The 105,331-nt window shown below is 70.1% G+C and carries 97 protein-coding genes and 6 pseudogenes; 43 read left to right on the top strand and 60 right to left on the bottom strand.

Annotation, left to right across the window (positions count from 1 at the left end):
• Nucleotides 1-103: 103 nt before the first annotated feature.
• Nucleotides 104-535, top strand: coding sequence for a hypothetical protein (locus DY245_RS33160; protein ID WP_128510860.1), 432 nt, complete (start codon nucleotides 104-106; stop codon nucleotides 533-535).
• A gap of 6 nt (nucleotides 536-541) precedes the next feature.
• Here DY245_RS33160 and DY245_RS33165 read toward each other — a convergent pair whose 3' ends face one another.
• The 20 genes and pseudogenes from DY245_RS33165 to DY245_RS47135 all read right to left on the bottom strand — a co-directional run bounded on the left by DY245_RS33165 (nucleotide 542) and on the right by DY245_RS47135 (nucleotide 26,201).
• Complete coding sequence (locus tag DY245_RS33165; protein WP_128510861.1) at nucleotides 542-2,752, bottom strand: ADP-ribosyltransferase family protein; 2,211 nt, start codon at nucleotides 2,750-2,752, stop codon at nucleotides 542-544.
• Between the two features lie 4 nt (nucleotides 2,753-2,756).
• A complete protein-coding gene (locus DY245_RS33170) occupies nucleotides 2,757-4,694 on the bottom strand; it encodes an ATP-binding protein (protein ID WP_128510862.1) in 1,938 nt (645 codons plus the stop codon).
• Nucleotides 4,691-5,422 (bottom strand): Pvc16 family protein, encoded by a 732-nt coding sequence (locus DY245_RS33175; RefSeq protein ID WP_128510863.1) that lies wholly within the window; start codon nucleotides 5,420-5,422, stop codon nucleotides 4,691-4,693. Before DY245_RS33175 ends, DY245_RS33170 begins: the two co-directional genes overlap by 4 nt.
• Nucleotides 5,419-9,018 (bottom strand): beta-propeller fold lactonase family protein, encoded by a 3,600-nt coding sequence (locus tag DY245_RS33180; RefSeq protein WP_128510864.1) that lies wholly within the window; start codon nucleotides 9,016-9,018, stop codon nucleotides 5,419-5,421. The genes DY245_RS33175 and DY245_RS33180 overlap by 4 nt, the downstream gene beginning before the upstream one ends.
• A 24-nt stretch (nucleotides 9,019-9,042) precedes the next feature.
• Entirely contained in the window at nucleotides 9,043-12,252 is a 3,210-nt protein-coding gene (locus tag DY245_RS33185) for a putative baseplate assembly protein (protein ID WP_128510865.1), read from the bottom strand.
• 2 nt (nucleotides 12,253-12,254) lie between these two features.
• Entirely contained in the window at nucleotides 12,255-12,785 is a 531-nt protein-coding gene (locus DY245_RS33190; protein ID WP_128510866.1) for a phage tail protein, read from the bottom strand.
• A 14-nt stretch (nucleotides 12,786-12,799) separates the two neighbouring features.
• Entirely contained in the window at nucleotides 12,800-14,878 is a 2,079-nt protein-coding gene (locus DY245_RS33195) for a baseplate J/gp47 family protein (protein WP_128510867.1), read from the bottom strand.
• 3 nt (nucleotides 14,879-14,881) lie between these two features.
• On the bottom strand, nucleotides 14,882-15,319 hold the full coding sequence (locus DY245_RS33200; RefSeq protein ID WP_244943425.1) for a GPW/gp25 family protein: 438 nt from the start codon (nucleotides 15,317-15,319) through the stop codon (nucleotides 14,882-14,884).
• 31 nt (nucleotides 15,320-15,350) lie between these two features.
• Nucleotides 15,351-17,117 carry a VgrG-related protein gene (locus tag DY245_RS33205; protein ID WP_181923986.1) on the bottom strand — a complete coding sequence of 589 codons (1,767 nt, stop codon included), beginning with the start codon at nucleotides 17,115-17,117 and terminating at the stop codon, nucleotides 15,351-15,353.
• Entirely contained in the window at nucleotides 17,114-17,836 is a 723-nt protein-coding gene (locus DY245_RS33210; RefSeq protein WP_128510870.1) for a CIS tube protein, read from the bottom strand. Before DY245_RS33210 ends, DY245_RS33205 begins: the two co-directional genes overlap by 4 nt.
• Before the next feature lie 31 nt (nucleotides 17,837-17,867).
• Complete coding sequence (locus DY245_RS33215) at nucleotides 17,868-18,299, bottom strand: phage tail protein (protein WP_128510871.1); 432 nt, start codon at nucleotides 18,297-18,299, stop codon at nucleotides 17,868-17,870.
• 99 nt (nucleotides 18,300-18,398) lie between these two features.
• The gene (locus DY245_RS33220; RefSeq protein ID WP_147318391.1) at nucleotides 18,399-19,004 is read right to left on the bottom strand and encodes a hypothetical protein; all 606 of its coding nucleotides are present in this window, start codon (nucleotides 19,002-19,004) and stop codon (nucleotides 18,399-18,401) included.
• Between the two features lie 1,130 nt (nucleotides 19,005-20,134).
• Nucleotides 20,135-20,302 (bottom strand): DUF6760 family protein, encoded by a 168-nt coding sequence (locus DY245_RS44895; RefSeq protein ID WP_181923987.1) that lies wholly within the window; start codon nucleotides 20,300-20,302, stop codon nucleotides 20,135-20,137.
• Nucleotides 20,299-20,736: pseudogene (locus tag DY245_RS33225) on the bottom strand (hypothetical protein); the annotation flags it as partial. The pseudogene DY245_RS33225 and the gene DY245_RS44895, both read right to left, overlap by 4 nt.
• 6 nt (nucleotides 20,737-20,742) lie before the next feature.
• The gene (locus DY245_RS33230; RefSeq protein ID WP_128510873.1) at nucleotides 20,743-22,290 is read right to left on the bottom strand and encodes an Ig-like domain-containing protein; all 1,548 of its coding nucleotides are present in this window, start codon (nucleotides 22,288-22,290) and stop codon (nucleotides 20,743-20,745) included.
• A 26-nt stretch (nucleotides 22,291-22,316) separates the two neighbouring features.
• On the bottom strand, nucleotides 22,317-23,723 hold the full coding sequence (locus tag DY245_RS33235; protein ID WP_128510874.1) for an NHL repeat-containing protein: 1,407 nt from the start codon (nucleotides 23,721-23,723) through the stop codon (nucleotides 22,317-22,319).
• Nucleotides 23,724-24,285: 562 nt separating this feature from the next.
• Entirely contained in the window at nucleotides 24,286-25,437 is a 1,152-nt protein-coding gene (locus tag DY245_RS33240; protein ID WP_244943426.1) for a DUF2306 domain-containing protein, read from the bottom strand.
• A gap of 15 nt (nucleotides 25,438-25,452) precedes the next feature.
• Nucleotides 25,453-25,590 carry a hypothetical protein gene (locus tag DY245_RS47125; RefSeq protein ID WP_244943427.1) on the bottom strand — a complete coding sequence of 46 codons (138 nt, stop codon included), beginning with the start codon at nucleotides 25,588-25,590 and terminating at the stop codon, nucleotides 25,453-25,455.
• A gap of 123 nt (nucleotides 25,591-25,713) precedes the next feature.
• A complete protein-coding gene (locus DY245_RS47130; RefSeq protein WP_244943428.1) occupies nucleotides 25,714-25,923 on the bottom strand; it encodes a hypothetical protein in 210 nt (69 codons plus the stop codon).
• Nucleotides 25,890-26,201, bottom strand: coding sequence for a PadR family transcriptional regulator (locus DY245_RS47135; RefSeq protein ID WP_244943429.1), 312 nt, complete (start codon nucleotides 26,199-26,201; stop codon nucleotides 25,890-25,892). Before DY245_RS47135 ends, DY245_RS47130 begins: the two co-directional genes overlap by 34 nt.
• Nucleotides 26,202-26,465: 264 nt before the next feature.
• Between DY245_RS47135 and DY245_RS33250 the strand changes: the two genes are divergently transcribed.
• Nucleotides 26,466-26,936, top strand: coding sequence for an Hsp20/alpha crystallin family protein (locus tag DY245_RS33250; protein ID WP_128510875.1), 471 nt, complete (start codon nucleotides 26,466-26,468; stop codon nucleotides 26,934-26,936).
• A 314-nt stretch (nucleotides 26,937-27,250) separates the two neighbouring features.
• Here the strand turns inward: DY245_RS33250 and DY245_RS33260 are convergent, their stop codons facing one another.
• Both DY245_RS33260 and DY245_RS33265 read right to left on the bottom strand, forming a co-directional pair.
• A complete protein-coding gene (locus DY245_RS33260; RefSeq protein WP_128510876.1) occupies nucleotides 27,251-27,868 on the bottom strand; it encodes a class I SAM-dependent methyltransferase in 618 nt (205 codons plus the stop codon).
• A 113-nt stretch (nucleotides 27,869-27,981) separates the two neighbouring features.
• Nucleotides 27,982-28,560 (bottom strand): TetR/AcrR family transcriptional regulator, encoded by a 579-nt coding sequence (locus DY245_RS33265; protein WP_181923988.1) that lies wholly within the window; start codon nucleotides 28,558-28,560, stop codon nucleotides 27,982-27,984.
• Between the two features lie 367 nt (nucleotides 28,561-28,927).
• Here DY245_RS33265 and DY245_RS33270 point away from each other — a divergent pair, with 367 nt between their 5' ends.
• The 6 genes from DY245_RS33270 (at nucleotide 28,928) to DY245_RS33295 (ending at nucleotide 36,275) form a co-directional block, all read left to right on the top strand.
• A complete protein-coding gene (locus DY245_RS33270) occupies nucleotides 28,928-29,557 on the top strand; it encodes a 2Fe-2S iron-sulfur cluster-binding protein (protein WP_244943430.1) in 630 nt (209 codons plus the stop codon).
• Nucleotides 29,554-30,546, top strand: coding sequence for an FAD binding domain-containing protein (locus DY245_RS33275; RefSeq protein WP_128510877.1), 993 nt, complete (start codon nucleotides 29,554-29,556; stop codon nucleotides 30,544-30,546). Before DY245_RS33270 ends, DY245_RS33275 begins: the two co-directional genes overlap by 4 nt.
• The gene (locus DY245_RS33280) at nucleotides 30,543-32,690 is read left to right on the top strand and encodes a xanthine dehydrogenase family protein molybdopterin-binding subunit (RefSeq protein ID WP_128510878.1); all 2,148 of its coding nucleotides are present in this window, start codon (nucleotides 30,543-30,545) and stop codon (nucleotides 32,688-32,690) included. Before DY245_RS33275 ends, DY245_RS33280 begins: the two co-directional genes overlap by 4 nt.
• Complete coding sequence (locus tag DY245_RS33285; protein ID WP_128510879.1) at nucleotides 32,683-33,843, top strand: XdhC family protein; 1,161 nt, start codon at nucleotides 32,683-32,685, stop codon at nucleotides 33,841-33,843. The genes DY245_RS33280 and DY245_RS33285 overlap by 8 nt, the downstream gene beginning before the upstream one ends.
• A 391-nt stretch (nucleotides 33,844-34,234) precedes the next feature.
• Nucleotides 34,235-34,438, top strand: a complete 204-nt coding sequence (locus DY245_RS33290) for a cold-shock protein (protein WP_046247661.1) — start codon at nucleotides 34,235-34,237, stop codon at nucleotides 34,436-34,438.
• Between the two features lie 295 nt (nucleotides 34,439-34,733).
• Nucleotides 34,734-36,275: a DEAD/DEAH box helicase gene (locus tag DY245_RS33295; protein WP_128510880.1), complete on the top strand. Its 1,542-nt coding sequence runs from the start codon at nucleotides 34,734-34,736 to the stop codon at nucleotides 36,273-36,275.
• A gap of 74 nt (nucleotides 36,276-36,349) precedes the next feature.
• On the opposite strand, the gene DY245_RS33300 is transcribed toward DY245_RS33295, so the two are convergent.
• Nucleotides 36,350-38,071 (bottom strand): CocE/NonD family hydrolase, encoded by a 1,722-nt coding sequence (locus tag DY245_RS33300; protein ID WP_128510881.1) that lies wholly within the window; start codon nucleotides 38,069-38,071, stop codon nucleotides 36,350-36,352.
• Between the two features lie 237 nt (nucleotides 38,072-38,308).
• On the opposite strand from DY245_RS33300, the gene DY245_RS33305 reads away from it, so the two are divergent.
• Nucleotides 38,309-38,668: a UBP-type zinc finger domain-containing protein gene (locus DY245_RS33305; RefSeq protein WP_128510882.1), complete on the top strand. Its 360-nt coding sequence runs from the start codon at nucleotides 38,309-38,311 to the stop codon at nucleotides 38,666-38,668.
• Between the two features lie 27 nt (nucleotides 38,669-38,695).
• Here the strand turns inward: DY245_RS33305 and DY245_RS33310 are convergent, their stop codons facing one another.
• Both DY245_RS33310 and DY245_RS33315 read right to left on the bottom strand, forming a co-directional pair.
• Nucleotides 38,696-39,640 (bottom strand): DUF5996 family protein, encoded by a 945-nt coding sequence (locus DY245_RS33310; protein WP_128510883.1) that lies wholly within the window; start codon nucleotides 39,638-39,640, stop codon nucleotides 38,696-38,698.
• Nucleotides 39,641-39,793: 153 nt separating this feature from the next.
• Complete coding sequence (locus DY245_RS33315; RefSeq protein WP_128510884.1) at nucleotides 39,794-41,362, bottom strand: monooxygenase; 1,569 nt, start codon at nucleotides 41,360-41,362, stop codon at nucleotides 39,794-39,796.
• Nucleotides 41,363-41,438: 76 nt separating this feature from the next.
• Here DY245_RS33315 and DY245_RS33320 point away from each other — a divergent pair, with 76 nt between their 5' ends.
• Nucleotides 41,439-42,104, top strand: coding sequence for a TetR/AcrR family transcriptional regulator (locus tag DY245_RS33320; protein WP_128510885.1), 666 nt, complete (start codon nucleotides 41,439-41,441; stop codon nucleotides 42,102-42,104).
• 455 nt (nucleotides 42,105-42,559) lie between these two features.
• Here DY245_RS33320 and DY245_RS33330 read toward each other — a convergent pair whose 3' ends face one another.
• Nucleotides 42,560-43,147 (bottom strand): carboxymuconolactone decarboxylase family protein, encoded by a 588-nt coding sequence (locus DY245_RS33330; protein ID WP_128510886.1) that lies wholly within the window; start codon nucleotides 43,145-43,147, stop codon nucleotides 42,560-42,562.
• 166 nt (nucleotides 43,148-43,313) lie between these two features.
• On the opposite strand from DY245_RS33330, the gene DY245_RS33335 reads away from it, so the two are divergent.
• The gene (locus DY245_RS33335; protein ID WP_128510887.1) at nucleotides 43,314-43,619 is read left to right on the top strand and encodes a winged helix-turn-helix transcriptional regulator; all 306 of its coding nucleotides are present in this window, start codon (nucleotides 43,314-43,316) and stop codon (nucleotides 43,617-43,619) included.
• A gap of 116 nt (nucleotides 43,620-43,735) precedes the next feature.
• On the opposite strand, the gene DY245_RS44900 is transcribed toward DY245_RS33335, so the two are convergent.
• Nucleotides 43,736-44,206: a luciferase domain-containing protein gene (locus DY245_RS44900; RefSeq protein WP_181923989.1), complete on the bottom strand. Its 471-nt coding sequence runs from the start codon at nucleotides 44,204-44,206 to the stop codon at nucleotides 43,736-43,738.
• A 93-nt stretch (nucleotides 44,207-44,299) separates the two neighbouring features.
• Between DY245_RS44900 and DY245_RS33345 the strand changes: the two genes are divergently transcribed.
• The 5 genes from DY245_RS33345 (at nucleotide 44,300) to DY245_RS33365 (ending at nucleotide 47,665) form a co-directional block, all read left to right on the top strand.
• Nucleotides 44,300-44,704, top strand: a complete 405-nt coding sequence (locus tag DY245_RS33345; RefSeq protein WP_425329472.1) for a hypothetical protein — start codon at nucleotides 44,300-44,302, stop codon at nucleotides 44,702-44,704.
• 197 nt (nucleotides 44,705-44,901) lie between these two features.
• The gene (locus tag DY245_RS33350) at nucleotides 44,902-45,228 is read left to right on the top strand and encodes a GYD domain-containing protein (RefSeq protein ID WP_128510889.1); all 327 of its coding nucleotides are present in this window, start codon (nucleotides 44,902-44,904) and stop codon (nucleotides 45,226-45,228) included.
• A gap of 189 nt (nucleotides 45,229-45,417) precedes the next feature.
• Nucleotides 45,418-46,167, top strand: coding sequence for an SDR family NAD(P)-dependent oxidoreductase (locus DY245_RS33355; RefSeq protein WP_128510890.1), 750 nt, complete (start codon nucleotides 45,418-45,420; stop codon nucleotides 46,165-46,167).
• Nucleotides 46,168-46,297: 130 nt separating this feature from the next.
• Entirely contained in the window at nucleotides 46,298-47,068 is a 771-nt protein-coding gene (locus DY245_RS33360) for a glycerophosphodiester phosphodiesterase family protein (protein WP_220377982.1), read from the top strand.
• A 36-nt stretch (nucleotides 47,069-47,104) separates the two neighbouring features.
• Entirely contained in the window at nucleotides 47,105-47,665 is a 561-nt protein-coding gene (locus tag DY245_RS33365) for a DUF4231 domain-containing protein (protein ID WP_128510892.1), read from the top strand.
• Nucleotides 47,666-47,747: 82 nt separating this feature from the next.
• On the opposite strand, the gene DY245_RS33370 is transcribed toward DY245_RS33365, so the two are convergent.
• Together DY245_RS33370 and DY245_RS33375 are read right to left on the bottom strand one after the other, a co-directional pair.
• On the bottom strand, nucleotides 47,748-48,377 hold the full coding sequence (locus DY245_RS33370; protein ID WP_128510893.1) for a TetR/AcrR family transcriptional regulator: 630 nt from the start codon (nucleotides 48,375-48,377) through the stop codon (nucleotides 47,748-47,750).
• Nucleotides 48,378-48,379: 2 nt separating this feature from the next.
• Complete coding sequence (locus DY245_RS33375; protein ID WP_128510894.1) at nucleotides 48,380-49,075, bottom strand: type 1 glutamine amidotransferase domain-containing protein; 696 nt, start codon at nucleotides 49,073-49,075, stop codon at nucleotides 48,380-48,382.
• A gap of 160 nt (nucleotides 49,076-49,235) precedes the next feature.
• Here DY245_RS33375 and DY245_RS33380 point away from each other — a divergent pair, with 160 nt between their 5' ends.
• Nucleotides 49,236-50,198, top strand: a complete 963-nt coding sequence (locus DY245_RS33380; RefSeq protein WP_128510895.1) for a LysR family transcriptional regulator — start codon at nucleotides 49,236-49,238, stop codon at nucleotides 50,196-50,198.
• Nucleotides 50,199-50,206: 8 nt separating this feature from the next.
• On the opposite strand, the pseudogene DY245_RS47145 reads toward DY245_RS33380, so the two are convergent.
• Nucleotides 50,207-50,359: pseudogene (locus DY245_RS47145) on the bottom strand (nuclear transport factor 2 family protein); the annotation flags it as partial.
• A gap of 115 nt (nucleotides 50,360-50,474) precedes the next feature.
• Here DY245_RS47145 and DY245_RS33390 point away from each other — a divergent pair.
• The 3 genes from DY245_RS33390 to DY245_RS47150 all read left to right on the top strand — a co-directional run bounded on the left by DY245_RS33390 (nucleotide 50,475) and on the right by DY245_RS47150 (nucleotide 52,184).
• On the top strand, nucleotides 50,475-51,044 hold the full coding sequence (locus DY245_RS33390) for a PadR family transcriptional regulator (RefSeq protein WP_128510896.1): 570 nt from the start codon (nucleotides 50,475-50,477) through the stop codon (nucleotides 51,042-51,044).
• A gap of 121 nt (nucleotides 51,045-51,165) precedes the next feature.
• Nucleotides 51,166-51,984 (top strand): SGNH/GDSL hydrolase family protein, encoded by an 819-nt coding sequence (locus DY245_RS33395; RefSeq protein WP_128510897.1) that lies wholly within the window; start codon nucleotides 51,166-51,168, stop codon nucleotides 51,982-51,984.
• Nucleotides 51,985-52,013: 29 nt separating this feature from the next.
• A complete protein-coding gene (locus DY245_RS47150; protein WP_342354240.1) occupies nucleotides 52,014-52,184 on the top strand; it encodes a WD40 repeat domain-containing protein in 171 nt (56 codons plus the stop codon).
• Nucleotides 52,185-52,206: 22 nt separating this feature from the next.
• Here DY245_RS47150 and DY245_RS33405 read toward each other — a convergent pair whose 3' ends face one another.
• Nucleotides 52,207-53,280 carry a 2-hydroxyacid dehydrogenase gene (locus tag DY245_RS33405; RefSeq protein ID WP_128510898.1) on the bottom strand — a complete coding sequence of 358 codons (1,074 nt, stop codon included), beginning with the start codon at nucleotides 53,278-53,280 and terminating at the stop codon, nucleotides 52,207-52,209.
• Nucleotides 53,277-54,446 (bottom strand): lactate 2-monooxygenase, encoded by a 1,170-nt coding sequence (locus tag DY245_RS33410; RefSeq protein ID WP_128510899.1) that lies wholly within the window; start codon nucleotides 54,444-54,446, stop codon nucleotides 53,277-53,279. The genes DY245_RS33405 and DY245_RS33410 overlap by 4 nt, the downstream gene beginning before the upstream one ends.
• Before the next feature lie 113 nt (nucleotides 54,447-54,559).
• On the opposite strand from DY245_RS33410, the gene DY245_RS33415 reads away from it, so the two are divergent.
• Nucleotides 54,560-55,789: a PucR family transcriptional regulator gene (locus DY245_RS33415; protein ID WP_128510900.1), complete on the top strand. Its 1,230-nt coding sequence runs from the start codon at nucleotides 54,560-54,562 to the stop codon at nucleotides 55,787-55,789.
• A gap of 201 nt (nucleotides 55,790-55,990) precedes the next feature.
• On the opposite strand, the gene DY245_RS33425 is transcribed toward DY245_RS33415, so the two are convergent.
• A complete protein-coding gene (locus DY245_RS33425) occupies nucleotides 55,991-56,878 on the bottom strand; it encodes a phenylalanine 4-monooxygenase (protein ID WP_128510901.1) in 888 nt (295 codons plus the stop codon).
• A 540-nt stretch (nucleotides 56,879-57,418) separates the two neighbouring features.
• On the opposite strand from DY245_RS33425, the gene DY245_RS33430 reads away from it, so the two are divergent.
• Both DY245_RS33430 and DY245_RS33435 read left to right on the top strand, forming a co-directional pair.
• Nucleotides 57,419-58,489, top strand: coding sequence for a sugar ABC transporter substrate-binding protein (locus tag DY245_RS33430; RefSeq protein WP_244943431.1), 1,071 nt, complete (start codon nucleotides 57,419-57,421; stop codon nucleotides 58,487-58,489).
• Between the two features lie 103 nt (nucleotides 58,490-58,592).
• Complete coding sequence (locus tag DY245_RS33435) at nucleotides 58,593-58,982, top strand: hypothetical protein (protein ID WP_181923990.1); 390 nt, start codon at nucleotides 58,593-58,595, stop codon at nucleotides 58,980-58,982.
• Nucleotides 58,983-58,997: 15 nt separating this feature from the next.
• On the opposite strand, the gene DY245_RS33440 is transcribed toward DY245_RS33435, so the two are convergent.
• From DY245_RS33440 to DY245_RS33450, 3 genes are all read right to left on the bottom strand, one after another.
• The gene (locus DY245_RS33440) at nucleotides 58,998-59,726 is read right to left on the bottom strand and encodes an HAD family hydrolase (protein WP_128510904.1); all 729 of its coding nucleotides are present in this window, start codon (nucleotides 59,724-59,726) and stop codon (nucleotides 58,998-59,000) included.
• Nucleotides 59,727-59,783: 57 nt separating this feature from the next.
• Nucleotides 59,784-60,260, bottom strand: coding sequence for an Lrp/AsnC family transcriptional regulator (locus DY245_RS33445; protein WP_128510905.1), 477 nt, complete (start codon nucleotides 60,258-60,260; stop codon nucleotides 59,784-59,786).
• 158 nt (nucleotides 60,261-60,418) lie between these two features.
• Complete coding sequence (locus DY245_RS33450; protein ID WP_128510906.1) at nucleotides 60,419-61,063, bottom strand: LysE family translocator; 645 nt, start codon at nucleotides 61,061-61,063, stop codon at nucleotides 60,419-60,421.
• A gap of 321 nt (nucleotides 61,064-61,384) precedes the next feature.
• Between DY245_RS33450 and DY245_RS33455 the strand changes: the two genes are divergently transcribed.
• Nucleotides 61,385-62,893 (top strand): FUSC family protein, encoded by a 1,509-nt coding sequence (locus DY245_RS33455; RefSeq protein WP_128510907.1) that lies wholly within the window; start codon nucleotides 61,385-61,387, stop codon nucleotides 62,891-62,893.
• 143 nt (nucleotides 62,894-63,036) lie between these two features.
• Entirely contained in the window at nucleotides 63,037-64,086 is a 1,050-nt protein-coding gene (locus tag DY245_RS33460; RefSeq protein WP_128510908.1) for a lactonase family protein, read from the top strand.
• A 17-nt stretch (nucleotides 64,087-64,103) separates the two neighbouring features.
• Here the strand turns inward: DY245_RS33460 and DY245_RS33465 are convergent, their stop codons facing one another.
• The 7 genes from DY245_RS33465 to DY245_RS33495 all read right to left on the bottom strand — a co-directional run bounded on the left by DY245_RS33465 (nucleotide 64,104) and on the right by DY245_RS33495 (nucleotide 71,265).
• Nucleotides 64,104-64,445, bottom strand: coding sequence for a nuclear transport factor 2 family protein (locus tag DY245_RS33465; RefSeq protein WP_128510909.1), 342 nt, complete (start codon nucleotides 64,443-64,445; stop codon nucleotides 64,104-64,106).
• 328 nt (nucleotides 64,446-64,773) lie between these two features.
• The gene (locus DY245_RS33470) at nucleotides 64,774-65,730 is read right to left on the bottom strand and encodes a sirohydrochlorin chelatase (RefSeq protein WP_425329473.1); all 957 of its coding nucleotides are present in this window, start codon (nucleotides 65,728-65,730) and stop codon (nucleotides 64,774-64,776) included.
• A 95-nt stretch (nucleotides 65,731-65,825) separates the two neighbouring features.
• On the bottom strand, nucleotides 65,826-66,884 hold the full coding sequence (locus DY245_RS33475) for an N-acetylglucosamine kinase (RefSeq protein WP_128510911.1): 1,059 nt from the start codon (nucleotides 66,882-66,884) through the stop codon (nucleotides 65,826-65,828).
• Nucleotides 66,877-67,983 carry an LURP-one-related family protein gene (locus DY245_RS33480; RefSeq protein ID WP_128510912.1) on the bottom strand — a complete coding sequence of 369 codons (1,107 nt, stop codon included), beginning with the start codon at nucleotides 67,981-67,983 and terminating at the stop codon, nucleotides 66,877-66,879. Before DY245_RS33480 ends, DY245_RS33475 begins: the two co-directional genes overlap by 8 nt.
• A 23-nt stretch (nucleotides 67,984-68,006) precedes the next feature.
• Nucleotides 68,007-68,684: a uracil-DNA glycosylase gene (locus tag DY245_RS33485; protein WP_128510913.1), complete on the bottom strand. Its 678-nt coding sequence runs from the start codon at nucleotides 68,682-68,684 to the stop codon at nucleotides 68,007-68,009.
• A gap of 247 nt (nucleotides 68,685-68,931) precedes the next feature.
• Nucleotides 68,932-70,017 carry a WD40/YVTN/BNR-like repeat-containing protein gene (locus tag DY245_RS33490; protein WP_128510914.1) on the bottom strand — a complete coding sequence of 362 codons (1,086 nt, stop codon included), beginning with the start codon at nucleotides 70,015-70,017 and terminating at the stop codon, nucleotides 68,932-68,934.
• A 144-nt stretch (nucleotides 70,018-70,161) separates the two neighbouring features.
• Nucleotides 70,162-71,265, bottom strand: a complete 1,104-nt coding sequence (locus tag DY245_RS33495) for an NADH:flavin oxidoreductase/NADH oxidase (protein WP_128510915.1) — start codon at nucleotides 71,263-71,265, stop codon at nucleotides 70,162-70,164.
• A gap of 163 nt (nucleotides 71,266-71,428) precedes the next feature.
• On the opposite strand from DY245_RS33495, the gene DY245_RS33500 reads away from it, so the two are divergent.
• Nucleotides 71,429-71,800, top strand: a complete 372-nt coding sequence (locus DY245_RS33500; RefSeq protein WP_128510916.1) for an ArsR/SmtB family transcription factor — start codon at nucleotides 71,429-71,431, stop codon at nucleotides 71,798-71,800.
• Between the two features lie 57 nt (nucleotides 71,801-71,857).
• Here the strand turns inward: DY245_RS33500 and DY245_RS47155 are convergent.
• Nucleotides 71,858-72,139, bottom strand: a pseudogene (locus DY245_RS47155) (NADP oxidoreductase); the annotation flags it as partial.
• 1 nt (nucleotide 72,140) lies between these two features.
• Nucleotides 72,141-73,246 (bottom strand): annotated as a pseudogene (locus DY245_RS33505) (FAD-dependent oxidoreductase); the annotation flags it as partial.
• Nucleotides 73,247-73,397: 151 nt separating this feature from the next.
• Between DY245_RS33505 and DY245_RS48520 the strand changes: the two are divergent.
• Nucleotides 73,398-74,417, top strand: coding sequence for a DUF6214 family protein (locus DY245_RS48520; RefSeq protein ID WP_128510917.1), 1,020 nt, complete (start codon nucleotides 73,398-73,400; stop codon nucleotides 74,415-74,417).
• A 10-nt stretch (nucleotides 74,418-74,427) separates the two neighbouring features.
• On the opposite strand, the gene DY245_RS33515 is transcribed toward DY245_RS48520, so the two are convergent.
• Entirely contained in the window at nucleotides 74,428-75,129 is a 702-nt protein-coding gene (locus DY245_RS33515; protein WP_128510918.1) for a DUF305 domain-containing protein, read from the bottom strand.
• 149 nt (nucleotides 75,130-75,278) lie between these two features.
• Between DY245_RS33515 and DY245_RS33520 the strand changes: the two genes are divergently transcribed.
• The gene (locus DY245_RS33520; protein ID WP_128510919.1) at nucleotides 75,279-76,763 is read left to right on the top strand and encodes an LVIVD repeat-containing protein; all 1,485 of its coding nucleotides are present in this window, start codon (nucleotides 75,279-75,281) and stop codon (nucleotides 76,761-76,763) included.
• On the opposite strand, the gene DY245_RS33525 is transcribed toward DY245_RS33520, so the two are convergent.
• The 3 genes and pseudogenes from DY245_RS33525 to DY245_RS33535 all read right to left on the bottom strand — a co-directional run bounded on the left by DY245_RS33525 (nucleotide 76,754) and on the right by DY245_RS33535 (nucleotide 79,732).
• Complete coding sequence (locus DY245_RS33525) at nucleotides 76,754-77,404, bottom strand: TetR/AcrR family transcriptional regulator (RefSeq protein WP_128510920.1); 651 nt, start codon at nucleotides 77,402-77,404, stop codon at nucleotides 76,754-76,756. The two genes, DY245_RS33520 and DY245_RS33525, sit on opposite strands and share 10 nt — an antisense overlap.
• 430 nt (nucleotides 77,405-77,834) lie before the next feature.
• Nucleotides 77,835-78,509, bottom strand: a pseudogene (locus DY245_RS33530) (response regulator); the annotation flags it as partial.
• A complete protein-coding gene (locus DY245_RS33535) occupies nucleotides 78,506-79,732 on the bottom strand; it encodes a sensor histidine kinase (RefSeq protein WP_128510921.1) in 1,227 nt (408 codons plus the stop codon). The pseudogene DY245_RS33530 and the gene DY245_RS33535, both read right to left, overlap by 4 nt.
• 268 nt (nucleotides 79,733-80,000) lie before the next feature.
• Between DY245_RS33535 and DY245_RS33540 the strand changes: the two genes are divergently transcribed.
• Both DY245_RS33540 and DY245_RS33545 read left to right on the top strand, forming a co-directional pair.
• A complete protein-coding gene (locus tag DY245_RS33540) occupies nucleotides 80,001-82,211 on the top strand; it encodes an MMPL family transporter (protein ID WP_128510922.1) in 2,211 nt (736 codons plus the stop codon).
• A gap of 482 nt (nucleotides 82,212-82,693) precedes the next feature.
• Nucleotides 82,694-84,268: an alpha/beta hydrolase gene (locus DY245_RS33545; protein ID WP_128510923.1), complete on the top strand. Its 1,575-nt coding sequence runs from the start codon at nucleotides 82,694-82,696 to the stop codon at nucleotides 84,266-84,268.
• Here DY245_RS33545 and DY245_RS44910 read toward each other — a convergent pair.
• Nucleotides 84,265-84,441 (bottom strand): hypothetical protein, encoded by a 177-nt coding sequence (locus tag DY245_RS44910; protein ID WP_181923991.1) that lies wholly within the window; start codon nucleotides 84,439-84,441, stop codon nucleotides 84,265-84,267. The genes DY245_RS33545 and DY245_RS44910 overlap by 4 nt on opposite strands.
• A 17-nt stretch (nucleotides 84,442-84,458) precedes the next feature.
• Nucleotides 84,459-85,088 carry a hypothetical protein gene (locus DY245_RS33550; RefSeq protein WP_128510924.1) on the bottom strand — a complete coding sequence of 210 codons (630 nt, stop codon included), beginning with the start codon at nucleotides 85,086-85,088 and terminating at the stop codon, nucleotides 84,459-84,461.
• A 68-nt stretch (nucleotides 85,089-85,156) separates the two neighbouring features.
• Here DY245_RS33550 and DY245_RS47160 point away from each other — a divergent pair, with 68 nt between their 5' ends.
• The 9 genes from DY245_RS47160 (at nucleotide 85,157) to DY245_RS33590 (ending at nucleotide 92,249) form a co-directional block, all read left to right on the top strand.
• A complete protein-coding gene (locus DY245_RS47160) occupies nucleotides 85,157-85,555 on the top strand; it encodes a tyrosine-type recombinase/integrase (protein ID WP_244943432.1) in 399 nt (132 codons plus the stop codon).
• Nucleotides 85,556-85,723: 168 nt separating this feature from the next.
• A complete protein-coding gene (locus DY245_RS33560) occupies nucleotides 85,724-86,725 on the top strand; it encodes a tyrosine-type recombinase/integrase (RefSeq protein WP_342354241.1) in 1,002 nt (333 codons plus the stop codon).
• Between the two features lie 16 nt (nucleotides 86,726-86,741).
• Nucleotides 86,742-87,095 carry a helix-turn-helix domain-containing protein gene (locus tag DY245_RS33565; protein ID WP_128510925.1) on the top strand — a complete coding sequence of 118 codons (354 nt, stop codon included), beginning with the start codon at nucleotides 86,742-86,744 and terminating at the stop codon, nucleotides 87,093-87,095.
• On the top strand, nucleotides 87,092-88,123 hold the full coding sequence (locus tag DY245_RS45480) for a hypothetical protein (protein ID WP_220377984.1): 1,032 nt from the start codon (nucleotides 87,092-87,094) through the stop codon (nucleotides 88,121-88,123). Before DY245_RS33565 ends, DY245_RS45480 begins: the two co-directional genes overlap by 4 nt.
• A gap of 273 nt (nucleotides 88,124-88,396) precedes the next feature.
• Nucleotides 88,397-89,473: a hypothetical protein gene (locus DY245_RS45485; protein WP_220377985.1), complete on the top strand. Its 1,077-nt coding sequence runs from the start codon at nucleotides 88,397-88,399 to the stop codon at nucleotides 89,471-89,473.
• A 201-nt stretch (nucleotides 89,474-89,674) separates the two neighbouring features.
• Nucleotides 89,675-90,112: a GNAT family N-acetyltransferase gene (locus tag DY245_RS33575; RefSeq protein WP_128510926.1), complete on the top strand. Its 438-nt coding sequence runs from the start codon at nucleotides 89,675-89,677 to the stop codon at nucleotides 90,110-90,112.
• 304 nt (nucleotides 90,113-90,416) lie between these two features.
• Nucleotides 90,417-91,064, top strand: a complete 648-nt coding sequence (locus DY245_RS33580; protein WP_128510927.1) for a class I SAM-dependent methyltransferase — start codon at nucleotides 90,417-90,419, stop codon at nucleotides 91,062-91,064.
• A 214-nt stretch (nucleotides 91,065-91,278) separates the two neighbouring features.
• A complete protein-coding gene (locus DY245_RS33585) occupies nucleotides 91,279-91,779 on the top strand; it encodes a hypothetical protein (RefSeq protein WP_244943433.1) in 501 nt (166 codons plus the stop codon).
• Nucleotides 91,776-92,249 carry a DUF6262 family protein gene (locus tag DY245_RS33590; protein WP_128510928.1) on the top strand — a complete coding sequence of 158 codons (474 nt, stop codon included), beginning with the start codon at nucleotides 91,776-91,778 and terminating at the stop codon, nucleotides 92,247-92,249. Before DY245_RS33585 ends, DY245_RS33590 begins: the two co-directional genes overlap by 4 nt.
• A gap of 137 nt (nucleotides 92,250-92,386) precedes the next feature.
• Here the strand turns inward: DY245_RS33590 and DY245_RS33595 are convergent, their stop codons facing one another.
• The 4 genes from DY245_RS33595 to DY245_RS48030 all read right to left on the bottom strand — a co-directional run bounded on the left by DY245_RS33595 (nucleotide 92,387) and on the right by DY245_RS48030 (nucleotide 95,648).
• Complete coding sequence (locus DY245_RS33595; RefSeq protein ID WP_181923992.1) at nucleotides 92,387-93,286, bottom strand: pentapeptide repeat-containing protein; 900 nt, start codon at nucleotides 93,284-93,286, stop codon at nucleotides 92,387-92,389.
• Between the two features lie 1,212 nt (nucleotides 93,287-94,498).
• Nucleotides 94,499-94,696: a hypothetical protein gene (locus DY245_RS33605; RefSeq protein WP_128510930.1), complete on the bottom strand. Its 198-nt coding sequence runs from the start codon at nucleotides 94,694-94,696 to the stop codon at nucleotides 94,499-94,501.
• Between the two features lie 163 nt (nucleotides 94,697-94,859).
• The gene (locus DY245_RS44915; protein WP_181923993.1) at nucleotides 94,860-95,027 is read right to left on the bottom strand and encodes a hypothetical protein; all 168 of its coding nucleotides are present in this window, start codon (nucleotides 95,025-95,027) and stop codon (nucleotides 94,860-94,862) included.
• A gap of 342 nt (nucleotides 95,028-95,369) precedes the next feature.
• Nucleotides 95,370-95,648, bottom strand: a complete 279-nt coding sequence (locus tag DY245_RS48030; protein WP_342354242.1) for a hypothetical protein — start codon at nucleotides 95,646-95,648, stop codon at nucleotides 95,370-95,372.
• 382 nt (nucleotides 95,649-96,030) lie between these two features.
• Between DY245_RS48030 and DY245_RS33615 the strand changes: the two genes are divergently transcribed.
• A complete protein-coding gene (locus tag DY245_RS33615) occupies nucleotides 96,031-96,864 on the top strand; it encodes an NAD(P)H-binding protein (protein WP_128510931.1) in 834 nt (277 codons plus the stop codon).
• Nucleotides 96,865-97,036: 172 nt separating this feature from the next.
• Here the strand turns inward: DY245_RS33615 and DY245_RS33620 are convergent, their stop codons facing one another.
• Both DY245_RS33620 and hemA read right to left on the bottom strand, forming a co-directional pair.
• Nucleotides 97,037-97,270 (bottom strand): hypothetical protein, encoded by a 234-nt coding sequence (locus DY245_RS33620; protein WP_128510932.1) that lies wholly within the window; start codon nucleotides 97,268-97,270, stop codon nucleotides 97,037-97,039.
• Between the two features lie 23 nt (nucleotides 97,271-97,293).
• Complete coding sequence (gene hemA / locus DY245_RS33625; protein ID WP_128510933.1) at nucleotides 97,294-98,583, bottom strand: 5-aminolevulinate synthase; 1,290 nt, start codon at nucleotides 98,581-98,583, stop codon at nucleotides 97,294-97,296.
• A gap of 232 nt (nucleotides 98,584-98,815) precedes the next feature.
• On the opposite strand from hemA, the gene DY245_RS33630 reads away from it, so the two are divergent.
• Nucleotides 98,816-100,402, top strand: a complete 1,587-nt coding sequence (locus DY245_RS33630) for a long-chain-fatty-acid--CoA ligase (protein WP_128510941.1) — start codon at nucleotides 98,816-98,818, stop codon at nucleotides 100,400-100,402.
• Between the two features lie 262 nt (nucleotides 100,403-100,664).
• On the opposite strand, the gene putP is transcribed toward DY245_RS33630, so the two are convergent.
• Nucleotides 100,665-102,167 carry a sodium/proline symporter PutP gene (gene putP / locus DY245_RS33635; RefSeq protein WP_244943434.1) on the bottom strand — a complete coding sequence of 501 codons (1,503 nt, stop codon included), beginning with the start codon at nucleotides 102,165-102,167 and terminating at the stop codon, nucleotides 100,665-100,667.
• Between the two features lie 474 nt (nucleotides 102,168-102,641).
• Here putP and DY245_RS33640 point away from each other — a divergent pair, with 474 nt between their 5' ends.
• Both DY245_RS33640 and DY245_RS33645 read left to right on the top strand, forming a co-directional pair.
• Nucleotides 102,642-103,064, top strand: coding sequence for an Asp23/Gls24 family envelope stress response protein (locus tag DY245_RS33640; RefSeq protein WP_128510935.1), 423 nt, complete (start codon nucleotides 102,642-102,644; stop codon nucleotides 103,062-103,064).
• Complete coding sequence (locus tag DY245_RS33645; RefSeq protein WP_425329474.1) at nucleotides 103,036-103,353, top strand: alcohol dehydrogenase catalytic domain-containing protein; 318 nt, start codon at nucleotides 103,036-103,038, stop codon at nucleotides 103,351-103,353. The genes DY245_RS33640 and DY245_RS33645 overlap by 29 nt, the downstream gene beginning before the upstream one ends.
• On the opposite strand, the gene DY245_RS33650 is transcribed toward DY245_RS33645, so the two are convergent.
• Together DY245_RS33650 and DY245_RS33655 are read right to left on the bottom strand one after the other, a co-directional pair.
• The gene (locus tag DY245_RS33650) at nucleotides 103,306-104,613 is read right to left on the bottom strand and encodes an NAD(P)/FAD-dependent oxidoreductase (protein WP_128510942.1); all 1,308 of its coding nucleotides are present in this window, start codon (nucleotides 104,611-104,613) and stop codon (nucleotides 103,306-103,308) included. The genes DY245_RS33645 and DY245_RS33650 overlap by 48 nt on opposite strands.
• Nucleotides 104,614-104,785: 172 nt before the next feature.
• Nucleotides 104,786-105,331 (bottom strand): annotated as a pseudogene (locus DY245_RS33655) (NrfD/PsrC family molybdoenzyme membrane anchor subunit); the annotation flags it as partial.

Here is a 105,331-nt window from a genome sequence, read left to right on the forward strand (position 1 = left end):
TGAGGTGCATTGCGACATCGGGGTTGCGCCGGTGCGTCCCGCCGAGTTCGTGCACTTCTCGATCGCACAGATCGCCGGACAGGGCGCGGGGTAGGGGAGGGCTGTGGCGTATCCGGTGGTCAGGGAGGGCGACAAGCTCGTCGTCCTCCCGCCTGAGGGAGCGAGCTGGCTCCCTCCCGCTCTGATCGTGCCGCTCAAGGGCACGGGGAGGTTCACCGCCTGCGGTCCGCACGTCTGTGTGCCGACCGATATCGAGGGGATGGCTCCGGTGACGGCCGACTATGTCCGGCCTCTGTTCCCCGTGAAGGGGACAGGAACCCTCACGTTCCATCTGATGCCGGCGCACAAGGCCGCCCACAGCAACACCAAAGGGGGCCTGCCCCTCGTGATCGATGACGGCAGGACGAAGCTGGCGTATACGTACACGGTCAGCGTCGCGGCCAGCAATGACAAGGGCTCTGACCCCACACCCCCGACGTCCGGGAACGCCGAGTTCTTGCGTCTCCCCATGCCCAGGCCGGTGAACGCGGGCTGAGTCCGCTCAGCCCGTCTCCGTGAGGAATACGTAGTCGTAGGTGTAGTCCTTGCCCTTGATCTGCTTGATCAGGCCCTTGAAACGGCCGGTCTCCGTGAACGTCGCACCCGGGAGGAGAAGGACCTCCTCTTCGTCCGGGTGCTTGGAGAACTCCGCGATGTCGCGGCCGCTGCGGCCCGTGAGGTTCACGTGGTAGAGCACCCTCCGCCCGCCGACCGGAGGGCGCTGGAGCGGCAGGAACTCCAGGGCCTGCTCGTCGTCGCGGCTGGTGCTGCCGAAGGGGGCGAAGGTGTGCCGTGCGCCCTGGTGGAAGGGTTCCCATGCGGCGCGGTAGACGGTCCCGGTGACAGGCGGCAGATGGGAGAGCGCCTCGGCGAGCATGTCGGCGTGCAGTTGGCCCTCTTCGCTCAGCCGTTCCGACAGTGCCTCCATACGGCTCTGGATGGCGTCCAGCAGCCGTTTGGTCTGCCGCTTGGACGCGACCCCGTCGAGGTCGCGCGCCGTATAGGCGTCGATGCGCCGCTTCAGCTCGGGGTCGCGCCAGGTGGCGAAGGGGATCTCGGCGACCTGGTCCTCCTTCAGCGGGCCGATCATCTCGCCCGCCAGGAGGCGCGTGCCGAGCGTGGGCAATGCACGCCAGGACAGCACGCGGTTGATGAGCTGGTGGCTGCCGCCGGTGTACTGCTCCAGGGCGAGCAGATACGGCTCGGTGAGCGCGGGGTGATGTCCCTGCCTGTCGAGCTTCCGGCGCCTCGCACGGGCGGCGCGCACCATCCGCTTGTCCACGGTGATCAGTCCGTCGTCCTCCGGGCCGGCCTTCGCCAGGTCCAAGTAAAGCTGCGCATGCGGAGGTTCGGGCAGCGCGGTGCCCGGAAGGGTCTCGCGGAGGAAGACATGAAAGGCGCGGTACATGCCCACCGCGTCCTGGGAGGAGGCGGGCAGATCCGCCAGGCCGGTGAGCCCCGCGGCCTTGGCGCCGCGCAGGATCTCGTAGAGCGAGTGGTCCCGCGTAGGCAGCATCCAGGCGACCACCGCGAGAAAGAACTGCCGCTCCACGAGCTGCCGGTCCTCGCCCGCGGGCGGACGGAGCCAGTGCATGGCGCTGACCATCCTGGTCGTGGTCCCGGAGATCCCCGCCACCAGGGGCACACCGTGCTTGTCGTGCTTGCGGTACCAGAGGGCGGAGGGATCCATCGCGTACATGGCCGCGCCGGGTGTCCATGGCAGCGGGAACTCGGCGCCCGGCAGCCGGTGGTCGAGCCGCGCCGCCCGCATGGCGTCCGGGGTGACCGTGAGGGAAGCGGGTTGCAGGCGTCCCTGCTCGTCGTGGTCGAGCCCGGAGACCGTGAGGGGTTTCAGATTCTCCTCCAGGTACGCCAACTCCTCCTCGCTGAACGGCATGCCGAGCCTGTCGTACTCGCGCAGCGTGGGCTTTCCCGGCCCCGTCTGCTGATCGGGGCGCTCGGTCCGGCCCCACTGACTGCGGCCCATGGAGACCGCCTTGCCGAGCCCGTGCCGGGCGGGCAGATTGCCCAGCGCGAAGACATCGTCGGCGAAGAGGTGGGCAGGGATGCCCGGCAGCGACTTGAGCCGTTTGCGGTCCTTGCTCAGCAGATACGCGCGATAGCCGCGCAGCGCAGGGGTGTCGAGTCCCAGCCGGTCGGCGAGGGCGGTGTCGCCGTCCAGGACGACGCGGTGCAGAAGGGTCTTGAACGACACCTCGCGCTCGTCGTCGGGCTTCTCGGCCTGCTGGCCGTACTTGTAGTACGCCGCGTTGTAGAACGCCGTCATGAGCTGGCGCACGGTGGCGCCCGAGCCGGGTGCGCAGGCGTCCCGCAGCCGGGCGCCCAGGTCGCCTCCGGTGCCGACCTGGCCGGCGCTGGACGGGTCGTCCTTGAAGAAGGCGCCGGCCGCGCGCTCCGGGGTGAATTCCTGGCCGAGCACCGAGGCGAGGCGCAGCACGGCGAGTTGGGCGACGCGCCGCACGGCGGGCGCACGCTCCAGCGCGACACCGAGCCGCTGCTCGTACTCCGTGGTGGCCGACTGCCAGCGCGGTGAGCGCCGCGCGCGCTCGTGAGCGTGGGGTACGCGGAGCGGAGCCGGCACCGGGGCGAGCGCGGGGCGGGGCGGGGCGACTGGCGCGGGGGCCGGGTCGGGGATGTGGCTCGGGCCGGCGACGGGCTCGGGCTCTGTCGTGTGTGCGCCGGTCGGGTTCATGGACTCACGCCTCCTGGAGGGACGGGAACCGGCTCTCGTCCAGATAGCGGCCGAGCTTGAGATATTCGTCGCGTACGGCAGCCAGCAGCTCGCCGGTGCCGACCGGGCGTCCGGACTCGGCGGCGCGATAGGCGGCGGTCAGCACACAGCAGCGAATGGCGCCCCCGGACAGGTCGAACTCCTCGGCCAGCAGGTCGAGGTCGAGCCCCGGGGCGCGCGGGACCTCGGTGCCCAGGCAGCGCTCCCACAGGACACGTCGTTCGGGCGCGTCGGGGGAGGCGAACGGTACGACGAGATCGAGGCGGCGCAGGAAGGCGGTGTCGATATTGGCGTGCATGTTGGTGGTGAGCAGCGCCAGCCCGTTGAAGGTCTCCAGGCGCTGCAACAGATAGGCGGTGGAGGTGTTGGCGTACCGGTCGTGCGCGTCCACCGTCTGCGCGCGTTTACCGAAGACCGCGTCCGCCTCGTCGAAGAGCAGCGCGGCGTCGGTGTGCTCGGCCTCGGTGAACAGCGCTTCGAGGTGCTTCTCCGTCTCGCCGATGTACTTGTCCACGACGGTCGACAAGTCGATGACATACAGATCCAGGCCCAGATCGCCCGCCACCACCTCGGCCGCGAGCGTCTTTCCTGTCCCGGAGGGCCCGCTGAACAGGGCGCTCACCCCGATCCCGCGCCCGCCCCCGGGCCGTAGCTTCCAGTCCAGCAGCACGCGTTCCCGGTGGCGGGCCCGACGGGCCAGGTCCTCCAGCAGCGCCCGGGGCTGCGCGGACAGCACCAGATCCGCCCAGCCGGCGACCGGGCGCACATGCCGCGACATCCGGCCGAGCGCGCCGTCACCGCGCCGGCTGCGGCAGGCGCTCCGGTCGAGCCGCGCCGGGACCGCGCTGCCGTCCGGGCGCAGCTCGACCGGCGCCGTTGCCCCCGGGCACGACCAGTCCGGGTCCCACGGCCGGGCGCCGGTCAGTGTCAGGGGGAGCGGGGGAGCATGCGGCGCCGTGAGCGGCACCAGCGACTGCCGTACGCCGTACGGACCCCCGTCGGCCAGCGCCTCCACGGGCCCGGCGACCAGCCCGACGCCGCGCAGCCGCGCCTCCAGCGCCGCGGCCCGCAGGAGGGTGTCGGGCGTGTGCGCGCCACCGGAGAGCCCGGACAGATCGAGCCGGATCACGGGGCCGCCTCCGGAGCGTGGATGCTCCGTACGGGCCGAGGCGCCGCGCAGGTACAGGGGCGGTCCGTCCCGCTTACCCAACGGGCCTCCGCAGTCGGTGAGTTGGGCGACACCGCGGAGCGCGCCGGGAAGGACTTCGGGCTCGTCGTGGCCGAGCAGATGAGCGGCCACCCGGTCCGGCACGCGCAGGGCCCTCGTCAAATACGGACGCGAGCCCTCCTCGCCCGGCTCGATCTCCAGCAGTCCGCCCGCGCGCAGCGCCCCGTCCGGATCCAGCGCGGCCCGCCCCCGTACGGAGTGCGGGGGCAGACCGCACAGCACGAAGGTCAGTCCGATGGTGGCGCGGCGGCGGGTGATGTCGTCGTTGAGGTAGCCGTAGCAGCGCTCGACCCGTGCGTCGAGGTCCGGCGCCAGCGCCACCAGCAGCAGATCCCGCTCCAGCTCCGACAGTCCGAAGCGGGCGGCGAGCCGGCGCAGCGGCACCGTGCGCCCGGCCTCCTCGGCCTCTTGCTCGGTGGCGTCCAGCGCCGCCGCGGTCAGTGCGTCGCCCTCGTCCGGCGGCAGCGGTGCGGAGGTGCCGCGCAGCATGTGCGGGGCGAGCTCGTCGGACAGATACAACCCCCGGAACGGGTCGTCGGGGGGCTGCGGATCGCACTCGGCCCGGGCGGTCACCGCCCGCTGGATGCGGGACTGGACCAGCGCGAGACGGGCGAGGAGCGGGCGGGCCTCCGTCTCGTCGCGTCCGTATGCCGCGGCCGGGGCGGTGGCCGTCATGTGCCCTCCTCCGTACCGGACCCGGTGGCGGGAGGCTGCGGCGTGGACGTGGGTGTGGACGTGGACGGCGGCTGGGGCTTCGGCTTCGGTTTCGGTTTCGGGGGCCACTTCTTCCAGTGCGGCGGGGGTGTGGGAAGGGGGAACTCGATGCGGCTGTCGGGGAGTTCGAGGTTCTTGGTCACCCAGTGGGTGTAGAACGCGGGCATGTGCGTGGGCAGCGGCAGGACGACCGTCACATTCAGCACCGGCTGGAGGAAGTGGCCGACCGCGCTCCACAGCTCGGCCAGCGCCCGTTCCCCGATCGGCGGGCGGCCCACTTCGAGGAGGGCGGAGAGCCGCATCGCCTCCAGCGACTCCGGCAGCTGGACCGCGAACTCGCGGTCCCGTGCCAGGTCGATCAGCAGATCGCCGAGCATCTGGTGGGACTGCCGCGGGTCCGAGGTCCAGGCCGTGACCAGATACGACAGCCGCGCATAGCGGGGCGGATCGTGGTGCGCGACCTTCCGCGGGTCGGGCTTGTCGTCGCTGTAGAGGTTGACCGTGCCCGTCTGGCGGCGGTCCAGGTCCTCGCGGATGTCGTGGAGGTAGATGCCGACGGTCTTGGTACCCGGCGTCTCCCCGGGACGTTTGCCTCCGGTCGGGGGCGTGAACTCGACCGTGAGCCCGGCGGGCCGGCCCAGGCCCTCCCGTACGCGGTCCTCCAGCGCTGCGTCGACGAGCTGGATCATTTCGCCTCCCGGGAAACCGCCCGAACCGCCTGCCGCACATCCATGCCCACGTCCGTCACGGCCCCCGGAACGTGCATCCCGGTGTCGACCGCGAGGAACTGCTCCCCGGCCGTGTCCGCCACATACAGGCGCCGCTTCGCGGGGTCCGGGTGTGCGGCGAGACCGGAGAGGGCCTGGCCCGCCTTGAGCGTGAAGCGGACGATGCCCGTCCCGGCGTCGATGACCTGCACCGTGTCGCCGCCCTCGGCGGTCGCGTAGACCTCCCGGCCATCGGGGGAGACCGCGAGCCGCGAGGGGGCCGCGAGGCCCGTCCAGGCGCGGGGGAGAAGCTCGGGCGGTCCCAGCCTGATCCCACTGACCCCGTCCTCCTGGGTGAGCAGCGCCTCGTCGGAGCCGGACGGGAAGTCCACCGACCCCGCGCCGGCGGCCACCCTTCCGCCGAGGGAGGGCCGAGCGGGGTCGGTGAGGTCCAGGACGTACACCCCTTCGCCCGCGGTGCTGAGAAAGCCGTGACCACCGAGCGGATGTACGCACAGCGAGTGCGGCCGGCCCGCGCCCGGCAGCGCGATCCCGGCGTCCGCACGGGCCACCACCGCCTCACCCGTGGGCCCCAACTCCAGTACATGGAGGGAGCCTTGGCCTTTCTCATACGTGGCGACATACAGATGCGCCGGATCGCCCGGCCCGGTGGCCAGGTCACACACCGCCGTGAGGCCGGTATCGAGGGTGCGCGCCAGCGTCGGTCGCTCGGCGGAGTCGGTCGCGAGGACCCATAGCGTGCCTCCGGCGCCGACCGCGTAGATCCGCTCTCCCTCCGGCGTCATGGTGAGGCCGGCCGCGGCGTCCCCGGAGAGGGGGACCGTCGCGCCCGCCATCTCCACGGGCGCGGAGGCGTCCGCCAGCGACATGACCTGGAGGCTGCCGGCGCCCTCCTCGGTGACCAGCGCATAGGCGTACGGCTCACTCGGGTGCTGCGCGACGGTCCGGGAGGCGGCGCGCTGCGCCGGGCGTGCGGGACCGGTCAGGACGGCCGAACGCCGCAGGATCGAGATGCTGTTGTCGCCGGGATGAGCGACATACGCCCGCAGCCCGTCCGGGGCACAGGCGACACCCGCCGAGGGGGCGGGGGCGGGCAGGGAGGCGGGGGTGAATGCGGAGGGGGAGAGGTAGTGGACCACGGGCCGGGCCGTGGCGCGGTCGGTGACGTACGCGTAGGCGCCGTCCGAGGTGCATGCCACCTCCTCGGGCTCGCAGCCCTCCGCCGGCGCGAGCGCGACGGTGGTGACCGAATCCCCGCGCACGGAGACGGTTTTGTCCCTGAAGTTGGTGATGTAGACGGGACCGTCGGGGCGGGCGGCGATCGCGCAGGGCTCCGCGTCGAGCAGGGGTGTGGGCCGGGCGTTCTCGGTGACCGTGAGGGGGTCCTCCGGGTCGAGCGTGAGGACGGTCAGGGCCCGTTGCCCGCCGTGCTCGGCCGCACTGACGACGTACAGCTCATCGCCACGGCAGACGATGCCTCGCGATCCCTTCAGCTCCGGGTTGTTGCCCCGCAGCGGAATCAGCGGGGTGTTCGACGACTGGGGCACCTGGATGCCGTGGACAAAGCCCTGCGTCTGATGACTCGCGTACAGGTACGTGCTGTCCTTGGAGAGTGTCAGCGAGGCCGAGGACTTGCCCTCGTTGAGCCGCGGGAAATTGAGCCAGCACTGGTGAGTGAAGGTCAGGCCGCCGTCCTCGGAATGGAGCTGGGTGACCCGGTTTGTGTCCTTGCATGCGGCGTAGAGGTAGTTCCCGTCGGAGGACAGCGCCAGCCCGTACGGGTTGACCAGCCCGCTCGGCTTGATGGATTCACGGGCTGCCCAGCCGTCTTCCGTCGACTCGAAGACCGCGATGGTGCCGTTGTCGTAGCTGGCGACATACAGAAATCTGCCTTGGGGGGACAGGGCGAGTTCGTGCGGGCCCGAGAGAATCCCCTCGGCGGCGGTGATGTTGCCGGTCCATTCCCACTCCGTGCTCCGCCGCTTCAGGACGGAGACATGCCCGTTGCCCGGCGGCCGGTAGTCCGCGACGTAGAGGGTGTCGCCGTCGACGCCGCCGATCTCCACGCCGACGGGCTCCGCGCACCGCACGACGTCCTCCGCGATGGTCGACATTCCCCCGTGGAGGTCCACCCGTGAGAGCGACTGTCCGCCGGAGTTGGCCGTGAGCGCGTATCTGCCGTCGGGGGTGACGGCGACCCCGCGCGGGGACGCGCCGCTCGGTAGCGCGGTGGCCGTGACGTCCACGTCCCCGCCCAAGGGCTGGCCCGCTTTCGGGGTGACTTTGAAGAGCTGGTCCGACTCCGGGCTGGTCGCACAGACAACGGTCTGTGTGTCGACGGGGCTGGTCGCGATGCCCCAAGGCTTCACCTTCTCCGCGTCCCCGGGGAGCGGGATGGGCTTCGGCTCGCCCGGGGAGTCGCCGGACAGGTCACTCACCATGATGCGGTGGGCCGCAGAGTCGGCGACAGCCGCCCAGTCGCCCTTCGGCGTCACGCAGACGGAACGGGGGCGGGAGGAAGCCCCGGTGCCGACCCGCTGCGCGACCGTGGGCCCCACCCGCACGGGGATCAGCCTGCCGGCCGCCTGATCGGTGACGTACGCGTGCGTGCCGTCGGCCCCGAACACGACCGAGGCGGGTACCGCGGCGCCCAGGGCGACATCCGTACGGGTGCCGCTCAGCACACCGCCGACGGTGCCCAGATGCACGGCGGTCAGCAGGCCCGTGGTCCGGCTGAGGACATAGAGCAGGGTGCCGTCCGGTGAGAAGGCCACCGTGTGCGGCTGTGGGGTGACCGGCAGTGTGGTGAAGGTGCCGGGGTGGCCGTCGGTGAGCGGTGCGACGGAGAGCGAGGCCGAGCCGCCGTTGGCGACGCAGATGCGGTCGCCCGCGCCGCTCACCGCCACGGCCAGCGGTTCGTGGCCCACCGCAGGGGTCGAGTGCAGGCCGCGGGCCAGGTCCACCACCGCCACGGTGCCCGGAGCGGCGGGGCTCGCACCCCGGCACGCCACATAGCCGTACGCTCCCGAAGAGGCGACGGCCAGCGCGCGGGCGGGGCCGGGCAGGTGCACGGTGGCCGGCGGGTCGTCGGTGCCGAGCTTGACGATCTTCAGCAGCTTCGCCGCCGCGTCGTCCTTGTCGTGCGCGACACAGAGCAACTCCGCTCCGGGGGCCGCCGCCAGCGCGAACGGCCCGGCGGCCACGTCGACGGGCACCGTGTCGTTCGTACCCGGAGTGTGGAGGTACACCTTGCTGTCGCCCCAGGCCGCGAGGCACACCTGGTCCCCGGCGAGCCCCGCGAGCACCGCGCACGGTGCGCCGGGCGCACTCTTCGGCGTGCCGGACCCCGTGCTCAGGTCGACCGCGGAGAACGAATTGTCCGTGTGGTTGGCGACATACGCCGTGGCTGCCGCCGAATCGGCCGCCACCGCACGCGGGTTCGCTCCTACGGGAGGTGTGGTGACCTCCCGCACCGTGCCGTCCGTATCGAGCACGGCGATCACCAGCTTGTCGGCCGCCCAGTCGACGGCGAGGATGCGCTGCACTGCCGGGCCCATGAGTGCCTTCCTTCCGGGACGGGGTCAGGGGGTTTCCGCGACGGTGACGCGGTGCTCCACGGAGTAGACGGTCTGGTCGTCGGCGAACGCGATGGTCTCGGCCCGCGTGCCGCCTCCGCCCGCGGTCGGTTCGAGCTGGAAGAGCGCCGCCGAGGCGACCCACGCGAGGCCCGGCACCTGCTCCAGCACGCGGTACGCCTCGCCCGCGTACACCGGCCGCCCCAGCGGCCAGCCAGTGCCGTCCGGGCCGCCGTCGACGGGGTTGAACCAGCGGTAGAGAGCCTTTTCCGCCGCGGCTGCCAGCTCCGAACGCTCCGTCGCCGTCTGGTAGTCGGCGGGGCGCACCTGGGCCTCGATACGGATGCCCACGTAGCGCGGTGTCTCCAGCCACACCGGAACCCCTGCGGGCTGCCGGGCCCGCAGCGCTCTGCGCAGGGTGTCGCAGGCATCCTGGGTGGGGGTGAGCATATGGAACGGGAACCAGCCGCGCTCGTCGGCGGTGACGGCCGGGATCACCCGCAGCCGGACACCCGCCTGGAAGGTACCGCCACTGGTGTCGGTGTAGCCGTCACTGCCGTTCGCCGATGTCTTGGTGATCCGCGCGGAGACGATGCCCGGCGGCACACCCGTGCACGCGGTACCCCGTTCCACGCCGTTGCCGCCGGCGCCGAGCGTGGTGCTGTACGGCTCCACGGAGATCTGCAGGTCCTTGCCCGGGACGGCGCCGTGCTGGTCCTTCCCCACCTTCGGTCCGAAGTGCACCTGGCCGGTCAGGGCGTTGATCACGACGTGCTGGGAGTTCACCGTGGAGTTGTGGAAGGAGTCCACCGCGGTCCAGTAGGTGTCCGTGCCCACCACGACCTCGGGCAGTTCCTGCTCCGGCGCGACGTAGACCTTGGGCTGCAACAGCTGGAAGACCTGGCCCGGCGTTTCGTCCGAGATGGCGGTCGCCGGCTCGTCGACCAGGGCGTACTGCAGCGCCTTCACCTCGCCCGTGGTGCCCGCATCGAAGTGGACCTCGTACGTGGTGGTCTCGTCCCCCGACGGGTCGTGGATCTGGAGCGCGAGCCACGACCCGCGCAGGGGCGGGAAGCTGCCGTGGCCGGCCACGGCCCTGTCGATCTCGGTCTCCGGCGGATCGTCCTCCGGACGCCAGCGGGGCGAGGCGCCCAGCCGCAGCGGAAAAGCCCCTCCCAGCACCTTCGTGTCGGCAGTCACGGACGTGTACGCCGCGGGTGCGTCCGGGTTCCACCACGGCATGCCCGTGCGCGGCAGGAAGACGGAGAGGGCCAGGCGGCGGCCGGGGACGTCGGTGTTCGGCTTGACCCACAGGGCGAGTTCCTTCGGTGCCACGCTCCCCGGGATGTGGACGAGACAGAGCACCAGCTTGCCGCCCGGGCGGAACGCGCCGCTCGCCGTGCCCTGCGCCTGGTAGTCGCCCGCTGTGAAGAGATCGGTGGCACCGGTCACCGTCGAATCCAGGTGCAGTGGCGCCACCCCGGCCCGCGCGGCGCCGGTGCGGGTGGCCTCGTCCTGGGTGGTGAAGACCATGCCGGCCGCGGTGATTTCGGTGTCCTGGAGAACCGACGAGGTGTCCGACTCCAGCGTGAACTCGACCATGGTGTCGGCCGGTTTGGCGAAGAGGAGGTTCCGTGCCGGATCGAGCGTGTTGTCGGTGACGGTGCGCACATGGTGGATGCGCGCCATCCCCGCCGAGGCGGCCAGCGCCAGCTCCTCGTAGTCGAGCGGGGTGACGGCCCGTTCGGGCACGGGTGAGCCGAGCGGCCGCCGCCGGGCGTACGCCTCCGATGTCTCCTCCTCGGTGCCTCCGGTGGCCGGCGCGGGGTTGGTCACGGCCGAGACGTACGGCAGCGGCGTACGCAGCGTGGTGACCGTGCGGGCCGGCACATTACCGCGCGTGCCGCCGCCGGTCAGATAGCGCGGAGCGCGTACGAGGGAGCCCTCGGGCAGTGCGGCACCGTGCCGGCGCAGGCCCCGTCCGGTGCGGGTGACCGGCGCGAACACGGCCTCTCCGGTGCGCGGATCGAGCGTGAAGTGCCGGTCGTCGGGGCCGGAGGCGGCCAGCGAGGGGACGTGCGACCACCGCCCCCGCGCCCCGTCCGCGCCGAGCGCCTCGACGGTGAGTGTGTCGGTGGCGTGCAGCAGGGGAGGGTGCGCGAAGCGGAAGCGTTCGCCGGCCTGGCCGGTCGCCCGGCCCAGCTCCTCGTCCTGGACGAGACACGCCTGCACGGCGGGCACCTTGACGGTGAGCACGGGTTGCAGGGCGAGGGAGGCCGGTTCATGCCGGAACACCGGCCCGACCTGAGGAATGCGCCTGACGAGCCCGACATCCCGTAACTGCCAGGGACGCGCGTCATGTTCGGATCCGGAAGGGTCGATCAGCAGCCGCGCGGGGGCGTGGGTGGCGGGGATGTCGAGCGTGATCCGTGTCGTCCCGTCCTCGCCGACCGTGTGTGCCACCAGCGTGCACGGGGCCCAGTGCGACCCCTGCCATGCCTCCCACACCTCCTTCTCCTCTGCCAGGCCCTTGCCGAAGCCGACCTCGAAGGTGACGCGGGTGTCGGGCACCGGCACCGACAGCACGGCCAGCGTGACGTCGGGGCCGGGCGACGTGGCGACGGAGGGCGGCCGCACCGGAGTGTCCGCGCTGAGCGGATAGTCCCCGAAGTAGGGGAGGTTGAGGTGGAAGGGCGGCCCCGCGAAGGGCAGCCCGCCCGGCTCGACCGCATCCCGTCCGGGAGCGCCGAACCGCGTCAGCGAGCCGTGCACCACACCGCCCTGCGCACCCTTCTCGGCGAACCGGCCCGCCGCGACCAGCACACAGGGGTTGACCAGCGCCTCGCACACCGTGCTGAAGACGACCGGTTCCTCCGCGCCCACCGGCCGCGTGGCCACCTCCACACCCGCCGGGACCGGGACCGGCTCCGGCGAGGGCGCCGCGAGCTGGAACAGCACCTCGGCGCGGGAGGCCGAGGCACGGTACGGGCGGACGCCGAGCATCCGCAGCAGCTCCAGCCGGTGCCGGTCCGGCGCCCGGTTCAACCGGTCGCGCAGCGCCTCCACCATGTCGGCGCAGGTCTCGATCAGCGCGTGCCCCGGATCGGTGCGGTCCCGGCCCGCCCACAGGGGCTGCGCCGCGCGGACCGAGGCCGCCGCGGCGCCCGTGATGTCCGCGCGGCTGCGGCCGTCGTACTCGGGCATCGGCAGTGTCATCGTCACGCGCCTCCGGTGACTTCGGTCTTGAACGGCAGATGCGCGGGACAGTGCGCTGCCACCAGCCGGAACAGCGGCAGCTCGAAGTCCTCGCGCCGGCCTTGCACTTGGAGGGTGACGGTGAGCATCCGGCCGGGCGGCGGCTTCTCGTTCCCCTCGTAGACCCCGCCCGGATCGGAGATGTGCAGCCGCTCCGGGGGCCAGCCGTAGATCTCCTCGGCCTCGCGCCGCAGCGCGTACGGCCGGCCGCGGTGCGCGGCGAGCCAGGGCGCGAGCGCGACGGCGGTACGCCGCTGCCGCTCGTCCCAGTCCGTTTCGACGCGCGCGCCCGTGATGCGGACGAGCCAGTCCAGGAAGGCCGGCGGGGCACGCCAGGGGTCGAGGACCTCCTCCAGCCGGTCGAGCAGACCGCCGACCGGGCCGATCGCCGCGCCGACCCCGTCGGCGAAGGCCCGGGTCACCTGGTCGTGCGCGTACACGGCGGGCAGCGGCACGGGTTCCACAGCCGGCGCGTCCTGGTGCTTCTTCGGCATGACGGTGCCGCCCCTCAGCTCTTCTCGACGGTGATGTCCACGTCCAGCAGGTGGACGAGCCCGCTGTCCGACACCTCGATCGCGGGGCGGGTGGCGCCCTCTTTGTCGGTCACCTGCGCGTCGCCGACGGCACGGATCTCCGGGACCTTCTCCAGCGCGGTGAACACATCCCCGGCGTGCACCCGCCGTCCCCAGGCCCAGCCCTGCCCGTCCGGCCCGCCCTGTGTGGGGTGGAAGTAGCCGAACAGGGCGCGTACGGCGGCGTCCTTGACCGCCTGGGCATTCCGCGCCCACGGGTGGACGGTGGCCTTCACCTTGAAGCCGGCGTAGTCCGGCGGACCGGCGTGCAGGCGCTCACCGAGCAGCCGGGCACCGGAGAGAACGGCCTTGGTCTCCTCCAGCGCCGCCCGCGGCACCGCCAACTCGTCCTCCGTCAGGGCACGAGAGGAGGCCGAGGGCAGGGGCGGCACGAGCAGCACCCGCAGCGCGGCCTCCTCCGAATGCCACACGGCGGGTTCGGCCCTGGGGCCCTTGAGGAAGTAGAAGACCTCGCCCACGGTCACCACGGCATCCGGCGAGCGCTGGCAGTCGGGCGACAGACCGGGGAAGGACTCCGCGATCAGCGAGCGCACGCCACGGCCCACGGAGGGGAAGAGCGTGCCCGGCGCATACTTGTAGCGCCGGTGGTAGAACGCCTCCCCCTTGAAGAGGAACACCTCGTACTCATCGTCCGCGTCAGGGACGGGCAGGGCCGCGACGGCGTTGAGATCCTGGGCGAACTCCTCGGGCAGGCCGAGGAATTGCGCCGAGATCAGCTTGCTCGCCGCGGCCCCCCATGCGCACCGCTCACCGACGAACCACAGCCGGTCGACGGCGTTCTTGAGGTGGAGGACGGCGTCGACCTTGGTCTTCGCGAACTCCGGAGGCTCGTCGCCCGAGACCGTCTGCTCGCTGCCGTCCAGCAGCAGCACCCGCTTGTACACCACACCGGTGTCGCCGGGGAAGTAGTGCACGGCCCACGGCTGTTGCTCCGGCCGTACGGGCACCGCGCACGTGGACAGCGGCACCGGGCGCGGGGGCGCCAGCAGCCCCGCCGGGACGGTGGTGTCGGCCGGGCGGACCGTGGCGCTGACCCGGCAGCGGGCGACCAGCGACGCATGCTCGGACAGCAGCCGCTCGTGGTCCTGCACCGTCACCGCGCGGCGCAGCGGCGCCAGGCCGAGCGCCGCCCGGTCCAGGGCCTCCCGCCAGGTCTCCGCGTCCTGACCGGCGGCCAGAATCCGGTCGGCCTTCGCCGACGGCACCCCGGCCGCTCCGTACAGGGGTGTGCCCGGGGGCAGTTCGCTGAGCGTGCCCCGGCAGGCGGTGTACTCGGCGGTGATCGTGGCGCCCTGCTGCGGAACCTCGCCGATCTGCCGGGACCTGCCCGCGAACGGCACCAGCGGCCCGAACACCACCTCGCCCGTCGCCTCGTCCCACCAGTAGCACTCCTCCCGGTCGCCCGCCTTCGCAAAGCTCCGTACGGGAGCCCACACCCGCCCCTCGACCGTGACCGAGGTGAGCGGCGAGGCCGGCGGCTCCGGCAGGGGGACGGGCGGCGACCACGGGCGGCGTGCGGGCCGGAAGCGCTGGGCGGGGACTTGGGCCGAGGTGCCCAGCACCTCGCGGACTTCCTCCGGTTGCTCCACGGCCTCCACCGTTGCCGAGCCGCCCCGCGGAACCTTGACCTCCGACACCGTACGCAGAACGACGGCCGGCTCACCCTCCGACCTCAGCTCGGTCCCCTCGGGAACCGTGGTCTCCTGCACACCGACGGTGTCGCTGAACCGCACCCGCACCCGGCACGGCGTCGCGGGCACCGGTGTGATGCCCATCAGCCGCAGCAGCCGGTCACGCTGCGCCGGCGTCATCCGCGCCACCCGGTACAGGAGCAGGTCCACGCGCTCGGCGCAGGCCTCGATCAGCGTCACGCCCGGGTCGGAGACATTGTGGTCGCTCCAGTCCGGCGCCCGGCCGGGCAGCGCGCGCTTCGCGGCGTCCACCAGCGGCTGGAAGCGGAGGTCGTCCAGATCGGGGAGGGGCAGCTCGGGCATCGTTCACTCCGGCAGCGTGTAGAAGGGAAAGACGAGATTGCGCGGCTCGTTGGTGGCGCGCAGCCGGTAGCGGATGTCGATGTAGAGCACGCCGTCCACCTCCGAATCGGTGCTGAACCGCAGCTCGTCCACCTCGATACGCGGCTCCCAGCGCTCCAGCGCCTGCCGCACCTCGGTGTCGGCACGGGCCACGGTGCCCGCGTTCAGCGGATCGAAGACCAGCCGGTGGATACCGCAGCCGAACTCGGGCCGCATCGGCCGCTCGCCCGGCGCGGTGCCGAGGATCAGGCGGACGGCCTGTTCCACCTCGTCCGTGCCGGACGCCAGCGCCACCCGGCCGGTGTGGGTGAGCGCGCCGGGGAAGCACCAGCCCGCGCCGATCACCCCGCTCGCGTCCAGGCCCGGTGTGAGGGCGCCGCCCGCCGTGTCTGTGCCGTTCACGTACTCACTCCCAACGAGCCACATCCGGAGGTCAGTTGATGTCCACCGGATTACCGGTGATCTTGGTCGTGGTGCCGCCGATGGTGAGCGTCCCCCCGCTGTCGAGCGTGATCGACTCGCCCCCGGCCCGGAGGGTGACCTTGCCCGCCGAGATGACGACCTCGCCGTCCGCGCCCGCGTCGATGGTGATCTTCCGCTCGGGCGCGTCGAGCGAGACCTTCAGCCCCTTGCCCGGCTCACCGGCCTCAAGGGTGATGGCCGTGTCCTTGCGGTCCAGATGCGCGCTCAGCTTGCCGTCGCCGGACGTGAGCCGGACGCCCTGCGGGCCCTTGGCCGCGCTCAGCAGCTCCAGCCGGTCGCCGGACCGCGAGCTGACCGAACACCGATTGGCGCGGCCCGTGTTGGCATCCACCAGCGGCAGACCGTGATCGGTGGGCGCGTCCTTGCCGTTGTAGAGCCCGCCCAGCACGTACGGCCGGTCCAGCCGTCCGTGCTCGAACCCGATCAGCACCTCGTCGCCCACCTCCGGGCTGACCACCCCGCCCCCGCCCGCGCCGCCCCACTGCACGGTGCGCACCCAGTCCGTCACATAGTCCTGGGAAAGCCACGGCAGCTGCAGACGTACGGCGCCCCGCTGGCCACGGCCCGGCTCCTTGGTATCCGTGACGATCCCGACCGCCACGCCCATCCCGCACAGCGGCGGCGGATGCGGTACGACCGGCGGCGGCAGCGCGCCCACCCGCACCTGCGTCAGATAGCCGTGCTCACCGTCGAAGGTGTGGCGGCAGGCGGTCGTCGTATAGCGCCCGGCGAACGGCTCACCCGTGCCGCTCACGGTGACCGGACACCCGGCCCGCAGCTGCGGGGTACCGGCGACCGTCGCCTCCAGCCCGGCGACGGCGGCGGCAGCATCCGCCGCCAGGGCGTTCGCCGCCGCCCCCACCTCCGGCGCCGTGGTGTACGGCCGCCCGGCGACCAGGAGTTCCCCACCCTTGCCGCCGAACGCCCGCCCCAGCTCACCGGGCGAGGCACCGATCCGCACCCGCACGCTGTCGGTCGCCGACGCCTTCGCCACGACCGGCGCCTTCGCCCCCTCGTCCCAGCCGCGCACCTCCACGGCGCCCACCTGGCCCACCGAACTGACGGAGGCCCGCAGCGACAGCAGATTCTCGCGGTACTGCAGCACGAACGGGCTGCGGTCCGCGCCCGTCGACGGCGCCGGCGCCTCCGAAGCGGGCCGCAGCCGCCGCATCGTCAGCTCCGAACCCTCCACCGCCAGATGCAGACCCCGCTGGTCGGCGAGGTGCGCCAGCAGCTCCCAGTCGGTCAGATTGGGCTGCGCCAGATGCGGCACCCGCGCGGTCTCGGCCTCGATGCGCCCGGTCCGCAGCCCGTGCCGCGCCGCCGCCTCGGCGGCGATCTCCGCGACCGTACGGTTCACATACGCTGCCACGCGCCGGCCCCGCATCAGCCGGTGCCCCCGGTCCGTCGCGCGGACCACCGTGAAGGACCCCGCCGCGTCCACCTCCGCCTCCAGCGCCGTGACCTCCCCGTCGAAGACCGTCGCCCGCGCCCTGCGCCGCTCCGCCGCCACCGCGACCGTCACCGCGCGGCCGACGGCGATACGGGCCGCGGACAGCAGCTGGTGGTCGGGGTCGCTGAAGCGCAGCTCCGCTGTGGACGGCAGATGCGTGGCCGACTCGACGACGGCGTTCACCAGCCGCTCGTGCCACGCCTGTTGCAGAGGCGTGCCGCCGAAGGAGACGACCGGCTCGGCGGCGTAGGCCCTGACCGTCATCGCGCACCCCCCGGGGCCTGCTCTTCGAGCGTCGGCAGGACCAGCACCGTCCCCGGCGGGACGCCCTGTGGGTCGTCGAGGTCGTTGGCGCGGGCGATGGCGCGCCATTGCGTCGGGTCCCCGTACGCCTTCCAGGCGAGACCCGGCAGCGTGTCACCCGCGACCAGGCGGTGCGTGCCGACCGGGCCGTCACCGCCCGAGCTGGGGTTCTGCCGTGCGGGCGAGCCACCCGCCTCCTCCAGCGTCACCGTGCACTCCGCGCGCAGCGGCGTACCGTCCGTGCCGAACCGGGTATAGGTGGCGTTGACCTGCGTCACCAGCGCCAGAAAGGCCGTGGTCTGCGCGCGCCCCCACTCCAGCCGCACCCATGGCGCCGAGGCCGGCTTGGCCGCCACGCTCTGCGAGGTGGGCACGCAGCAGCTCAGCAGCCGCTCGACCTGCTCCTGCACGCCGCCCTTGCTGCCCGGCGCGTCCAGGAACACATCGAGGGTCATGGTGCGGGGCTGCGCGGACACGAACTGGGCGCGGGCCGCCGAGCCGTTGGACGGGGCCCTGCCGCGCTTCCAGCTCGCGGCCTTGGTCACCGCGATCCGCTCGGGGTTGAAGTGCAGCTTGACGCGGGCGTGTTCGGGGCCCGGCGTGTTCCCGGTGCCGGCCGGCGGATCGTAGATCACCAGGACGGCTCGTACGGGAGCGCCTCCCAGGGGCAGGGTAGGCATGGGGTCCTTTCGGGGACGTGGGTGAGAGCGGTCAGAAGAGGACTTCCAGAAAGCCGTTGTGGGCGATCTCCAGGGTTTCGCGGGCTACCTGCGACTGCTCCGTATCGAAGGAGGGCCCGCTCCAGCGGACCGGCAGCACCCCGTCCAGCAGCCATCTGACCAGTGGCTTGCGGTCCGGTCCCAGCGCCACCAACTGGCCCGGCATCCGGACCGGTTCGTTCACCTGGAGCTGTAGCCAGGCCCACACCAGCGTGGTCTGCCGGGTCAGCGGCCGGCTCAGTACGACGTTGGAGTAACGCAGCCGCGTCGGCAGATGCCACACCCGCCCGTTCATCCCGCCCTCGACCCGCTCCTCCACGTCCATGGAGCACCCCAGCCCGTCGCACGAGCTGAACGCGCCCAGTGCATGGGGCCCGATGGAGAGCTGGAACATCGAGCTGACGGCGAACGGCTGGTCCGGCATGGCGGCGGCTCCGGTGTCGGGGGAGGGAGGTGTCGGGGAGGGGGCGACGGCGGAGGGAGATGACGCCGGAGGGGTGGCGGCGCAGCGCCCGCCGGGCGGTCACCGGGGGGCGCGGTCGCTCCCCGGGGCGGCCGGTGCCACCGGCCAGACCGGAATCTGTGCCCGCTCCAGCTCCGGAAGCACGGCCTCCGCGAGCACATCGGCGTGCCCCAGCGCGATGTCCCGTGCGAGGGCGGCGGTGTCGGGGCGAGGGGTTGGTCCATTGGGGGGCGGGGTGGTGATGGGGTGAGGGTTCGCTCGGGTGGGTGGCGGGGTCGGCGTGCGGCTGTCGGTGTGGGGGGACGGTGGCCGCCGGGCGGCCGGCATGGCGAGCGGCTCGGAAGATGGCACGGAGGGCGGCGAGGCGAACGGCACGGCTGATACGGGCAGTTGACGCATCGGTTCGCCGAGCCGCGCCTGCCCGGGGCGCGGGGCGGCGGTGTACGGGAGGGGCACGGCATCTGCCAGGGGAAGCGCGGCGTCGGTGGGGAGCGGGGGCGCACCGCTGGGTGCGGCGGTATCTGAGGCGAGAGGGGGGCCGTCGGGAGCGGGCGACTGGTGGATGTGGCCAGGAATCGTCGGCTCCTGGGGCGTCACCCCGAGAGCGGGGCCGTCCTGAGCGTCGTACTCCGGAGAGGGCCGGTCTGTGCCAGCCACGGAAGGCATCCAGGCCTTCTCGTACCGAGTGGCCGCCCCTTCGAGTTGCTCCGCGGGCCGTCCGGAGACGGAAGAAACCTCCGGCCTGTACGGGGCGTCGTGGTGCGCGGGCATCGGGATGATGGGGGGAGCGGGGGCCTTGCGCGGCCCGGGGGCTGCGCGCGGGTAAGGGGTGGTGCGGTGCACGGGCGTCGGGTCGGCGGCGGCGTATGGAGGCGGACCGGGTGATGCTCCCCCGAACGGGGCGGCCGTGGGGGCCCAGGACCGGTCAACCGGTGGGGGAGGGGGCGCTGCTGGAGGCACCGCGGGGGCCACGGCTGGAGGCACCACGCGAGGCGCCACCGGCGTCGGCGACACGGGCGGCCCGGATGCTGCTTCCCCGTACAGCGGGTTGCCGCGGTCCGCGGGCAACGGTCGGGGAGGGCGGGGAGCCGTCCCGGTGGACAGGGGCCGCGATTCCCCTGGCGACTCCCGTCCGTACGCGCCCTCTCCGGATGCGCCCTCTCTGTATGCCACCTCTCCGTACGCGCCCATCCCGTGCACGCCCTCAACAGGCCGTGGCGTTTTCGGAGGCAGAGACCCCCCAACGCCCGGCGCCCGGGCCCCCGTTCGGCGAACTCCGAGGCGTACGCCACCACTACCACTGGGGCTACTACCGGGGCCCACCGAACGGAGCGCCCGCAGGGTGCCTCGTACCGTCCTCAGAAGAGAGCCACGCGTGGTGGACGCGGCCTCCCCGCCAGGGCGCGCCGTGCCGGGGCGGTCGTCCGGCTCCTCGGACGCCGGTCTGTACGGGGGGCGCGGCAGGGCAGCGCCCCCCGTGGCACCGCTTTCGGCGCCGAAGCCGGCACCGCGCGGCATCCCCAGCACCGCGCCGCGCCCACCCAGAGGCACCCCGCGCGGCAGCAGTCGCCCCGCCGCGGACACGGCGGGCGCCGGACGCCAGGCGGCGAGCTCGTGCCGGAAACCCGGGAGCCGGCTGCCCGGAACCCAGGGCAGCCTCATCAGCGCTGCAACAGGAGGTCGGTGGACGGACACGGGCCCGCCGCCCGTCGCGGGCGGCGCACTCCGTGCCGTACTCCGCGTCGCACTCTGTGTCGCACTCCGTGTCGCGCGGTGGCGCCGGGGCAGACGCAGTCTCACGGTATCCCTCCCTTCTCCGTACGTGAGGTGTTGATCCGGGCGATCTCCCGCACCCATGCGCGCCGTTCACCGTGCGGGAGACCGAGGATGTCCGCGTGCGACCAGTGGAAGTGGTAGGCGAGGTACGCGGACTCCTCCCGCAGCCGCTGCGCGGGGTGCGTCATCCTTCCCCCAGGCGGTCACCTGCCGTTCGACCCGGTACGGCGAACTGCGTGCCGCAGGACGGGCAGGCGACGGCCTGGTGGTCGGGGCCCAAGCCGTTGATCTCGCGGTAGAAGTCCTGGAGATAGGCCAGGTCCGCGGCGAACAGCCGCTCCACCACGTCGGCATGGATATCGGTCAGGCTCCCCAGCCTGGTGATCACCAGGCTGAGCAGCACGACCCCGAGATACGCCGGGTTCTCCCGCACCCGCTGGTCGACCAGCGGCGACAGTTCGTCCCGGGCGGTGGCGAGCCGCATACTGCCTCGCCGGTGCACGGTGCCGCTGCCGTCCACGTAGCCGTGGGGCAGCTCGAACTCGAACTCGGTGCGCAGCCCGGGGGCTTGCTCCTGCATAGGTGATTCTCCAGGCAGAGAAGAGGGGCGGACAGCGGGTCGGGACGGTCAGTCGATGTACTCACGGAACACGGTTCCGGCCTGGGCGTCCTTGGCCCATGCCTCGACCTTGAACGAGGCGGACTGCTGGCCCGCCGTCAGGACCGGAGCGGTGGCGGTGCCGTCGTCCCCGCTGGTGGCGTTGGCCGTCGGATTGCCGCCGAAGCTCGCAGGATTCGAGCCCATGACCCGGAAGGTGACCCGGACCTTCGGCACGGGAGCGCCGTTCTTGTCGACGACCACCACCCTCAGCCGACGGTCGAAGTTCTCCCCGGGATCGGCGTGCTGGCCGGCGCCCGAGTGGTAGCGGGTGGAGTCGGCCTTGTCGACGGTCGCCCGGACAACGAGGTTCTCGAAGCGGGTGTACCCCTGTTTCTCGGTCCATTCGGCGGTGACCGTGAACGTGCCCGGCTCCTTCGCGCGCAGCAAGGAGCTCTGCGCCGTACCGTCCTCCCCGGTGGTCCGCTGGTCGGTCTGCCGGTCACCCGGGAAGAAGCGGGCATTGTCACCGACGACCGTGAAGGTGATGGCCGCCCCTGGCTCGGGTGTCTGGTCCAGCCTCTCCGCCCGGACCGTGAGCGGATGGGGGAAGTCCTGGCCGACCGTGGCCTCCTGCCCCTGTCCGGAGACGGCCTTGAGCTGGTACTCGGAGACCCGGAACATCTGCCCCGTGCCCTCCAGGCCGGCCCACAGCTGCCCGTTCCTGTCGAGGGCGAGGCCCGAGGGCCTGGTGCCCTTGCCCGTCGCGACGCTGCCGGCCACCTCGGCCTCGCCCGGATTGATGTAGCCGATCTGGTCCGCGTCCGGCATGGTGAACCAGAGCGTCCCGTCCGGCAGGACGAGCAGCCGCCCCGGGACGGCGGGAGTGTCGATGTACACCGTCCCGGGGTCGTCCACGTTGTACTTGGCGATCTTCTTGGCCGAGGTCCCCACCCACACGGTCCGCATGATCGCCTCGGAGACGGCAACGTCACGCGGCTCGAATTCGAGGCCGATCGGATGCGGGGAGAACCCTCCGTCCGAGGCGTCGAAGGTGAGGAGCTCCTTCGCCTCCGGGCACGAGACCCAGTACTCCTTGGGGGTGTCGGAGCTGATGGCCAGGCCGTACAGGGCGTGCTTGTAGGTGGTGGAGTACTCCACCCCGCCCTTCCTGGTATCGATGAAGACCAGGGACTTCCTGCTCGCGTGCGTCGCGACGAGCCGTTCCCGGTCCTCGCTGTTATGGCCGACCGCCAGCGCCTGGCAGGCGACGGCGGGTCCGGTGCCGTGGAGCCCGTAGTCACCGGAGGCGGTACAGCTCACCACGCGGCCGTCGGCGCTGGTGTGCGCGTACGTCCACACCGTGGTGCTCAGTGTGGTCAGCGTTTCGGCCTTCCTGGCCGAGTAGTTGGGGGTGAAGACCCTGCTGTCGTACGGGGTGCCGGTCCGGAACCGGCCGATCCTCGCATCGCCTGTCACGAACCACAGGTACGGGTCGCCGGTCAGCGGGGGTGCGACCGCGACGGGCTGGGCACCCTCGCTGAGGGGGTAGTGGTTGGGGGACTCAGGTGCCGTCACCGCGTTCTCCTTCTGCGGCGGGGGTGTCACGGCTGCTCCGGCTGCTTGATGGTGAGCGGGACGGTGGTGGGCGGCTCGGTGTCGGAGTAGGCGATCTGTACCTGGACCTCCTCCTCTTCCACCCCGGCGCGCAGCGGCGGCACATAGGCCTGGCCGTTCGCGTCCGTGGTGATGACGCACTCGCGGCTGCCGTCGGTGAAGGCGGTGGTGCTGTGCAGCGGATCCGCCACCACCAGCCGGCAGGTGAGCGGAATGCCGGGAGTGGGGGAGGCGTTGGCGACATACGAGGCCACGAGCGGCACATCCACGAGCTCCCCGGGAGCGACGGTGTCCACCGGCTGCCTCACGAGCTGGGTCTTGCCGAGCACGTGCGAGGGGTCGTTGGGGACGACGTACCTGCCGATCTTCTTGTTGACGGGGCTGGTGTACCAGACCACCGCGTTCGTCTCCGGACTGCCGTGGGTGGCCACCTGTCCGGGGCTGATACAGAGCCCCTGTGCCTCACTGCCGGTGGGAAGCGCAACGGAAGACTCGTGCTTGACCGCTGCGTTCTTCCTGAAACGGTGGATATGGTTCTTGCCCGCCACCCAGATCATGTTGTCGGGCCCGAACGCCAGCTGGCGGGGCTCGTCAGGGAGCGTGTACTCGCTCTGCGTCATTCCGGGGTCCAGAATGTTGTAGCGGCACAGCTTGTTGGGATTGCTCGTCCCGAACCACACGTACCGGGAATCCGTGATGACGTGGATCGGGGTCTGATCCGCGGACTGTGGCATTTCGATCCGCTGCCACTGTAATCCGGTCCTCCGCGGTGTACACAAATAGAGCCCGTTGGTTTTCCGCCCGTTGCGCTTCTGTCCCGTGGCCCAGTAGGTGTAGTACTTGTCCTCGACGCTGACGGCCACGGACCACAGCCACGTGTTGAACTCGTCGTCGGTCTTCGGCAGGGCGTACTTGGTGACGGGCCGCTCCCCGCACTTGATGTGGCCCACGTACGAGTAGACGGGCTCGGCGAAGACGATGTAGTACGAGTAGGTCGGATCGTTGTCTTCCGAGTTCCCGGCGACCGACCGGAAGGCCAGGTCCTGGACCCGCATCGAGGTGACGGTCTGGGCCCTGGCGTCAGGCTCCAGATCGTGCTTCCTGAACTCCTCGTCCTCGATGTCGAACTCGTAGATGGGGTCGGGGGACTGTTCGTCGGACGGGGAGGCGAACCACACGCACTTGCGGTCGCGATTGACATCAGGGTCGGGAATGATTCCCGCGGTCAGTTTCGGGATGTCCCGGACGATCGGGGACTGTGTTTCCGGTGAATTCGGGTGGACCTTCACCAGGGCGTTGTTGTGTGTGGTCACCCATAAGTATTTGTCCGGACCAATGGTGATGGAGTGCGGCTGCCGGTTGCCGAGTACAGGCGTTTCTTCAGGGTTCGCCATGCGGTCCCCCTCCCATTCGATGGAGCGTGGAATGTCACTCACGGTATTCGCTCGCGATTGACATTCGGTACCCTGATGTACAGACGGTTCACCCGAACGAGTCGCCGCGGGCGGCATATCAGGGAACGCCCAATCGAAAAATGCGGATGCGAGTTCCCTCTCACGTCAACGGAACGTTTCCGCAAAGGCGTTGAAAAAGGGGGTTTCTGATGCGGCCGAGATGACTGTTACGGCCGTGCCGAAAATCCATCTCCGTGGCCGAGCGAGAGCGCCAATAGTCCACTTTCGGCCACGCGTTGGCCTCTTCTCGACTCGCCCTCCGCGCTGCATGTGTGGGGACGAGCCGCCCCCCATCGCGCCGCCTGGCGACGCGGACGGGGGCCGTATGCCCCAACAGCCCCGGCAGCAACACCGCGTTGGCCGCGCCAATCGTGTGACGAGAGAGAACCTCGCAGCCGTCGCCGGGGAGTTCGAGGAATGCAACTACGCGTCACAGCGATAAGCAGATTCCCGATCGCAAAATCCATGCCGTAAAACGAGAGTGACCAGTACTGGAATTACTTCACTTCGTCGCTTTCCCGCAGCGGCGTCTTCGCCGACGAGAGATCGGCGGACTCCGAGATCGAGAAGTCCTGGATTCACGCTGTCCTGGGACGATTGCTGGAAGCTCTTCCGGACGTGCGGAACCAACTCCCGCCCGAGGAGATCGAACAGGCCGTGGCGGCCGCCCGGCGTTCAGGCCGTCCTCGGCCAGCTCGCGGCCGTGCATGACGCGCAGGCCCACCACGGCGGTCGCCGCGAACGCCAACACACCGCAGCCGACGGCGACTCCCGCCGAGAGCGCCGTGTGCCGGTCGAGCCCCACATACCGCTCGAACAGCAGCGCCGCGGAGGCCGAGAGCGCAGGAGCAAGGCACAGGGCGGCCAGATGCAGGCGCCACTCCTCGCGCGCCCAGCTTCTTCCGTCCCGGCCCGCGCGCCGCTGGCGGACGAGCATGACGATGTACGTCGCGGCGTACGGGATCAGGTACGCGACCAGCAGGCGCTGCCCTTCGGCGCCCCACCCCAGGTAGGACCTGGCGATCCATGCCAGGGCGACCGCGCCGGCGAGATGGGCCGCGGCGAGCACCGGCATCGGCACCCACGTCCCGACCACCCCGGGAGCCGTCACCCGCTTGTCCATCGCGCGGGAGGCGGCCGGCGCACCGAACGCGACCACGCAGCCGAGGTGCATGATCGCGACCCGGTTGATGTCCTCCATGGAAAGGCCGGGAAGGACCCACGGGAGCGCGCCCCACTCAAGGCGCAGCAGCGGCGCGGTCATCAGGAAGCCGTAGCACAGCAGCATCCACCGCTGATGCAGGTCGGGGAACCTCCCGACGGCGGCGAAGATGCCGAACGTCACGCTCAGCACGGTGCCGACCAGGATGGTGGCGAGCACGATCCAGAACGCCGCCCCGCTGAACGCGTCACCCGGCGCGGTGCGCACCAGATAGAGCGCGGCGCCCGCCATCGAGACGTACACCGTCAGCGCGAACACCACGCCCACGGCCCGGTGCAGCCGAATGCGCCGCCGCACCGCCGAGAGCAGTTGGACCGGCCCGAGCAGCATCAGCGCGCCGCCCAGAACCGAGTGGACGATCATGGCGACCAGGCTGCGCGCGTACGGTCCGATCCGGGTCGCGACGGCGTCGGCGACATAGCGCGGCGACACCGCACGGGACAGGACTCACTCCCCGAACGCCGGTGCGCCCGGGTGCGCGTACGGCCACAACTCGGTTATCGCGATCGGCGCGTAGCCCACGCAGGCGACCACCACGGCGATCGTGGCCACGCGGCGCCAGGTGACCCTCCTCGGACGGTTCACGGCGACTCCCTCGACCGCTGTTCCCGATAGTCCTTTCTGGACTAGCGAGAAGGTGAGGGCGTTCCGTCGCCGTGGTCAACGGTCACGGCGGAGGCATCACGATCCGCGCTGTTCCACCCACTGTCAGAAGTCGACCATCATCCGCTCGTAGCGGATCCCGAACTCAAGCGCCTCGCGCTGCCCCCGCGACAGCACCTCGCCCACGCTCTCCGCTAGTTGCTCGTAGTCGGCGAGCGTGCGGTGATGCTCGTCGAGCTGTACCGGAGCAAGCACCTCCGGCCGGGCGCCGAACCACAGTTTCAGGATGCCGCGCTCGCGCGCCTCGACGGGCACGAAGGCCGGGTCGGCGAGCCATTCGCCAAGGCTGCCTTGCCCGCCGCGGTCAGCTTCATCGGCCGTCGATTCCGCCCACCCGTCTGCCGGACCTCCGACAGCAGGCCTGTCTCCACGAGGCGGTCGCACTGCGCGTACACCTGCGCATGAGGCATCGACCAGAAGGGCGCCACCGTGCGGGCAGCCTCCACCTTCACGTCATACGGGCTGGCCTCGCCCAGCTTGTCGATGATGCCGAGCACGAGGAACGAGGGGGTGGTCAACCGGGCGTCAGCCATGCCGCGACGGTATCGCGGCGACCGATCCGGGAACGCGGCCGCCCTGGATGGCGCCGAGCCATGCCTCACCAGGCGGTGAGCTGCGCCAGGGCGTACAAGACCCGCCCCCTGCCTCTCAGTCAACGCCGGAAGAGGCCGGCGCGCTACTCCTGGCGCACGGAGGGCCCGGGCCGCAATGGGAGCGGCCGAGGTGCCGGTCGTGCTCACGACCGTCAGCATGGAAGTGCAGAATCAACTGCCGTCCAGTCGCGGAGGTGAACCGCGATGACACTGCCCATACGACATCGGCATGGCAGCCTGCTGGAGCGGGGAATTCCCTGGCACGAGCCGACGGCCGAGTTCGAGGACCTTTTCGAGAGGATGAACCGGTTCTTGGAGTCGACCTCCCTGGCGCCCTCTTTGAGCGAGACGATGACCTGGGCTCCGCTGGCCGATATGCACGAAACCGACGATACGTACAAGATCGAATGCGAACTGCCCGGTATGAAGCGTGAGGACATCGACGTCGAGATCACCGAGCACGAGCTGCGTATCTCCGGTGAGCTCAAGGAACGCACGCGGGAAGGCGTACTGCGGCGCCGGGGACGCCCGACCGGGCGCTTCGAGTACCGGGCGTTGCTGCCCACCGATGTGAAGGCCGAAGACGTCCAGGCATCCCTCTCCGACGGAGTCCTTACGGTGACCATCCCCAAGGCCCAGGCGGCCAAGCCGCGCCATATCGAGATCAAGGGCTGAGCAGCCACCGGGCGTTGACCTCCGTCATGGGCGTCCTCAAGGGCTGATTCTCCAGGCCTGACTCTCCCGTCCCGCGGTCGGTGCGGTGGGCAACCACCCGGTCGCACCGTCGGCTCATACTTGGCGATCACTCGCGGCGATCAGGCCCGCTTCCGTCGTGAGCAGGCGGCTCGTTGGGACGAGCGGCGGCTTGCGGCCTACACCGACTACGCGAGGTCGCTGAAGAAGACCGTTACGTGGCAACACGGCCGTCGCCTGGCGTTGGCCGGTCCCCGCGCAAGCATGTTGGTACGCCGGAACTGCCGCGACGGCATTCACCGCACGGCTTTGAAGACGACCAGGCTCCGCATGTCCCTACGGGACACGTCGGCGAAGAGCTTTTGCAGAGCGCGCTCGATGCGCTGGAGCTTGGCCTCGGGCAGACGCAGCCGCCGGGTGATGGGTCCCGGGGACACCCCGCCGTGCCACGCGATCACCACCACGCCTCCGGGACGCACGACGCGGTGCAGCTCCCGCAATCCGGCTTCCAGGTCGGGCCAGATGCCCACGTTGTTGACCGAGGCGACCCGGTCCACGCTCTGATCGGCAAGGCCCGTGTGGTCCGCCGTGCCGAGGTCCAACGTGACCCGGCCGGAGCGGATCGCTCCGCGGTTGGCCCTGGTCGCGGCACGGCGCATCTCGGGCGAGGGGTCCACTCCCCGGATGACGGCGGCCCCGGAACGTGCGACCAGCAGCCGGACCAGCCCACCGGGGCCGTACCCCACCTCCAGTACCCGGTCTTCCGGCTGGACGTCCAGGATGTGGAGCACGTCGTCCTGTTTGTTGGTCCACAGCATGAACCGCCCGGCGAGGCGCCCGCGCGTGCCGACCGGGCGCGCGAACGGCGAGGTGACGGGCCGATCCCCGGCCCACGAACGCAGTGGTGTGTCCATACCGGCAGGATGGCGCCTCACCCTGGCGCACAGGCCGAACCGGCCCGCCGACCTCCCCGGGGCGTCCCCCGCATGATCGAGTCCTTGGCCCGGGCCGGGCGGGCCCGGGTCGCTCAGGAGCCGGGAGCGCCGGCGCGAAGTCCGTCCATGACGAGGTCCAGGAGCCGTCCGGCGCGCGACTGCCAGTCGCCGTGCGGATCGATCTGCCAGAGGCCGGCGATGGCGAGCACGAAGTCGTCGGGGGTCACCCCCGGGCGGATGGTGCCGGCCTCCTCGTTCGCCTTCAGCAGCAGCGCGACGGCCGAGGTCACCGAGCCGCGTCCCAGTCCGGCCAGGCTGCCGTGCGCGCTGGTGGCCTGGCGCATCGCGTCGGCCAGGCCGGCCTTGGCCATGGCGTACTGGGCGAGGCGGTCCATCCACTCCCGCAGGGCCTGGTCGGGCGCGCGGTTCTGAAGCAGCTGGGATGCGGTGTCGGAGACCTGCTGGACTTCGTAGCGGTAGACCTCCAGTACGAGTGCCTCGCGGTTGGGGAAGTTCCGGTAGAACGTCCCTTGCCCGACGCCCGCCTTCTTCGCGATCGAGCTCAGCGGGGCGTCGGCCGACTGCGTCAGCTCCTCCAGCGCCACTTCGAGGATGCGCTCGCGATTCCGTTGCGCGTCCGAGCGCATCGGCGCGTCCTTCCTCTGTTGCACTCGTCCTCCCTCCGGGAATCACGGCTGGTCCGGTCTTGATAACCGGACAGTTGTCCGGTAGATTCAAAGCTAACGGACAGCTGTCCGCTTAAGCCCACCATAGCGGCAGATGCGGCCGGTGTGGATGCTCGGTGGCCATCGCGACCGACTTCTCGCCCACCGCATACGCCGCAGGCGCCCAAGCTGACGCCGCTACGCACAGCGCCACCTCCTCCCGAACCGTCTCGAACCGTCTGCCGGGATCATCCCGTTCGACGCTCTCGCTCCCGCGTGACAGCGAAGGCTCGACTTCCTGGCGGACCACGTCGGCATCAGGGCCCGCGCCCCGACGCCCACCGCGCCTCACATACGCGAAAGAAGGCTGATCATGGCCCTATCGACGTCCAGCGCCATCACCCTGAACATCAACGGCGAGAAGCACACGCTGCCCGTCGACCATCGCACCACCCTGCTCGACGCACTGCGTGAGCATCTCGATCTGACCGGTACCAAAAAGGGCTGTGACCAGGGCCAGTGCGGTGCTTGTACGGTGCTGATCGACGGACGCCGGGCCGTCTCCTGTCTTCAGCTCGCGATCGCCTCCGAGGGGCGCGTGATCACCACCATCGAGGGCGTGGCGGACGGTGAGCGGCTGCATCCGGTGCAGCAGGCCTTCCTCGACCTCGACGGCTACCAGTGCGGCTACTGCACACCGGGGCAGATCTGCTCCGCCATAGCGATGATCGAGGAGCACGCGGCGGGTTGGCCGAGTGCCGCGACCGCCGACGTACGGCCCGAAGCGGGAGCGCCGCCGCTGACCGCCGATGAGATCCGGGAGCGGATGAGCGGCAATCTGTGCCGCTGCGGCGCGTATGTGTCGATCGTGCAGGCGGTCGCGCAGGCGGCGGAGGCCGAGGCCGCCCAAACCCCCACCACGGCACGGCAATTCAGCGGGCCTTCCGGCCCCGGAGACCTTGCCCACCCTGCCGGCACGACGGACGCGGAGATGACGGCATGAGGGAATTCGGCTATCAGCGCGTGTTCGATGTCCCCGGAGCGGTCGCCCGGCTCGGCGCCGATCCCGATGCGCGCTATCTCGGCGGCGGCACCAATCTCGTCGACCTGATGAAGGCCGGCGTGGAGCGGCCCGCGCTGCTCATCGACGTACGTGAGCTGCCCCTCGACGGGATCGAGACCACGGACGACGGCGGCCTGCGCATCGGCGCGACCGTCACCAACAGCGATCTCGCCGCCCATCCCGAAGTCCGGCGCCGCTACCCGGCGTTGGCGCAGGCGGTCCTGGCCGGTGCCTCGGGCCAGCTGCGCAATATGGCCACGGTCGGCGGAAATCTCCTCCAGCGCACCCGCTGCGGCTACTTCGCCGACCTGGCCAAGCCGTGCAACAAGCGCGTCCCCGGCAGCGGCTGCCCCGCCATCGAGGGCGAGCACCACAACCACGCGATCCTCGGCGCCTCCGAGCACTGCGTGGCCATCCACCCCTCGGACATGGGGGTCGCGCTCGCCGCCTTCGATGCCGTCATCTCGTACGAAACGGCAGACGGGCCGGGCGAGTTGCCGCTCGCGGAGTTCTATCTGCCCGTGGGCGACACCCCGCATCTGGAGACCGCGCTGCCGTCCGGCGCACTGATCACCGGCGTCACCCTGCCCCCGACTCCGGTCGCCGCCGTCTCCCGCTACCGGAAGGTGCGCGAGCGCGCGTCGTACGCGTTCGCCATCGGCTCGATCGCCGCCGCGCTCGACGTCCAGGACGGAGTCGTACGCGAGGTGCGCCTCGCCCTCGGGGCGGTCGCGTCCCGGCCGTGGCGGGCCCAGGAAGCCGAACGGGTGCTCACCGGAGGTCCGGCGAGCGCCGACGCGTTCGCCGCCGCCGCGGACGCCGAACTGGCAGCCGCCAAGACGCTGCCCCACAACGGATACAAGGTGACGCTGATGCGCAACCTCGTCGTGGCCATGTTGACCGAACTCACCGAGGAGGCCGCCCGATGACCACGACAACCGGAACCACCGCGGTGACAGGGGCCGTCGGCGCCGCGCACACCCGCCTGGAGGGCCGGGACAAGGTCACCGGAGCGGCCCGGTACGCGGGAGAGATCCCCTTCGCCGAACTCGCCCATGGCTGGCTGGTGTTGTCCACCATCGCCCGGGGCCGTGTCCGCTCCGTGGAGTCCGCCCCCGTCCTTGCGATGCCCGGCGTCCTCACCGTCCTGCACCACGGGAACGCCCCGCGCGTCGACGGGAGCTACGCGGGCATGCTGGGCCGGCCCGACCCGATCGTCGAAGTCTTCCAGCACGACCGGGTGCCCTACGTGGGCTGGCCGGTGGCGCTGGTCGTCGCCGAGACGTCCGAGCAGGCCAGGGAGGCCGCCGAAGCGCTGGTGGTCCAGTACGACGAGGAACCGCACGACATCGCTTTCTTCGCCGACCGCCCCGGTACGTACACCCCGGAGAACTCCCCGGCCGCGCAGGCGGAGACGGAGAAGGGGGACATCGAGGCCGAACTCGCCGCGTCCGCCGTCGTCGTGGACGCCGCCTACACCACACCGGAAGAGCACCACAGCTCCCTGGAGCCGCACGCGGCGACGGCCCGCTGGGACAGCGGCCGTCTCGACGTCGTCGACTCCAACCAGGGCAGCATGTGGGTGGCGGACGAGCTCGCCAAGCTCTTCTCCCTCGATCCGGCCTCGGTGCGCGTACGGTCCGAACACGTCGGCGGCGCCTTCGGGTCCAAGGGGGTCCGCCCGCACCAGATACTCGCCGTGATGGCCACGACCGTCCTCCACCGCCCGGTCAGAGTCGTACTGACCCGCCGTCAGATGTTCTCGCTCGTCGGCTACCGCAGCCCCACGGCGCAGCGGGTCAGGCTCGGCGCCGACACCGACGGGCGGCTGCGCGCGTTCGACCACCAGGCGCAGAGCCTCACCTCGACCGTTCATGAATTCATCGAGCGCAGCGCCGATATGGGGCGTGTGATGTACGACGCCGACGCGCACCACACCGTCAACCGTGTCGTACCGCTCGACGTGCCGACGCCGACCTGGATGCGTGCGCCGGGCGAGGCACCGGGCTCGTTCGCGCTGGAGTCCGCACTCGACGAACTCGCCGAGAAGATCGGTATGGACCCGATCGCGCTGCGCGCACGCAATGAACCGGACGCTGGGCCGGTCTCCGGACTCCCTTTCAGCAGCCGCAATGTGCTCGCCTGCTTCCAGGAGGGCGCCCGCAGGTTCGGCTGGGCGGACCGGGACCCGCGTCCCGGCACGCGCCGCGAAGGGCGCTGGCTGCTCGGGACCGGTACGGCCGCGGCCACGTACTCCTCGGGGGTCGTCCCGTCCACGGCGGCCGTGACGGCGGAGACCGACGGCACGTTCACCGTACGGATCACCGCGGCGGACGTCGGCACCGGCGCGCGGACCGCGCTGGCCCTGATCGCCGCGGACGCGCTGGAGGTGGAGCCGGGACGCATCCGTATCCAGATCGCGGACAGCGACTTCGGCCCGGCGATGATCGCCGGCGGCTCCATGGGCACCCGCTCCTGGGGCTGGGCGATCATGGCCGCGGCACGCGAGCTGCGCGAACAACTGGTCCTGGGCGGTGACATCCCGCCGCAGGGCATCACGGCACGGTCGGACACCGGCGCGGCCGTCAGCGCGCTGGCGAAGAAGGAACGGCACTCCTTCGGAGCGCAGTTCGCCGAGGTCGCCGTGGACGTCACCAGCGGCGAGGTCCGCGTACGGCGGATGCTCGGCATCTTCGCCGCGGGCCGGATTGTCAACCCGCTGACCGCGCGCAGCCAGTTCATCGGCGGAATGACCTGGGGTCTTTCCATGGCGCTGCACGAGGAGGCGATCAGGGACCAGGCGTCCGGCGGCCACGTCGGCGCCGACTTCGCGGGCTATCACTTCGCCGCGAACGCCGACGTACCGCTCATCGAGGCGGACTGGGTGGACGACCCGGACGCGGACGACCCGGTCGGGATCAAGGGCATCGGCGAGATCGGGATCGTGGGAGCCGCGGCGGCGATCGCCAACGCGGTCTGGCATGCGACCGGTGTCCGCCACCGGGACCTGCCGATCCGGCCCGACCGGGTCCTGCTGGCGGGAACCCGACCAGCGGGAGAGCGCGATGCTTGACATCGCCGACGAGCTGAACCGATGGGCCGAGCAGGGCCGGGACTTCGCCGTCGCCACCGTCGTGGCGGTCGGCGGCAGCGCGCCGCGCCGGCCCGGCGCCGCCCTCGCCGTCGACGGCGAGGGCACGGCCATCGGCTCGGTCTCCGGCGGTTGCGTGGAGGGGGCGGTGTACGACCTGTGCGTCCAGGTGCTCCAGGACGGCGAGGCGGTGGTCGAACGGTTCGGCTACAGCGACGAGGACGCCTTCGCGGTGGGACTGACCTGCGGCGGGATCATCGAGGTCCTGGTCACACCGGTGAGCGCGGACGCACCGGACAGGCAGGTGTTCGCGGCGGCGCTGTCGGCCGCCGCCCGACGGGAGACGGCGGCGCTCGCCCGCGTGGCCCGGGGCCCGGCCGAACTCCTCGGCAGGCCGCTGCTCGTACACCCCGGCGGATCGTACGAAGGCAGTCTCGAAGGCCACCCGGACCTTGACCGCACGGTGGTCGGCGAGGCCCGCGCCCTGCTGGACGCGGGCCGCACCGGCACATTCGCCCTCTCGGAGGACGGATCGCGCTGCGGGGCCGATCTGACACTGTTCGTCGAGTCGAGCGTGCCGCCGCCCCGCATGATCGTCTTCGGCGCGATCGACTTCGCCGCGGCCCTGGTGCGTACGGGCAAGTTCCTCGGCTACCACGTGACCGTGTGCGACGCCCGCCCCGTCTTTGCCACCCGGACCCGCTTTCCCGAGGCCGACGACGTCGTCGTCGACTGGCCGCACCGCTACCTCCAGCGCACCGAGACCGACAGCCGCACGGTCCTGTGCGTGCTCACCCACGACGCCAAGTTCGACGTCCCCCTGCTGGAGGTGGCCCTGCGCCTGCCGGTCGCGTTCGTCGGCGCGATGGGCTCGCGCCGCACCCATGAGGACCGCCATCGCAAACTCCGCGACGCCGGCGTCACCGAACGCGAACTGGCCCGGCTCCACTCACCGATCGGCCTCGACCTCGGTGCCCGCACCCCGGAGGAGACCGCCCTCTCCATCGCAGCGGAGATCGTCGCAGCCCGCCAGGGCGGCACGGGCGCTCCACTGACCGGCTCGCGGACACCCATTCACCATGACGATGCGAAGGAGCGGGAGGCCGGCGGGGCCGGGGCGCATGCCGCCGCGTGACCCGGCTCGGTCCCCCTGAGGCCGACGACCGCTTGCCGTCCCTCGTTGGCCACCTCTGATCGACGAGCTCAATGTGGCCTACGACGAGGACCGCAGGGGCGGGGGCGATGGTGGTCTGCGGAACCGCGTACCTCTTGCCGCCGGTGCAGGATTTTGCGCAGTTTGCGGTGGGGAGGCATGGCGGAACGGGAAAATAGCAGTATTGGCGCTGCCGGCCCTCGTGCCGTGCTACTGTTGATCCCAGTTGCAGTTGTGGTTCCCATAGCGCCTTTGATGGCTTTATGTCGTCGGGCGCTTTTTTATTTCCGGTGCTGCTTTCCGGACGGGGCAATCATCGCGGCGACGCCGGGTCCGCGCAGTGCGGACCCACTGCCCCGAAGGAGATTTTGATATGGCTACTGGCACCGTGAAGTGGTTCAACGCGGAAAAGGGTTTCGGCTTCATCGAGCAGGAGGGTGGCGGCCCCGACGTCTTCGCCCACTACTCGAACATCGCCACCCAGGGCTTCCGTGAGCTTCAGGAAGGCCAGAAGGTGACCTTCGACGTCACGCAGGGCCAGAAGGGCCCGCAGGCCGAGAACATCGTTCCCGCCTGACGCTGACGCGTAGGACCTAGCTGGGGCCCGCACTCGTGCGGGCCCCAGCTCCTTGCTGTCGGCAGAGTTGTCCGACGTGCACGGTTCCGGCCGGATGCAAGTGCGTTCACGGCCTATGAGCCGACCAAAGCCGCCCACTCCGGTGGACACCTGGCATTCTGCCGCCGACGCCGCTGCTTTTCCGCCCGATGCGGCCGGCTACTTTTCAGTCTTTTATCCGGCTCGTTCTTGCAATTCGTTCGGCACATTCTTGCCGAGAATTCCTCGATACGTGCCATATCGAGGAAGGTTCTCCATGAACCGCTCAGCTCGTACGAACGACCGCTACTCCAATCCCCGCAAGAGCAGCACCGCCGGTTCCGACCGGGGCGCCCGCTTCCGGCCGAAGGGCCAGAGCCGCTCCGGCAACCGTTCCGGCGGAAACGGGCGTCGCCCCTCCGTGCCGGGCGAGTTCGCGCTGCCGGTCACCATCACCCCGGCCCTGCCCGCCGCTGCGACCTTCGGCGAACTCGACATGCCGGCCGAGCTGCTGACGACGCTCACCGGCCTCGGCGTGACCGAGCCGTTCCCCATCCAGGCGGCCACGCTGCCGAACTCCCTCGCAGGCCGTGACGTCCTCGGCCGCGGCCGCACCGGTTCGGGCAAGACGCTCGCCTTCGGCCTGGCGCTGCTGGTGCGTACCGCCGGACAGCGTGCCGAGCCCCGGCAGCCGCTCGCCTTGATCCTCGTCCCCACCCGCGAGCTGGCCCAGCAGGTCACAGACGCGCTCACCCCGTACGCCCAGGCCCTCAAGCTGCGGCTGGCCACGGTGGTCGGCGGTATGTCGATCGGCCGCCAGGCCGGCGCACTGCGCGCCGGGGCCGAGGTGGTCGTCGCGACCCCCGGCCGCCTCAAGGACCTCATCGAGCGCAAGGACTGCCGTCTGGACCAGGTGAAGATCACCGTCCTGGACGAGGCCGACCAGATGGCCGACATGGGCTTCATGCCCCAGGTCACCGCGCTGCTCGACCAGGTACGCCCCGACGGCCAGCGGCTGCTGTTCTCGGCCACTCTGGACCGCAACGTCGACCTCCTGGTCCGGCGCTACCTCCACGACCCGGTGGTCCACTCCGTCGACCCCTCGGCCGGCGCCGTCACCACGATGGAACACCACCTGCTGCACATCCACGACGCCGACAAGCACGCCACCACGACCGAGATCGCCGCCCGCGACGGCCGCGTGATCATGTTCCTGGACACCAAGCACGCCGTGGACAAGCTCACCAAGCACCTGCTGAACAGCGGTGTACGCGCCGCCGCGCTGCACGGCGGCAAGTCCCAGCCCCAGCGCACCCGCACCCTGGCCCGGTTCAAGACCGGCGAGGTCACGGCCCTGGTGGCCACCAACGTCGCGGCCCGCGGCATCCACGTCGACAACCTCGACCTCGTCGTCAACGTCGACCCGCCCACCGACCACAAGGACTACCTGCACCGCGGCGGCCGCACCGCCCGCGCCGGCGAGTCCGGCCGCGTCGTCACCCTGGTCCTGCCCAACCAGCGCCGCGACATGGCGCGCCTGATGGCCGATGCCGGCATCACCCCGCAGACCACCCAGGTCCGCTCCGGTGAGGCCGAACTCAGCCGGATCACCGGCGCCCAGGCGCCCTCCGGTGTCCCGGTCACCATCGCCGCGCCGGTCACGGAGCGCCCCAAGCGCAGCGGCGGCAGCGCCCCGTTCCGCGGCCGGGGCACCCGCCCAGGCCGGCCCGGCCGCTCAGGCGGCGAGTCCCGCCGGTCCGCCGAGGCCCGCCAGCTCACCGAGGCCCGCAAGGCCGCACGGGTCCGCCGTTCGTCATGACCGGGAGCGGCCCGGCAACCGCCTTGTGAGCGCGGTACTTTGCGGCTCGGGAGGGCGCCCTCGCACGGGGAAACCTAGACGTGCAGGGCGTCCGACCGCGCCGGGACGACCGGAAGCAGCAGGTAGGAAGGGTGCTTCCCACCGCTGATGAGGGTCGTCCGGCCGGCGTAGACGTCGGAGCCCCGGTCCTTGGTGTCGTTGTGCACGAACAGGCCGTTGCCGCGCATGGAGATGCCGAAGGCGGACGGCCACGGTCCCTCGCCGGGGAACTCGAAGTCCCGCCCCTGCACCGATACGCCGAGGCGGTAGCCGGCGGGGACGATCACCGACGTCGGCCAGATCTCGACCTGGAGGTCGACCGGTTCGCCGGGGGTCAGCGGCTGCCGTTCGTCGAAGGTGTGCCACGGCCGGTACGGCTCGCTGCGCGCGGGATCGAGCTTCCGGAGCGAGGAACGCAGCCAGCCCAGTGCGATGGCGCCGTTCGGGTCCATGGCGCTGGTGAAGGCGACATCGTGCCCGTCGGGGTCCTGTACGCGGAGGGTGAGGAACACATCGGCGTCCGTCGTCGACGAGGCCACCCGTAGCGTCGCGGCCGCCGGCCCGGTCACCTCCAGGGGCTCGGCCAAGGGCTCGGTCCAGAACGTCAGGCCGTCGCCGAGCGCGTCGAACTCCGCGCTTCTCTCGGTGGGGTCGCTCTCGGGAGAAAGCGCGTTACGAGCGAGATCGAGATGGAACTTCGTCCACTCCGTCCGCGCCGGCGGCCACTCCGTTTCCGCGCGCTGCTCGAAACTGCCGTCGACCCGCCGCACGTTGAGGAAGACCGGAGGCTGGTCGTCCCAGCCGGTGTCCTCACCCTTGAGGAAGTGTCCGAAGAAGCGCTTCTGCAGCGCGACGCCGTAGTCGGTGTAGAACTCGACCCAGTGCTGTAGGCCATGCACCTCCAGCCACTTCTGGTCGCTCGCCACGCCCGCGTATCCCTCGAACCCGCCCCGGGTGTGCAGATGGTGCGCCCAGTTGGTCGCGGACAGCACCGGGACGGTGATTTTCGACAGGTCCGGGGTCCGGTCCCGGTAGTGCGCGTCGAGCAGCGGATGTTCGTACAACGCGCTCACCGAGTCGGCGGCGTTCTTCGCCCGCTCCGCGTCGCTCAGCACATCGGGGCCGGCGACCCGCACTCCCGTGACCGGGTGCCGCGGGCCGTTCTCGACACCGTGCTGTACGGACGCGACCTGCACCGGGTACCACTGCTGGAGGAAGATGTGCAGGATCCCGCCGTGATGGGTGAGTTCACGGTAGAAGTCGCAGGCGCCCTCCCAGGGGCAGATGGCCGCGAGGTGCGGGGGCCGCAGCGCCGCGACCTGCCACTGGTTGACCGCGTAATAGGAGATGCCGAGCAGGCCGACCTTGCCGTTGCTCCAGGGCTGGACGCCCGCCCACTCGATGCAGTGGAAGTAGTCCTGCGTCTCCCGGGGCGAGAAGATGTCCAGGTAGCCCGGTGACCGTCCGGCACCCCGGGAATCCACGCGAATCACCACATAGCCGTCGGGAACCCACTTGTCCGGGTCGGCCGTCTCCCAGTTCTGGTAGCGGTTCGACGAGCCGGCGAGCGCGTCCGGGTGCTCGGTCTCCAGGTTGTGCCACATGGGCTGGAAGCCTTCCTGGAAGGCAAGCCCCTTGGCGTACGGGCCGTGCGTCATGATCACGGGATGGGGTCCGCCGTCGTCCGGCCGGTACACATCGGCGCGGAGCGCGACCCCGTCGTCCATCGTGATCGGTTCATCCCAGTCGATGCGCATCGCGCTGCTTCCTGTACGGCTGTACAGCTTGAATTGTCCGCGCGTATCTCCCGGTCCGCCACAGCGTGAGCGAGGCCGGGCGGGGCGATCCGCCCCCGTGCTGCCGGCAGGCAGGTTGGTTACGTTGGAAGAAGGCAGGTCGACAGCTCAGCAGGAGCAGGCCGAACCGGCCCTTGCGACCGCTTGCCTCAAGCTCGTTCGAAGGCTTGCCTCAAGCTCATCCGAGGGGCGTTTCCCATGGCATCTGACCAGATCCCCGGTATCGATCCCACCGCGGCTCCGAGCGGAGACGGTTGCGTGGAGTGCTTGGCGGGCGACGGGCCGGGTTGGTGGTTCCACCTGCGGCGTTGCGCCGCGTGCGGGCACATCGGATGCTGCGATTCCTCGCCCTCGCAGCACGGTACGAAGCATGCGCGCGAGGCGGGCCACTCCTTCCTGACCAGCTTCGAGCCGGGAGAGGACTGGTTCTGGAACATCGAGACCGACCAGTACTACGAGGGGCCGCGGCTGCCCCCGCCCACGGCACATCCGGCCTCCCAGCCGACGCCGGGCCCGCTGGGCAAGGTTCCCGCGGACTGGGAGCAGCAGCTGCACTGACGGTGCAGGGTGAGGCGGCTCCCGGCATCAGGGGCGCGGAGACGGCGCCTGTGGGTCGGTGGTCCCGCCGGGGCAAGCGAGGCGGTCGATGTCCCAGCCGGCGCGTCCGGCCCCCGCCCGGTACGCGCTCGCGTAGAAGGCGAGGACGGCCGCGCGAGGATCGCTCTTCGCGCGAGCCTCGTCGTACGGCAGCACGGCCAGGTGGCTGTCGTTGCGGGCCACCCAGCGTGCCGACGCGGGGATGAGCGGCTCCTCGGCCAGTGCCGCGGGCTCGGGAGCGGTGTACGAGTAGAAAGCCGGCTGGGCGAAGGTGTCGTCGCCGAACCAGAATCCGAAGCTGATCACCTCGCGGGAGTAGGCCTCCCGTGTCACCGGATCCACCTGCGGCGGCTGGTCGATATGCCGCCCGGAGAACCGGCTGTGGGCGATGTCGAAGGTGTGCCAGAAATGATGCACCGGGCTGGCCTTCCCGGAATAGCCGGCCGCGAATTCCTCCAGCACCAGCGCCACCTGGCTGAGGACCTGCCAGTAGCGGTTGGAGTGTGCGGGATCGTAGGCCGCATGCTCGGTGTCTTCGGCGAACGGCCGGGTGGCATCGGGCAGGTCGAACGGCCGGGGAATATCGATGTTCACCCGGATCCCCAGCGCGGCCAGAGCGTCCAGAGTGCTGTCGTGGAAGGACGCCACGGACTGGCCCAGTAGCGGAATGGAGAGCGCTCTGCCGTCCAGCGTAGAGACGACCAGCTGATGGTCGACGAAGTCAAAGTCGACCGTGAAGACCGGATTGCCGTCGACCAGTCCCATCGGACGTGTGGTGATGCCCCGTCCGGTGAGGTGGAACGGCACATTCCACCAATGGTTGCGCCGGGCACTCGCGGCGAGCCGGATCTTGCCGACGACTTGCGCGAAACGGTGCAGCGTTTCCTTGGTGTCCTGCCACTCCGCGAGCGGGATCGGCGGGAACAGCTCCATCGGGTTCCCCTTCCTGCCCGGTGGTCCTGCCGGCCGGGCCATTCCATGATGGCCATTGCGCGCAGGTACGGCATCCCGCAGGGCGATAAGGGGCGCACTGGGTGTACTGGGTGTATGGGGCGTATTCGGTCCTCCCGGGTGGGCGTATTGGTCCTACCGGGCGTACGCGGGACCGACTCGGGTCACGGTCGTGCGCCGCCCCTGTCCCCCCGACGACGGTCCCGCCCAGGCTGCCAGCGCGTCCGCTCTCCCGTACCGCCGGGCGTCCGCATCGGCGGTACGGGTGGCCCATGCGACGTGGCCGTCAGGGCGTACGAGGACTTCGGTCACCCCGTCGAGGTCCGCGTGCTCGTCATGTTGGGTGACGGTCACGGCGGTGACCCGCGAGCTCCATCCGGCCCCGACGGCCTCCCGCAGGCCCGGATCCCCCGCGAAATCGAGCAGGACGAAGCGGCCGTGGGGGAGCAGTTCATAGACCCGTACCGCCGCCGAACCGGAGGCGGTCAGTCCGATGTCGGGCATACGCCGCCCCACCAGCGGATCGGCGTCGACGGTGGCGGGCGGGTAGGAGGTGCCGAGCGCGGAGACCAGCCCGGCCAGCCGGCGGTTGACCTCTTCCATGCCCAGCAGTTCGTCGAAGAGCTTGCGCAGGGCGGTCGCGGGGCGCCGGTACCGCGGGACGAGCGTCAGCTCCGCCAGCAGGGTCTGGACCTCGGTGTTCTCGGTGACCGCCTGCCCGACCGGGCGGCGCTCCGCGTCGTAACTGTCGAGCAGTCCGGACGGCGCCCGGCCGTTGATCTCGGCGGCCAGCTTCCAGCCCAGGTTCATGGCGTCCTGGAGGCCGGTGTTGAGCCCCTGGCCCGCCGCGGGGAAGTGGATATGGGCGGCGTCGCCCGCCAGCAGGACCCGGCCGGAACGGTAACTGGCCGCGAGCCGGGTGGCGTTGCCGAAGCGCGACAGCCACCGGGGCCCGTCGACCCCGCAGTCCGAGCCGCAGATCCGCTTCAGCGACGTACGGAACTCCTCCAGGGTCACCGGCTCCGCGGCCGGCGTCCGCATCCGCTCCGGATCCATGCAGACGAACCGCGTCAGTCCGCCCTCCAACGGGACGATCAGTACGCCACGAGCCCGCGCGGCGTCGAGAACGCCAGGATCCGCGTCCACGACCGCGAAATCCCCGAGCACCCCGGTCACCGTCTCGTCGGTACCGGGGAAACCGATCCCGGCCGCCTCCCGCACCGTGCTCCGCCCGCCGTCGCACCCGACCGCGTACTTCGCCCGTACGGTCTCGATGCCGCCGCCGGGGCCGCGTAGCTCCACTTCGACCCCTTCGGCGCTCTGGCTGAGCCCGGCGGTTTCGTACCCACGGCTGATCTCCACGCCCAGCTCGTGCGCCCGCTCCGCCAGCAGCGCCTCGGTGCGCGCCTGGGCCAGGAACAGGGTGTAGCCGTGCCGGCTGTCGAGTGCGGCGAAGTCCAGCTGGGTGTCCAGGGCGGCGAAGTGCCAGCCCGGCACGGTCTTGCCGAGGGCCAGGAAGCGGGGGGCCAGGCCCCGTAGGTCCATCAGTTCCATGCTGCGCGGGTGCAGGGTCAGCGCGCGGGAATCCCGCTGCGGCTCGGTGCGGCGCTCCACGATCCGGGTGCGTACGCCGGCCAGAGCCAGCTCGCAGGCGAGCATCAGCCCGGTCGGGCCGGCGCCCACGACGATCACATCGGTGTCCATGGCGGTGCCCCTCATTTATCGAACCAGCATTTAGTGAACAACGTTCACGTGAACGCCGTTCACTATAGTGAGGTCCATGAGCTCCCCGTCAACCCCGACCAGAGGCCGGCCCGCACGGCTCGACCAGGCCCGCACCATCGAGACCGCCCTGGAACTGCTCGACGAATCCGGCCTCGACGCGCTGACCATGCGGCGCCTCGCCGACGCGATGGGCGTTCAGGCGGGCGCGCTCTACCGGTACTTCGCCACCAAGCAGGACCTGCTGACCGCGATGGCGGAGCGGATGCTGGCCGACGTCATTCCGCCGGCGGAGGACGGCAACTGGAGCGAGCGCCTGACCGGCCTGGCGAGGTCGATGCGTACGGCCCTGCTCGCCCATCGCGACGGTGCGCGGGTGTATGCCGGTACGCACTCGACCGGCGCGAACACCCTGGGCTTCGCCGACGCGGTGATCGGCGTGCTGCGCGAGGCGGGATTCGGCGACGAGGACGCCGCGCGGACCCTCTTGGCGGTGGCCAACTTCACCCTCGGCCACACCCTGGAAGAACAAGCCGCCCTGCAACCGGGGAACGAGGCTCCCGCGGACGCGGGGCGACTGCACGAAGCGGTGACGGCAGGGACATATCCGCACCTCACCGCGACCCTGCCCGTGCTCACCAGCACCGATTTCACGGCGCACTTCGAGTTCGGCCTGCGGCTGCTTGTCGAGGGCCTGAAGGTGCATCGGGAACGGCAGGCGTGACCCGGTTCCACTCCTCGGCCCCTCGGCTCTTCGGCTCCTCGGCTCCTCGGCTCCTCAGCTCTCCGGGTTGGGGTGGTGGCGCTTGCGGTACAGGGCGATCGCGGACTTCGGGGGGAAGTTGGGGACGAAGGTGAGTGCCCCGTCAGCCTTGGAGATGACGAGGTGGCTGCCGCCGAACGAGCGTGGCTCGGTAGGGGGAACGTGGCGTAGATGAGGTAGCCGATGTCGAATTCCTGGACGTGCACGGACGCCGGGGTGCCATCGTGACAGCGGGGCTGGAAGCTGGTGCGGGCCATTACGAGCGCTTCCTCGGCGGTCGTCGGCACGGCGGTCGTCGGTGCGGCGTTCTCGGGCTCCGGCGAATCGGTCTCCGACACGCGTTTTCTCCTCATTTGTGGCCCGGCTCGCCATGAACTGGCGGCTTCGGTAGCAGCGGACACGCGCCTCCGTGGGGGTCAGGGTGCCCGATGGGGCGTAGGCAGGAAATCGCGGAACTGTGGTGCGCCGGCTTCCGAGGTCAGTCTGGTGGCGCGGGCGGTGAAGCTGATGGCGTGGTACCAGCCGCACAGCATGAGCAGGTCCAGGAGTTGTTCCGGGCTGAATTCACCGCTGAGTCGGTCCCACAGTGGGTCGTCGAGGTCGTGGTGGGTGTGCAGTGCATCGGCCGCATCGAGGAGCAGCCGGTCCCGTTCGGTCGTCCAGCAGGGGTCGACGCTCGATCCGTGCGTCAGGGAACCGATCTGCGCGTCGGTCAGTTCGGCGCGGGAGGCGAAGCGTGCGATGTGTACGCCCCATTCGTACTCGCAGCCGCACAGGGCGCAGGTGCGGTCGATGACGATCTCCCGGTCCCGCAGGCCGAGACTGAGCCGGCGACTGAGCTCGTACGAGCCCCAGCCGTGCAGCGCCTCGGCGAGCGGCACGTTGCGTGCGTACAGCCGGAACAAGGCGATGGGCTCCTGCTCGCCGGGCATCATGCGGCGCAGTGCCGTGGCAACCCCCTCCGAGGGGTAGGGGGCTTCGACCGGCGGGATCCGAGCGGTCATGTGTGTTTCCTCCCTTCAGATGCTTCGAATTTCGAAGCGTCCGAAGGGAGGGTAGTGTTTCGGAAATCGAAGCGCTACCCCTGAGTGGAGAGGAACGGCGAGCATCATGACGGCAGCACCGAAACCCCGACGTCCCGTCCGCGGCTCCACAACAGGCCGCCCTCTCATGGCTGCGCTCGACCTGTTCGGACGGCGATGGACCTTGCGCATCCTGTGGGAACTGCGCGGCCGGACCCTTGGTTTCAGGCCGTTGCAGCAGCAGTGCGACGGCATGTCCTCCAGCGTGCTTCAGCAGCGCCTCACCGAACTGCAGGAGGCCCAGCTCGTAGAGCGCGATACCGAGGACGGCTACCGCCTGACAGCTCTCGGCAAGGAAGCCTGCGATGAGCTGCGGGGGCTGCATCGATGGTCCGAACGCTGGGCCACCGCACTCGACCAGATGCCGCCCGGCGGGTCAGGCCCGAAGCCGTAGCCGTGCAGGGCTCGTTCAAGGCTCGTACAGGGTGCGGGCGCCACTGACTGCCCGTCCGTGAGTTCGCCCCGGTCTTCGCGATCGCCTGGATATGTGAGCGGTCGGTGGCCGAGCGGTCAGTGGCCGTGCGGGATCAGGCGCCCGACCGTCTTCCATACGGAGGGCATCCCCCGATGGACGGGGTCCGGTGCGATGGGTCCAGGCGATGCCGCCTTGCGCAGTGACGGGATGGCCGGGAGCTCCCAGTCGCACGGGGGAGGGGCGCAGCCCGCGAGTGTGGCGCCGTGTTCCTTCAGGGCGACGCTGACGAGGGTGAGCAGGAGCGCGATGTCGGCGTCGCAGTCGAGGAGTACGGTGATCCACGATGCCCCGGGCCGTACCCGGATCGCGGTGCTCAGCCGCAGCTGAGGGAGGAGGCGTTCGATTGCCGCGCGGGTGAGGTGCAGATCCGCGGCATCGTTGGAGTGGAAATGGACGATTTCATCTCCGGCTGTTCCGAAGGCGCGTCCAACGGCGCACCGGGGCGAGCCACTTACCAGGTTCGGCCACGACTCCAACTGGGTCATGGCGCGATCGGCCGCGGTCATAAGCACCATCCTTGCGTACTCTCTACCCCGTGAACCACCCCCATTCACCACCTGCTTGGGAAAGTGACTGTTCCGAGGCCTGCCAATGTGCTGGTGGCCACAGCACTGCGCCCCGGCCTCCTCCCCGGCATCGATGCGTACACCGTGAAGGTCAACGCGAAATTCCCCGGTGCCGGCCCGGCCCTGCGTGGTGTCATCTGCCTCCACAGCGGCCGGGACGGTGAACTGCTCGCCCTGGAGGCCGCCCTGCTCACGGTCGACGACCGCCGTCTGGCCGCCACCACGGGCGCACTCGCGAACGCAGGCCTTCCGGCAGACGTTGTCGATGCCACCCTCGGCGAGATCCTCCGCCAACGGCATCCCGGCCGCACCCACCCCGATCAGGTCACCGTGTACGCCCCCGTCGGCCTGCCCTGGCAGGATCTCGCGCTCACCTGGACGGCCCACCGAGAAGCCGAACGCCGAGGCCTCGGAACCGTCATCGACCTGCTGGGCTGAGGGCCGGACAGCCGCAATCGGTGCTACTGCTTGAGTCGACCGTGGGCAGCCGGGCAGCCGGGCAGCCGGGCAGCCGCGCGGCGGCGCTTGGCTCGCGGTTCGTTTGGTGGAATATAAGGGGTCAAAGCGGACTGCTGCGGGTCATAGTGGGGGCGTAAACGCAGTGACAGCGGCCCATTGGAGTAGGGGAGAGCGGGATGCCGAAGTACCTGGTTCAGGCTAGCTACACCCCCGAGGGAGCGAAGGGGCTGCTCACCGAGGGCGGAAGCGGGCGCCGAGCTGCCTCGGAGCAGGCCGTTGCATCCTGCGGAGGCACACTTGAGGCGATGTACTTCGCTTACGGGGACGCCGACTTGTACTGCATCGTCGACTTCCCCGACCGCCTGTCGATGGCTGCTGTCGCGATGGCGGTGCGAGCTTCCGGAGCGGTGCAGTCCAAGGCGATTCCCCTGCTGGCCGTCGAGGAGATCGATGAGGCGGCGAAGAGGAGCAAGAGCGTCGAGTTCCGTTCGCCTGGCAGCTGATCCGGTTCCCTGCCCGGCCTCGTTCCAGGCCAGTCTCGGTCCCGGCCCTGGTTCCGGTCCCTGTGCCTGCCCCTGTGCCTGCCCCTGTGCCTGTCCCTGTTCCGGTGATTGCTCGCCCTTCCCGGCGGACCTGACGGGGTTGTGGCCGGTGCCTGCGTCGTACGCGCAGAGAGGGGTGACTTGACGGCCATGGGAGAGACGCTGAACGGCAAGGTCGCGCTGGTCACGGGTGGTTCGCGCGGTATCGGGGCGGCGACTGCGCGGGCGCTTGCGGATGAGGGTGCGGATGTCGCGATCAGCTATGTGGCCTCGGCCGACAGGGCGGAAGCCGTCGTGCGGGAGCTGGCGGGCAAGGGCGTGCGCGCGTGCGGTCTCCGAGCTGATCAGGCCGATCCTGGGCAGGTCCAGGGGCTGGTCAGTGCGGTGGTGGACCGATTCGGCCGGCTCGACATCCTCGTCAACAATGCCGGTGTTTCGATCCCCGCGCCGCTCGGCGATTCCGGCGCCGACACCGAGGCCGTGGAGCAGCAGTACGCCATCAACATCGGTGGCGTAGTAGCGGCCGTCCGCGCGGCCGCCCAGGTGATGGGTGAGGGCGGCCGGATCGTCTCCGTGGGCTCACTCGCGGCCAGCCGTGTGGGCCTGAGCGGCTTCGCGGACTATGCCGCGACGAAGGCCGCCATCGTCGGCTACAGCCGGGGAGCGGCCAGGGACCTGGCACCTCGGGGCATCACCGTCAATGTCGTCCAGCCGGGCCCCGTCGACACGGACATGAACCCGGCGCACGGCGAACTCGCCCCCGCCCTCATGGCGCAGGTGCCGCTCGGCCGTTACGGCCGTCCGGAGGAGATCGCGGCGGCAATCGTCTTCCTCGCCGGACCGGCCGCGTCCTACATCACGGGCGCGGTGCTCGATGTCGACGGCGGGGCCGGGACATAGCCCTCTCGCCCGTGTGAACCGGCGCCGAGCAACCCGAGGGCGAGGGCGTATCGGAGAGCAGGGCTCGGGTTCTCCGGGTGGCCTCAGCGGGTATCTGACGGAAGGTGGCCTGCACCCGAGGGAGGCGCCGGTGAAGGGCTTCGACTGGCTGTTTTCAGAGCCGATTGCGCACCGCGGGCTGTTCCGTCCCGAAGCGGGTGTACCGGAGAACTCCCTGACCGCCTTTCGGCTGGCGGCAGAGCGAGGAATCCCCTTCGAGCTCGATGTTCAACTGTCCCGTGACGGCACCCTGGTTGTCGCGCACGATGCGACTCTGGCCCGCATGGCCGGCTGCCCGAAGCGCATTTCCGAACTCGGCCGCGAGGAATTGAGCAGGCTCCGGCTCGGCGAATCCGATGAACCGGTCCCCACGCTTCAGCAGGTATGGGAGATCACCGACGGCCGCGTTCCCGTCATCGTCGATGTACGGCGCTGGGGCATCGAGTCCAGCCCTCTTCTGGAGCGGGCGGTAGCCGGCAGTATTCGTGACTACCCGGGGCCGGTCGCCGTGCAGTCCTTCGACCCGCTTGCCGTCCACCGCCTTCGTCGGCTCGTCAACGACAGGCCCGTCGGACAGGTTTCAGGAGCCTTGCGGTCCGCGGGGCGAGTAACCGCGCTGATCGGCAGCACCATGGCCGCCAACGTCCTGACATCACCGGATTTCATCTCCTACGAGCTCGATATGCTCCCGTCCCGATATGCCACTTTCTGGCATCGACGCGGCATACCGCTCCTGGCCTGGACGGTCAGTTCCTCGGAAAGCGAGGCACGCGCGGCGCAGGTGGCCGACAATTTCTTCTTCGACGGGTATCTGCCGACCGCCTACCAGCATTCCGTCGTGCCGCCGGCTCAGCAGCAGTAGCCCTGTCGACAGGCGTGCGCGAGCGTGGGGAGGACCATGCGTGTGTCGTGGCGGGGTTTTCGGGCCCCTGCCGTCGAGGAGTTCCTGGAAGCCGCCGATGGGCAGCTGGAGATAGCGGCCGAGCGCTACGTGCAGCAAATGCGGCACTTCTACGATGTCCGTGCCCGCTGGCATCGACGAGGCTACCGAACCAGCGGCATCATCGTGATCGGCGTCGGTGCCCTGCTGCCCCTTCTGGCCACCGCGTCCTACCCCCACAAACAGTTGATCGTGTCTCTGGCGGGTGTGACCGTCTCAGCGGTCACGGCGCTGCGCTCGTTCTACCGTTTCGACCAGTCGTGGATCTTGTTACGCAATACCGAGATAGCGATCAGCGAGGCGTACCTCAACTGGAAACTCACGCGCAGCGAAGAGGAACAAGCGCCGCACGACATTGATCCTGCGGAGCGCGCCGCTGCCACACGGGGGTTGATCGACGCGGTGATGCGGATTCGTCGCGACGAAGCGGATTCGTACTTCAACGAGTTGCCCACACCTCAACCCGGCGCGGATGTCCATATCTCGATTCCGCCACCCCATACGCGCCGACGGGCGTGATGACGGAATAACCATCTCGCCCGGGGAACGGGGAAACGGGGATGCGGGGGAGCAGGGGAGTGCGAGAGGCGGCGGCCGTCGGTCAGTGAGGGGCGATGGCCGTAGTGGGCAAGAGCCCGGCCATGAGGGCGTCCGCAGCCGGGGCGAGGAGCCGTCGGCCCTCGGCGACCGACTCCAGGCCGATGACGAGGGCGATGCAGATGTCGGCCGCTTCGACGGGTTCGACGGGTTCGACGGACTTGACGTGCTCGACGGGTTCGACCGGCTCTATGGGCTCGGCGGGCTCGACGCCGCCCGGGGCGCCGGCCTCGGCGAAGACGTCGATCAGCAGACGGCGCAGATCGCCGGTGAACCCATGGCAGATGTCGCCGAACAACCGGGCCTTCTCGTTGAGGAGTTCGGCGGTGTGCGGGGAGTCCCCCGCCAGCTGGAGGACCAGGTCGAGCTTGGCCGCCAGGATGCCGCGGACGCGCTCGGCGTACGGTGCGTCCTCGGCGGCCGCGGCGCGCCGGGCCCGCGCGAGGGCCTGGGTGTGCAGGCGCTCGGCGAGCCGGCGGAACGCGTCGTCCTTGCTGCGGACGTACTGGTAGACCGCTGACCGGGACACGCCGATCGTGGAGGCGATGTCGTCCATCGTGGTGCGTCGTACGCCGTACCGCGTGAGGCAGTCATACGTCGCGTCGAGGACCTCGGTGAGCCGGTCGGTGCCCATCGTCAGGCCAGCTTCTTCAGCAGTTCGGCGGCGAGCGGGGCGGAGGAGGACGGGTTCTGGCCGGTGATCAGGTTGCGGTCGACGACGACGTTCGGGGCCCACGGCTCGCCCTCCTTGAAGTCGGCGCCGAGCTCGACGAGACGGTCCTGGAGCAGCCACTTCGCCTGGTCGGCGAAGCCGGCCTGGGTCTCCTCTGCGTTGGTGAAGCCGGTCAGCCGGTAACCCGCGAAGGCGTTGGTGCCATCCTCCTTCGTGGCGGCCAGCAGCGCGGCCGGGGCGTGGCAGACCACACCGAGCGGCTTGCCGGACTCCAGGGCCAGGGTCAGCAGCTTGCCGGAGTCGGTGTTGACCGCCAGGTCCTCCATCGGGCCGTGGCCGCCGGGGTAGAAGACCGCGGCGTAGTCGGCCAGGTCGATGTCCGCCAGGTCGACCGGGTGCTGGAGTTCGGTGATCGAGGCGAGAGTGCTCGCGATCTTGTCGGCGCCCTCCTGGCCACCGTTGACCTCGGGCGCCAGGCTGCCCTTGTCCACGGTCGGTACGACGCCGCCGGGGGTGGCGACGACGATCTCGTGGCCCGCGGCCTTGAACGCCTCGTACGGGGCGACGGCCTCCTCGGCCCAGAAGCCGGTGGGGTGCTGGGTGCCGTCGGCCAGCGTCCAGTGATCGACACCGGTGACGACGAAAAGGATCTTGGGCATCTCTTGTTCCTTCGGGGTGGTGCGGGCCCGCCGGGGCCCAGGGAGAGTTTCGGGCGCCTGGCGTTCTGGAATCCCTGACGTTCCGAACCCAGATCGTCAGCGTGGTGATGTCCTCGAAGGTAGAGCGGACCTCCCATAGGAATCCAATAGGATCGCCTGTATGAGGGATAGGGAATCCAATGGGTCGGCGGGAACAGCGGACCAAGGACCCGTCGCGGGACCGCCCGACCTGAACCTGCTGCGCACCTTCCTCGCCGTGTACCGTTCCGGGTCCTTCACGGCCGCCGCCCGTCTGCTGGGTCTGTCGCAGCCCACCGTCACCACCCAGATCCGCGCCCTGGAACGGCAGCTGGACCGAGAGCTGTTCGAGCGGCTGCCGAGGGGCGTCGCCCCCGTGCCCTTCGCGGACGACCTCGCGTCCCGTGTCGTCGCGCCCCTCGACGCGCTCGCGTCCGTCACCGGCCATGGCGGCCCCGACGGGAACGGCCCCGCCGCGCCCGTCCACCTGGCGGGCCCGGCCGAGCTGCTCTGCGTACGCGCGCTGCCGGCGCTCGCGCCCCTCGTCGAAAGCGGGGTACGTCTGCGGGTGAGCACCGGCCTGACCGAACCGCTCCTCGACGGACTGCGCGCCGGCCGCCACGACCTGGTCATCGCCACCATCCGCCCACGCGGCCGCAGTCTGACCGCCGTACCGCTGATGGACGAGGAGTTCGTCCTGGTCGCCGCGCCGGTCTGGGCGGACCGCATCGGCGGCCCGGCCCGGATTGCCGCCGACGGCCCGGCGGCGCTGCACGGCATCCCGCTCGTGACGTACGCCGAGGATCTGCCCATCGCCCGCCGCTACTGGCGGCACGTGTTCGGCAAGCGCCTCAGTTGCCAGGCGGCCGTCACCGTCCCCGATCTGCGGGGCGTGCTGTCGGCGGTCACCGCGGGCGCGGGCTTCACAGTGCTTCCCCGCTATCTGTGCCTAGACGAGCTCGCCTCGGGCGCGCTGGTCCCGCTGCTCGACCCCGAGGACCCCCCGATCAACACGGGCTTCCTCGTCCAGCGCCCCGGCTCGGCCGACAACCCCCATGTCGATCTGGTCCGTGACCACCTCCTCCAGGCCGGCCGCACCTGGTAGTGGTGCGTGTGGAGGAAGTCGCAGCCGTTGATCTCGCGGCTGCCGACGCGGGCGGTGAGGACCAGCGCGTGGTCGTGACCGTCGGCGCCGTTGATCTCGCGTACGTAGCGGAAGTCCTCGAAGACCCGGGAGGCGCCGCGCGGGATCGCCGCGGTGATGGCCGGCCTTGCGGAATGCGTGCCTGCTCTCACCTCGTAGGCGTAGCGATAGATAGTGGTAGTCAATGTGTTGAGTAGACAAGAAGGCGATTATTCGCGTGAGTGTTAACGTGCCCAGATGTCTCTCAAGTACGCGCTCCTCGCGGCCCTGCTGGAAGGTGAGGCGTCGGGCTACGACCTGGCCAAGGTCTTCGATGTCGCCGTGGCGAACTTCTGGTCGGCGACGCCGCAGCAGCTCTATCGGGAGATGGAGCGGCTGGCGGAGGAGGGGCTGATCGACGCACGACTCGTGCAGCAGGAACGCAGGCCGAACAAGCGGATGTTCACGCTCACCGAGGCCGGCCGGGAAGATCTGCGGGCCTTCACCACCGCGCCGCCCCGGCCCACCGCCATCCGGGACGAACTCATGGTCAAGATCCAGGCCGTGGACACGGGAGAGCTCGACGCGGCACGCGCGTTGATCGAGGAGCGTATGGAGTGGGCACGCGGCAAGATCGCCCACTACGAGCGGCTGCGCGACCGGCTCCTCGACGGGCGCAGCGAGGACGAGTACGTGCGCGACGCCGAGCGCATCGGCCCCTATCTGACCCTGATGCGCGGCCGGGCCTTCGAGGAGGAGAACCTGCGCTGGGGCGAGCGGGCCCTGGACATCCTGGCGCGGCGCTCGGCGGCCGCCGACCGGAGCTGAGGGCCCGCGGCGTCCCGAAATGCCCCTCCCGAAAGCGGCCGTCCCGTAAGACCCGTGCGTGGCGATGCCGTAAGACCTGTCAGTGGCGAGCCGTAAGAAGCAATGCCCGTAAGGAAGGCGGATGTTCGTGTCAGACGCTCCATATCTTCGGTATGTCGCGCTGGGGGACAGTCAGACCGAGGGCCTCGGCGACGGGGACGACCGCGCGGGCCTGCGGGGCTGGGCCGACCGGCTGGCCGAAGGCCTCGCGGTCACCACCCCCGATCTCCGGTACGCCAATCTGGCCGTACGCGGACGGCTCGCCGCCCACGTCCACGCCGAACAGCTCGCTCCCGCGCTCGCGCTACGGCCCGATCTGGCCACCGTCGTCGCCGGGGTCAACGATCTGCTGCGGCCGGGGTTCGACGCCGACGAGGTGGCCGGCCATCTGGAGGCGATGTTCGCCGCGCTCACGGCAGCCGGAGCCCGGGTGGCCACCGTGACCTTCCCCGACGCCGCGCGCATCACCCCGCTCGCCCGCCCGATCGGCTCGCGGGTCACGGCGCTCAACGACCGCATTCGCGCCGCCGCCGACCGTCACGGGGTGACCGTCGCCGAGACCTCCCACCACGCCGTGGTCACCGACCCGCGACTGTGGAGCGCCGACCGGCTCCACGCGAGCCCCCTCGGCCATGCGCGTATCGCGGCGGCCGTCGCCCACGCCCTCCAACTGCCCGGCAGCGACGACTCCTGGACACACCCCCTGCCCCCGCCCCCGGGCCCGGCTCCCACCCCTTGGCGCACCGCGGCCACCGAAGTCCGCTGGGCCGCCGCCTTCCTCGGCCCCTGGCTCGCCAGACGCCTCCGGGGCCGCTCCTCGGGCGACGGCCGCACCGCCAAGCGTCCCCAACTCCTGCCCGTACAGGCACCGTCCGGCGACGGCGGCCCGCGGGTCGGCTGAGTCGGGAACCGCCCGGGTGCTGTCCGGCAGTGCGGTTGTGGGATCCCGCCGGTGGCCGGGCTGTTGGTGCGCCGCTCACCGGTCACACCAGCGGGATCAAGGTGGTGGTCTTCTCTCCTGACGGGCGTCTCCTGGCGACCGCGGGCGGGGACCGGACGGTGCGTCTGTGGGGAGCCCGGGAGCCCGCTGCCCTGTCGTAGACCGAGCAGGACCGACGCGCCGTTACGAGACGATGTCCCGCAGCGGCTTTCCGGCCAGGTGGTCGAGGACGTTCTGTACGGCGGCCAAGGCGATGCGGACGAGCGTTTCGCGGGTGACGCCCGCGACGTGCGGGGAGAGGACGACGTTCGGGGCCTTGAGCAGGCGCAGGGCCGCCGTGGGCGGTTCGGGGTCGAAGACGTCGATGCCGGCGCCGGCAAGGGTGCCGGATGCCAGGGCGTCCGCGAGGGCGTCCTGGTCGATGAGGGCGCCACGGGCGGTGTTGATAACGAAGGCGGTGGGCTTGAGGAGGGCGAGGCGCTCGGCGTCGAGGAGGTTACGGGTCTGCTCGGTGAGCGGGGCGTGCAGGGTGATGTAGTCGGATGTGCGGAGCAGTTCGTCGAGGTCCAGACGGCGGGCGCCGCCGAGACGGGCCTCGGTCTCCGGGCCGGCGGACTTCGGTCCGGTGTAGACGATGTTCATGTCGAACGCGACGGCGCGGCGGGCGACTTCCGCACCGATGTGGCCGAGGCCGATGATGCCGAGGGTCTTGCCGGACAGCTCGGTGATGGACTGCTGTAGGCGCGGCAGGGCCCAGTCGGCCTCGACAAGGGCTGTGTGGGCCGGGACCAGTTGCTTGGCGAGAGCGAGCATGAGGGCGAAGGTCTGCTCGGCGACGTTCTGTTTCTCCGCGCCGCTGGAGCCGATGTTGCAGACCGGGATTCCCCTGCCGCGGGCCGCGTCCAGGTCGACGTACTCGAAGCCGTGGCTGGCGCACTGGACGAGCTCCAAGTGCCGTGCGGTGGCGAGGTGTTCGGCGGTGACCGGGCCCAGGCCGGTGATGATGATCTGCGCGTCGCGCAGGGCCGCGGGGTCCTCGTCGGCCGTCTCGACGACGGTGACGTGCGCCTGCTCGGGGAAGACACCGGCGAGCGCGGCGCCGGCGGTGCGGCCGCCCACGTGCGGGGACACGATGGCGAGGATGTTCTTCACGTCGCTCGTCCCGGCGTTGGTCCCTGTGCGCGTCCCGGCGTTCGTTTCCGTCCTCGTCTCCGTGCGCGACTCTGCGTTCCTGTCTGTGTGCTTCTCGGCGGTCATGCGGATTCCTTGATGAGGTCGTCGGCGGTCAGCGTGCCGGGGCGGGAGTGTCCGGACAGGGCCAGGGTGAGGTCGAACTCGGCGAGCAGACAGCGGATGACGTGCTCGACGCCCGCTTGGCCGTCGAGGCCGAGTCCGTACGCGTACGGGCGTCCTACCAGCACCGACTTCGCGCCGAGTGCGAGTGCCTTGAAGATGTCGTCACCGGTGCGGATGCCGCTGTCGAAGAGGACGGTGAGCCGGTCGGCGGCCGCTTCGACGACGCGGGGCAGGGCGTCGGCGGCGGCGACGGAGCCCGCCACCTGGCGTCCTCCGTGGTTGGAGACGACCACACCGTCCACACCGGCCTCGGCGGCGCGCAGCGCGTCGTCCGGGTGCAGGATGCCCTTGAGGACGATCGGGCCGTCCCAGTTCTCGCGCAGGAACGCCAGGTCGGGCCAGGTCTTCGCGGGGTCGGCGAACATCCCGACGAAGTGCATCACGGCCGCGTCGGGGTCCTCGTGGACCGGTTTGGCGAGCCCCGCCCGGAACGCGGGGTCGGTGAAGTAGTTGGCGGTGCCCACGCCGTGCAGGAACGGCAGATATGCCTGGTCGAGATCGCGTGGGCGCCAGGCGAGGAGCGGGGTGTCGAGAGTGACGAACAGGGCGGTGTAGCCGGCCGCCTTCGCCCGGTTCAGGAAGCTCCGGGTGACCTCGCGGTCCTTGGCCCAGTACAGCTGGAACCACCGTTCCCCGTCGCCCATCGCCTCGGCGACCTGCTCCATGGGCGTGCTGGAGGCGGAGGAGAGGATGTACGGAACGCCCTGCGTCGCGGCGGCCCGGGCGGCGGCGGGCTCGGCGTCCGGGTGCATGATCGACAGCACGCCGACCGGCGCGAGCGCGAGCGGTGCGGGCAGTGCGCGGCTCAACACCTCCACGGACAGGTCCCGTTCGTGCACATCACGGAGCATCCGCGGGACGATCCGTCGGCGGTCCAGCGCGGCCCGGTTGGCGTCGGCGGTGCTGCCGGTGCCCGCGCTGCCCGCCACATAGCCGACCGGACCGGGGCCGAGGCGCTGTGCGGTGAGTTCCTCCAGCCGCGTCAGATCGGTCGGCAGCCGTGGCACGGCGCCCGTCATGCCGTGGAGATAGATCTCGTACTGGAAGTCCGCCCAGTGCTTCGCCATCCGTACGTCCCGCCTCTCGTCCCTGAGACTGCGTGCTTCTCCCGAGATCCTGGCGACAGTGACAAGACCCGTCCACCGTGCTGCGCACAACGCGCGGGTGAAATCATCACCCTGTGACAAAGGAGCGCGAACGTGTCCGGCAGGAGCGTGAACTGATCCGGCAGGAGCACGAACGTGTCCGGCAGGAACGCGAACGGATCCGGCAGCAGCTGATCGCCGCCCCGCGGGTCGTCGCGACGATCGTCGCCGCGGTGCGCGAGCAGGTACCGGCCTACGCCGTCCTCGATGACGGCCGGCTCCACGAGGTACGGGCCATCGCCGCATGGGCGCTGGACCGGATGCTCCACCTGTGGGCCACCGACGGCGATCTCACCTCCGCCGATCTCCGCCGGCTGCGCGGCATCGCGGCGGCACGGGCCGCGGACGGCCGCCCCGTGCAGGCGGTCCTGCGCGCCTACCGGGTCGCGGCGACGGTCATCACCGACGAGGTCGCGGCCTGTACGCCGCCGCCGAGCGCAGCGGACGCCTTCGCGCTCGCCCGTATGGCGCTGACCACCCTCGACACGCTGTCCGAAGAGATGGCCACGGCGTACACCGCCACCAGCGAAGACCTCACCGCGGACCGCGCGCGGGCGCTGCGCCTGCTCCTCGACGATCTGATCGCCGGACGGCACGCCTCCATCGGGGCGCTGACCGACCGGGCCGCCCGACTCGGCATGCAACTCCCGGACCCCTACTGCCTGTTGGTGGCGGAGCCGGTCGAAACGGAGGGTCCGGGCGTGACGCAGGAGGCGGCCGGTGAGCTCCTCGCCTCGCTCACCGGCCGCGGCGGTGATGTCACTTCTCTGGCGACGGTCCGCGGTTCGCGGGTCGTCCTGATGCTGCCGGCCGCGGCCGGTGCGACCGCGCCGGAGGCGCTGCGCGAGCGGGCCCTGCGCGGCTGTGCGATCTCGGGGGAGAGCCTGGACCGGATCGCCGTCGCCCACCGCCTCGCCGCCGACGCCCTGGACACCGCACCCGCACATGCGCACCACCCCGCGCGCGTCCTCACGGACGGGGATGCCCATGTGCTCGCGCTCCTCGGCGGACGCCCGGCCATCACTCCCGAACAGATCGGCCGTCTGATCCTCGGCCCGCTCGTCCACCCCGGCCGGCGCCATCTGCTGGAAGCGCTCACCATCTACCTCGATACGGGCTCCGCCACCGCCGCCGCCCGAAGCCTCGGCCTGCACCCCCAGTCGCTGCGCTACCGCCTGCGCCGCATCGCCGACCTCACCACCCGTGACCCACGCGACCCCTGGCAGCGGCTCACGCTGGACATCGCCCGGACGATCGGGCACTGAGGCCGGGCATACGTGGCGTGCCGCCGGATCGTCCCGGACCGGATCATCCAGCCGGTGCTGCCGGTGCTGCCGGTGCTGCCGGTGCTGCCGGTGCTGCCGGTGCTGCCGGTGCTGCCGGTGCTGCCGGTGCTGCCGGTGTGGCTGGTGCTGCCGGTGTGGCTGGTGCGGCGGGTCCGGCCGGTCCGGGTGGCAGCGCGGAGCCTAGGCCCGATCGCGCGAGAGCGCCGGGATGCCCAGCCGGTGCGCGGTGTCGTCGTCGAAGTCCTCGCAGAAGGCGCCGAGGGTGTCTTCGAGGTGTTCCAGGGAGCGCACGGCGTACAGCACGGGCTGGTAGCCGGAGATGCGGTACGGGGTGCCGGCCGCGGTGCGGAGGTCCAGCTCGCGGACCTCCCGCCGGTCGTGCGCGGCGATCTCACCGTAGGACGACAGCAGGGCGGCTCCGTAGACCTTGGGTGTGCCGGATTCGGTGATCAGCCCGTATTCGAGGGTGAACCAGTAGACCCGGCTGAGAATGTCGAGGGCTTCCTCGGTGGCGACCTGGTTGGCGGCCCGGCCGATGAGCCGGTAGAGGCGGGCGAAGCGCGGGCAGGACAGATGGACGCCGTGTCCGAAGACGTCGTGCAGTACATCGGGTTCGGGTGTGTAGAGCGGGACGGCCGGGTGGCGGACGAACTGCACGGCGTGGAAGTAGCCGTGCTCCATCGCGCCCAGGAACCGCTCGTTGGGCACCACTCCGCCGGCCAGTGTGAAAGCGAACCCGGTGCGAGCCATGAGATGGACGCTGACCTCCGCGTGCTGCGGGATCCGCTCGCCCGGGATGGCGGCTTCCTCGCCGGCCTCCAGGACCGCACGGCAGGCGTGGGCGCGGTGTGCCGGGCCGAGGGCCTGGTGCACCACGCGCCAGGTGCGGTGCTCCTCCTCGGTGTAGTCGACGGCCGGGTAGGGCGCCCCGACACGGTGAGCGTCGGCCGGTGCGGCCAGGGCGTCGCGGCGCCGCAGATACGCCGGGTCGCTACGCCCGGGGTGCTGGTCCGGGCGGCCCAGGCGCCCGGACGCGGAGACGGGGGTGTGATTCCTCACCGTGCTCATATGTGTCACCTTGCCCCAAACCCGAACGAAGATCACTTGGTGCGGCGGGTTGGCAGGGGGCGGTATCGGCCGTGGAGGTGTGTGGACGAGGGCGGGGCGCTCGCGCGTGCCCAACCCGGCGGCGAAGGGGGCGGATCGCCGCTTTCCGGCGCGGAGCCCGGCCGGTCCGACGTCTCAGCCATAAGTCTGACATGTGGGGTCGAAGGGTGCATTCGCGCTGTGGAGATAGCGCCCGAGATGACCCGAGCCGTCGAGTTCCGGTGGGAAGGGAACGATACGGAGCTATCCGCAGCCATATAGAGCCATCCGAAGTGGTCCGTGGTGATCTGCCGGTGATCTTGATGATCCGGATGAATTGAACGGTTGGGTACGGTCCCGAACGCCCGGTCGGTGAAGGGCTGTTCAGGGCGCCAATCGACAGCTCACTTTCATATCGTTCTTGCTTCGATTCTTGACGATGGGGTGGGCGGTGACGTTCACTTCAGCCGTTCTGGGCCGGTCAGGCGGCCCCTTGGGAGGTACCGGAAAATGAATGCAATAATGCGGCGCGCCCTCACGGGCGCGATGGCGCTTTCGCTCGCAGCGCCCTTGGCGGCTTGTGGAAAAGATCACCAGGACGCCGGCGCAGGCAAGGATGCAATTGGTCTACTCCTCCCGGAGAACAAGGCGGCTCGTTACGAGAAATTCGACCACCGCATCATTTCGGCCCGTATAGCTTCACTCTGCCTCGAATGCAAGATCGATTACGGGAATGCCGAGCAGCAAGTCAATACCCAGAAGAGACAGTTCGAAGCCCTGGTGAAGAAGGGCGTCAAGGTCATCATTCTGGACCCGGTCGACGCGCAGGCGGCCAAGAGCTGGGTGGACTCGGCCGCCAAGAAGGGCGTCCAGGTCGTCGCGTACGACCGACTCGCCGAGGGCGATGTCGCGGCCTATGTCTCCTACGACAACGAGAAGATCGGCCGGCTCCAGGGCCAGGGCATTCTCGCCGCCCTCGGCTCCGAGGCGGCCGCCGCCGACGTCGTCATGATGAACGGCTCGCCGACCGACCCGAACGCGCCGGCCTACAAGAAGGGCGCCCATGACGTCCTCGACGGCAAGGTCCACAAGGTCGTCTACGAGAAGGACATCCCCGACTGGTCGGCGGCGACGGCCAAGAAGAAGATGACCGATGTCATCAACGTCCGTGGCGCGCAGGGCTTTGACGCGGTGTACTCGGCCAACGACGGTATGGCCGGCGGCATCGCCGAGGCGCTCAAGGCGGCCGGTATCAAGAATGTTCCGCTCGGTGGTCAGGATGCCGAACTCCCCGCGCTGCAGCGGCTGGTAGCCGGTACTCAGTCCTTCACCATTTACAAGGAAGTCAGGCCGGAGGCCGAAACCGCCGCCGAAATCGCCTTCCGTCTGCTGCGCGGGAAGAGCATCAGCTCCCTTACCACAACAACCGCCGGTAACAACAGCAAGTCCGGTATCCCCGCCCAGCTGTTCAAGGCGCAGATCGTCACCAAGAAGAATCTGAAGGACACCGTTGTCCGCGACGGCGTGGTCCGGACCGATCTGCTCTGCGCCGGCGATCTCGCCTCCGCGTGCAAGTCCCTGGGCCTGGAGTGACAGACCCTCAGTTACCGGGACTGACGGACTGTGAGTCAGCTCCTCACCAGGTATCGATGAACGGCCGGCGCTTGGCGGCCACCTCCGTGAACGGACGCGGGGCGTGGCCGCCCAGCGCCGCCGCCGCGTTCACCGCCTTGCTGTGCTCGTACAGCTCGGCCACCCGCGCCTCGAACGCCCGCTGCCGCTCGGCGAACGCGGCGAGATCATCGTCCGCGGCCCGTCCGTGATGACCCGTTACCGGAACGCACCGGATGCCACCGGCCGGGCGCTGCGCGAAGGCCGGCTGCCCGGGCGGCATCCGGACGTCCTCGCCGCCGCCGTGGTCGCCGTCGACGCCCCGAGCCGCGGCCGGCGCCCGTACGCCTACGCCCGTACCGTCCCCGACAGCGCGCTCACCGCCCAGGCGCTGCGCGACTGCGCGACCGGGCGAGCGGCAGCATCGCGAGCTACAAGCCACCGCTGGTGGAGATCGTCGAGGCGTTCCCGATGACCGCCACTGGCAAGATCAGGAAGACCGGACCGGCTGCCCGAGCCAGTCGTACGCCGCCCGCGCCGTGAACTCCCCCTGACCGCCCCTGAACAGCAGCCCGGCGCTCGCGAACGCCGGGTCGTCGGCGGTGCCGGCCACATACGGGACGGCGATGCACCGCATCCCCGCCCGGTGTGCCGCGAGCGCACCGGGCGCCGCGTCCTCCAGCACCACACAGTCGGCAGGGTCGACGCCCAGTCGGCGCGCGGCCTCCAGGAAGACATCGGGCTCGGGCTTGCCGTGCGCCACCTCCTCGGCCGACACCAGCGTGGTCAGCAGCGCGTCGAGCCCCGTACCGGCCAGCACCGCCTCGATCGCGGCCCGCGACGAACCGGACGCCACCGCCATCGGGTGCCCGGCCGCGGACAGCCGTTTCACGAACGCGCGCATCTCGGGGAAGACCGCGGTGTGCGCCCGCGCCAGCTCCAGATACGTGCGGTTCTTGCCGGCCAGCAGCTCCTCGATCGGTGCGTCGAGGCCGAACTCCCGGCTCAGGATCTCCAGCGTTTCGCGGGTGCCGATGCCGATGAAGCGGGTGTGGTGCTCCCAGCTGAAGTCCGCCACGCCGTAGTTGGCGAGCAGCCGGCGCCCCGCCTCGTAGTAGTTCGGCTCGCTGTCCACCAGCGTGCCGTCGAGGTCGAAGATCACCGGAGCGGGCGGGCCGGGAGTGACGGGCGTGATCTGGGAAGCGGGGGAGGTGCTCATGCCCACCAGCATGCCAAGACACCGTCCGGCACGGCTTGCGAGCCTGCCCCAGGTGGCTCAGCGCTTCGCGCTACCGCCCACCGTCTCGACCAGCGGCAGCATCCGATGCGGCACCCGCTCGCGCAGCGCCACCTCCGTACGGGTACGGACCACGCCCGGCAGGCTGATCAGCCGCTGGATGACATCCTCCAGATGCGCCGCGTCCCGGGCCACCACCCGGGTCAGCAGATCGCCGCCGCCGGTCGTCGAGAACGCCTCGATGATCTGCGGCACCTCCGCCAGCGCGGCGGCCACTTCCTCCAGGTGCCCCTGGGTGACCTCGATGTGCACAAAGGCGAGTACGGGGTGGCCGAGTGCGGCGGGCGACAGCCGGGGGCTGTAGGCGGTGATCACACCGTCCCGCTCCAGCCGGTCGAGCCGCGCCTGAACCGTGCCCCGGGCGACACCGAGAAGGCGCGCGTACTCCCGCACGCTGGTGCGCGGCTGCTCCAGCAGCAGCCCGAGGATCTTGGCGTCCAGGGCATCCACGGCCATGGTCCAACGGTCCCCTCGCTGTCGGTGAAAGCGTCTTGTGACTGTAGCAACGGCCCAATCACACCCCGCTCCGGCTGAGCCGGCTGACGGGGCGAGGTCCCTAGGGGCCGCCATTTCGGCCAGGCGGACGCGGGTGTCGATGACGGCGCGAGCGGTGGTCAGTCCGCGCGGCCGGTGGCCGCCACCGTCACGCCCAGGCCGATCATGGCGAAGCCGCCCGCACCACCGATCATCGACAGCCGGCGCTCGGACCGGGCGAACCAGTTGCGGGCCGCCGAGGCCGTCAGCCCCCACAGCGTGTCCGTGATCAGGCCGATGCAGATCGGCACCAGGCCCAGGATGAGCATCTGGGTGGGCAGCCCGCCTGCCGTGGGGTCCACGAACTGGGGGAGTACGGCGGCGAAGAAGACGATGCCCTTCGGGTTGGTGACGCCGACCAGGATGCCGTCGACGACCGTCCGCAGATCGCCGCGAGCCGGCTGACCAGGTGCCTCCGCGGCACCCATCTTCATGTCCTTGCGGTGCCGGAACGCCTGCACTCCGAGGAAGACCAGGTACGCCGCACCCGCCAGCTTCACGGTCAGGAAGACCGTGACGGACCGTTCGACCAGCGAGCCGAGGCCGAGCGCCACCGCGGCAACCAGGAGGTACGAGCCCAGCACATTGCCCAGGACCGTTGCCAGCGCCGTGCGGCGGCCGTGGGCCAGCGCCCGGCCGATCACGAAGAGCACGCTCGGTCCCGGGATCACGATCACCAGCAGTGACATCGCCGCGAAAGCCAGCAGCCGGTCGGTAGACACCATGTCTCTCACCTCGACGGACATTGAACCAGCCGAACTGTGAATCCTTACATCCCGGTCCCTCGGTTGATCTGCGGTTGATCTGCCCGCACCCGCGCGCGGGCCCGTCGGAGTCCCTCCATGGCGCCCTCGCTCGCCGCTCTGCCATTGGCACCCTCCTGGCCCAGCCGTAGAGCGCAGGACTGTACCAATGGCTCAGTGCTTTTCGGCTCTGTTGAGCCATCAGCCGAAGTGATGCTCTGATGGGGCTGTCGATGGCGCTGCGGAACTCCGCGGCGCCTTTTTCATGCGGGTTTCATGCGGGCACAGAAGGGGCGGGAAGCAGTGCTGAAGAGGGTGTTCGTGGTTCCGGACCCGGGTCGGCTGCGGCTGCGCAGCGCTACTCGGGCGGTCCTCGGCATCAGTCTGGCCGTGGCGGTCTGTGGCCTCGCCGGCCACTCGCTCGTCGCGGCCATCACCGGCGGGCTCGCCGCGCTTCTCGCGCTCTTCACGGTCACCGACGCGACGGTCCGCGACCAGGCGCTCACCACGGCCCTGCTGCCCGCGGCCGGACTTCCGGTGCTCGCCCTCGCGACAGGGCTGCACGACCAGCCGTTGGTACGGGACGTGGCGTTTCTCGCCGTCATGGGGGTGGGGGTCTATGCCCGGCGCTGGGGGCCTCGCGGTCACGCCCTCGGGGTGTTCGCGTTCATGACCTTCTTCGCGACGCAGTTCCTGCACGCGGTGCCCGCCCAGCTGCCCGAGCTGTATGCCGCCGTCGTCCTCTCGCTCCTGGCGTCCTCGACCGTGCGCTTCGGCCTGTGGTGCTACGAGCGGCAGCTGTCTCCCGTCGTCGCGCCTGCTCCGCCGGGCGGGACCGGTCTCGCCCGTACGACCACCCGCCAGGCCATCCAGGCGACCTTCGGCGGCGCCTTCGCCCTCATGGCGGGGCAACTGCTGTCCGACCAGCGCTGGTACTGGGCCGTGGGCGCCACCTGGTGGATCTTCGTGAACACCGCCTCCCGCGGCGAGACCCTGGTACGCGGTTTCCGGCGGATCCTCGGCACGGTGATCGGCATCGCCGTCGGAGCGGTCGTCGCCATACCGCTGCACGGGGCCGCCGTCCCCACGGTGGCTCTCGTCGCGGTATGCGTCTTCGGGATCTTCTACACGGCCGCTGTCTCGTACACGTGGATGATGTTCGCGGTGACGGTGATGGCCGGCCTGCTCTACGGGCTTCTCGGGGTCCTGGACGCGAGTCTGCTCGCGCTCCGGCTGGCCGAGACCGGCGTCGGGGCGATCGGCGCGGCACTGGCCGTTCTCGTGGTGCTGCCCGTGACCACCCACGCCGCCACCGATGCCTGGATCCAGCGCGCCCTTCGCTGCGTACACACCTGCGCCGCCGAGTCCGCGGCCCGTCTCGCCGGCTCCGAGACCGCCGACCCCGCCCCTCGGATCGCCGAGTTGGAGCTGCTGCTCAGCAGGGTGCGGCTCTCGCTCGCTCCGCTGGTGCATCCGCTGAGTCCGCTGCGTACCCGCAAGGAGAAGGCCCGTCGCGTCCTGGCGCTCCTCGACGACTGCGCCCGCGAAGTCCGCGGACTGGCGTCCATCGCCGCGGACCCGGAGGCTTCGCACGACGACCGGCTCGCCGCCGCCTGCTGGCGGGTGGAGGCTGCCGTGGAGGCACTCACCACACCGGGCAAGGCGCGCGACACGGCAGGGGCCGTCACGGCGGCACCGGAGCAGCCGGCGCCCGAGCCCGCGCTCACCCATCTGCACGGCCTGGAGAAGGCACTGGCCGAACTGGCGGCGCCCCTGCGCAGCACCCGGCCCTCCCCGCTGGTCGGGGCCTGACCGGCGGATCGTACGGTCGCGGGCGCGCGGACCGGTGTGCGGGAGCCGGTGGGCGGGAATCGGCCATCACCGCGGACGCCCCGGCCGTGGCTGTTAGCGTCGCCGCAGCACCTCAACGGGCAGGCGGACGAAGGGCGGAGCCAGTGGGGACGAGCGACAGCGGCCGGCGGGCGTACATCGGATCGTTCACCACGGCCGGCGGTGCCGGGATCACCACCGCAGCCGTCGACCCGGAGTCCGGCGCACTCACCCCGCTGCACTCCACCGACGCGGTCCCCAACCCCTCCTACCTGGCCCTGAGCCCCGACGGCCGATACCTCTACGCGGTCAGCGAGACCCCGGACGGCGCCGCGGCCGCCTTCGCCCTCACGCCCGGTGGACCCGCACCGCTCGCACCCGCCGTGCCCGTGGACGGCGCCGACCCCACCCACCTCACCCTGACCGCCGGCCACCTCGTCACCGCCAACTACAGCTCCGGCAGCGTCAGTACGCTCCCCATACGGGCCGATGGCTCGCTCGGCGGCCCCGCCACCGTGCTCGCGCACCAGGGCAGCGGTCCGCGGACGGATCGTCAGGAGGGCCCGCACGCCCACGCGGTACTGCCCGACCCCAGCGGCCGCTGGCTGCTCAGCGTCGACCTGGGCACCGACTCGGTCCGCGTCTGCGCCCTCGGCACCGCCGGCGGGGCGCTGACCGTACGCGAGGAGGTCCGGCTGCGGCCCGGCAGCGGCCCTCGCCATCTCGCCTTCCACCCGCGCGGCGACCGCGCCTATGTCATCAATGAGCTCGATCCGACGGTGACGGTCTGCCGGTGGGACGCCGACCGGGGCGCGCTGACGCCCCTGGGAGAGACCCGCCTCCTCCCGGACGGCGCCGCACCGGCCGAAACCTTCCCCTCCGAACTGGTCCTCTCCCAGGACGGCCGGTTCGCCTGGGCCGCCAACCGGGGCCACGACAGCCTCTCGGTCCTCGCCCTCGACGCGTCGGGCGACACCGCAACCCTCGTGACCACCGTCCACTGCGGCGGCCACTGGCCCCGTGACCTGGCGCTGCACCCCGACGGCCGGCACCTCTACGCCGCCAACGAACGCTCCGGTGAGGTCACCTGGTTCACCATCGACCCGGAGAGCGGCGTTCCGGCCCGGACCGGATCCGTCCGCGCGCCGGCCGCCTCCTGCGTGGTCTTCGTCTGACCCGGCGTCCGGGCCGCTCACCCCTCGGGAAAGCGCCCGCCGAAGTACACCTGGGCCTCGGTGATCCGGCCGTCCCGCACCGTTTGCACTTCGACATTGCGATGGCGTTCGCCGGTCTTCAGCTCGTACGCGTACCGGACGTAGACCTGCTCGTCGTCGATGGCCACGGCATCGAGGATCTCCTGCCGGCGCAGGCGGTCCGCCGTGGGGAAGCAGATCTCCAGGAAGGCGGCCTTGTCGATGTGGTCGTCCTGCGGGCTGGTGAAGACGAAATCCTCGGCGAGCAGCCGGTCGATGGCGGCGCGGTCCTGGGCGAGGTAGGCCGCGAAAGCGGCACGGACCACTTCGACGTTCGACATGAACTTCCTTCCGTGGGCGGGCCGCTCGCGCCCTCAGGAGCGAGCGGCCCGGGGAGGGCGTCCACAGGACGTTAGACGCTGCCCGGTGCCCGGACTCATCGGTCGGCGCGTCAGAGGTGCGACAAGCGCCCTGAGGGGCCCTCTGGCGGACGTACGGCCACCCCGTCGACCGGACCGCGGCCGCTGTCCTGTCGGGCCGTCTGACGGGCATCTGCGCCGCTCAGACGGGAATCGGACGTATCGCCTCCGCCCGGACGACGCGAAGGGCCGCCCCGCGCGCTGCGCGAAGACGGCCCTTCGAAGATCTGCTGTGGCCTCGGGGAGTGTCCTAGCGGACGGGTACCCCCTGCGCCTGCGTCGGCAGGGCGATGCCCACCGACGCCGCGTAGTTCGACAGCACCAGCCGGCCCACCGCGCCGTAGGCGCCCAGTGCCTCGGCCGAGGCACAGCCCGCCTCCGCCGCGGCCGCCCCCAGAAGGCTGTCGGTGATCTCCGGGCCGATCAGGTACGGGGCCAGCGCCAGCTGCTGCGAACCGGAGCCGCGCAGCTGCTCGGCCGTACGGGAGATGGCGCCCTCCTCGTCCAGCGCGGCGGCCAGCACGGGCACCGCGAGGCGTGCGGAGAGCAGCATGCCGGTGATCCCGGCTGCCTGCACGGCCTCGTCGCCGCCCACGGTGGCGAGGATGATGCCGTCAGCGGCCGTGGCGACCGTGAACAGCCGCGCACGGTCGGCGCGCGCCAGACCGGCCTCGGAGAGCCGGACGTGCAGTGCTTCGGCGAGCAGCGGGTGCGGGCCGAGGACATCGGTCAGCTCGGCGGCGGAGCCGCTGTTCATGATCGCCTGGCGTATCCGGCGCAGCAGCGCGCTGTCCGGGCCGGCCAGCAGCGGCACGACCACCGCGGAGGGACCGGGGTCGGACTGCCCCTCGGCCTCCGCCCGGGCCTTGTGCTCGGCGGCGGCGTGCGCCAGCACGGCCTCCAGGGACGGGAACTCGTCGTCGCCGCCGTCCAGATAGCCGATCCGGGCATCGAGGCCGGGCAGTTCGGAGCGGGCGATGCTGGAGACCTCCTCCGCCAGGCTGCGCGAGGCGGAGGTGGGGGTGCCGGGCACGGCCAGCACGAGGGCGGGTGCGCCCTCGGGTGCGGCGAGCGGCTCCGGCCTGCGGTGGCGGCCGGACTGCCGCGCACGCGGCATGCGTACAGGCAGGCCGGGTGCGGCTCCCGGGCTCGGGGGTGCGGCGTCAAAATGGGGCGAGCCAGGTGCGGGCCCAGTGGGGGAACTCATGGCGCCGCATGCTAACGCCTTGGACCACCCCCGCGCGGAGGGAGGGTTCGGTGGAGAGGTATCCGTCCCGTTTTATCCCGCGCGTCATAGCGGCACTAACCCGGCGCAGGGCGTGTGATCTGCAACAACTTCGGATCCACGGGCAGCGTCAGGCGGTCGCCGGCGAGCGCCGCGGCGATGGTCAGCGCCCCGTCGAGCGGGCTCCCGGCAGCGGCAGTCGGACGGGCGTCCGGCAGCCGCTCGGCGAGCGCCGTACGCAGCGGAGCCAGCAGCGGTTCGCCCATCCCGAACAGCCCGCCGGTGCACGCCACCGCGCTGCCGGCGCCCGGCGGGCAGACCGCGGCCGCGGCGTCGGCGATATGCCCCGCCGCAGCGCGCAGAATGCCGTCCGCCACGGCGTCGTCGGCGGCGCAACGGCCGACCTCCGGGGCGAACGAGGCCAGTACGGCGGGCCGGTCGGGCCGCGGATAGAGCGCGCCGGGCAGCCCGTTCACCGGACCGAACATCGCTTGCGCGCGAGCCAGCAGGGCGGCCGAACCGCCGGGCCGGCCGTCGTACGCGCGCATCGCGGCCTCCAGGCCGGCGCGGCCGATCCAGGCGCCGCTGCCGCAGTCGCCCAGCAGATGGCCCCAGCCGTCCGCGCGGCGCCAACCGCCCTCGCCGGTCAGGTCCGTGCCCAGGGCGATCATGCCGGTGCCCGCGGCGACCACCGCACCGGGCCGCTGGCCCAGCGCGCCGGCGTACGCGGTCACGGCGTCCGCCGCGAGGGCGAGACGCCGCACCCCGAACGCGGTGGCCAGCTCGGCGGGCAGCCGGGCGCGCAGCTCGTCGCCGAGCGTGGCCATGCCGGCGGCGCCCACGCACCCCGCCGTGAACCGGACCGCGCCCACCTCGCGCCGCAACTCCTCGGCGGCGGGCAGGAGTTGGGACAGCAGGTGCCCGGCGTCGATCCCGTCGGGGCCGATGCGCACCGGCTCGTTCGAGGCGTATGTCGCCAGCGGCCGCGCCGCGGGGTCGTCCGCGCGCGCCACCGCGATCCGCAGCCCCGAACCGCCCGAGTCGACCCCGAGGACATGGCCGTCGGCCGGGACCGTCCCGCCTCCGGTGTCCGGGCCGCGCCCGGTGTCCGGGCCGCGTCCGGTGGGCTCACCCAAAGCCGCGGGCGTCCTGCTTGAGGGCGGTGTCGACGGTCAGGGCCGTGGCGACGACGAGGCTCAGCAGCGGGTCGGGCAGCTGGTGGTGGATCTGCAGGACGTAGTTGTCCGCGGACGTGAACATCGTCTTGGCGAGGCCTTCCCAGGTCTTGGTGATCCGGGCGACCTCGGTGTCGGCGTGGTCCACGATCGCGAAGTTCCAGGCGCGCCAGTTCTCGGCCTTGATGGCGCCGATCTGCTGGCCGTTGACCATCATCGCGAAGTTGATCTTCCCGATGGCGTTCTGCTGCACGATCTCGCCGACCGGCGAGCCGTCCGGACGCTGCACGATCACCTTGGACTTGATGATCTTCGCGGGCCGGGTCAGCACCAGCTGCGGCTGGCCGTACGCGTCCCGGATCTCCAGCTTGTGGGTCATGTACTGATCCAGGCTGGAGACGACCCGCAGCACCTTCTTGGCCGTGCTCTGGCCGACCTGGACGACCGCGCCGAGGGTGTTGCCGTGCTGGTCGAAGACGCTGTACTCGTTGGTGACCTCGATCAGCTTGGCCTTCTGGTTGACCACCAGCACCGGCTCGGTGAACAGGGTGCCACCGCCCGGTCCGCCGGCCGCCACCCCGGCCTGCTGCTGTACCTGCTGCTGCACGGCGCCCGGGTTCGCGCCCGGCTGCCCCGGCATCTGCTGCTGTCCGTAGGGCTGCTGCATCGGCTGGCCGGGTGCCTGCTGGCCGGGCGCCTGCTGGGGGTGGCCGTAGCCCTGCTGCCCGTACGGTGCGCCGCCCTGCTGCTGGCCCGGGTACGGGGCCTGGCCCTGCGCCTGCTGCTGCGGCGCGAACTGCTGCGGCATCTGCTGCTGCGGGGGCTGCTGGGTGGTCTGCTGCTGAGGAGCCTGGTGCTGATGCTGCGGAGCGTGCTGTTGTGCCGGCTGCTGTTGCGCCTGGTGGGGGCCCGGCTGGGGTGCCTGGGCCTGGGCCGGCGCCGCGGCCTGCTGTCCCGGGTGGGTGTGCTCAGTCCACTGGGACCCGTCCCACCAGCGAAGTTGGTGGGGGGTGCCCTGCGGGTCGGCATACCAACCCGCAGGGATGTTCGCATTCGTCATGCGGCGAACACTATCGCCCGGGGTCAGGGCAGCCTCCAGTCGACGGGCTGCGCGCCCTGTCGCACCAGTAGGTCGTTCACCCGGCTGAAGGGCCGCGAGCCGAAGAAGCCCCGGTCGGCGGACATGGGGGAGGGGTGCGCCGACTCGACGGCCGGCAGATCGCCGAGCAGCGGCCGCAGATTGCGCGCATCGCGCCCCCACAGCACCGACACCAGCGGACGCCCCCGCGCCACCAGCGCACGGATGGCCTGCTCGGTGACCTCTTCCCAGCCCTTGCCACGGTGCGCGGCGGGCTTGCGGGGCGCCGTCGTCAGCGCTCTGTTCAGCAGCAGTACGCCCTGGCGGGTCCACGGGGTCAGGTCGCCGTTCGACGGCCGGGGCAGTCCGAGGTCGGAGTGCAGTTCGCGGAAGATGTTCTCCAGGCTCCCGGGCAACGGACGGACGTCCGGCGCCACGGAGAAACTGAGCCCGACCGCATGCCCCGGTGTGGGGTAGGGGTCCTGCCCGACGATGAGCACCCGCACCTCGTCGAAGGGCTGTTGGAAGGCGCGCAGCACATTGCTGCCGGCCGGCAGATAGGTACGTCCTGCGGCGATCTCCGCCCGCAGGAAGTCGCCCATCGCGGCGATCTGTCCGGCAACGGGCTCAAGTGCCTTGGCCCAGCCTGGTTCGACAATGTCTTGGAGAGGTCGTGCAGCCACGGGATCACCCTACTGGCCCAGGCCACTTCCCCTTCAATCGATGGCCCGAGCCCTGGCCGTCCGGAACCGCCGAAGATGCCGGAAACCCCGGAAACCCCGGAAACCCCGGAAGGAAGCCGGAGCGGTGCAGTACCACTCGGATGAGCCCAACCGTCCTTCCCCTACGCCGCGTTACCTCGGTATTCGAGCCGTCACCCTTCCCCTCCTCCCCACACGCCCCCTCCCCGCACCATCCCTCCGCTTCCGCTCACGCAACAGCGGCCGCCCGTACGCACAGCACATCCGGCAGATGGGAGGCGAGTTGCTGCCAGCTGTCCCCGTCGTCCGCGCTGGCGTACACCTCGCCATTGCGGTTGCCGAAATACACCCCGGCGGGATCGGTGTCGTCGACGGACAGCGCGTCCCTGAGCACCGTGCCGTAGTGGTCCGCCGCCGGCAGTCCGTCGGTCAGCGCCTCCCAGCTTCCGCCGGCGTCGGTCGTGCGGTAGACCCGGCAGCGGTGCTCGGCGGGCACCCGGTCGATGTCCGCGGTGATCGGGAAGAGATACGCGACATCCCCCTTGCGCGGATGCGCGGCCGTGGCGAAGCCGAAGTCCGAGGGCAGACCGCTGCCGATGTCCGTCCACTGCGCGCCCGCGTCATCGCTGCGGTAGACGCCCCAGTGATTCTGCAGATACAGGCGGTCGCGGTTCACCGGGTCCTGCGCGATCTTGTGGACGCACTGGCCGAACTCCGGATGCTGATCCGGAAGAAAGACCGCCTTCACGCCCTTGTTCGACGGTGTCCAACTCGCGCCTCCGTCCCGCGTGCGGAAGACCCCGGCCGCGGAGACGGCGACGGTGACCGCATCGGCGTCCCGCGGGTCGGTGATCACCGTATGGACCGCCAGACCACCGCCGCCCGGCACCCACTTCTCGCGGCTCGGGTGGTCCCACAGCGCCCGTACGAGCTCAAAGGTCTCGCCACCGTCCTCGGAGCGGAACAGGCCGCCGGGCTCGGTGCCCGCGTAGACCACATCGGGCGCGGCCGGGCCCGCGGGGTGCAGCTGCCAGACCCGCTCCAGCGAAGTCCCGGTGTCCTTCGGGTACTTGACCGCGGGGCGGGAGGGCTCGTGCCAGGTCTCGCCCAGGTCGTCGGAGTGGAATACCGACGGGCCCCAGTGGGCACTGTCGGCGCCGGCCAGCAGGCGGGGTGTCGCGCGGCGGGTGTCGATCCCGAGGGAGTACACCGCCTGTGCGGGGAAATGCGGTCCGCTCAATTCCCAGTCGCGGTGCCGCCGACGGCCGATGAAGAGGCCTTTGCGGGTGCCCACCGCGAGTAGTACGTCAGTCATGCCGGAACACCTCCGGGACGCCGTTGTCTCAGACAGTGGCCAGTTTGCACCCGACCACTGACAACAGCGTCCCGGAGCGTATCCGCGCAGGTGGGACGGTGCGGTGCGGCTGCTGACGCGGTCTGCCGCACCTCGCGTGCGGCCTCAGGCGGCCCGGTGGTACTGCGACGGCAGGGCGATCTCGGCACCCAGTTCCCGCGCCGCGTGCTGCGCGAAGCTGGGGGAGCGCAGGAGTTCACGGCCGAGCAGTACGGCGTCGGCCTGACCGTCCGCGATGATCTTCTCGGCCTGCCGCGCCTCGGTGATCAGACCGACGGCGCCCACCGCGAGGCCCGCTTCCTTCTTGACCCGCTCGGCGAACGGCACCTGGTAGCCGGGCCCCGTAGCGATCTTGGCGTCCGGCGCATTGCCGCCCGTGGAGGTGTCCAGCAGGTCGATGCCGTGCTCCTTGAGATCGCGGGCGAAGCGCACGGTGTCGTCGGCCGTCCAGCCCTCGCGCTCGTCGCTCTCGTCCTCGGCCAGCCAGTCGGTCGCCGAGATCCGGAAGAAGACCGGCAGTTCCTCAGGCCAGACCTCCCGTACGGCGTCCACGATCTGCAGCGCGAACCGCGTTCGGTTCTCGTACGAGCCGCCGTACTCGTCGGTGCGCCGGTTGGTGAACGGGGAGAGGAACTCGTTGATCAGGTAGCCGTGCGCACCGTGGATCTCGGCCACCTCGAAGCCGGCCGCCAGCGCCCGCCGAGCCGTCGCCGCGAACTGCGCGACGATCTCACCTATCTGCGCCACCGACAGCTCCGCGGGGGTGGCGAACCCTTCGCCGAACGGCACCGGGCTCGGGCCGACCGGCTCCCATCCGTACCGCTGACCGGGCAGGATCGGCCCACCGCGGTTCACCCAGCCACGCTCGGTGGACGCCTTGCGGCCGGCATGAGCGATCTGGATTCCCGGCACGGTCCCCTGGGCCTTGAGGAATGCGGTGATGCGCCGGAACGCCTCGGTCTGGGTGTCGTTCCACAGCCCGAGGTCGTAGGGGCTGATGCGCCCCTCGGGGCTCACCGCGGTCGCCTCCGTGAGGATGAGGCCGGTCCCGCCCACCGCCCGCGCGGCCAGGTGCTGGAAGTGCCAGTCGCCGGGCGCGCCCTCTGCCGGCCCCTCGGGCGCCGCGGAGTACTGGCACATGGGCGCCATCCAGAGGCGGTTCGGGACGGTCAGCGAGCGAAGGGTGATGGGCTCGAACAGTGCGCTCACGGCAGGCTCCTGTACCTGGAGAGGAGCGGGTTCCGGTTGGCCCCGCACTCATACGATAGACGTCGTACTACGGTGGATGTCAAACTACGATGCTTCTCGTACAATGAGCCTGCGGGCGGCGCGCCAGGCCATACCGAGCCCGCAGATTCAGTCAGGAGCCGTCATGCCGACCGATACGACATCAACGGGCGCCTCGTCGGGCTCCCGGGCGCTGGAACACCCGGCCCGTGCGGACATCCGGCTGACCGACGTCCTGCATGCCCTCGCCGACCCGATGCGACTGCGGATCGTGCGCACACTGGCCGCCGCCGAGGACGAGCTGAACTGCGCGGACATCCCCCTCCCGGTCAGCAAGTCGACGTGTACCCACCACTTCCGGGTGCTGCGCGAGCACGGCGTCATCCAGCAGCTCTACCGGGGCACGGCGAAGATGAACCGGCTACGCCGGGCCGACCTGGAAGACCTCTTCCCCGGCCTGATCGACGGCGTCCTGCGGGCGGCGGACCTACAGGCCCGCCGCCTCGGGGAGGATTAGGGCACGACCGGCCGCCGCAGGGGGCAAGGGCTGCCCGCTGTCGGACAGCCCGGGGGATCAGCCGTTCACCCCCGCCGAGCGGGCCGCGTCCAACAGCCCCTCCCAGTCGGCCAGCTTGACGGTGCCGCGGCCCAATCCATGGCCCCACTCCGCCTCGGCGGCTTCGATGGCCAGCCAGCCCGGCCACGGGACCGGCCGCTGCCCGGCCCGGGTCAGCGCGGCCACCGGGTCCTCGGCGGTGTCGCGATCCGCCAGCGTGCCGGCGTCCGCCAGCAGCGAGTGTGCGGTCTCCTTCGCGCACGGCCGGTTGGTTCCGATCACCCCCGTGGGGCCCCGCTTNGGCCGGTTGGTTCCGATCACCCCCGTGGGGCCCCGCTTGATCCAGCCCGCCACGTACACGCCGGGAAGCGGTGCGCCGTCCCGTAGCACCCGGCCCGCCAGATGCGGCACCGTCCCGGTCCCCTCGTCGAACGGCAGCCCCGGCTGCGGCGTGCCCCGATAGCCGACCGAACGCAGCACCAACTGCCCCTCGATGTCCTCGAATTCGCCCGTGCCCCGGACTCCGCCCCGCCCATCGGGCGCCGTCCGCTCGAAGCGGACCGCGCGCACCCCCGTGGCGTCCCCGAGCACCTCGACCGGACGCAGGAAGAACCGCAGATGGATCCGCCGCCCCACCGGAGTGGTGGCGGCCGTCGGCCGCTCCGCCCAGCCGCGCAGCACCTCGACGTTCCGCCGCCCCACCGCCGGCAGCTCGCCCGGATCCAGGTACGCCGGATCCAGCGCCAGCTCCTCGGGCTGTACGCGCACCTCCGTACCCGGAAGGGATCCCAGCTCCCGTAGCTCCTTGGTGGTGAACTTGGCCTGCGAGGGCCCGCGTCGTCCGACCATCCAGACATCCTCGACGTGGCTGTCCGCGAGCGCGCCGAGCGGTCCCTGCGGCATATCGGTGGTGGCGAGCTCGGCGGCACCACGGGACAGCATCCGCGCCACATCCACCGCGACATTGCCCACGCCGATCACGATCGCGGACCGCGCCGCGAGGGTGAAACGGACCGCGGCCGCATCCGGATGCGCGCTGTACCAGGCGACGAACTCGGTGGCCGGATGGCTGCCGGGCAGCTCCTCGCCGGGGATGCCCAGATGCCGGTCGGTGGCGGCGCCCACGCAGAACACCACCGCATGGAAGATCTCCCGCAGCTCCGCCACGCCCAGCCCCGGCGCCCCGACCTCCACATTGCCCAGGAAGTGCACCCTGGGGTGCTCCAGCACCGTACGCAGATTGTTCTGCAGCGATTTGATCTTCTCGTGGTCCGGCGCGACGCCGTAGCGCACCAGACCGTACGGGCAGGGCAGCCGATCCAGGACGTACACCTCGATGTCCGGTACGGCCTGCTGCTCGATCAGGGACTGGGCGGTGTAGACACCGCTGGGCCCGGAACCGATCACTGCGACACGAAGCACGAGTGGCCCCTTCCGCGGGATACCCCCAGGATCGCACCGGCAGGCGCGCGACGGGAGATGCGCTATCGGGGTTGCTCCCGGTGGGATGAGCGTGCCGCGCTACTGGGCCGGGTGAGCTGGAGGCTAGGTTTTCAATGTGTCGGAAAGTGACTTTTATACCGTTAATCACCGATATGAGGCCCAGGGCGCGCCACGGAAGTGGCCCACGTGGGAGCTGCAGGCCCATGGCTCGGCCGCGCCCGCTCCCGAGCCGGCCGCCCCGGAGGATCCTGCCGGATCCGACGGTCCCGGCTGCTCGCTGCCCCGGCTCGACCCGCTGGGCCCCTGGTGCAGCGCCCGGCTGACCTTCGCCGACGGCGCCCGGATCGATGTCCTTGTGACGGTCTCCGACGACCACATCACCGTCGAGGACGTACGTGCCGACCCGCCGCTGGCCCTGGACAGCCTCGCCGACCTGGCCCGCTGGATCGAGGGGCCGCTGGACGACGCCTTCCGGGCAGCCACCGGGCGGCCGCGGAAGATCCGGCCCGCGCCCCGGCAGCTCGGCCCGGCGGACATGTCACCACAACGGGGCGGCGGGGCGACGGCCGGGCCGGAGCGACAGCCCGGGCCGACGGCTGCGCCGGCTACGGCGGACGCCGAGGTCGAGGAGGCAACAGGGGCGGCGGGTGCCGTTCCCGGCGAGGGTGCGCCCCACGCCACGACAACGGGCGCCGGGATCGGCCACCTTGCCGTGACGTCCGCGGAGCCGTCAGCGGAACCGTCTGGGCAGACGTCGGCGGAGCCGTCAGCGGAAGCGTCGTCCGGGTCGCCCGCCGAGCCGGCCTCGGGAGCGGTCACTCCGGTCGCTCCGTCCGATCCGTCCACGCCGTCCGATCCATCCGCTCCGGCCGACCCGTCCGATCCCTCCGCGCCGCCCACGCCCGCCTCGCCCTCCGCCCCGGCCGAACGCGCCCGCTCCACCGTCCTCGCCCGGTCGCGGGCCGGCGAGCGTCGCAAGATCGCCGCGGACGCTTACCGCCAGGCCCAGCGGGAAGGGCGCGATCCGGTGCTGGCCGTCATGCTCGCCACCGGCCGCAATCGCCGAAGATCGCTGCGACTGATCGCCGGCGCCCGCGACGAAGGCCTGCTGACGCCACGTCACAACAAACGGTGACGGGGCGGCGTTACGACGCCTGCCGCAGCTTCGCCCGGATCCGTGCCATCCGCCCGATCTCGGCGCTCTGCTGCGCGATGACGTCGTTCGCCATGTCCTCCACGAGCGCGTTGTTGCCCTCGGAGAGCACCTCGGTGGCCATGGAGACCGCACCCTGGTGGTGCGCGATCATCAACTTCAGGAAGAGCGCGTCGAACTTCTCGCCGCGTGCCGCCCGCAACTGATCGAGCTGCGCGGCGGTGGCCATCCCGGGCATCGCCCCGTGATGATGGTGGCCGCCCTCCGCGTGCGGCCCGCCGTGACCGCTCAACCAGCCCTTCATCGCGTCGATTTCGGGTCCCTGGGCCGCGGAGATCCGCTCCGCCAGCCGCCCGACCTGCTCGCCGTCCGCATGCCGGGCGGCCAGCTCCGTCATCACCAGCGCCTGCTGATGGTGCGGAATCATCATCCGGATGTAGCTGAAGTCGGCGGAGTTGGGGGAGTCGTCGCTACGCGCCTTCCTGGCCTCATCGGCGGTGAGGGTCTTCGCCGGTTCGCCCGGCTTTCCCGGTGCCACCACCTTCGGGCCGCCCGCCTCGCTCGCCTTCTTGGTGTCGTCATCGGACGAACAGCCGCTCAGCGCAAGGGAGATGGCCAGCGAGAAGCCGGCCGTGGCGAGGGCGATCGCTCTTCTGGGACGCGTCAACGCACACACTCCTGTCCGTCGGACCATCCATCGGGCCTGGGGCGCCCTTGCCGGCGCATTACCTGCCCTGCACGGGCGTTACATCTTCATTGCCATCTATTGATATGTACATGAGGGGCGCGATACTACCGGGGCCAAGAACCGTTCACATCGGAACGGACTCCAGGGAGGACCTTGTGACGTCGTTGCACAGACCCCGCGTGCGGCGCAGATCCCTCGGAGCTGTGACCGCGGCCTTCGGGCTCGCGGCCGCCCTCCTCGTGGCCGGACCCGCGGCCGCGACCCCCGACCCCGGCGACCATCCCTCCGCGGCCAAGGAGGTGAGCCGCGGCCAGGAGGCGGACACCAGGGCCGCGATCAACAACGGCGAGATACCCGGCGTGGACGAGGTCGTGCACAGCGACAACGTCCGCCATCTGGCCAACATCCCCAAGCAGGCGCTCCTGGGCACCAACTCCGACCTCGCCTTCCAGGGGAAGTACGCGTTCGCCGGCAACTACGACGGCTTTGTCATCTACGACATCTCCCGGCCCGAGGCGCCCCGGACCGTGAGCCAGGTGCTCTGTCCCGGCTCGCAGAACGATGTCTCGGTCTCCGGGAATCTGCTGTTCCTGTCCACGGACTCCTCGCGCACCGACAACTCCTGTAACAGCGCTACACAGCCCGCGACCGAGAAGTCCTCCTGGGAGGGCATGAAGGTCTTCGACATCAGCGACAAGGCGCACCCCAGGTACGTCGCCGCCGTCGAAACCGCCTGCGGTTCGCACACCCACACGCTGGTCCCCGAGCGCCGCGACGTCTACATCTACGTCTCGTCGTACTCGCCCAGCGAGAGCTTCCCCGACTGCCGGCCGCCGCACGACGGCATCTCCGTCATCAAGGTGCCGCGCTCCGCGCCGGAAAAGGCCGCCGTCATCGACTTTCCCGTCCTCTTCCCGGACGGCGGCAACCCCGGCGGCACCACCAACCCGGGCGTTTCACAGACCACCGGCTGCCACGACATCACCACCTTCCCGAAGCTGAAGCTGGCCGCGGGCGCCTGCATGGGCGACGGCATCCTCCTGGACATCGCGAACCCGGCCGCACCCAAGGTCATCGACCGGGTCCAGGACAACGTCAACTTCGCCTTCTGGCACTCCGCGACCTTCAACGAGCGGGGAAACAAGGTGGTGTTCACCGACGAGCTGGGCGGCGGCGGAGCGGCCACCTGCAACGAGAAGACCGGGCCGAACCGCGGCGCCGACGGGATCTACGACATCGTCGGCAAGGGCACCCACCGCAAGCTCGTCTTCAAGAGCTACTACAAGATCCCGCGCCACCAGGCCGACACCGAGAACTGCGTCGCCCACAACGGCTCGCTGATCCCGGCCAAGAACCGCGACATCATGGTCCAGGCGTGGTACCAAGGCGGCGTCTCCATCTGGGACTTCACCGACTCCGCGCACCCCAAGGAGATCGGCTACTTCGAACGCGGCCCGATCTCCACGGACTCACTTGTCACCGGCGGTGCGTGGTCCGCGTACTACTACAACGGCCACATCTACTCCAACGACATCGCCAAGGGCTTCGACGTCCTCGCGATCGACGACCGCCGCACCGACAGCGCCGAGTCGGTACGGATGAGGGAGCTCAACGTGCAGACCCAGCCCGACTACCGCTGACGTTCCGGGCCCTGTGTCCGTATCCCGCCGGGCGGCTCCTCGTCCGGCGGGACCCCCAACTCCCAGTCCAGCCCGTACCGTTGGAACAATTCGGCGCGCAGCCGGGCCCGCGGCATCGGTGCCCCCGGCAGCAGCATCGGCACCACCGAACCCATCAGCAGCGCCCGCAACAGCGGATAGTCGGCATCGGGATCCGGTGATCCGTACGCCACGACCGTCTCACGCAGCAATTGGGCCAGCCGTTGCTGCTCGGGACATTGAATAAATCCCTCGGCCGTCAGAATTCCCGCCATATGCGTACGCATCAGCAATGGATGATCATGCGCAAGGCCCAGAATGGCGTCGATGGCGCGCGCCAGCAGCTCCCGCCCGGCGACCGGCCCGGTCGGCCGCGGCTCGCGTTCCAGCGCCGCCTGCAGGGTGCGATGCATCAGCCGGTGCACGGCGGACTGCAGCAGCTGACGCTTGCCGGGGAAGTAGTACGAGATCAGCCCGCGCGCCGTCCCCGCCCGCTCGGCGATGTCCCCGAGGGTCGTCGCTTCGAAGCCGCGTTCCCCCACCAGCTCGACCGTCGCCTGCAGCAGCCGCTCGCGGGAGCGCTGCCGCAATTCTTCATTGACCGATGCGCTGCGGGGGGACATCCTGTAACTCCTGCGTTGACTGGCTGAGAGCCAATATACTCAGCCCGACTCCGGATGTCCGTCCCCTCGCCCGGGGAGGGCCGAAATCCGGTCAAGCTGCCTGATTCGGGCGACGCGGGGGATCGCCCGAATCGGGCTGAGGTGGTACTGGGATCGGCCTTGTGACCTCCGCTTCTGCAGGTCACAAGGCCGATCTGGGCCCGCGCCGGTCTGCAGGTTCGATCATCTCTGGTGGCATCTGATCATGTGCTCGCTGACTGGTTGCTGACTGGTTGCTGACTCTTCTGACGGTGCGTCAGGAATATGGGGAGTGTCCTGTTGGCTGGTCTGGCGACAAGTGCGACCTTCTAGTGGCACTGGGCTCGACGGGTTGGCGAGGGGGTCTTGTTTCGCTGTGCCCGTAGCCGGGCGGATCCCCGGCTACGGCGCGGGCGGTGACCAGGCCCGATTCGTAGGCCGCGATGACCGCCTGGGCGCGGTCGCGGACGGCGAGCTTGTCGAAGATGCTGGTGATGTAGTTCTTGACCGTGGAGAGGCTGATGTCCAGGGCGCGGGAGATCTCGGTGTTGTCGAGGCCGGTGGCCATCAGACGCCACACCTCGACCTCGCGGGGGGTGAGTTCACCCAGGCCGGTGGGGGCCGGTGGCGCACCGTGGGGTGCCCGTACGTAGGTGGAGATCAGCCGGGTGAGCAGGCGCGGCGCGACGGCGGCCTCGCCGGCGTGGACGGTGCGGATCGCCGCGCTCAGGTCCTCCGGGGAGCTGTCCTTGGGCAGGAACCCGTAGGCTCCGGCGCGCAGGGCGCCCACGACGTACTCGTCGAGGTCGAAGGTGCTGAGGGCCAGGACCCGGCAGTCGGGCAGGGTGGCGGCGAGTTCCCCGGTCGCGCCGACTCCGTCGAGGACGGGCATCCGGATGTCCATCACCACGACGTCGGGGCGCAGTTGGCGGGCGAGGGTGACGGCCTGCGCGCCGTTCTCGGCCTCGCCCACCACCTCGAGGGACGGGTCGGGGGAGAGGATCAGCGACAGGCCGCGCCGGACCAGCGGCTGGTCGTCCACGATGAGCACCCTGATCCTCGGTGGCGTCGGTCCGGTCCCGGTCATCGGCGCGCTCCCTCGTGCTGGACTGTCGCCTCGGCCGTCTCGTCCGTGGTCAGCGGTAGCTCGGCCATCACGGCGAACCCCCCGTCGGCCTGCGGGCCGACGGTGAGGGTGCCGCGGTGCAGGGCGACGCGCTCGCGCATGCCGATCAGACCGTATCCGCCTGAGCCCATCGTCGACGCCCCCTCCTGCGGTGGCGTGCCCCCGCCGTCGTCCCGCACCTCGACGGTGACCCCTTCTTGGTGGTAAGTCAGCTGTACGGAAGCGCGGGCGGGCCCCGCGTACTTGCGAGTGTTGGTGAGGGCCTCCTGGGCGATCCTGAACACCGTGAGGCCGACGGTCGGCGGCAGCGGGCGCTGCGGCCCGCGGACGCTGAACTCGGTCGGCAGTCCGGCGAGGCGGGACTCGGCCACCAGGCGGTCGAGGTCGTCGACGCCGGGCTGGGGCAGCGACGGCGCGGCCTCCGGTTCGTCGCCGGCCCGCAGTACGTCGAGGAGCTGGCGCATCTCGCGCAGCGCGAGCCGCCCGGAGGACTCCAGGGTGACCAGGGCTTCTTGGACCACCTCCGGTTGGGCGAGGTTGGCCCGGGCTCCGCCGGCCATCAGCTGCATGGTGGTGATGTGGTGGGCCACGATGTCGTGCAACTCCCGTGCGATGCGGCGGCGTTCGTCGGCCACCGCACGGTCGGCAAGGAGGCTGCGGTTGGCCGCCACCTCCCGCTGCCAGCGGTTGACCGCCATGGCGGTGCCGACGACGATCAGGGTGGAGAGGGGCGGGGTAATGGCCTCCTGCCAGGGCGGAATCCGGCCGCTGCTCTGGCTCAGCAGCGTCAGCGACACCGTTGCGGCGGCCGCGACCGCCGTCACCCGACCGGGGCAGGCTCTGGCGACCGAGTACACGGCGACCACCAGGACGGCACCGAAGTGGCTGGGCAGCGGGACGGTCAGGGTGGCCGCCGCATCGAGTGCCAGTGCGGCGGCGAGCGCCGCCACCGGGTGGCTGCGCCGGGCCAGCAGCGGCATGGCCGCCAGCGCGACGAGGAGGAACCCGGCCACGCTCACATTGTGCCGGCCGTTGGGGTCGTTGAAGAACACATAGCTGAGCAGGTTCAGCGCGCAGGCGCCGCCGGTCACGAGTGCGTCGTTACGGGTCCACGCCGGCTCGGCGCTGTCGATGTGCACCGACTCCTGGTCATCGTCGGGCCCGATGTGTCGGCTCCTGGGCATGTCTGTTCTCCCTGCGTCCGGCCTCCCGGCCCCCGGGACAGGGTTGCACAGCAGCCGCAGTGGTAGCGGTTCGCGGCCACTGTCCCGGGCGTTGACCTGGGTCGGGACCAGGACCAGGGTCCTGGTCGCGGGCCTGGGAGGGACCCAGGGCCCCGGTCCGGATCATCCGCTGCCACGACGCTTGGCGGCCCCTCGCAGTGATGGTCTGGAGACCGGCCGGGAGCCCCCGGCAGACGTCCGCATTCAAGTCCGTCCGCCGGAGGACATCGTGATCCGCGCCCTGACCGGATACTCCACCAGACACCCGTGGAAGGTCATCGCCCTCTGGGTGGTGCTGGGTGTCGTACTGAGCGCCCTGGCCCCGACACTGATCGCCCGCGTCACTCAGCACCAGACCGGGGACTCCCTGCCCCGCAGCTACGACTCGGCCGCCGCGCTGCGCATCGCCGAGGAGCAGTTCGGGGTGAACCCCGACGCCACCACGGTGACGGTGCTGGTCGCCCGGTCCGACGGCAAGGCCCTCAGTGCCGCCGACCAGAAGCGGGTCGAGGCCGAGGCGGCGAAGCTGGGCCAACGCCGGGTGATCATGCCCAGGGAAGACGACATGCCGAAGTTCCTGGTCCCGGACCGCTCCCAGACGCCCAAGATCGCCCCGGCGATGACGGCGCCCGACCGGAGTTTCGAACTGCTCTCCGTCCAGCTGACCGGGAACCCCTCGGACAAGGGGGTCCAGGGCGTCTACCGGACCTTCCGGGACGCCGCCCGGGCGCAGTTCTCCGAGGCGGGGATGCGCACCGGTTTCACCGGGGGTCTCGCTGACACCGTCGACACCACCGATGCCCACGAGACCGCCGCGAAGGTCGGGGGCGCCCTTGTCATGGGGTTCATCGTCCTGCTCAACGTGCTGGTGTTCCGCAGTGCGCTGGCGGCCCTGCTGCCGCTGCTCGCGGTCGCCATCATCGGCGGCGTGGCGGGGGGCGCCGTCGCGGGTGCCGCGATGCTGGCCGAGCGCAAGCTCGACGCGGGCACCCCGAACCTGATCAACGTGGTCCTGCTCGGCATCGGCATCGACTACCTGCTGTTCCTGCTGTTCCGCTTCCGCGAGCAACTGCGCAACCGGCCCGAGCAGTCCGCCCGCGAGGCGGCCGAGCAGGTCTCCGGCCGGGTGGGCACCGCGATCACCTCGGCGGCGCTGACCATCGTGGCCGCGTTCGCCACGCTGGGCCTGGCGACGTTCGGGCAGTTCCGCTCGCTGGGCCCCGCGATCGCCGTCGCGGTCCTGGTGATGCTGCTCGGCAGCCTCACCCTGCTGCCGGCGCTGCTCGCGGCCGCCGGGCGCAAGATGTTCTGGCCCTCCAAAACCCTTCACCACACGCCGAGCGAGGGCCGTGCCGCCCGCTTGGGCGCGCTGGTCACACGACGACCGCTGACGATGCTGACGGCCTCCGTCGCCCTGCTCGCCGCGCTGGCCGCCGGGCTGACCGGCATCCGTATGGACTACGGCCGGGGCGATTCCGGTGACCGGACCCCCGCCGCGGCCACCGCGGCCGAGATCTCCCGCACGCTGCCGGCCGGAGTGTCGGACCCGACGAGCGTCTTCGTCACCGCCAAGGACGGCGACACCCTCACCACCGCCCGACTCGACGGCCTTTCCCATGCGCTCACCCAGGTCAAGGGCGTGGGCCAGGTGGGGCAGACCATCCTGAACAAGGACCATCGTGCCGCCCGGATCGACCTCTACCCGACCGCGGCCCCGCAGAGCCAGCAGGCCCGCGACCTGGCCTCCGGACCGATCCGGGACGCGGTCGCCCGGCACACGCCCGCCGGGACGACGGCACACGTGGGCGGGACGGCGGCGATCTTTGCCGACATCTCCACCGCCGTCGACCACGACCTGAAGATCGTGTTCCCGGTCGCGGCCGCGCTGATCGCGCTGATCCTCCTGCTGCTCCTGCGCAGCCTGCTCGCACCGGTGGTCCTGATGCTCTCCGTCGGGCTCGGCTTCGCCGCCACCCTCGGCGCCGCCACGCTGCTGTTCCAGCACGGCCTCGGCAAGCCGGGCGTCAACTTCACCCTCCCACTGGTGCTGTTTCTGTTCGTCGTGGCACTGGGCACCGACTACAACATCCTGATCGCCGACCGGATCCGGGAGGAGATGCAGCGACCGGGCCCGGCCCGCGCCGCCGTGGCCCGCGCGGTACGGCACACGACACCGGCCATCGCGACGGCCGGGCTGGTCCTTGCCGGCTCCTTCGCCACGCTCGCCACGACCCCGGGAAACGAACAAATCGCCTTCGCGATGACGCTCGGCATCATGCTCTCCGCACTCGTCCTTTCGCTGGTGCTGGTCCCCGCCCTTGCCGCACTCCTCGGCCGGAGCATCTGGTGGCCGTTCCACCCGAGGCCCACCATGGGCGGCCACCCGCAGCACCGAGCGAACGCACCCGCCCCGGAGCCCGACCAGGTCACGGCGTACTGACTGAGCGGCTCAGGTGGCCGGTGAGCACTTCATCCGGCCAGCGCGGCCTCGCATGGTTGAGCGTGTGTGGCTGAGTGCCACCGGGGACCAGGGGGTTTCTGAGGGCTCTTGGTCGGCTGCCAGGCGGTCAGTCGGCCTTGCGCGAACCGCCTCGTGAGGCGCAGCCCGCCTCGTTGCGAGCACCCGTGACAGCCGCAAGGCGGTTTCAAGAGCCGTCAGAAACGCCCTAGGTCCGCAGCATCGGCGTCTGCCGGCCGACCGACGCGTAGGGGCGGACGCGGCTCGCCCGCAGCCGGGACCTCTTGATCCACCTGCTGCACCGGATCACCGCCACCCACATGCGCTGACCGCGGCTGCAGGGCGGCCTCAGCATCAGCCTCGCGCTCAACGAGGTACCTGGTACCGAACCGAAGCCGACTTCCGCGCCGCCCTGGACACCGCCTTCTGCGCCACCGACCGTACCCACCAACCCAAGGAGACCTGTGACCATCCTCAGCCCCGCCGCGCGGCGCGCCTCCGCCGCGAGCCTCGCCCTCGCCGCCTGCTTCACCACTTCCCCCGCCCTGGCCGCAGCCTCCGAGGCCCCCGCCACGAACGGCTCCGGAGCCGGGCTCGACCAGTACTACGAACAACACCTCGGCTGGGGCAGCTGCGTCAATGGCCGCGTCGACACGACGGGCCGCGATCTGGACAAGGCCGGTGTGCAGTGCGCGGACGTCACCGTGCCGCTCGACTACGCGCACCCCGTGGGGCGCACGATCACCGTCGCGATATCCCGGCTCAAGGCCACCGACACCCGCCACCGCATCGGCTCGATCCTGCTGAACAACGGCGGGCCGGGCGGACCCTCGGTCCAGTCCCCGCCGGACGTCCGCAAGGCGATGAAGGAGGTCGGTGCGCGCTACGACATCATCGGTTTCGACCCGCGCTTCGTCGGCCGCAGCACCCCGCTGGACTGCGGCTGGCCCGTCGGCACGTCCTGGTTCTCGGCCGGCACCAGCCGGGCGGGCTTCGACCGCCAGGTCGTCCTGCAGAAGAGCCTTGCCGACAAGTGCCGCGCCGCCGGCGCCTCGGTGCTCCCGCACATCAGCACCCGCAACACGGCCCGCGACATGGACGTCATCCGCGCCGCGCTCGGCGAGCGGAGGGTCTCCTATCTGGGCTACTCGTACGGCACCTACTTGGGCACGGTCTACACGCAGATGTTCCCCAGCCGCTACGACCGGGTGGTGCTTGACGGGGCGATCGCCCCGAACAACTACCGCCCCCGGCTGCTGAAGGGCTCCGAGCGCGAGAACGAGAAGGCGCTCAGCGACTGGGCCGCCTGGGTGGCGGAGCGCCACGACACCTACGGCATCGGCCGCACCCGCGCCGAGGTGCTCGCCACCGTCGACCGCGTTGTCGCGGCGTCCACGCGCAGCCCGCTGACCGTCGGCGTCGGCGCCGATGCCTTCCGGATCGACGACAGCCAGGTGCCGGTCCTCCTCTTCACGGGCATCGGGGACGACACCGAACCGACGCGGGCATTTCTCGGCGAGCAGTTGTCCGTACTGAACATGGCTGCAAAGGGCGCGGCGCCGACCATGCTGTCGCCAAAGTTCGCCGCGACGCTCCGATACATGCTGCGCGGCGGGGGCGAGCCCTCGGGCGTGCAGTTCGCGATCATCTGCGGGGACGTGGCCGCGCCCCGCGATCCCCAGCGCTACTGGCGGGACATCGAGCGCAACCGGGCCGCGCACCCGCTGTTCGGCCCGCTGACCAACAACATCGGCCCGTGCGCCTTCTGGGACCGGCCGCGCGAAGAGCCCACTCAGGTGCGGCGCGACGTCCCGGCGCTGATCGTGGCCGCCACCGGCGACCCGCGCACCACGTACAAGGGCAGCGTCGAGCTGCACAGCCTGCTGCCGAGCTCCAGGCTGCTCACCCTTGAGGGCGCCAACCGGCACGCCCTCTTCGGGCGCTACGGCAACGCCTGCGTGGACGACGCGGTCAACAGGTACCTGGCTACCGGCAAACTGCCGACGAAGAGTCAGACCTGCGTCAAGCAGGCCGGCTAGGTGGCCTTCACCAAGCTGATGGAGGCCCGGGCGCACGCTCGCGAGAACGACGCCCGGGCCGCCTCCTGGGCGTGGAGCACCTTCGACAGCTTGCGCAGGAGGCCCTCCAGGTGACGGTCATCGCCGAGGACTTTCGGGTCGTGGCGGGCGGCCTCGCCCAGCTGTGCATCCATATGCTGGAGTGCCTCGATCAGCCCTCGGGCACCGGGGCCTGCGGGTTTGCGGCCCGCCTTGAGGTCGTGGAACGCCTCCACGGTGAGCTGCACGTGCTGTCCTCCTCGGCCTCTTCGACCTCGGTCAGGAACAGCCGCTGGGAGCCGCCGGGCCGTGCGGCGTACCCCTCGGTCGTGGCGACGGGGAGTTGCTTCAGCGCGATCTTCACGGCCAGGAGCCCGCCGGGGCGCGCGGTGATGGCCAGGGCGAGGGTGCGGCGCAGCATCCGGGCGCTGATGGGGCCGGCGGGGATGAGTGGAAGGCCCCATCGCTCGCGACTCCCGGTCTCCTCCAGCCACTTCCGCATGCGGTTGAGGCGGAACGTCAGCGCGACGGTGTTGAACAGCGCAGCGCCATGCGCGGCCCCGAGCAGGCGCTCGGCCAGTGCGACACTGCGGTGCACGTCTTCGATGACGACCCACTCGTCGGGAACTCCGCCGAGCTTCTGCCCCTTGATCAGCCGTCCGGCGAGCCGGTACCGGGTGCCGCCCGACCGGGTCTGGGTCTGGCGCCGGCAGCCGACCCGGAGTTCGAGCAGTTCGCTGTTGCGCATGCCGCCGAGCGCGCAGGTCACCACCAGGCAGGCGGCAAGGACGTTGATGACCATGCTCTCGACTCCGGAGTCGGACAGCGGGGCTGTCCACGGCCGAGCTGATCACCGAGCAGAAAGCATGGGTGCGCGCTCGATTCCCGGACGCGCCGCTGCGGGGCCTGGTGCTGATTCCCTCGCCGAAGACCAACCCCCAGGGCACACGGCCTTTGCGTGACGAGACCATCTCCCAGAACCACCGGCAGTGGGTGCGATCCTTGACCCCGCTGCTGCTGGCCGACGGCGCTGAGTTCGACGAGGACAACGTCTTCCCCTACGCCTACCGCCACACCTACGCCCAGCGCCATGCCGATGCCGGCGTTCCAGTCGACGCGCTCAAGGAGCTGATGGACCATATCCAGCTCGCCACCACGCAGTCCTACTACAACCCTCGGGAATTGCATCAGGCGGGCGAGAAGCCGCAGGTCGCATGGTCACGGCGAGAAGTGGAAGGACTCCGCAGCCTCTACGAACAGGCAGCCTGAACAGGGGTGTTGCCGAGGTGATCCCTTCTGATGCATGATCTGCTCTCCAGAAGGGATGGTCTGGAGTGGTGCATCAGCGCAAGGTGGCCCTGGCCGGGTCGGCTCATATGGAGCTCGTCTCCGGCGTGGTCCAGTTGCGTCCGGAGGACGCGATGTTCGACGCGATGCTTGAGGGGGTGGCGAGCTCAGCAGAAGTCGCGAGGGCTGAAGGACGAGACGATCGACCCGAGGGAACGGCTGATCCGCCGGTTCCTTGAGTTCGCGAACGAGTACCCGTGGCAGTGGACGCCGGCCCACCTGGACGAGTGGTCGGCCTCGCTGACCAGCGAGAAGCATCTGGCGCCGTCCACGATCCGCAGCTACCAGGGCACTGTTCGACTGTTCACCGAGCTCCTCATCGACGCCCGATACGGCTGGGGCCCGGCATGTGAGGAAGTATTCGGCACTTATCCGGTGGCGATCTGTCACGAGTGGAATACCCTCCCTCACCTGCAGGATTACGAAGGTGACCCGGAGGCACGGCCGTTCTCAAGGGAAGAGGTGCAGCGGTTTCTCGACTACGCGGACGACCAGGTCGTCCGCGTAGTGAAGTCCAAGCGCAAGGGGGCCCTCGCCGCCTACCGGGACGCCACACTGTTCAAGGTCATCTACGGGTGGGGGCTTCGCCGGACCGAGACGTCCAAGCTCGATGTGGTCGACTTCGGACGCAATCCGCAGGCCCGGCAGTTCGGCCGGTACGGCACGCTCAACGTCCGCTACGGCAAGGCGAAGAAGGGCCAGCCGCCGAGGCGGCGGAACGTGCTGTCGGTGATGGATTGGGCCGTCGAGGCGGTCGCCGACTATGTCGAGAACGTCCGGCCGCGCTTCGGATTCCCGGATCATCCGGCTCTGTGGATCACCGAGCGCGGGGGCCGCCTCCAGCCCGGCTCCATCAACGACCGGTTCGAGGCATACCGCGACGCCCTAAAGCTCCCAAAAGATCTAGTTCCGCACTCGATCCGACATTCTTACATCACGCATTTGACCGAGGACGGAGTCGACCGGCGCTTCATCCAGCAGCAGGTCGGCCATGAGTGCGACAGCTCCCTGGCCATCTACACGCACGTCAGCGACGACTTCATGAACACTTCCCTGCACAAGGCACTGGCCCCGGCGTTCGCCGGGGCCTGACAGGAGGGGTCCGGCGATGGCCGCCAAGCTCGACTACCAGTGGCACCTGCGCAAAGTCATGGCCGACCGCGGGATGTTCTCCACCACCGACCTCATCCCTCCGCTCGCCGAACGCGGCATCAGCCTGTCGTCGAGCCAGGTCTACCGGCTCGTCGTCGAGCGACCGGAGCGACTGAGCCTGAAGATCCTCATGGCCCTGCTCGACATCCTCGACTGCACCATGGACGACCTCATCGAGCCCATCGCGGCGGCAGGGGCCGTGAAGAAGCCGAAGAAGGCAGCCGTCGGCGGCGGCACGGCACCCGGTGCGGAGGGACTTGGTGGACTGCGGCCAAAGCGGGCACGGATCAGGGGCGTTGACCGGCCATGACCACCACTGACAATCTCGACCGCGCCGTCGCGGACCCGATCGGCCTGATCACAGACCTCGTCGCCGACGTCGAGAAGGAACTCGGCTCCGAGACCATCCGGGCCGTGGTCACCGCGGTCGCAGGCGGCCGCGCGAAGTCACGGCGCCTGGCGGAAGCCCTGGCGATGCGGCCTGCCGTCCTGACCGACGGCCGGTCCCCGGCACCCCGGGCCATCGGCGATCTGCTCATCGAGCTCCGCAAGGCCGGCGCCTCGGCGATCGCACCGCCAGTCTGCGCCGAGTGCGGCAAGAAGCTGCGAACCCTCCAACGCCAGGGCCAGGACTGGTACTGCTCGGTCTGCGGCCAGGAAACCACCGAGTGCACCGCCTGCGGCAACATCCGACGCGTCGGCTTCCGAGACCGCAAGGGCCTGCCGCGCTGCAAGATGTGTCCCGACTACGACGACCGCGATCCAGTCACGGTCGTCCACGAACTGATCACCGCGATCACCCCGGACACCGACCGCAACGTGATCGCCGAAGCCCTCCGCCGCACGGCGCCTCACCGTCCCACCTACCGGCAGAGACTGGTCTGGGCCTTGGAGGAGAACCCTCGTCTGCTGACCGGGGAGGGATATCTGGCGCCGCATCGCGCCATCCTGCGGTTCGTCGACTTGCTGCACGAGGCAGGCGTCGCCGGGATCGTCCGACCGGCCTGCCCTCGCTGCCACCGAGTTGTCCGCATCGACAAGCCGCTTGACGGGCAGCGGGTCTGCACCGCAACTGCATCGCCAAGTCCCGCATCGAAGAATGCGTACGCTGCGGTGCCCGGCGCGAGCCGGCTATCCGTGACGCACGGGGACGGCCGCTGTGTCCGAACTGCCTGGTCACCGACCCCGCGAACGTCGAGGTCTGCATCGGCTGCGACAGACGTCGACGAGTACAGAACCGCACCTCTGAAGGCCCCCTCTGCCCCACCTGTTGTCCCCTGCCGGTCCTGGTCTGCTCGATCTGCGGACGCACCGCACCTTGCACCCACTCCCGTCTGACCGGCCTGCACCGTCTGCGGGCGACTCCGCGGCATCCACTCCGGCACCGCCGACGCCCCCGTCTGCGGTCCCTGCACCAAACCGGACGCCGAGCTCTGGCGCCCCTGTCCCACCTGCGGACAAGCCGAACGGCTGCGAGCCTCCGGTCCATGCCCTCGCTGCACTCTCAAGCAGCGGCTCCACGAGCTACTCGCCGATGGCACCGGCTCCATACCCCCGAAGCTGCAGCCTCTCCACGACGCCCTGGCCAGCACCGAACGGGCCAGCACCGCGATGCGTTGGCTCTCCAAGGGCATCGTCTCCACCGCCCTGTCCGATCTCGGCTCCGGCCGCCGCCCCCTCACCCACGAAGCCCTGGACGAACTCCCCGAAGGCAAGGTCGTCGAACACATCCGCAGCGTCCTCGTCGCCACCGGCGCCCTGCCGAAACGGGACGAGCAGATGGTCCGTCTCGAACGGCACGTGAAGGACCTCGTCACCTCCCACGCGACCACCGAGGGACGGAAAATCCTGCACCGGTACGCGACTTGGCACCTCCTACGTCGGCTTCGCCGTCGCAGCCGCGGCAAGGACATCACGCACAGCCACCTCACGGTCGCCCGGCAACATCTGCGGGCGGCCGTCTATCTCCTGAACTGGCTGGAGGACCAGAACCTGACCCTTGCCACCTGCCGACAGGCCGACATCGAACGCTGGATGACCAGCGACGACGCCCGTCTTCGCCAGGAGGCAGGCCACTTCGTGCGATGGGCCCTCTCCCAGAAGATCGCCCGCGATCTCACTTTCCCGGCCGAGCGATGGAACGGCCCTTCCCAGGCGATGGACGATGAGGCCCGCTGGGCTACCGCCCGACGCCTGCTGCACGACGACACCCTCAAGTCCGAAGACCGCCTCGCCGGCCTGCTGTTGCTCCTCTATGCTCAGTGGCCCGCTGCGATCTCCCGGCTCACCGTCGACCACATCGAGGAGACGGACGGAGCGGTCCGTATCCGCCTCGGCGCCGTCCCGGTGGACCTGCCCGCACCCGTCGCTGAACTGGCCCTCCAGCAGGTCGCGGTTCGCCGCAGCCATGCTGTCCTTGCCCGGACAGACTCGCCCTGGCTCTTTCCTGGAGGACAGCCCGGCCGCCCGATCAGTGCCTGGGCTATGGGTGAACGGCTCCGCAAACTCGGCATCCGGATCGCGGAGTCCCGCTCGACCGCGCTGTTCCAGCTCGCAACCGAGCTGCCCGCCGCGGTTCTCGCCCGCACGCTCGGCGTCGACATCACTGTCGCCGTCAAGTGGCAGCGAGCCGCCGCCGGAGACTGGGGCGCCTACGCGGCCGAGGTCAGCCGCCGGAATAGCTCATGAGCCTGGTGTCCTGTCCCAACGAAGTTAGTCGTCCGTATGCCGCTGACCTGCCTGGACTGGATTAGGTGAGATGCGTGGACTTGATTCGTTGAGACAGACGCCAGGTCTCCGGACTGGAGAAGGCTCAACCGGTGCTCCCACTCAGCCGACATGGCTGCCATCTCACCGATGTCGTGCCTGGACGACGGATAGGCTCACGGCATGGACGTCCGCGTAGACATCATCAGGGAAACGAGCCAGGAACTCGTCGACGCTTTTGGTCGGCTGTTGCCGCAGCTGTCCTCGACGGCGAAGCCGCTCGACTACGAAGCGGTCGACCGGATGGTGTCGTGTGACGCCAACACGGTGCTCGTCGCCCGGACGTCCGAGGCAATCGTCGGCACCCTGACTCTGGTGCTGTTGCCTTTGCCGTCTGGATTGCGAGCCCGTATCGAAGACGTGGTCGTTGACAGTGCGGTGCGAGGCCAGGGAGTCGCTGGCCTCCTCACCCAGGAGGCCTTGCGGATTGCCAGGGAGGCGGGCGCGCGGACGGTGGATCTCGCCTCCCGGCCGGATCGTGCGGCAGCGAACCGGCTGTATGAGCGTCTCGGCTTCCAAGCCAGGCAGTCCACCATCTATCGCTTCCTGCTCGACAGGTAGCAGGCTCCAGCCTCGGAGGGCTCTGGCCGCTGTCGAAGCTCAGCGAGATCTCAGCAGCGGCAGCCCGAACGACTCGGTTCGTTGAGAAAACGACTCGATTGAGTGAAACGCGACACCTGGCTCGCTTCGCAACTGAGATCGGGCATCGCGTCGACGCAACTGCGGGAGTCTGTTGCTGAGTTGCGGTGCCGATCTGTTGTGACGTGCCCAAGGGGCTTGCGGTGGGACGGTGGAGAGTACTGCTGCCGCCGCAGGGCCACGCGCACGCCGACGTCGAGGTTCTGCGCCCAACTACCGTGATGCCATGGCGCTGCTTTCTCATCTCCACCGTTTCAATCAGAGGCATCCGTGGAGCCACAACGATCACTACGGCCCCTGGGTCGCCGACTGCGTGGCCGCGTCCGGGGCCCGCAACGTCCTCGACGTCGGGTGCGGTACGGGGAATCTTGCCGCACTGCTCCGCCACCGCGCCGCCACCGTCACCGGGCTCGAACCCGACCTCGCGACCGCCCGCGCCGCGGCGGAACGCTTCACCGACGACCCTGCGGTCACCATCGTCCAAGCCAACTTCGCAGACCGCGACCGGCAGCGGCACTGGGACGCCATAACCCTCGTCGCTGTCCTGCACCACCTCCCGCTGGTGCCCACTTTGCGGGAACTGCGCGGCTGTCTCACCCCGGGCGGGCGCCTCGTGGTCGTCGGCTGCTACCGGGAGGCGGGACCCACCGACCTGCTCGCCACCCTGCCGGCTGCACTCGCGAACCCAGTCATGGGACTGGCCAAGCACCCGGCCCGCGCCGCTGCGCTGCCCTTGCACATGACGGCACCCACCACCGACCCGCAGGAGACCCTGGGCGACATCCGGGCTGCGGCCGCACAGGAGCTACCCGGCGCCCGGATACACCGTCGCCTGTTCTGGCGGTACGCCCTGGTCTACGACGCGCAGTCCTGAACACTGGCCTGATCCCCGCAGGGTCCCCCGAAAGGCTGCTCCTCCGTCAACGGTCCCCGCGCGGCGCAACCGGGTGCTGCCTCAACCGCGGGACGGCTCACATCCATGGAAGGTGACACAACCGCCTGAGGCATTCCGAGAGTTCCAATACCCGACTCCACCATTACGTGTCGGTGAACAGCGACGCCGCGAGGCCGTCGAGCGGGTTGCCGCCATGCAGTTCGACCGCAGCGGCGCCCGCATCTGGCGATCCGCTCAGACGCTCCTCGACTCCGAGCACGCTCGCCGCGCGATCGGCTCCGTCTCCGTCCCCTACGGCGTCTGCACCGAACCGTCGAACGTCGCGGCCGGTGGACACGACTGCCCACTCCGGTTCCGCTGCATCGGTTGCGGGCATTTCCGCACCGACGTCTCCTACCTCCCCGACCTGGAGGCATACCACGCAGATCTGCTGCGCAGCCGGGAGCGGATCGTCGCCTTCGCTGCCGAGCCCTGGGCCAAGACTGAGGCCACGCCCTCCGACCAGGAGATCACCCGAGTCCGTCACCTCATCAAGCGCGTCCACGCCGAGGTCGATGACCTCACCGACGATGAGCGCTCCCAGATTCACGAGGCCACCGCCATCGTCCGCCGCACCCGTCGCGTGGTCTCGCTCGGTATGCCGCAGGTCCAAACGCCGGTCTTCGACCTTCACCCGGGAAGGACTGGCGCATGACCAACTCGATGATCGACGGCCGACGATCGGACTCCCAACGGCGCCGCGAGCGGGTCCTCAAAGCACTGGACGCGCTCACTGCCAGCGGAGACGACATCACCGTCTCCGGTCTCGCTCGCGCCGCACGAGTGGACCGCACCTTCCTCTATCGCCACCACGATCTCCTCGAACGCGTTCACGCAGCAGCGACCACTCCCGCAGAGCACGGCCAGATCGCCGCAGTCAGCCGCGCCTCCCTGCAGGCGGACCTGGCCAACGCCCTGGAGCGCAACAAGCGGCTCACAGTGCGAGTACGGCAACTGGAGAAACGCCTGTCCGAGGACCTCGGTGAGGCCGTCTGGGCCGATTCCGGCCTTGGCGCTCCTGCCGACATCGACCAGCTCCAACGCCGCATTGTCACGCTGGAGCACGAGCTCGCCGACAAGGCCAATGAGCTGGAGGAGCGAACCGAGAACTCACCCGGGCCCTGAACCAACCCCATCCAGCCTGATTCCCACTCGGTGGCCCCGCCTTCGACGGGGCCACCGCCACACTCTGCAGACATCGCATCCGCATCAGGCAATAGAGCACTACCATAGTCGCCTTCGCGCTGGCGAGAATATTAGATTCAAGGACACCCAACTGGCGTGGGAACCCATTTTCCGGTGCAACGCTTTTTCTTGTCTAGGTTTCCGATCTGGTATTCCTTTGGCCCTCGTACCGCTCTCCTAAAGTCCACATCACTCAGCTCAGCGTCCACCACTGTGGATGCCGTGAAGTCTGATCCGTCGACCACTGCAGAGTTCATGCGGGCAGCAGAAAAGTTAGAGGCTGCAACGCTGCTGCCACTAAAGTCAGATTGCGCAACGACAGAGCCGCGAAAATCAGATAGCCCAAAGTCCGCCTTGTTCAGTTCGGCTTGGGGGAACCAAGTTCCAGCAAAGATCGCACCCCTTAGCAAGGAGTCGCTGAAGTTTACCTTGTCCAATACTGCCCCCTTGAAGTTGACCGATCCTCTAGACGCCCAGTCTGTCAACTCGTCAACTTCTCCGGGCTTCAGCTTGGCGTAGCTGAAGTTGGCTCCCGTCAAACGGGCACCACTGAAGTCGGCACCCATGATCCACGCTTTACTGAAATTCACACCTTCAAGCTGAGCGCCTCGGAGGTCAACACTTGTAAGGTTCAACTCGAAACCGGGAGGATCGTTGGCGACATCACGCCGGCCTAGCACCAATGCGGCAGCCTCAATGTCCGTTGGAACTGTATGCAGCGGTTGAGGCATCGCGGTGCGGGCCTCTGGAGTCTTGGGAGCTGACGATTCCTTGCTTGGCATTTTGGGGGCTTTAGAGTTCTCGCGCAGGAACCCGGCCAACACATTCATAATGATGCCCTGATCCTTCGGAGACTCATGCGCGATTCGCTCTAGCGCGTAGATCCCTCCGAGGCGCACCGCCAATTGATCATCGCCGAGTTGACCAACCGCTGAAGTGAAGCGTTCAGTGATTTGCCCTTTGGCGGTAAGGTCCACGGTTTCTACTGCTGTGCGCGTCGTTTGAGCGGTATAGACCAGCGCACCAACAGTTGAAATAGCAGCCAGTCCAGCGAGTATAGTCTGGGCCCATCGGTGGGCTGCTTCGCCGCGTGACGACCCGGAGGCGGATGACGATGGCTCCGGCGCCCTGTTCGCGATGTCACCCTCGGGCTGCCGCGGTTCCTCCTCTTCAGCCTCAGGCGACCCGCTTTGATGAGGAATGACCTCGGTGCGTACGGGTGCCGATTGATCCGCTGCGTTGCCCCCTGACGCACCGTCGCCCGAGGGCACGGGCGTGTTACCCGAGCCGGACTCGGTGGTCTCGCTGGGAGCGTCTTGCATGCCCTGGTTCTCCCGCTCTCCCACCGACTTGCCTTCCATTGCGCACAGTTGAGGTCTGTCGCCTGACCATGATGGTCCTGCAGAATCGCAGAGTAGAAGCACAGTGACAGCAGTAGCAAGGCGGGACACGGCTGCCGCCGAGCTCGGCAGTCGAGAGCCGTTTCATCTGGCAGGTTCCGGTAGGGCATGTGCTTCGTCAGCAGGCAGGGCTCCATCCGGCTGATCCATCGGTGGGGCGATGCGCCTCACGGTCTCGGCCAGCTGTCCCTGAAGGGGCAGAACAACGATCTACGCACAGGTCAACCTCCGAGCCCTGTTCGAGACCTGCGAACCCGCTTCTTCGGCAGTTGCACCTCGCCCTCACGTAATCCCTCGATCTAGCGATAGCACCACACGTGTTGCGCGCGCTATCGTCCTCTGCCTAGCCGCTGAGCTGCGCTGATCCTCAACGGATCACGCCGCACGACAGTCATCCCCCAGAGAATCGGTGCGCACCAGGTTCAGCGCGAGGTTGCGGGCGCTGGCTGCGCCACGGCCCGGGGCAGGGCGAGGATCCGAACCCGGGGGTCTTCGGCGACGGCCTTCGGTACGAGAGCGGGGTCGGCGCCGTCCACAGCCAGTACTGCCCAGGGGACGGTCTGGGCCGTCAGGCTGGCGTGCAGGGCTTCGACGTAGCCAAGCCGCGAGGGGCGCAGCTGGGTAGCGATGACAAGGGTGATGTCGGGGGACAGAGGGGACAGAGGGGTCTCCTGGCGATGCTGGATAGGGCAGAGGCACATGGGGCAGCGGTTGTCCCATGGGTGATCGACCGTTGCGTGGGAGCGGAGGACCGTACGGCTGGTCAACACGACTGTGGTGAGGCCGGCTTCAGATGCTGCGGGCCCGTGCGGTGGGGGCTGTTACTGCAGGTACAGGTGCAGCCGGTTTGCGGGGGCGCTGGGGTGCGTCACTGCGGAGCTGCTGTGCGGCGGTCCGTAGGAGCGCGCCGACCTGGTCGAGGTGCCACTGGAGGAGCAGTTGGACATCATGCGGGGCGGTGATGCGCTCGCCGCTGCCCGGCTGCACGATGTGCTGGTGGAGGAACCCGAGGCGACCGATGACCTGGCCGAGATGGCTGAGGGCGTCTCCCCGCGGTGCCGCGCACCGGGTGAGTGCGGCGGTCCCGAGGCGCTCACCGGGGCCGTGTGCCCAGCGGCATTCGATTTCGTACCGGTAGCTGGTGACTACCTCATCGCTGCTCCGTCAGAACGTGGCTGATATCCGTGACCACGGAGTGGACGGCCGGGCTGATGTCGTTGCCCCGACGCACGTGATCCGCCTGCGGCAGGTCGGTGATGATGCGGTCGAGGGCTCGGGCCAGGCGCAGGAAGTAGTCGGGGTGAGCGAGGTCAGGCATCTGCGCTTTTCTGCCTTGTCGTTATCGCCGTGTTTTCTTTCGGGGTTGGGGCGTGGCGGATGAGGTTGTTGGTGTGCTCTTTGGCGTGGCCAGCTGTGTGGTCCTCGACGGTGTGGCCGGGACTGCGCGTGCGGGACTCCACAGCGCGGGGTGGTCGCTGAACCGTGTACGGGGGTCCGTCCTTCAGCCGACAAAGGGGCCATGCAGCGCGTGCGGCTGTTCGGTGAGGCTGAGAACCTCGATGCCGTGTGGATTCAGGACATACCCCCCACTGCAGGTCCTGTTCGGCGGCGGTTCGCTCGGTGACAGTCATGCGCTGGACAGGTGAGCCGTCGGTGGTGATCAGGTTGTCCATCTGCCGGCTCGGCCACTTCGCTCCTCCGGTGAGCGCGGTGAGAAGCGCTTCGGGGCGCCGTCGAGCAGGTCGGTACCCAACTCCTCCCATCCGACATCCACATCGTCGATGAGCTGCTGTGCCATGGCCGTGATGTCACCGCCGAAACGGTGCTTGTACGCGGCGAGCAGCAGGGGGAGGCGGTTGCTTGGTAGGCCGTTGAAGTGGACGTAGATGCCGGTGTATCCGGTATCGGTGGGCAGGGCTATGACGGAACGCGTGGTCAAGGTGGCCTGCGGGAACGGTGGTCAGTGGCTGGTGTCCCGCGGGCTTGGCGGGTGCGGCATCGGGACCGCTCGGTGCGGGCGGGGCACCGGGAGCGGTCGTTTGCTTGTGGTTTCGGACGTCTTTTCAGACGGCGAGCATGGCGGCGCTCAAAGTGGTGTCAGGGGCATCCGTGGGTCGCGGTGCGGTCGCGCACTCACGGACCTTTCACCGCAGCACTTCGTTACGCCGGCACCCTCGAACATCCCGACCTGACCGTTGGAGTCGGCGTACGCGTGAACATGTCCAGCAGCAGGAAGTGGCAGGGGTCTCCTTGACCTGAAGTGTGATTGAGCTTCTAGCGTGTCCTCTAGTTGATCATCTGACGACGGGAGAAACACGCTCATGATCCTCGTGACCGGAGCCACCGGAAACATAGGCAGTGCACTGTTGAAGGAGCTGCACGCATGCGGTGCCGGGCCGCTGAGAGGGCTCACCCGTGATGCCGCACAGGCCACCTTCCCCGAAGGGGTCGAGGCCGTGGAGGGCGACTTCGCGGAGCCGGCGTCGTTGAAGCCCGCGCTGGAGGGGGTGCGCTTGCTGTTTCTTGTGTCGCGTCTGGGCTCGGACGCCGACATCCTCGAAGCTGCCCGGCAGGCGGGTGTGGAGCACGTGGTGCTGGTGTCGTCGATTACCGTCCAGACCCATCCGCACCTGGGCCCCGCCGGCGAGAACCTGGCGGTGGAGCAGCTGCTCAAAGAAAGCGGCATGGCCTGGACGATCCTGCGGCCGACGCAGTTCGCCTCGAACGCCCTGATGTGGGCCGCTTCCATCCGTGAGCACGAGACCGTCCGCGCGCCGTACGCGGACACCGCACTGCCCACCATCCACCCTGCGGACATCGCGTCGGTGGCACGGGTGGCGCTGACCGAGCCCGGCCACCAGGGGCGCACGTATGCCTTGACCGGTCCAGAGCCGGTGACCGCCCGGCAGCAGGTCGAGGCCATCGCGGCAGCACTGGGTCGGGAGGTGCCCTTCGCTGAGATCAGCCGCGAGCAGGCCCACGCACAGATGGCCGCGGTCTTCGGGGCCGAGGCCGCAGAAGCGGTGCTCGACGTCACGGGCGGAGACGTCAACGATGAGCTGCTGACGGTGCGCGACACGGTTTCGCAGGTCACCGGAGCCCCGGCCCGGCCGTTCCGGCAGTGGGCTTCAGAGAATGCCACCGCCTTCCACTGAATCGCTTGGGCCTGAGCACGTTCTGTACTTGGGTGGGCGCTTTCAGAGATACGCCAACAGTTGGACGCGTCGTGGGTTCGGGGACACACGACGCGCATCAGGCTCCTCGTCGGCCCAGCACCCTTGGGTTCGTAGGGATCAGGACGCAGGTATTCGCGAACTCGCGGACCTTTCAGTGCATGCGGGGTCGGTGTACGAGGCGGGAGAGGTCGATCGAGAGCATGGGGCTGTTCGGGGCGAACGCCGCTGTCGAGGGAGCGTCGAACATGCCCGCCAGGTCACCGTGGATGAGACGTCGCGGTGCGTGGGCGAGGTCGCGGGCGGCGTCGAGGGTGACGACGTTGAGAGACCTGCGTTTTTGCAGGTCAGCCCGCCCGGCCGGGCGGAAGACGCGCTGCGGGACCATCCATGCCCGGCCGGCGGGCCTCCTCAGGCGCCGTCTGCCTGGTTCGCGCCGTAGCGCGGTGCCCCGGTGTTCGAAGGGGCGGCCGCGGTCCGCAGTGGCGAAGGGGCCGTGGTGCCGATTTCACTCCAGACCTCGTTCAGCGCCGCGGCGAATTCTTCGACATCGCCAGGGGTGTGGACGGCGGACGGCGCGATGCGCAGGATCTCCTCGCCGGTGCGGACGCTCGGCGCGTTGATCGACTGGGCGTAGATACCGTGCTGATGGAGGAGCCGGGCGGCGGCTTCTTTGCAGATGGCGTCGTCGCCGATGAGGACGGACACGATATGGGAGTCGTCGGAGACATAGGGGATGCCGTGTTTTCCGAGGAGGCGCTGCAGATGGCGGGCATTCTCGTGGAGCCGTTCGCGTTCGCGGTCGGAGCCGCGCAGATACCGGACGGCGGCGAGTGCGCCGGCGGCGACGGCCGGAGGCAGTGACGTCGTGAAGATGAAGGGACGCGAAAAGTTCCTGACGGCGTCGATGAGCGGAGCCGGGCCCGCGAGGTAACCGCCGGCGGTGCCGAATCCCTTGCCGAGAGTCCCCATGATGACGGTGAAGTCGTCGTGGAGGCCCTCGCGGGCGGCGATACCGGCCCCTTGGGGACCGTACAGACCGACGGCGTGGACCTCGTCGAGGAACGTGGTGGCCTGATGACGGCGGGCGATCTCCGCGATCTCGGCGAGGGGAGCGATATCGCCGGACATCGAGTAGACGGACTCCAGAACGATCAGCTTGGGGCGGTCCGGGTCGGAGGCCGCGAGCAGTTCTTCCAGATGCGCGGTGTCGTTGTGGCGGAAGATGCGCTTTTCGGCGCCGCTGTGCCGGAGTCCGTCGATGATGGAGGCATGGTTGAGCTCGTCGGAGAAGACGATGCAGCCGTCCATGCGTCCGGCGAGAACCGTCAGCGCTCCGTCGTTCGCGGCATATCCGGAGCTGAACAGCAGCGCGGAATCCTTGCGGTGGAGAGCGGCCAGCTCCTTTTCGAGCAGGACGTGACAGTGATTGGTCCCGCTGATGTTCCGCGATCCCCCTGAGCCGGCCCCGTATTCGTCGATGGCGCGCTTCATCGCCTCCAGGACAACCGGATGCTCGCCCATGCCGAGATAATCGTTGCTGCACCAGACGCTGATCTCGGAAACCGTACTTCCTGGCCGGATTCCGCGGGCGAGAGCCTTGGGGAATCGTCCCGCGTGCCGCCCCAGTTCCATGAAGTCCCGCCTCCCGTTTCCCAGTTCCGCCAGTTCCCGCGAAAAGAAGTCCACGTGCTGTGACATGAGATCGCCTCGCTCCGGTGATGGTGGTGACCATGGTGGGCTCAGGACCCTCGTGGTATCGAGGCAGTTAACGCACGAGGACAGTTGGTGGACAGTCAACTTCCTTTGGGGTAACAAGATTGGCGGTTTTGCCGCGCCTGTGGAGGCCATGGCTGTGCCCTGCTCCCTCCGCGGTCCCACCAGCAAGAACAGCGTGAACTCCTGTCAAATACACAACAAGAACGGAGACACCATGTCTCTCTCGGCAGCGGCCATACTCGCGGAGTCCGCGGCGCGTCGGCCCGAACATCCGGCGGTCTTATACGGCACGGAAAGTGTTCCGTACCGCGAGCTCTGGTACAGCGCCCGCAAGTACGCGGCGGTGCTGCGTGACCATGGCATCGGCCCGGGGGACAAAGTCGCGCTGCTTCTGCCCAACATTCCGGAATTTCCGGCGGCGTACTTCGGTGTGCTGGCGCTCGGTGCGGTCGTGGTTCCGGTGAACACCCTGCTGAAATCCGGCGAGATCGAGCATGTGCTGCGAGATTCCGGCGCGAAGGTGCTGGTGTGCGCCGGACCGTTGCTCGGGGAAGGGGCCAAGAGCGCCGCGGCGGCCGCGGTGCCTGTCCTCGCAGTGCTGCCGGGGGCCGATGCGGACATCCCGCGCCTAGACGAACTCGCCGCACATGCCCGGCCGATCGACCACTACGTACCGTGCGAACCCACCGACATCGCGCTGATTCTCTACACCTCCGGCACCACCGGCCAGGCCAAGGGCGCCATGCTCACCCAGCTCAACGTCGTGATGAACGTCGACACGACGATGCTCTCCCCTTTCGATTTCCAGCCGGACGACCTCCTCCTCGGCTGTCTGCCGCTGCACCATTCCTTTGGCCAGATGTGCGCGATGAACGCCTGCTTCCGAGCTGGAGCATCCTTGGTGCTGATGGAGAGATTCGATGCCGAGGACGCCCTGGAAGTCATGGAAAGGCATCGATGCACGGTGTTCATGGGCGTCCCGACCATGTACTCCGCACTTCTTGACGCTGCCGAACTGGACGGCCGCCGCCCGCAACTGGACCGGGCGTTCTCCGGTGGGTCGGCGCTGCCCGTAAAGACACTTCAGGAATTCCAGGCGACCTTCGGCTGCCAGATCTACGAAGGGTACGGGCTCACGGAAACCTCTCCCGTGGCCACGTACAACCAGAAGGCATGGCCCTGCCGGCCGGGCACCGTGGGGCGGCCGATCTGGGGAGTGGAGGTGGAGATCGCCCGGGCCGATGTGGAGGGCGGTATCGAATTGCTGCCCACCGGCGAGCTGGGCGAAGTCGTCGTACGGGGCCACAACGTGATGGCCGGATATCTCAACCGGCCCGAGGCGACGGCCGAGGTCGTGGTGGACGGCTGGTTCCGCTCGGGCGACCTCGGGGTCAAGGACGCCGACGGCTATCTGACCATTCTCGACCGGAAGAAGGACCTGGTGCTGCACGGCGGGTTCAATGTGTATCCGCGGGAGGTGGAGGAGGTACTGACGGGGCATCCGGCCATTGCCCAGGTCGCGGTCATCGGTCTCCCGCACGAGGTCTACGGCGAGGTGGTGTGCGCCGTCGTGGTGCCAAGGCCGGGCGCCACACCGGGGCCCGCGCTCGCCCGGGAGATCATCACCTGGAGCATGGAGCGCCTTGCCGCCTTCAAATGCCCACGGTCGGTGGAGTTCGTCGACGCCTTCCCGCTCGGCCCCAGCGGAAAGATACTCAAACGCGAACTCACCGCCACGTACGCCTCCGGACGGCCGACGCCGTCGACCGGGCCCCGTGCCGGATCTGCCACGAGCCACTGAGCTACCCGAACCCGGGGGCTTCGGGCGGCGAGGCGAACGGCGTCCGAGGAGAACCGGCGCGCGGCCCGCTCCGGCACGCGCGCCCGGTCAAGGGCGTCATCCGTTACGCCTCGGACGAGGCGCTCAGCCGCATGGTGGCGACAGCCGTCGAGGGGGCGGGGCGGGGTTGGCACCGGCCGGTTCGACCTGCTGCGGCACATCGTCGCGCAGGGGCGGATCCGATCCCGTACCGCTCTTCGGCGGTGACCCCATGCCCGCGGGCTCAGCCGACCGGCACGGTGGCGGTCTCCTTCTTTGTCATGGGGCCCGACCAGGTACGTCGCGGAGGGCGGCCGACGAACTTTCCGAAGAGCAGCGCTGCCGTTGTGGCCGCGAGTACGCCCGGCACCATCTCGTAGATGCCCGACTGGAGCGGGCCGAGGAGCGGGTCGATGTGCTTCCACGCGACGACGGTGACCGCGCCCGTCACGATGCCGCCCATCGCCCCGGCCCGCGTCATCCGCGGCCAGTACAGCGACAGCAGGATCACCGGGCCGAAGGCGGCGCCGAAGCCCGCCCAGGCGTACGCGACGATGTCCAGTACGGCGCCGCCGCTGAGGGCGATGGCGTAGGCCACCAGCGCGACGACCACCACCGTCGCGCGCGCCGCCAGCACCATCGACGCATCCGAGGCCCGCCGCTTGACGAACGCCCGGTAGAAGTCCTCGGTGAGGGCCATCGCCGAGACCAACAGCTGGCTGTCCGCGGTGGACTTGATCGCGGCCAGTACGGCGACCAGCAGGATGCCGGCGATCCAGGGATTGACCAACTGGGCGCAGAGCGCGATGAAGACGGTCTCCGGATTGTCCAGCGGATGGTCGAGCGCGGCGATCCCCACCAGCCCCACGAGCGAAGCACCCGCCAGACAGACGACCACCCAGCCCACACCGATACGGCGGGCCATGGGGATCTCGCGTGTGCTGCGGATACTCATGAAGCGGACCAGGATGTGAGGCTGGCCGAAGTAGCCCAGTCCCCAGGCGAGCAGGGAAATCACCGCCACCGCGCCGAGCGGCCCACCGGACGTCCACCGGCTGCCGTCGAAGCCGGCCTTGGCCCCCATGTCCAGCAGCGACGGGCTCTTGTGGGTGAGCACAGAGTGCATCGCATGGAATCCCCCCAGCAGCCCGATACCGATCGCGGGGAGCGCCACGGCCGCGCAGAACATCAGCGTGGCCTGCACCGAGTGCGTCACACTCACCGCACGGAAACCGCCCAGGACGGTGTAGACGACGATCACCACGGCGAAGACGGTGAGCGCGAACTCGAAGCCGCCCCCGAAGATCCCCTCGAACAGCACGCCCCCGGCCAGGAGGCCGCTGGCAACGTAGACGGTGAAGAACACGACGATGACGGTCGCAGAGACCAGACGCAGCATTCTGCTGCCGTCCTCGAACCGCTCCTCCAGATATGCCGACAGCGTTTTGGCGTCGCCGGCCAGCTCGGTGTACGTACGCAGACGCGGCGCGACCAGAAGCCAGTTGAGATAGGTGCCGATGGCCAGCCCGACGGCAATCCACGTGGCGCCGATCCCCGCCGCGTAAACAGCTCCGGGCAGCCCCAGGAACAGCCAACCGGACATATCACTGGCGCCGGCGGACAGGGCCGCCAGCGGTGCACTCAGCCGACGCCCGCCCAGAGCGAAATCGGAGAACGTCACGGTGTCCTGATAGGTCCAGATGCCCACCGCCACCATGGTGAGCAGAAATATCCCAAATGTGATCATGACCGGTACGATCAGGGGTGTCACCACTGCTCCCTCGGTGCAGGCGCTGCCAAGTATTGCGGGCCTCTGGGGAAATCCCACGAGAACATCCCGGGACAAGAAGGCCCCGGCGCGAGCCGACGATACGGATCCGTCACTGCCGGTGGCACCCTTTTGGAAAGATGTCCCTGGCATCCGTAACCCCTGTGGGCCCAAGGCGGTGCCGGGCGCGGGGACATACGGCGCCATCCTTCCACACGGTACGCAACACCCCTTATTCGTCGGGTACTTGGCGATTACGTTCGGAAGCGGGCCAGGAGGCGCAGCATCTGACGGCGCCGTCCGCGAGAATCCCGGATCGCGCGGCCGCAAAGGCCCTTGCCGTGTCGGCAAACAAAGAGAGGCAGCTTCATCCATCGCGCCATAGCGTGAAGAGATGGGCCAAAGATGTCCCGTACGGGAGCAAGCCTCAGTGGAGTAAAGGGGTGATGCGCGATGACCGAGTTCGCAGAGCACGGGTCGCGGAACGCCGGGGACCTCGGGCGGACGACCATTGCCGACGGGGTGGTCGTGAAGATCGCCTACCTGGCAGCCGGGGAGGTGGAGGGGGTTCATGCCCTGGGCAGCGGACTCTCGCGATCGGTGGGAGCGCTGCGCAAGCGCGTACCCGGTGGCGGTACGACCACCACGCACGGCGTCAAGGTCGAGGTCGGCGAGAAGCAGACGGCGGTTGATCTGGACATCGTCGTCGAGTACGGCGAAGTCATCCCCGAGGTCGGGAGAGCCGTGCGCGAGAACGTGATTTCCGCGGTGGAGCGGATGACCGGCCTTGAGGTCGTGGAAGTCAATATCGCGGTGAGCGATGTGAAGCTTCCCGAGGAGGAGGAAGGTGAGGGGGCCCAGGAACGGGTCATCTAGCGGCAGCGACAGCCGGCGACGCGATGAGAGCCTTGCCCTGAGGAAGGGCGCGATGCCGGTCGATCCCGAAGCCACCTTGGGACATGAGGCAGTTGGTGTCGTGCATGCTCTGGGTTCAGCGGTGGAGGGGCTTTCCGACGGCGAGCGCGTCGCCGTCAGCGGGGTCACTCCGTGCTCGGAAGGCCGTTTCCCGGTAGGCCGGTGCCCGGCGGCTGTGATGCGGAGTGCGGGGCCCGCTCTCTTACGCCGATCCCGGCTTGCCTCCCGGTGTCCGGGCCACTTCCGGTGATTCGGTGTCCAGCGGGACGGACCAGGGGCCGACCAGGCCCAGATGGACGCCGTAACGGGGCAGTACGGCGTCCAGGATCCAGTCGGCGGCCACCCGGATCCGGTTTCCCGGCATCGCCATGAGGTGGTAGCCGCGTGTGACGGCGGCGGCGAGCGGGCCGGACAGCGGAATGTGCAGGGGGTTCGCGGCGGCCTGGACGCCGCCCAGGTCGACCATGAAACCCAGGTCGTGGTGTTCGTACGCACGCGGTGTCCCCTGGCCGCAGGACGCCGCCACATTGTGCGCCGCGACCTTGCCCTGCCGATGGGCGTGCTGGGCGGTCATGGGCGTCACCTGCCCGGGGCGGGTCAGATCCGGTACGGCCGCGGCATCACCGCAGGCGAACACCTCGGGCCGGCCGGGCACCCCCAGATACTCGTCTACGCACAGCCGCCCCTTGTCGGTGGGCAGCCCCATCGAGTCGACCAGCGGGTCGGGCCGTACGCCCACGCACCAGACCAGTGTGCGGCTGTTGATGAACTCTCCGTCGTCGAGGAGCGCACCGTCCGAGGTCGCTTCCTTGACGGAGGTGCCGGTGCGGACATCCACGCCGCGGGCGCGCAGGACCCGGTCGGCGGCGCGCGACAGCCGCTCGTCGAGCTCGGGCAGCAGCCGGTCGGCGATGTCCAGCAGCAGCCAGCGGGGGCGTGGGCCGTCCCGCAGTCCGGCGTTCTGCCGGGCCAGCGCATCGGTGAACAGCACGCCGTGGGCGGCGACTTCGGTGCCGGTGTATCCGGCGCCCACCACCACGAAGGTGGTCCTGGCGGCGCGTTCGGCCTCGTCCTCGGCCACACCGGCCAGTTCGATCTGGCGGGTGATGTGGTCGCGCAGGTACAGTGCTTCGGCCATCCCGCGGAAACCGTGGGCATGCTCGGCGACGCCGGGGATGGGCAGCAGTTTGTTGACGCTGCCGACGGTCAGCACCAGCCGGTCGTACGCCATGGAGCGCTCCCGGTCCTCGGGGTCGGTGTACGCCACCCGACGGGCATCGAGGTCCACGTCGTGGGCCTGCCCGAGGACGAGCCGGACACCCGGCAGGGTTCCGGTGAGGGATACCGCGATCCGGCGTGGTTCCAGAATGCCGGCCGCTACTTCCGGCAGCAGGGGTACATACAGAAAGTAGTCGTGGGAGTTGATGAGCACGATCTCGGCGGCTCCCTTGGCCTGCTTCGAGAGCGTGCGGGCGCATTCGTAACCGGCGAAGCCGGCTCCGACGATCACGATCCGAGGACGACGTCGATTCACGTGGACTCCTGCGGTCGAGGGTGGTGCTCGAACGCGGGGCCTGCGGTTGTCCCGGCCCGGTGCGAGCGGACGGTCCGCGCGGGAACACCGGTTGCCGGTTGCTCCCCGTGGTGCCTCGTTGTGCCTGGTCGTTACGGTTCATTGTTCTTCAATCCGGCGGCGAAAGCTCCCTGGCGGCTCGTTGCGGGACGACCGTGTAGGCGGGGTCCTGGGCGGAGGCGATTCCGGCCGCGAAGATGCCGAAACGGGTGCACACCGAGCCCGCGAGCAGCGCCAGACCGCCGGCCACAGCCGCCGCGCGGTACCGGCCTCCGCCGATCGCCACGGTCGCCGGGGCGCCGCCGATGAGGACCTCCGCGCAGCGCAGCAGCCGGCCCGCCCGCCCCTCCCGGTAGGTCTCCGCCACCATCCCCAGGCGCCGCTCGGCCGCCCGGGTCGCCACCGCGTCGGTCGCGGCGGCCAGCACGGCGGCACAGCGGGCGGGGGCGTTCTCGCGGGCCGGCGCGAGAAGGAGCGCCATGCCCGCGGCAGCGGCGGTCGCGGAGGCGGCGAAGAGGTACGGCAGCTCGCGGTGCGCGCCGTGCCAGGCCGGTACGGCGGTGTCCGCCGCGAGGACCGCGGTGTACGTGGCCACAGCCGGTCCCAGCACCGCGGCGGCCGCGGTGGCGGCGGCACCGGCCCGCGGCAGCCGGCC

It is taken from the genome of Streptomyces inhibens, assembly GCF_003389455.1.
GTDB lineage: Bacteria > Actinomycetota > Actinomycetes > Streptomycetales > Streptomycetaceae > Streptomyces > Streptomyces inhibens.

Excerpts from the sequence above, each read along its gene's own strand:
- DY245_RS45485 (WP_220377985.1), top strand. The coding sequence starts at position 88,397 with ATGCGTTGGCTCTCCAAGGGCATCGTCTCCACCGCCCTGTCCGATCTC.
- DY245_RS33220 (WP_147318391.1), bottom strand. The coding sequence starts at position 19,004 with ATGCCTTCCGTGGCTGGCACAGACCGGCCCTCTCCGGAGTACGACGCT.
- DY245_RS33395 (WP_128510897.1), top strand. The coding sequence starts at position 51,166 with ATGTTCGTGTCAGACGCTCCATATCTTCGGTATGTCGCGCTGGGGGAC.
- DY245_RS33330 (WP_128510886.1), bottom strand. The coding sequence starts at position 43,147 with ATGACCGCTCGGATCCCGCCGGTCGAAGCCCCCTACCCCTCGGAGGGG.
- DY245_RS33190 (WP_128510866.1), bottom strand. The coding sequence starts at position 12,785 with ATGCCGAAGAAGCACCAGGACGCGCCGGCTGTGGAACCCGTGCCGCTG.
- DY245_RS33640 (WP_128510935.1), top strand. The coding sequence starts at position 102,642 with ATGACCGAGTTCGCAGAGCACGGGTCGCGGAACGCCGGGGACCTCGGG.
- DY245_RS33450 (WP_128510906.1), bottom strand. The coding sequence starts at position 61,063 with ATGGTGTCTACCGACCGGCTGCTGGCTTTCGCGGCGATGTCACTGCTG.
- DY245_RS33335 (WP_128510887.1), top strand. The coding sequence starts at position 43,314 with ATGGCTGCGCTCGACCTGTTCGGACGGCGATGGACCTTGCGCATCCTG.
- DY245_RS33500 (WP_128510916.1), top strand. The coding sequence starts at position 71,429 with ATGCCGACCGATACGACATCAACGGGCGCCTCGTCGGGCTCCCGGGCG.
- DY245_RS33315 (WP_128510884.1), bottom strand. The coding sequence starts at position 41,362 with ATGGACACCGATGTGATCGTCGTGGGCGCCGGCCCGACCGGGCTGATG.
- DY245_RS44895 (WP_181923987.1), bottom strand. The coding sequence starts at position 20,302 with ATGACGCACCCCGCGCAGCGGCTGCGGGAGGAGTCCGCGTACCTCGCC.
- DY245_RS33465 (WP_128510909.1), bottom strand. The coding sequence starts at position 64,445 with ATGTCGAACGTCGAAGTGGTCCGTGCCGCTTTCGCGGCCTACCTCGCC.
- DY245_RS44910 (WP_181923991.1), bottom strand. The coding sequence starts at position 84,441 with ATGGATGCACAGCTGGGCGAGGCCGCCCGCCACGACCCGAAAGTCCTC.
- DY245_RS33310 (WP_128510883.1), bottom strand. The coding sequence starts at position 39,640 with ATGGAGCTGTTCCCGCCGATCCCGCTCGCGGAGTGGCAGGACACCAAG.
- DY245_RS33370 (WP_128510893.1), bottom strand. The coding sequence starts at position 48,377 with ATGGGCACCGACCGGCTCACCGAGGTCCTCGACGCGACGTATGACTGC.
- DY245_RS33235 (WP_128510874.1), bottom strand. The coding sequence starts at position 23,723 with ATGGCGAACCCTGAAGAAACGCCTGTACTCGGCAACCGGCAGCCGCAC.
- DY245_RS33365 (WP_128510892.1), top strand. The coding sequence starts at position 47,105 with ATGCGTGTGTCGTGGCGGGGTTTTCGGGCCCCTGCCGTCGAGGAGTTC.
- DY245_RS33165 (WP_128510861.1), bottom strand. The coding sequence starts at position 2,752 with ATGAACCCGACCGGCGCACACACGACAGAGCCCGAGCCCGTCGCCGGC.
- hemA (WP_128510933.1), bottom strand. The coding sequence starts at position 98,583 with ATGTCACAGCACGTGGACTTCTTTTCGCGGGAACTGGCGGAACTGGGA.
- DY245_RS33185 (WP_128510865.1), bottom strand. The coding sequence starts at position 12,252 with ATGACACTGCCGATGCCCGAGTACGACGGCCGCAGCCGCGCGGACATC.
- DY245_RS33615 (WP_128510931.1), top strand. The coding sequence starts at position 96,031 with ATGATCCTCGTGACCGGAGCCACCGGAAACATAGGCAGTGCACTGTTG.
- DY245_RS33350 (WP_128510889.1), top strand. The coding sequence starts at position 44,902 with ATGCCGAAGTACCTGGTTCAGGCTAGCTACACCCCCGAGGGAGCGAAG.
- DY245_RS33305 (WP_128510882.1), top strand. The coding sequence starts at position 38,309 with ATGGCATCTGACCAGATCCCCGGTATCGATCCCACCGCGGCTCCGAGC.
- DY245_RS33215 (WP_128510871.1), bottom strand. The coding sequence starts at position 18,299 with ATGCCGGACCAGCCGTTCGCCGTCAGCTCGATGTTCCAGCTCTCCATC.
- DY245_RS33575 (WP_128510926.1), top strand. The coding sequence starts at position 89,675 with ATGGACGTCCGCGTAGACATCATCAGGGAAACGAGCCAGGAACTCGTC.
- DY245_RS33630 (WP_128510941.1), top strand. The coding sequence starts at position 98,816 with ATGTCTCTCTCGGCAGCGGCCATACTCGCGGAGTCCGCGGCGCGTCGG.
- DY245_RS33270 (WP_244943430.1), top strand. The coding sequence starts at position 28,928 with ATGGCCCTATCGACGTCCAGCGCCATCACCCTGAACATCAACGGCGAG.
- DY245_RS33180 (WP_128510864.1), bottom strand. The coding sequence starts at position 9,018 with ATGGGCCCGGCAGTGCAGCGCATCCTCGCCGTCGACTGGGCGGCCGAC.
- DY245_RS33585 (WP_244943433.1), top strand. The coding sequence starts at position 91,279 with ATGCAGTTCGACCGCAGCGGCGCCCGCATCTGGCGATCCGCTCAGACG.
- DY245_RS33290 (WP_046247661.1), top strand. The coding sequence starts at position 34,235 with ATGGCTACTGGCACCGTGAAGTGGTTCAACGCGGAAAAGGGTTTCGGC.
- DY245_RS33375 (WP_128510894.1), bottom strand. The coding sequence starts at position 49,075 with ATGCCCAAGATCCTTTTCGTCGTCACCGGTGTCGATCACTGGACGCTG.
- DY245_RS33620 (WP_128510932.1), bottom strand. The coding sequence starts at position 97,270 with ATGGTCCCGCAGCGCGTCTTCCGCCCGGCCGGGCGGGCTGACCTGCAA.
- DY245_RS33300 (WP_128510881.1), bottom strand. The coding sequence starts at position 38,071 with ATGCGCATCGACTGGGATGAACCGATCACGATGGACGACGGGGTCGCG.
- DY245_RS33525 (WP_128510920.1), bottom strand. The coding sequence starts at position 77,404 with ATGTCCCCCCGCAGCGCATCGGTCAATGAAGAATTGCGGCAGCGCTCC.
- DY245_RS33515 (WP_128510918.1), bottom strand. The coding sequence starts at position 75,129 with ATGGTCCGACGGACAGGAGTGTGTGCGTTGACGCGTCCCAGAAGAGCG.
- DY245_RS33250 (WP_128510875.1), top strand. The coding sequence starts at position 26,466 with ATGACACTGCCCATACGACATCGGCATGGCAGCCTGCTGGAGCGGGGA.
- DY245_RS33410 (WP_128510899.1), bottom strand. The coding sequence starts at position 54,446 with ATGGCGAAGCACTGGGCGGACTTCCAGTACGAGATCTATCTCCACGGC.
- DY245_RS33355 (WP_128510890.1), top strand. The coding sequence starts at position 45,418 with ATGGGAGAGACGCTGAACGGCAAGGTCGCGCTGGTCACGGGTGGTTCG.
- DY245_RS33430 (WP_244943431.1), top strand. The coding sequence starts at position 57,419 with ATGCGGCGCGCCCTCACGGGCGCGATGGCGCTTTCGCTCGCAGCGCCC.
- DY245_RS33405 (WP_128510898.1), bottom strand. The coding sequence starts at position 53,280 with ATGACCGCCGAGAAGCACACAGACAGGAACGCAGAGTCGCGCACGGAG.
- DY245_RS33195 (WP_128510867.1), bottom strand. The coding sequence starts at position 14,878 with ATGCCCGAGCTGCCCCTCCCCGATCTGGACGACCTCCGCTTCCAGCCG.
- DY245_RS33390 (WP_128510896.1), top strand. The coding sequence starts at position 50,475 with ATGTCTCTCAAGTACGCGCTCCTCGCGGCCCTGCTGGAAGGTGAGGCG.
- DY245_RS33535 (WP_128510921.1), bottom strand. The coding sequence starts at position 79,732 with ATGCCCAGGAGCCGACACATCGGGCCCGACGATGACCAGGAGTCGGTG.
- DY245_RS33380 (WP_128510895.1), top strand. The coding sequence starts at position 49,236 with ATGAGGGATAGGGAATCCAATGGGTCGGCGGGAACAGCGGACCAAGGA.
- DY245_RS33580 (WP_128510927.1), top strand. The coding sequence starts at position 90,417 with ATGGCGCTGCTTTCTCATCTCCACCGTTTCAATCAGAGGCATCCGTGG.
- DY245_RS33295 (WP_128510880.1), top strand. The coding sequence starts at position 34,734 with ATGAACCGCTCAGCTCGTACGAACGACCGCTACTCCAATCCCCGCAAG.
- DY245_RS33480 (WP_128510912.1), bottom strand. The coding sequence starts at position 67,983 with ATGACGAATGCGAACATCCCTGCGGGTTGGTATGCCGACCCGCAGGGC.
- DY245_RS33170 (WP_128510862.1), bottom strand. The coding sequence starts at position 4,694 with ATGACGGCCACCGCCCCGGCCGCGGCATACGGACGCGACGAGACGGAG.
- DY245_RS33445 (WP_128510905.1), bottom strand. The coding sequence starts at position 60,260 with ATGGCCGTGGATGCCCTGGACGCCAAGATCCTCGGGCTGCTGCTGGAG.
- DY245_RS33590 (WP_128510928.1), top strand. The coding sequence starts at position 91,776 with ATGACCAACTCGATGATCGACGGCCGACGATCGGACTCCCAACGGCGC.
- putP (WP_244943434.1), bottom strand. The coding sequence starts at position 102,167 with ATGATCACATTTGGGATATTTCTGCTCACCATGGTGGCGGTGGGCATC.
- DY245_RS33320 (WP_128510885.1), top strand. The coding sequence starts at position 41,439 with ATGAGCTCCCCGTCAACCCCGACCAGAGGCCGGCCCGCACGGCTCGAC.
- DY245_RS33490 (WP_128510914.1), bottom strand. The coding sequence starts at position 70,017 with ATGACTGACGTACTACTCGCGGTGGGCACCCGCAAAGGCCTCTTCATC.
- DY245_RS33260 (WP_128510876.1), bottom strand. The coding sequence starts at position 27,868 with ATGGACACACCACTGCGTTCGTGGGCCGGGGATCGGCCCGTCACCTCG.
- DY245_RS33425 (WP_128510901.1), bottom strand. The coding sequence starts at position 56,878 with ATGAGCACGGTGAGGAATCACACCCCCGTCTCCGCGTCCGGGCGCCTG.
- DY245_RS33210 (WP_128510870.1), bottom strand. The coding sequence starts at position 17,836 with ATGCCTACCCTGCCCCTGGGAGGCGCTCCCGTACGAGCCGTCCTGGTG.
- DY245_RS44900 (WP_181923989.1), bottom strand. The coding sequence starts at position 44,206 with ATGACCGCGGCCGATCGCGCCATGACCCAGTTGGAGTCGTGGCCGAAC.
- DY245_RS33550 (WP_128510924.1), bottom strand. The coding sequence starts at position 85,088 with ATGGTCATCAACGTCCTTGCCGCCTGCCTGGTGGTGACCTGCGCGCTC.
- DY245_RS33565 (WP_128510925.1), top strand. The coding sequence starts at position 86,742 with ATGGCCGCCAAGCTCGACTACCAGTGGCACCTGCGCAAAGTCATGGCC.
- DY245_RS33285 (WP_128510879.1), top strand. The coding sequence starts at position 32,683 with ATGCTTGACATCGCCGACGAGCTGAACCGATGGGCCGAGCAGGGCCGG.
- DY245_RS33440 (WP_128510904.1), bottom strand. The coding sequence starts at position 59,726 with ATGAGCACCTCCCCCGCTTCCCAGATCACGCCCGTCACTCCCGGCCCG.
- DY245_RS33175 (WP_128510863.1), bottom strand. The coding sequence starts at position 5,422 with ATGATCCAGCTCGTCGACGCAGCGCTGGAGGACCGCGTACGGGAGGGC.
- DY245_RS45480 (WP_220377984.1), top strand. The coding sequence starts at position 87,092 with ATGACCACCACTGACAATCTCGACCGCGCCGTCGCGGACCCGATCGGC.
- DY245_RS33280 (WP_128510878.1), top strand. The coding sequence starts at position 30,543 with ATGACCACGACAACCGGAACCACCGCGGTGACAGGGGCCGTCGGCGCC.
- DY245_RS44915 (WP_181923993.1), bottom strand. The coding sequence starts at position 95,027 with ATGCCTGACCTCGCTCACCCCGACTACTTCCTGCGCCTGGCCCGAGCC.
- DY245_RS33205 (WP_181923986.1), bottom strand. The coding sequence starts at position 17,117 with ATGACGGTCAGGGCCTACGCCGCCGAGCCGGTCGTCTCCTTCGGCGGC.
- DY245_RS47135 (WP_244943429.1), bottom strand. The coding sequence starts at position 26,201 with ATGGCTGACGCCCGGTTGACCACCCCCTCGTTCCTCGTGCTCGGCATC.
- DY245_RS33470 (WP_425329473.1), bottom strand. The coding sequence starts at position 65,730 with ATGAGTTCCCCCACTGGGCCCGCACCTGGCTCGCCCCATTTTGACGCC.
- DY245_RS33275 (WP_128510877.1), top strand. The coding sequence starts at position 29,554 with ATGAGGGAATTCGGCTATCAGCGCGTGTTCGATGTCCCCGGAGCGGTC.